This window comes from Faecalibacterium sp. 7, assembly GCF_049562865.1.
Taxonomy (GTDB): domain Bacteria; phylum Bacillota; class Clostridia; order Oscillospirales; family Ruminococcaceae; genus Faecalibacterium; species Faecalibacterium wellingii.
The window spans coordinates 2,669,004-2,783,229 of sequence record NZ_CP186911.1; the positions used below are offsets into that span (position 1 = coordinate 2,669,004).

Here is a 114,226-nt window from a genome sequence, read left to right on the forward strand (position 1 = left end):
GCGCCGGGACGAAGGCCTCACCACCCCAAAGCAGATCCGCTGTCTGGAAAAATACGGCTTCCAGCACGTGGGCAGGTGGAGCTTTGAGCAGGCCAAACACATGATCGACCGCATTGCGGCGGGCGGCTGGCGGGGTGTGCCCAAGGGCGTTACTCCCAGCACCTACACGCCGCCCGTAGAACCGGCCTTTCCGGATAGCAGCTTTGGATGGTGATGCGAATGGAACATGAAGATGAACTCAAAGAAGCGCTGGACTTCATCTCCCCGGCCTCCCTGACCTATGAGGAATGGACGATGGTGGGCATGGCCCTGAAGGATTCCGGCCTGCCCGTCACCGTCTGGGAAGCATGGAGCGCCCGGGACGGGGGCCGCTATCACAAGGGCGAGTGTGCCAAAAAGTGGGAGAGTTTCCACGGCAGCACAAAGCCTGTCACCGAGAGCAGCATTTTTCAGCTGGCCTATTCCCACGGTTGGAGCGGCCCGGCGGGCCATGCGCTGGACTGGGGCGACGAGCTCTCTGCCGGGCCCGGTGCACAAACCGAGGGCCGCGTGGTAGATCCCGGTGGGTGGAAGCCCACGAGCTGGACTGCCCGCAGAGTGGCACCCGGCAGAGCAGATCAAGCGGTATCTGCAGGCACTTTTTGAGCCGGAGGAATACGTTGCCTACGTCACCGAGAGCTACCGGAAAGAGGACGGGCGCTTTGCCCCCAACGGCTGCTCCTGTCAGCTGACCGCCGGGCAGCTCATCATGGAGCTGGATCATTACGGCGATGATATCGGTGCTGCCCTTGGCGACTACAACCCCGAAGCCGGTGCGTGGATCTGCTTCAACCCCATGGACGGCGGAGGCCGCCGCAACGAGAACGTGACCGACTTCCGCTACGCCCTCGTGGAGTGCGACAACATGGAGTTGGGCAAGCAGCAGGCCATCATCAAGCAGCTGGAACTGCCCTGTGCCGCGCTGGTCTACTCCGGCGGCAAGAGCGTCCACGCCATCGTCAAGGTGGATGCCCCGGACTATGCCGAGTACCGCAGGCGGGTGGATTACCTCTACGCCGCCTGTCAGAAAAACGGCCTGACCATCGACCAGCAGAACCGCAACCCTTCCCGCCTTTCCCGGATGCCCGGCATCCTGCGCGGTGACAAACGGCAGACCCTGCTGGAAACGAACATCGGAAAATCCTGCTGGGATGAATGGCGTGACTGGCTGGAAGCGGAGACCGACGAGCTGCCCGAGACCGAGAGTCTGGCCGACGACTGGGAGAGCCTGCCCCCGCTGGCCGATGCCCTCATCACCGGAGTGCTGCGCAAGGGCCACAAGATGCTGCTGGCAGGCCCCAGCAAGGCGGGCAAGAGCTTTGCCCTCATCGAGCTGTGCATCGCCATCGCCGAAGGCAGGCCGTGGCTGGGCCGGTTCTCCTGCGCACAGGGCAAGGTACTGTACATCAATCTGGAGCTGGACCGGGCCTCCTGCCTGCACCGCTTCAAGGACGTGTACACCGCCCTCGGCCTGCCCCCGCAGAACCTGCGGAACATCGACATCTGGAATCTGCGCGGCGCGTCCGTGCCCATGGACAAGCTGGCCCCAAAGCTCATCCGCCGGGCCCAGAAAAAAGGCTACACCGCCGTGATCCTCGACCCCATTTATAAGGTCATCACCGGCGACGAGAACAGTGCCGACCAGATGGCAAAGTTCTGCAACCAGTTCGACCTTGTGTGCCGTGCGCTGGACTGTGCCGTGATCTACTGCCACCACCACTCAAAAGGTGCGCAGGGCGGCAAGCGCAGCATGGACCGCGCATCCGGCTCCGGCGTGTTCGCCCGTGACCCGGATGCCATGCTGGACATGACCGAGCTCACCCCCACCGATGCCATCCGGGAACAGCTCCACAACAAAGCCGCCTGCCGGGTCATCAAGGCCATGCTGGACAAGCGCGGCCATGGGGATGCCTACGGCCCGGACGATGTCCTGAGCCGCAGCCGGATGCTGACCATTGCCAAAGAACACCTTGGCCTTGCCGACCTGCGGGCCATCGATGCCGAAGTGGCCGCCGCCCAGAAGCAGGCCGACAGCATGACCGCATGGCGCATCGAGGGCACCCTGCGCGAGTTTGCCCGCTTCAACCCGGTGAACCTCTGGTTCGACTACCCCGTGCACAAGCCGGACACCGGCCTGCTGGAGGACCTGCAGCCGGACAGCGATTTCAAAACGCTGGGCAGCCGCGGTGCCGCCAAGCGCTGGGGCGATAAAGGCAAGGTGACCAAGGACAAAAAGGCCGAACTGGACACCGCCTTTGAAGCCTGCATGATGGATGGCGAAGTTACCGTCTATGCGCTGGCTGAATACATGGACCTGAAGCCCCGCACCATCAAGACGCGGCTGAAAGATGACGGACGTTTCTGGATCGATGGCGAGAAAGTGGGCCGCAAGGAGCCCGGCAGCGCAGGTTAAACAAGCCGTAATAAGTCCGATTACAATTTGTTGTAAAAATGCAGAAATAGCCGCTATTTTGCACAACACGAAAAACTGCAATTTTGCAGTTATAGCCGCTATGACTGCAGATTTTGCAGTGCAAAATAGCCTATATATAATAGCTAAAACTGCAACTGCAATTGTGATGGGGTCTCCCGAAGGATGGGGCGACCACAGCCCCCATCCATTCGGGGAACCCTCCCCATCACGTTGGCGCTAAAACCTGAAAAAAAGAAAAACGAGGTGAACCCCATGTACATGCAATTCTTTCTCCCCATGCAGCCGCCCACCACCACCCACAACGCAAAGCAGCTGCACGCCTACATGAAGGGTGGCAAACCCTGTGCCGTGCTCCACGACAGCCCGGAGCTCAAAGCCACCCGTGCCAAGCTCCACGCCCATCTGGCACCCCACGCGCCGGAAAAGCCCATCCCCGCAGGCCGTCCGGTGCGTCTGCTGGTCAAGTGGTGCTTCCCTGCCGAGGGCCGCAAAAGCGGCAGCTGGCGCACCGCAAAGCCGGACACCGACAATCTGGAAAAGGCCCTCAAGGACGAAATGACCCGCCTGCACTTCTGGGCCGATGACGCGCAGGTGTGCAGCGAGATCGTGGAGAAATTCTGGTCGGACCCCTGCGGCGTGTTCGTCCGGGTGGAGGAACTGTAATGACCTACGAAGAGAAAAAGGCATGGCTCTGGCGGTACCGGACGGCCAAGCGGTTCGAGCTGCTCAAACTGGACGAGCTGGCCACGCTGCAGACCGACGCCACCCACACCACCCAGCGCTTTTCTCCTGTGCCGGGCGGCAGCGGCGACGGACAGGCTCTGCCCCGCAGCGTGGAGCGCATCGACGAGGCCCGCCGGGCCGCTGAGGCGCAGTCTGCCGTGTGCGACGCCATCCGGGCCGAGATCATGGAGGTGTTCCGCCAGTTGGACGATGAGGTGGATTTCATGATCCTGTTCCGGCGGTACATCCTGTTGGAGGACTGGCCGGACATCGCGGTCATCGTCCGCATTTCCCGCAGCCAGATGTTCCAACGCCACAGCGCGGCGATCAAAAGACTGGAGATCAAAAGTCCGGACTGAACCGGAGCGAACCGGACTTGATAATCCTGTCAACCCCTGCTAAAATTTAAAATGCCGAAGCCCGCAGGAAAGGTCTACTCCCTTCGATCCTGCGGGCTTTGTGCTGCCCGGCTGACACAGAGGATCACCTTTCCCGACCAACAGCCTGAATGCATCAGCCGGGTTTCTTTGTTATATCCCGCCGTTCGGATCTTCCGGGCGGCTTTTTGATTTTACGGCAAGAGAGGTGGTGACGTGGCCAACGAAGAAAATCTCATCCCGTTCAACGAACGAACGGAGAGCGAACAGAGACAGATCGCCCAGAAGGGCGGCATTGCTTCCGGTGTGGCCCGCCGCCGCAAGCGCAGCATGAAAGAAGCGGCGGACTACTATCTCAGCCTGCCGGAGACCGACCGCCGCCGGGTGAATGCCCTGCTGCGGGATGAGGTGGACAATGAGGACATCGACAATCAGATGTCGGTGGTCATGGGCATTACGGAAGCCGCCAAGCGCGGTGATGCCCGTGCCGCCGGGGTGCTGCTGAAGATGCTTGGCGAAGAGACCGTGCAGGAGGACCCGGCCGCCGATGCACTGGAAGCTGCCCGCAAGCTGCTGGGAGGTGTAGACAGTGCCATTGACTGAGTTTCAGCAGGAGTTCCTTCGCAATTGCTCCCACCGCTGGAACGTCAAGACTGGGGCCACCCGCTCCGGCAAGACCTATCTGGACTGCGCTGTTACCATCCCCAAGCGCATCTGCGCGGCCCGGGACGAGGGCCTTTGCGTCATGCTGGGCAACACCCTCGGCACGCTGGAACGCAACGTGCTGGAGCCCATGCGGGCCCTCTGGGGTCCGGAGCTTGTGGGCGTAGTGCGCACCTCGGCGTCCGGCAACATCGTGCAGCTGTTCGGCCGCAAGGTGTACGTGCTGGGTGCCGACAACAAAAAGCACATTGCCCGCATTCAGGGTGCAGCCTTCGAGTACGCCTATGGGGACGAGATCACCACATGGGACGAGGGCGTGTTCCAGATGCTCAAGAGCCGTCTGTCCTGTCCGCACAGCCATTTTGACGGCACCTGCAACCCGGATAACCCCCAGCACTGGTTCAAGCAGTTTCTGGACAGCGACGCGGACATCTACTGTCAGGCCTACACCATCGACGACAACCCCACTCTGCCGCCGGAGTTCGTGGCTCAGCTGAAAAAGGAGTACGCGGGCACGGTCTACTATAACCGCTTCATCCTCGGCCAATGGGCTGCAGCGGGCGGCATCATCTACCGGCCCTTTGCGGACAGCATTGCCGCCGGGGATGGGCGTTTCCTCTGGCCTGCGGACAAGCCCTGCCGCCCGTGGCGCATCCACATCGGGGTGGACTTCGGCGGCAATGGCTCCCGCCACGCATTCGTGGCCACCGGCATCCTGCCCTACTACGCGGGGGTCGTGGGTCTGGCATCCGCCCGCATCGACCCGAAGGATCAGGACGCTGACTACCTCGCCGCGCAGCTCATTGAGTTCTGCACCGCCGTGTTCGCACGGTACGGCGAGATCCACTATCTTTTCTGCGACAGCGCCGAGCAGACGCTGATCAACCACATCCGCACCCGGCTGCGGGCCTGCCCGCTTTCCTGGCTGGCCGACCGGGTGCAGAACAGTGCCAAGATCCAGATCATCGACCGCATCCGCCTGACATCCATTCTAATGGGTGGCGGGCGCTTTTGGTATATGCCGGAGGCTGCCACCTTGCGGGATGCCCTTGCCGCCGCCCTGTGGAGCCAGAAGCACCCCGGCGTGGATGAACGTCTGGACGACGGCACCACCGACATTGACACCCTCGATGCCTTCGAGTACACCATCGAGCGCGATTACAGGAGACTGACTGCAAGATGAACGTTTCTGCCTTTATCGAACACCTGAACAAAACCAGAAATCTGCGGCTGGATGCAGACTACTACGGCAATATCGAAATCTGGCGGCAGTGGTGGAAGGGTGACGTGCCCGACATCCACGACCAGAAAGAGGACGCCCCGGACGGCAGCGTCATCTCGCGGCGTCTGGCTTCCCTGCGGATGCCGAAGCACGTCTGCGAGGACTGGGCAAACCTGCTGCTCAACGACAAGACCACTCTCCAGATCGGCGATGCAGCCACCTCTGCCTATCTGCTGGGCAGCGATGAACAGCAGACCGGGGGCCTTTTGCGGCAGCTGCATTTCTGGGAGAACGCAAACCGGCTGGTGGAGCAGGCCTACTGGTCGGGCACCGGCGCTTTTGTGATGAGCGTGGAGAACCTGACGGTGGATGCCTCCGGCAACGCTCTGCCTTCGCCGCAGGGGCGCATCCGGCTGGACTACGACCCAGCCTGCTGCATCCTGCCCATCAGCGTGGAGCGCGGCGTTGTGACCGAAGCGGCCTTTGTGTCCGAGTGCATGATGGGCGGCAAGCCTGCCGTCTACCTGCAGACCCACACGGTCAGGAACGGCAGCCGCACCATCACCAACGAATGGTTTGAGGTGACGGACGATATCTCCGGCACGCCGAAATTCGCGAAAGCCAAGACCCCGCCGGGCATGGTGGAGAGTATCACGGTCAGCGGCTCACCGGCATGGTTCAGTCTGTTCAGCCCGGCGGCTGCCAAGAACATCGACGGCGGCATGGGGCTGGGCATGAGCATCTTCTCCGAGGCGCTGGACGCGGCACAGATGGTGGACTACGCCTTCGACAACTACCGGCAGGACATCCGCCTCGGCGGCAAGAAGATCTTCTATGACCGCTCCCTGTGCCGCAAGTGGGTGGACAAGGAAGGCACCGAGCACGCCGTGCCGCCGGATGCCGTCCACCGGCAGGTCTTCTACGAGCTGCCCACGCCGGAAGGCGGCATCGACCAGCCCGCTGCATGGCGGGAGTATAACCCCGACCTGCGCACGGCCTCCAACCATCAGGCGGTGCAGGACGCGCTGGACATGATGAGCTTCAAGTGCAAACTGGGCTGCCACCGCTATAAGTTCGATCAGGGCAACGTGACCACCGCCACCGAGTACACCGGCAGCCGTCAGGATCTGGTGCAGAACGCCAACAAGAACCAGATTCCCATCGAGACGGCACTGATCGGCATCCTGCGTGCCATGCTGTGGGCGGCGAAGAACCTGCTGGACGCGCCGGCAGACCCGGAGACCAGCATTTCCGTCAACTGGGACGACAGCTACATCGTCAGCGAGGCCGAGCGCACCAGCCAGCTGCGGGAGGATGCTCTTTCAGGCCTCGTGCCTCGCTGCCGGTACCTCTCCGCCCGGTACAGCCTGAGCGAGGAGGAAGCCCACCAGTGGACGGCAGAGGCCAAGGCAGACAGCCAGTCCGAAGAGCAGATCACCTTCGGGGGTGCCTGATGCTGCCGCCGTCTTACCTCGACCAGATGCCGGATGCCTTTGTGCAGCTCTGGCAGCGGGTCGAAGAACAAGTCCTGCAGGACGTTGCCCGGCGCATCGGCAAGATGGACGCCGTGACCCCCACCGCAAACTGGCAGCTGTGGCGCTACCAGCAGACCGAGGCGCTGCGCAACGACGTGGTGAAGCTGCTGGCGAAGTACACCGGCAAGAGCGAGGCCGCCATCCGCAGGCTGCTTTTGCAGGCCGCCACCGAAGCCATGGAGCGGGAGGATGCCATCTATTACCACTACAGCAAAGAGCCGCAGCCCTTTGAAGAGAGCGCTGCCCTGAACAATTTGTTAGACGCCGGTGCGCGGCAGACCTGCGGCACATGGCAGAATCTCACGGCCACCACGGCAAACACCGTCACAGGCGCGTTCGAGCGCACGCTGGACGCCGCATGGCTCAAAGTGAGCACCGGTGCCTTTGACTACAAAACCGCCGTCAAACAGGCCGTGGACAGCCTTGCAGACGACATGCCCATGGTCACATACCCCAGCGGCCACAAGGACAGCATCGAGGTGGCCGCCCGCCGTGCCGTGCTCACCGGCGTCAACCAGACGGCGGGCAAGCTGCAGGTGGCCCGCATGGACGAGATGGGCTGCGAATTTGTGGAGACGACCGCCCACGGCGGTGCCCGTCCTTCTCATGCAGAATGGCAGGGCAGGCGCTTCCACCGGGGCGGCGCGGTGGACTACAAGGGCAGGCACTACCCGGACTTTGAAGCCGCCACCGGCTACGGTACCGGCGCAGGCCTGTGCGGCTGGAACTGCCGCCACACCTTTTTCGCGGTGTTCCCGGAGCTGGGCGACCCGCCCCAATGGACGCGGGAGCAGCTGCGGGAGCTGAACGCCCGGGACATCGAGTGGAACGGCAAAAAGTACACCGCCTACGAGATATCCCAGATGCAGCGGACCCGGGAGCGGAACGTCCGCCGCTGGAAAAAGCGGTATCTGGCCGAGGATGCTGCCGGGCTGGATGCCACCGACGCCGCTGTGCGCCTGAAGGCCGCCCGCCAGAGCCTTGCAGAGTTTGCACAGGCCACGGGTGGCCGTGTGGACAGCGCCCGCACCAGCGTGCCGAAGTTTGGCAGGAGTGAAGTCAGTAGGGCAAGTGCAAAATCTCAGGCGCATCACACCGACTGGCTCAAGTCTATCAATGCGCAGAGTACCAGCCTGAATACCGTTGCAAAATATTATGATGCACGGTATAATAATACCGAAGAATATCGGTTGCTGATGCAATATGCCAACAGCGTAAAAAGTGGCTGGCTTTCGCCGCTTGCAGGTTTTGACCTGTACAAGAGTACGCACGAGCGCATCCAGACCGAGCTTGTGGGCAAGACTACTGCGGATGGTACTGTTATTACTGGACATACCGCCCATTTCATGGAGCGTATGTTCGGCACATTGGTCGACCCCGATAAGTTAAAATATGACCTTAAAATCATCCGGCGAAGCGGTGTTGGCTATGAAGCCATGCGTGATACCGTTTTGAATCCTGAGCGCATCAACCCTGTAAAAACGGATTCAAGAGGAAAGCGAAGCGTGCGCCTTATTGGCAAAGCGATCGTCACGATAAACCCAGACACGGGACAGCTGATTCAGCTGAATCCAAGGAGTGAGCAGAAATGACCTTTTGTTTTGAAGATTTAGATACTGATTCCAAGGAGTTTTTGAAGAAGCATGTTCCCAGCGCTGTAAACTGCAGGAGTGTGGACGAGCTTCTTTTGGAGCTTGATGATTTCATCACATCGACCTTTGACGAGAATGACGAGCCGACAGCTCTTTCTCGTGAGGGCGAAGCAGTGTATGACAGAATCTACTGTTGCACGCCGTAATTCATAACATCAACTGAACCACGATGCACACGCACCGTGGTTTTCTTTTACCCATTTTTCAGGAGGCACACTATGGTTACTACGGTTCTTGTTGTTTTGACGATCCTTGCGCTGCTGGAGATCGTTCTGCTGAACGGTGCCCGGCTGTTCTTCATGATTGCATCCGCCGTGCAGCAGGCACAGGACGACAAATACACGCCGCACCCGCACCCCAAAAAGTAACACCGGCTAAAACACCCCTGTTTTAGTCGATATCAAGCACGATGCAGTTTGCACCGTGCTTTTTTCATGCCGTTTTAGCTCATGTTGGCAGAGCACCGGACTTTTAATCCGGGGGCGGCGGGTTCAACTCCCGCAAGCGGCACCATGCGGCGGGCGGCGCGTACCCCGCCCAAGACCGGATAACTGACAGAGAACAGTGTAAAAAACTGAGGTCTCACACACGAAAGGAGTTTCCACCCATGAAACGTGAAGACGTGAAGAACAAGATTCCCGGCATCACTGACGAACAGCTGAACTGGATCATGCAGGAGAACGGCGCAGACATCAACCGGGAGAAGTCTGCAGCCACCGCCCTGCAGACCCAGCTGGACAACGCAAACGCCCAGCTCAAGACCGCACAGGACGGTCTGAAAGCCTTTGACGGCGTGGACGTGGCAGGCCTGCAGGAGCAGGTCACCAAGCTGAAGGCCGACATGAAGGCGCAGGCCGAGGGCTTTGCCTTTGACAACGCGCTGGACACTGCCATCCTGGGCAGGAAGGGCCGCAGCGTCAAGGCAGTGCGTGCTTTGCTGGATCTGGACGCCCTGAAGGGCTCTGCCGACCGCAGCACCGACATTGCAAAGGCGCTGGACGATGCCGCAAAGGCCAACCCATGGGCGTTCGGCGAGGACGGCGCAGCCGGTGTGGCTGTGGTCTCCACCGGCGCCGAGCACGGTGCCCCGCCCGCCAACGAGAGCGATGGTGTGGAAGCCGCTTTCAAATCCCTGAACCCTGAACTGAACCTGTAACAACGAAAGGAGATTTCTATGGCACATGCAAGTCAGGAGCGTTACTCCGCTCTGGTGGATGCAAAGCTGCGTGCGACTCTGGTCACCCGCGACAATACCATCTTCAACAACCGCTATGAAGGCAGCCCCAAGGCCGGTAAGGTCAAGATCCCTGTCCGCGACACCGAGGTGGCCGTCAAGACCTACGACAAGGCCAACGGCGTGGATGCCGATGCAGGCACCACCACCTATCTGGATCTGGACATCGACAACGACGAGGCCGTGAACGAGATCATCGACGGCTTCGACGCTGCATCCGTGCCCGACGGCATCACCGCCGAGCGTCTGGACAGCGCAGGCTACTCCATGGCTCTGTCCATCGACAAAAAGTCCATCGAGGCACTGCAGAGCGCAGAGGATGCCAACGTCAGCGCCACCAAGACCGCCTGCACCGCTTCCACCGCCTACAAGGAAGCTCTGGCCGCAAAGCGTACCCTGAGCCGCAACGGCGTGCCGCAGGCCGGCCGCTGGATGATCGTCAGCCCCGAGTATCTGGAGAGTCCTCATGCAGGACGACCGCTTCATCAAGCAGGGCGATTTGTCCCAGCAGCTGGTGCAGACCGGCGCGGTGGGCCAGATCGCGGGCTTTGCGGTGTACGAGTCCAACAACATGGATTTTGAGAACACCACCCGCGTGGCCAGCAAGAAAACCACCACCGAGTTCATCTGCGGCCACCCCAACTGGTGCCACCGCGTCATGGAGTGGCAGACCCCGGTGCACCTGCAGGATCTGGGCGGTTCCGGCAAGTACATCGGCGCATCCGCTGTGCAGGGGCGCAAGGTGTACGGCATCAAGGTATCCAAGCCCAAGACCCTGTACATCAAGCGCATCGAGGCGTAAGGCCATGCTCTACTGCACCTATGACCAGTATGCGGCGGCGGGCGGCACCGTGCCGGAAGCCGCTTTCGGCGTGCTGTGCAGCCGGGCTTCCCGCATGATCGATGCCGCCACCTTTGGCCGGGCGGAGAGCCATGCTGCCGGGTGCGAGGCCTGCCGGGAAGCATTGGCGGACGCCTGCGCCCAGATCGTCGGCCTGCTGGCCGCTGCATCTGCGGCGGGTGCTGTGCCGGGTGCTGCCAGCGTCTCCAACGACGGCTACAGCGTCACCTTTGGCAGCAATGCCAGTGTGACAGCAGCCACCCGGCAGGAAGCCTATGAGTCCTCCGCACCGCGCTGGGCAGTGACCCGCACGGCCTGCTGTACAGGGGGATTTTGTGATGCAGACAGCCGTTACTGTGGTGAACCTCATCCACGATGTGACCACCGAGACAGACAGGCCGGTGTGCTGGGTGTTCCCCGGGTGCTGCTGGCGGGAATGCCGCTCCACCTCCGGCTCCGGCACCGCCAAAGACCCGGAGCGCACCACCCACATCCGCATCCCGGCCAGCGTGTGTACGGCGGGCTACCTGCCCTATGCCCAGTGGGCGGCGCTGTCTGCGGCGGAAAAGACCAAGCACTGGACCCTGAAACGCGGCTGGAAGCTGGTGCAGGGCGCGGTGCCTGCCTTGACCGCCGAAGAGTATGCCCGGCTTGAAAAAACGCACCTGTGCTGCACAGCGGCGGCTGTCTCGGACGACCGGGAGCCGCTGCTGCCCCACTGGCATGTGGAAGGGAGCTGATCGCATGAGCGCACCGGTTTTTGATTTCAAGATCACGTTCCGGCCCGGCTTTCAGGCCGACATGGATGCGCGGTTCGCAAAGCTGCAGTTTGCCTTTTCACAGAAAGTGGCGGCAACGGTAGACCCCTATGTGCCCTTTGACACCGGCATGCTGAAGAACAGCGTGAATCAGGCATCCGACTTCAAGGAAGGTCTGCTGGTGTACAATACGCCCTATGCCCGCAGGCAGTATTATCTGCATGAACAGGGCAAGGGTCTGCATGGTGAGAACGGCCTGCGCGGCTCCTACTGGGGCCAGCGGGCCATTGCCGACCACAAGGACGAGCTGGAAAAGTTTGCCCATGATGCTGCAAAGCAGTTTCTGGGAGGGAACAAATGAGAGAGACCGTAAAGCCCACCATTGCCGCCCTGCGGGCATGGCTCAAGACCTGCCCGCTGATCGCCGACGAGCAGGAAGCCACCGGAGCCGCTTTCCGCATTGCGGGGCTGGAAGAAGAATCCACCGCCTTTTCCATCGAGGACAGCCCCGGTGACCCCATCCTTACCGAGTACATTTCCGGCTGGGAAATGGCGAAGAATTACCTCTTTCTGTCTCGCCGGGAGTACAGCGAGGTGGACGCCGTCAGCATCCAGAACAGCGGCTTTTTTGAGCAGCTCACCGAGTGGGTCATGCGGCAGGACGCCCGGCACAACCTGCCCGACCTCTCGGCCTGCGGCTGGGGCAAGACCCCCACCGGCATTGCCGTGACGTCCAGCGGCTACATCGTCACAAACAGCGCGGGCAGCTGTAAGATGCAGCTGCAAATGCGCCTGACCTACTACATGCCCAAATGACCAAATGAAAGGAGTTTTGATATGACCGTATCCGAAGCCATTACCAAGTCCGGCATCACGCCCAGCGCGTCCTATACCGGCATTGAGACGGCGAACGATTTTGTGCTGGCGTTCCAGATCGAGAGCACCCAGACCAAGGAAAGCCAGTGGATCGTCTGCGCCGACCATGTGAAGGAGCATTCCGGCTCCCTGAACGCCACCACCGAGGATGCCCAGTACATCCGCACCGGCAACGTCACCGAAAAGACCGGCACCCAGCGTACCCTCGCCGTCAACGGCGACCGCTGTGTGGGCGATACTTTTCAGGATTTTGTGCTGAGCCACAAGATCGTGTACGGTACCGGCAGCGATATCATTGTGCCGTACATCTATTTCAGCCTGCGCACCGGCAAGGGCGAGAAAGGCAGCGCTGCCATCATCGTCACCAGCGACGTGGGCGGTGCAGCCGGTTCCAAGGCCACCTTTGCCTGCGACGTGAAGGCCATCGGCACGCCGGACGAGTTCACGTTTGCGGAGTGAAACGACGCAATGAAAGCCCCAGTGGGGCTTTTAAGTGACAGAGCGGTCTCGCATAGCGAGATGGAGGGGTCTCGCCCCGACAAGCTCGACTACAACCCCGACACCCAGTCCGCTGCGCCTGCCAAGGCCGTCAAGGGCTGATTTTTTTCAAATACAGTCCCCGCTCCATACCCGGAACGGGGATCTTTTATGCCCTGAACATCAGTAAGCGCCGGTGCAAGTCCGGCACAGGGCTCAAGAAAGGAGCCAGAACATGGTTATTTGTGGACAGGAATTTGAGTTTTCCCTGATGAACGCCAACGACCTTGACCGCTTTGAGGACGCCAACGAGCGGATGCAGCGCCGGAGCGCCGAGGAGTCGGAGCATTTCCAGCACGGCGGCATCCGTCTGGGCGACCATGCACGTGCACAGGCACGCATTGCCATGGACTGCATCGACGAGATGCTCGGTGCAGGCGCGTCCGACCGTCTGGGGCTTAACGAAAACTACATGGCACCCATCTATGACGTGATCGAGGAACTGGGCAATGCCTTCGCCGCCGAGAAACAGCGCTATACCGCCAGAGCCGCCCAGCCCATGAACCGGGAGCAGCGCCGCGCAGCGGCAAAGCAGCAGCGCAAACAGAAACCCGTGTCCCGCAGCGAGGGTTTCCACCCGCAGGTGGCAAGCCGCCCGGCGCAGCAGCCTATCACCCAGACCAACACTTTCTGGCCGGACACGGAAGCCGGGACCCGCCGCAAGACCGACCAGCTGATCAATGCCCGGCAGGCTGTGAATGCCCTGCGGGACGACCCCGACGCCATGCAGCAGCTGGCGGCATACGCACTGCAGATCGCCGCAGAGCGCCATGTCTGATCTGCTGCTGGACGAGCTGCCCACCCGGTGGCACGGACACGAGATTGATCCCGGATTTCCGGCCCATGGTCTGGCTGGTCAATACCTACGTGCGCGGCCAGACAGGAGATGACCCCCTCGGTTTTGCGGTCAGCGCCCTCTGGCGTTTTTACAAAGACCCACACTGTTTTCTGAATGACCCTCAGAAGATCATCGACGCCTACGGGTACATGATCGAGTTTTATAAGGCGGGCGAAAAAGCAGCCGAAAGCGCCGCAGCCGAAAGCAGTACCGCGCCCTCTTCCGGTCTTGCCTTCGACTACCAGTGTGATGCCGGTTACATCGTGGCGGCGTTCCAGCAGGCCTACGGCATCGACCTGACCCGGGAAAAGCTGCATTGGTTCCGGTTCCGGGCGCTGTTCGCGGCCCTGCCGGAGGAGACCCTCATGGCCAAGATCATGAGCTGGCGCACCATGGACCTGTCCGAGTACGAGGGCAGTATGCGTGCCCACTATGCCGACCTGCAGGAGCGCTTTGCCCTGCCTGCTGAGCTGAGAGGGGGTGCCGCCCGTGTCGTTTCGGTCGAAGAGCACGATGCTGCGTTCCTTGCGCGGTTCCGACATTAGCCGTGCCCCGGTGCCCTGCCCCTATTGCGGCCGGGCGCTGCCGGTGTGGGCAGAGCCGCACGCCACAGCTGCCGGCGTGTGGGTCAAATGCAAAAATCCCGCCTGTAAGCGGGAGGTAGAGATCAAGTTATAACAGCCTGTGCCCTTGTGCCCGCGCTCCGAATGAGAGGTGGACACAGTGGCAGATTTCAGCATCACCGGCGAAGTAAGGCTGAACAGCGACCCGGCCGAAAAAAGCACCAGTAAGTGGACGATAGCCGCCGGGCAGATGATCGCGGACTTTGCAAAACAGGCATCGTCTAAGCTGGCCGAGGTGGTCAAGAGCGGCGTGGATTACAACGCCACCATGGAAAGCTACCTGACCAACTTCAAGGTCATGCTGGGCAGCGAGGAAGCCGCCGCAACGAAGCTTTCCGAAATTCGCAAAATGGCGGCGTCCACGCCTTTCTCGCTGGACGACCTGACCAGCGGCACCCAGACCCTTTTGCAGTTCGGCATTGCGGCAGACGACACCACCGGCGTGCTGCAGCGGCTGGGCGATATCTCGCTGGGCAACGCCGAAAAGCTGCAGACCCTGACCCGCGCCTACGGCAAGATGTCCTCGGCCCAGAAGGTCACGCTGGAAAACGTCAACATGATGATCGATGCGGGTTTCAACCCGCTGAACCAGATTTGCGACGCCACCGGCGAGAGCATGTCCGACCTGTACAAGCGCATTTCGGATGGCAAGGTCAGCTTCAGCGAGCTGGAAGCGGCTGTGGAAGCCGCCACCAGTCAGGGCGGGCAGTTCTACAACGGTATGCTGGAAGCCAGCCAGACCTTCAGCGGGCGCATGTCCACCCTGAAGGATAATGTCAGCGCCCTGACCGGTGAGCTGACCAGCGGCCTGTTTGCGGCTCTGGGTGAGCTGGTGGTCAAGTTGAACGAGGTGGTGGTCTCCTTCCTCGACAGCGACGAGAAGATGGCCCAGCTCAAGGAGACCATCGGCATTGCGACGGCTGTTGTGGCCGCTGCCGGAACGGCATTCCTGACCTACAAGGGCTATGTGGCTACCGCTACTGCAATCGAAGTGATCCACACAGCCGCGACCACGGCCATGACCGCTGCTCACAAAGCCGCCGAAGCCGGGGCGACCGGTCTTGCAGTCGCACAGGCAGGTCTGAACGCGGTTCTCAAGGCGAACCCCATTGGTCTGGTGGTGTCCTTGCTGGCGGCTCTGGCGGCGGGTCTCGTAACGGCCTATAAGACCAGCGAGACCTTCCGCAATGCCGTCAACTCCGCATTTGCGTCTGTGAAAAAGATCGCACAGAACGCCATCGGCACGGTGGTGGACTGGATCAATGAGCTGGTCGCCAAAATCAGGGGCGCGGCGGCTGCACTGGCAAACCTGAAAAACGGTGTCGGTGCTGCAGCAGATGCTTATAACTCCGCCTACAACAACGCCATCAACAACTACAACAAGCGCAAGAACGCGAAACAGTGGGACAGCTCCCACAAAGACCTCGAATGGGACGATGACAACGGATGGGTCCCGAAGGGCACAAGCAGCTCCGGCAACGGCAGCAGCCGTGCCGGGAGCCAGACAGCCGCGAACCCCTACCCGGCCATCACCAGCGGAGCCAAGAAGGCCAGCAAGGCCACGAAGCAGGCCGCCGCAGAAGTCGTCAAGTCCATCTCGGACACCACGACCGAAATCGACGGCAAGATCACCCGCACCACCGAAAACATCACCGAAACGCTCTCCAACGGCAAGACACAGCAAAAGCAGGTCATCACCGAGACTTCCCGGCAGATGGTGGACGGCGTGCTGAAAGATGTCAAGACCATCACGGAAGTGGCGGCAAACGGCACCAAGACCGTCAAGCAAACCATGGAGACGGTGCGGGAGACCGCCAAGACGGTCACTTCCACCTTCGAGACGCTGGCAGACGGGGTCAAGACCACCACCCAGACCGTCACCGAGACCCTGACCGACGGCACCCAGACCCAGAAGCAGGTCATCACCGAGACCTACGACGACGTGGTGGACGGTGCCCTCGTGACGGTGGAGCGGGTCAAGACCCTTGCCGCAGACGGCACTGTGCAGGTGGCCGAGAAAATCAAAAAGTCCAGCGCGGACACCTTCGACGGCCTGTGGAAGGAGCTACAGGACAGCGCCAACACCGGCGTGCTGGGCACCTTCGATGACCTGTACACCGCCGTCAAGAATCAGGACTGGCTGAGCATCGGCAAATGGGTGGCAAGCACCATCTACGGCGGTCTGACTGCCGACCAGAAGAAGCAGGTCAATGACTTTGCCCTTGGCATCGTGACTAAGCTCAACAAAGCGCTGGGCGGTGCCCGGGACAAGCTGGTGCAGGGAGCCATCGACCTTGGCGGGCAGATCGTGAACGGCCTGACCGGCGGCTTTGGGGAGGTCTGGCAGCAGGCGCAGGGCCTCGGCTCCACTCTGCTGAACATTTTCAACGGCCTGAAAGACCCGCTGCAGGCGGTGGCTCTCGCCATCAGCAAGGGCCTGAGCGGCGGCTTTCTCTCCTGTATGCCCGAGTATCCTCATGGGCGCGGGCAGCGTGATCGTGGCCATCAGCTCGGCCTTTACCGGGATGCTGGAAACCATCGGCGCGGTGCTGACCGGCTTCGGCATCCCCACCGGACCCGCTATGATTATTGCGGGCGTGGCGCTGGTGGCCGCGATCGCAGGCATCGTGGCTGCCCTCGGCGTGTCTTTCAGCAAGAAAGGCTCGTCCGGGCGCGGCGGCTCTTCCGGCGGGTCCTCCGGCTCCGGCAGCATGGGCAGCGTGGACATCACCACCGGCACCGGCAGCCTTGAGGACGCCATCAACGCCAACACCTTGGCGTTGAAGAAAACGAACGCCGCCCTTGCCGACATGATCCGGCAGGCGGGAGCGCTGGTGCTTTCCGACAACATGCGCCTCGGCTCCACCGTGGCCGCGTCCGGCACCGCACAGGTGGTGTCCGCCGCAAACAGCTACCACCGGGAGGGCGACACCAAAATCATCCAGAACTTTTACAACGGCCACGACACCGCCGCCGCACAGCAGCGGGAAGCCCGCTGGGAGGCCGACAAGGCCAAGGCCCGCAAACGATGAAAGGAGGACACTGTGCTCTTTAAAGACCATCTCAAGATCGTGACAGATGCCGGTGCCGTCCTGCATCTGGGCTGGGACTACGATACACCTTACTTTCTCGACCCGCTCAACGGCATCGACGTGGATCTGCAGACCGCGCAGGGCATCCATCAGGTCGGGGCAACCGTGGAGGGGCAGAGCGTCTCCGGCGTGTCCCGCACCCTGTCGGTCGTGTTCTGGGGCAGGGATGCGTTGACCCGTGCAAGAGCTTTTACCAAAAAGCTGCCCTACTTCACCAAAGGCACCCTCTATTTTGGCGACCACTATTTCACCCGCTTCGTGCTGCAAAAACTGCCTTATTTTTCCAGCTACACGCCGCAGCCGCGCTGTTCGCTCATGCTCTACAGCGAGAAACCCTATTGGTACGATCTGAACGCCGTCAGCAGCGTGCTGGGCGGGTACGAAAAGGCGTTCAGTTTCCCCGTCTGCTACGACAGCCACATCTACGGCATCAAGCGGGACGGCACGGCGGCGGTGCTGCGCAACGACGGTTCGCTGCCGGTGCCCTTCACGGCCACCCTGCGGTGCGACATGCCGGTGACCCACCCCAAGGTGGTGGACCTGCAGACCGGGGCCTTCATCGGCTTTGACCTGACCCTGCAGCCGGACGAGACGCTGGACATTTACCGCAGCACCTCTGACCGGCTGGCCTGCACCCTGACCCGGGCAGGCGTGACCGAGAACATCTTCTCCAAGCTGGACGAGGACAGCACCCTCACCGAACTGCAGCCCGGCGATAACGTGCTGAGTATGCAGGCGGAGAACGGCTCCGGCTACCTGCAGGCATCCGTCAGCTTTTACCCGATGGAGGCGGGCATCCTGCCCGAACCGCTATGAGACTGGACGTTTTGGACGCAGACACCCTTGCCCGCGTGGGTTATGTAAAAGTATGGCACTCCCTTTACTGGGACAGTCCTTACTACTCCGAGGGAAGCTTCACGCTGGAGGTGCGGCCCACCGAAGAAAATTTGCGACTTCTGCGGGAAGGCCGGTGGCTGGTGCGCAGCGACGAGAACCCCCGCATCCCCATGCGCATCTGCTCCCGCTCCAACCAGAACGAGGACGCGAATTTGGTCGTGAGCGGCTACCCGGCAACGTGGCTGCTGACCAAGCGGGTGTCTGCGGTGAGCATCAAGAACCAGAACGCCGAAGCCGCCATGCGCAGCCTTGTGAGTACCGCAAAGCCGTGGCCCCGCCTTGAGCTGGGCACCGAGTACGGCTTTGACACGGTCTTTGCCAAGCAGACCTCCGGCGGCACGGTGTTCGACTACTGCCAGACCATCGGACAGGCCTGTGATCTGGGGTTCCGCATCGTGCTGGACGGCAAGGACAGCAAGAAAAAGCTGCTCTTCGAGTGCTTCCGGCCCACCTTCGACCGGAACCGCAGATACAGCCCCCAGTGGGGCAATCTGCTAAATTCCGGGTGGAGCTTTGCCGACACCGACTACGCCAACGTGGCCCTTGTGCAGGGCGCAGGCGAGGGCGATAAGCGGGCCACCGTCTGGGTGGGTGACGTGGACGCCACCGGCTCCGATCGGCGGGAAATGTACATCGACGCCCGGGACGTGCAGCCGGAGGACGGCGAGACCAGCACCAGCCAGAGCTATCTGGAAAAGCTGGCTGACCGGGGCGGCGAGAAGCTGCTGAGCCAGCTGCGCACCGGGTCCATCGAGTTTGACGTGAACGACGACACCCTGCAGGTGGGCGATGTGCTGAGCGCCAGCCTGCCCCAGCTGGGCTACACCGCCATGGTGCGGGTAGCCGACATCATCACCCAGAGCGAGGACAGCGGCACCACCCGCACCATCCGGCTGGGCACGCCCACATGGCACAAGACCTGAAAGGAGGACTTATGGCTGATATCATTACTTATCCCGAAAACGGCGTCGTCTACGACGCCGACGACGCTTCGGGCTTCCTCTCCACCCGCCTGAGCGGCGTATACAGCGCCGAGGAGGATTTTGCCGTCACGGCACAGGGCGGCCTGAGCGTGCAGGTGAGCGCCGGTCAGGCATGGGTGCGCCCGGCGCGGTTCAAGGGCCGCAGCATCATCATGGAGCAGCCCACCACCGTGGTGCTCACCGAAGCGGACCCTGTGCGCAGCCGCATTGACCGTGTGGTTCTGCGCTACGACGCCGCCGCCAAAAAGACCAGCCTGCAGGTGCTGGACGGCACGCCGGACTCCGCTGCCCCTGCGGCCCCGGAAATCTCCCGCACCGAGCTGGTCTATGACCTCTGCCTTGCCGAGATCAGACGCCCCGCAGGCAGCACTTCCGTCACCGCCGCCGACATCACCGACACCCGCGCGGACGAGACCGTCTGCGGCGTCATGCGGGACGGCGTGACCGGCATCCCCACCGGCACTTTGGTGCAGCAGTTTCGAGCTGTCATTGACGCACTGAAAGGGGAAGCCGCCGATAAGCTTGGCTACTACCCCGTGGGCAGCATCTACCAGAGCACCGACCCCACCAGCCCCGCCGCACTGTTCGGCGGCAGCTGGGAAGAGATTGCCTCCGAGCGGGTTCTGATGGGTGCGTCCAGCACCCACGCAGCAGGCACCACGGTGAAAGCCGGTCTGCCGAACCTCAAGGGCTCATCCTCTGGTGTGGCGAGCACAGCATACCCAAATGTATCTAACAGTGGCGCTCTTTCTATAAGCACAAACAATGGCGGTTTGGCTGGTTACGAAGGCGGTTCATACGGCAGTAATTGCACCGTATCTTTTGATGCGTCCAAGTCCAACGCTATCTACGGACGCAGCACCACCGTGCAGCCCGCCGCCTACTATGTGCACATCTGGCACCGCGTGGCCTGAGAAAGGAGGTTTTGAGCGATGATCCCTGTGACATTTGACACTGTGGCAACATTGCAGTTTGGCAGTGAGGGTCACCCAACCAGTCTGCACTTTGCTATCCCGGAAGAGTGGAAAACCTGCAAAATCAGACTCCACCTGCGGCGCAGCGACGGTAGCTTTGTGCCCCCGATGCAGCTGGACGAAAATGGGTGCGTAAAAGTAGACCGCAGTGACTCCGGCAAGACCGGCGGACAGTGGATGCTGTCGGCTGAAAGTCCTGACGGAAAAGTATCTTACTCGCGAATCGGCAAATATGTGACCCCCATGGAGGTGACACAATGAAGATCATTGACGAGACCGGCACGGTCGTGGGAAACCCCGACCTGACACTGGGCTACCTGACCGACGACACCCAGCCGCTGGAGCACCCGGCGCAGGAGGCCGTGGCAGAGGTGGCCCACTACGAGACGGTGGCCGAATACCCCAGCGGCGGCAGGGACGTGCAGCGGGTGGTGGATGTGCCGGGCGTACCGGCAAAGCCCGCGTAGACCGAGCAGCTGCCCATTAAAAGGTACATCCGCTACACCGCCGAAGAGCTGGCCGCGCAGGAGGAAGAGCGCAAAAAGGCCGAAGCCCGGGAGAAGCTGCCGGAGACGGTGGCGGCGCTGCAAAAAGAAAACGACGATATTATTTTGATGATGGCTGATTTGATTGGAGGCTGATTTTTATGAAAACCCTGAACGCACTCAAAATTCGCATTATGACCCGCGCTTTCAAAATCCGCATTGCCGCCGGTGAAGTCTTTGAAAACATCGCCGCCGACTACCCGTCCCTGACCACGGACGATCTGGAAGCCATCAAGGCAGAGCTGGAGAAGTAAAGGAGTAAGCGATGGAAAAGACCATCATGGACGTGAGCCGCCATCAGGGCGTCATCGACTGGGCAAAGGTCAAGGCGTCCGGCAAAATCGGTGGCGTCATGATCCGCGCCATGGGCAACAGCGCCGAGGGTCTGCCAAGCAAGCCCTACACCGACCCGCAGTTTGCCCGTAACTACGCCGAGTGCAAGCGGCTGGGCATCCCATGCGGCGTGTATGGCTATTTCAAGGCAGCCGATCGGGAGCAGGCCGACAAGGAGCTGGCCTATTTCAAGAAGCTGCTCACCGGCAGGAGCTTTGAGCTGCCTGTGGCGGTGGACATTGAGGACGAGGTGCAGAAGCCGCTGGGCAAGGCCGCACTGACCAACCTGACGGCTCACATGCTGAGCACGGTGGAAAGCTGGGGCGTGTACGCCATGCTGTACACCGGTTTGTGGTTCGGCAGTACCTTCCTCTACATGGGCGGTGCAGAGCTGAAGCCCTACGACGTGTGGCTGGCCGCCTACCGCACGAGGAAGCCCGCGCCCGGCTGGCCGTTCGGCATGTGGCAGTACACCAGCGCTGCCCGCGTGCCGGGGGTGAGCACTAATGTTGACATGAGCCACGCATACAAGGACTACGCTGCTATTATCAAGCGTGCCGGTCTGGGCGCGGTGAAAGGGGTGTGACCGATGGCGAGTATTCTTGCTGCCGCAGGCATTCCGACGGCGGTGCTGGGGCTTCTCGTCTGGCAGCTGAAGCGGCGCATCGAGCGTCAGGAAGCACGGCAGGAAGCCGCAGAGAAAGCCCGTGAGGAGTTCGAGAACGAACCTGTACGAAAGCTCCCTCGCCGCAATCGCGCTGGGAGAAGCCACCGCCAAAGCCGTGCAGCGCATCCCGGACGCACACTGTAACGGCGATATGCACGCCGCCCTCGACTACGCGGCCGAGGTAAAGCATAAGCAGCGCGATTTTGTCGCCAAGCGCGGCATCAGCGCGATTATCAACTGAGAGAAAGGGATCTGACCATGGAAGCAGTATTGACTAATATCTTGAACGTTGTCCCCGGCTGGCTTGCCCTCGTCCTGATGCTGGGCGGCTTTGCCTTTTACGTCCTCGGTGCCATCCGGTTGGGCTACGGCGCGACCGTCCGCCCGCTGGTGCTTGACCTGATCGAGCGCGCCGAGCATGAGATCCAGGGCACCAAGCGCGGTGCTGAACGCAAAGCATGGGTGGCGGCAAAGCTGCGCGCTGCGCTGGACGCCAGCAAGTTCGGCGGGCTCTTCAGCTGGGCGATCACCGACGAGACCATCGGCAGGGTCATCCAGTTCTGCTTTGACAGGGCGAAGGATGTTGTAGGAAAACAGTAAACTCAATACATAGCAGCAGCCCCGGGGAGCCTGACGGTTCCTCGGGGCTGTTTTTGCGCTTCATGTGTTACTAATTCGATAACGTGTTTCTAATTTGTTACTAAATACCGTCGAAATTGTCAAATTTGCAGCAACCAAAGCAATGAATTTTCTCGTGAAGTCGGGCTATTTCGGAGTGTACAAGCCACTAAAAATATGCTATTATAAAGGGTAGATTTTTACTCCTTCTGTCTGCAAACGCGGGACGAAGGGAGTTCGTTCATGATAAGGAGAACCATATGAAAGAACGCGCTTACCCTGTGTATACTGTCAACAAACACGCCGAGGACCTGCTGGTGGGCGGGCATCCATGGGTGTACGAGAACGACATCCTCAATTCCCCGGAAAATGAGCCGGAAAACGGCACTCTGGCCGATGTGGTCAGCACCAAGGGTTCCTACCTTGGCACCGGCTTCGTTTCGCTCAAGAGCAAGATCCGCGTGCGGCTGATCTCCCGCAATGCCAACGACACCTTTGATGCAGCCTTCTGGCGCCGCCGGGTGGAATATGCATGGAACTACCGCAAAACCGTGCTGGAACCCGCAGACCTTTCTGCCTGCCGCGTCATTTTTGGCGAGGCCGACCAGTTCCCCGGGCTGACGGTGGACCGGTTCAGCAACATCCTTGTCACCCAGACCCTGAGCGTGGGCATGGAAAAGCTCAAGCCCATCCTCTTCCCCATTCTGGCAGAAGTCCTGCGCGCCGACGGCCAGACCATCGATGGCATCTACGAGCGCAACGATGAGGCTCTGCGAGCCAAGGAAGGTCTTGAGCAGAACAAAGGCTGGTTTGAGCTGCCCGGTGAGACTCATCCGGCAAGCACCCAGACCGAGATCTGCGAGAACGGCGTTTACTACCATGTGGACTTCGAGAATGGGCAGAAGACCGGCTTCTTCCTTGACCAGAAGTACAACCGCCGGGCTGTGGCACGCCTTGCCGCAGGCCACACCGTGCTGGACTGCTTTACCCATACCGGCAGCTTTGCACTGAACGCCGCTGCGGGCGGCGCTGCCCGTGTGACCGCCGCCGACATCAGCGCCGAGGCCATTGCCATGGCGCAGCGCAATGCCCAGCGCAACGGTCTGACCAATATGGACTTTTTGTGCGAGGACACCTTTGAGCTGCTGCCGAGGCTGGAAAAAGAGGGGCACCCCTACGATTTTATCATTCTGGACCCGCCGGCCTTTACCAAGGCGCGCCGCACCGTAGAAAACGCCATGCGCGGCTACAAGGAGATCAACTACCGCGCCATGAAGCTGCTGCCCCGCGGCGGCTATCTGGCAACTGCCAGCTGCTCCCACTTTGCCACCGAGGAGCTGTTCATCAAGATGCTGCGTGCAGCGGCAAAGGATGCGCACCGCCAGCTGCGGCAGATCGAAGTGAAGCAGCAGGCTCCGGATCACCCGATCCTGTGGGGCGTGCCGGAAACGAATTATCTGAAGTTCTTCCTCTTTCAGGTGATTTGACGATTTGAATGCCCTCCGTTTCACTCTGGGCATCTTCAGCGGAAATTTTATTTTTAATGTTTGAGCTTCCGGAAAATCTGCGGATTTTCCGGAAGCTCTTTTTCACGAAGCGGGGCCGTAGCGGGCAATGGCACCGTATATTAAAAACACATTTTCACCAGAAGGGACCCCATCGGGTAAATGCATCTTTTTGCTGCGCTGCCTGAACCCTCTCAGTCAAAGCCTGACGGCTTTGCCAGCTCCCCCGAGGGGGGGAGCTTTATGAGCAGGAACGGAAAACAACAATCTTTTCCGATGATGAATAAACTTACCCGGCAGCTGGATAAAAGCTCGCCCTTCGGGAGAGCTGGCATTGCGCAAGCAATGACTGAGAGGGTTTTTCCCATCAGGCGGAGAGGGTTCGTTCTCTTAAAAAGTCATACCAAGTGCGGATGCTCCAAAAATGCCGGAAGCTGCTTGTGCAGAATCGTCAGATTTGTCAATTGCCTTTTTGCCCGGCAGCGGCTATAATCAAACCATAGACAGCAACGGCGCTGTGGGTCACCTCCTGACTCGCAGCGCTGTTTTTGTTAAGAAGCTTTCGTATTTCTGGGCGCGGCATTGCGGCAGACCAGAATGCAGACGAAAGGGCAAGAAAAATAAGATCAAGTAAGGAGTAGGATTTATGGCAGCGAATGTTATGGAAATCTACGGCAGCAAGGTCTTTAACGAACATGTGATGAAGGAGCGCCTGCCGAGCGCAACCTATAAGAGCCTGAAGAACACCCTGCACAAGGGTGCTCCGCTGGACATTGAGGTGGCAAACGTTGTGGCCAGCGTGATGAAGCGCTGGGCCATGGAGCTGGGTGCCACCCACTACACCCACTGGTTCCAGCCGCTGACCGGCATCACCAGTGAGAAGCACGATGGCTTTGTTTCCCCTGTGGGCGACGGCACCGCCATCATGGAGTTCTCCGGCAAGGAGCTGGTGCGCGGCGAGCCCGATGCATCTTCCTTCCCCTCCGGCGGTCTGCGCGCCACCTGCGAGGCCCGTGGCTACACTGCATGGGACCCCACCAGCTACGCATTCGTGAAGGATGATGTGCTGTGCATCCCCACCGCATTCGTCAGCTACACCGGCGAGGCTCTGGATAAGAAGACCCCCCTGCTGCGTTCCATGAACGCACTGTCCAATCAGGCGATCCGTATCCTGAAGCTGTTCGGCAAGGATGTGGATTACGTCTCCACCACTGTCGGCCCCGAGCAGGAGTACTTCCTTATTAAGAAGGAGGATTACGAGGCCCGTCAGGATCTGATCCTCACCGGCCGCACCCTGTTCGGTGCTCCCTCTGCCAAGGGCCAGGAGCTGGAGGAGCATTACTTCGGCGTTATCCGTCCCGAGGTGTCTGCGTTCATGAAAGAACTGGACGAGGAGCTGTGGAAGCTGGGCGTACCTGCCAAGACCAAGCACAACGAGGTAGCCCCCTGCCAGCATGAGCTGGCCCCCATCTACGATACCACCAATGTGGCCATCGACCACAACCTGCTGACCATGGAGATGATGAAGAAGATCGCTCCCAAGTACGGTCTGGTCTGCCTGCAGCATGAAAAGCCTTTTGAGGGCGTCAACGGCAGCGGCAAGCACAACAATTGGTCCCTGTCCACCACCGAGGAGAACCTGCTGGATCCCGGTGACACCCCCATGGAGAACCTGCAGTTCCTGGTGTTCCTGGCCGCAGTCATCAAGGCTGTGGACGAGTACGCCGACCTGCTGCGGACCTCTGTGGCCACTCCCGGCAACGATCACCGTCTGGGTGCAAACGAGGCACCTCCGGCCATCATCTCCATCTTTGTGGGCGAGGAGCTGGAGGCTGTCATTGACGCCATTGCCTCCGATTCTCCCTACGCCGGCCCCACCAAGATGAAGATGGACCTGGGTGTGGACGTGCTGCCCAAGTTTAGCAAGGACACCACCGACCGCAACCGCACCTCCCCCTTTGCCTTTACCGGCAACAAGTTCGAGTTCCGGATGCCCGGTTCTTCTCAGAACCTCAGCGACTGCGATACCATCCTGAACACCGCTGTGGCCAAGGAGCTGAAGGGCTACGCCGACGAGCTGGAAGGTGCTGAGGACTTTACCAGTGCCGCCATCGCTTTGGTCAAGCGCACCATCCGGGACCACCGCCGGGTCATCTTCAACGGCAACGGCTACACCGCCGAGTGGGAGGCCGAGGCTGCCAAGCGTGGCCTGCCCAACATGAAGAACACTCCTGCTGCCCTGCCGGCCCTCATCGACCCCAAGAACATCGCCCTGATGGAAGAGTTCGGGGTGCTGACCAAGGTGGAGATGCACAGCCGCTACGAGGTGGAGCTGGAGCACTACTCCAAGATCATCAACATCGAGGCTCTGACCATGCTGGAGATGGCCCGCAAGCAGCTGCTGCCTGCCGTCAACTCCTACATGAGCGAGCTTGCCAATACCGCCGCATCCAAGCTGGCCGTCAGCGAGAACATCAGCGTGCGCAGTGAGACCAAGACCCTGACCAAGCTCTCTGCCGATGCCGATGCTATGAGCGACGCCGTCGATACCCTGCAGGATGCAGTGGATGCTTCCAAGGCATTGCCCACCGAGGCAGAAAAGGCCGTTGCTTTCCACGACAACGTGCTGCCTGCAATGGATGCTCTGCGTGCCGCTGCGGACGACGCCGAGACCATCTGCGGTGAGGATTATTGGCCTCTGCCCAGCTACAGCAAGATGCTCTACTACGTCTGATCTTTCATCAGCGTAACAGCAGAATAGCATCCGTAGGCTGCGGAATTTAAAATTGCCATTCTCCTTTTCCTATTTCTTACACCAGCCTAAAGACCTGCTCCCATTTTGAGGGCAGGCCTTTAGGCGTTTTATTTGAAAGGGAAACCATTATGAGCTATTCGACCCAACAGGACATCCTTGATTTTGTGGAGGACAACAACGTCAAATTTGTGCGCTTTGCCTTCTGCGATATCTTTGGCACTCAGAAGAACATCGCCGTGCTGGCAAACGATCTGCCCAAAGCTCTGGAAGACGGTGTCTGCTTCGACGGCAGCTCCATTGCCGGCTTCATGAAGGTGGAGGAAAGCGACCTTGTGCTGCGGCCGGATCTGTCCACCGTGACCATTCTTCCCTGGCGCCCTACCGAGGGCCGGGTGATGCAGTTCTTCTGTGATGTGGAAAAGCCGGACGGCCAGCCCTTTGGCGGCAACTGCCGCGGCTTTCTGCGCAGCGTGAACCGCAAATTCAAAAAGCTGGGCATCACCTGCAACGTGGGCGCAGAGTGTGAGTTCTACCTGTTCGAGAATGATCAAATCGGGGCCGCCCCACCCGTATCCCCATCGACTTTGGCGGCTACTTTGACGTGGCCCCGCTGGACGCAGGCGAGAACCTCCGCCGGGACATCTGCCTGACCATGGAGCAGATGGGCATGAGCCCTCAGCACAGCCATCACGAAAGCGGCAACGGCCAGAACGAGATCGACTGCCACCACGCAGGCCCCCTCAAGACCGCCGACAATGTGATGATGTTCAAGCAGATCGTGCGCGCCATTGCCACCCGCAGCGGCATCCACGCAAGCTTCCTTCCCAAGCCCCTGCCGGATCAGGCGGGCAGCGGCCTGCACATCAACCTGTCCCTTTACATGGATGGCCGTAACCTGTTTGAGGGCGACATTGCCCCGGACAGCATTGCAGGCAGCTTTATGGCCGGCGTGCTGGCCCACAGCCGGGAGCTGACCGTGTTCACCAACCCTCTGCCCAACAGCTATCAGCGCTTTGGCTGCGATGAAGCGCCCCGCTATGTGAGCTGGAGCCGCCAGAACCGCAGCCAGCTGGTGCGCATCCCGCAGGTAAAGGGCGACAACTGCCGCATGGAGCTGCGCAGCCCGGACCCTGCCTGCAACCCCTATCTGGCCATTGGTCTGGTGCTGGCTGCCGGATTGGACGGCATTGAGAACCGCATGGTGCTCTCTGCCCCCGTGAACAAGAATCTGTTCGACCCCTCCATGGCTGAGGGGCTCGGTCTTGAGACTCTGCCCGCCAGCCTGGAGGAGGCTGTACAGGCCGCGGAGGAGAGCGAATTTTTGCGCAGAGTGCTGCCCGAGCAGCTTGCCACCCGGTACTTCACCGAGGAGCTCAAGCGCTGTGAAGCACTGAAACATGCGTCCGACCCTGCTGAATACGAGCGCACCCATTACTTCAACGCCATCTGACCCCTGCAAAAAAGAGTGTGTAGGAGAAAGGAGCGAAGGAAATGGGACGTGCACTGATCGTAAGTGCCGGTGCAAGCTCCAACGAGTATATCGCTGCACGGCTGACCGAAATGGGCTACAGCCGCCCGGTGATCATTCCCAGCGGAGCCGAAGCCCGGCGGCGCATGACGGAATCGGATTTTGAGCTGATCGTAGTCAACTCTCCCCTGCCCGATGAATTCGGGCATGAGGTGTGCATCAATGCTGTGGAAAAAACAGATGCCGGCGTTGTGTTTCTGGTCAAAGCCGCACAGGCTGAGCAGCTGCTGGGCCCTTTGAGCGATCAGGGGGTATTGCTGCTGTCAAAGCCCTTCAGCACTGCCCTTTTTGTGCAGGCCATGCACATGGCAGCGGCCGGCAATCACCGGTTGCTGCGTGCCCGGCAGGAAAACGCCCGCTTACAGGAAAAGATCGCACAGGTGCGGCTGGTCAGCCGTGCAAAGTGCTGCCTTGTGGAGCATGAGCACATGACCGAAGCCGAAGCACACCGCTACATAGAAAAGCAGGCCATGGATACCCGTCGTGACCGCACAGAAATTGCACAGGAAGTCCTTGAAAATTATGAGGACATGGGTGTATAATATTGGATTGGGAAAAGTATCCTTGCTTTCACCGGCTCATTTTTGGAGAGGCAGAGAGCAAGACCGTTTGCCTGAAAGAATTTACAAAGGTTTATAAGGGAAAGAATTCAGAAAAGCAAAAATAGAGGAGGAAATCCTATGGCAGAGAAACAAACCAAATTCATCTTTGTCACCGGCGGTGTCGTTTCCGGTCTGGGCAAGGGCATCACGGCCGCATCGCTGGGCCGTTTGCTCAAGTGCCGCGGTCTGAAGGTGGCCAGCCAGAAGCTGGACCCCTATGTGAACGTAGACCCGGGTACCATGAGCCCGCTGCAGCACGGCGAAGTGTTCGTGACGGATGACGGTACCGAGACCGATCTGGATCTGGGCCACTACGAGCGCTTCATCGACGAGAACCTGAACAAATACTCCAACCTGACCACCGGCAAGGTGTACTGGAACGTGCTGAACAAGGAACGTCAGGGTGCATACCTGGGCCAGACCGTGCAGATCATCCCCCACATCACCAACGAGATCAAGAGTTATATCTACAATCTGGCTTCCTCCACCGAGGCTGACGTGGTCATTACCGAGATTGGCGGCACGACCGGTGATATCGAAAGCCAGCCCTTCCTCGAGGCCATCCGTCAGGTGGGTCTGGAGCAGGGCCGTGACAACTGCTGCTACATCCATGTGGTGCTGGTGCCCTACATTTCCGGCTCGGACGAATACAAATCCAAGCCCGCACAGCACTCTGTGAAAGAGCTGCAGGGCATGGGTGTGAATCCCGACATTATCATCCTGCGTGCGGACGGCAGCGTGGGCGGCGATATCCGCCGCAAGATCAGCACCTTCTGCAATGTGAAGCCTGAGTGTGTGATCGAGAACCTGACCATGCCCAGCCTGTATCAGTGCCCGCTGATGCTGCACACCGGTGGTCTGGACGACGTCGTGGTGAAGAAACTCAAGCTGGACGTTCCTCCTGCCGACCTGACCGAGTGGAAGCAGGTGGTGTCCCGCATTGCCACCCGCAGCAAGACCTGCAGCATTGCACTGGTGGGCAAGTACGTCAAGCTGCATGATGCTTATCTCTCTGTGATGGAGAGCCTGTATCACGCCGGTTTTGAGAACGATAGTCAGGTAGAGATCCGCTGGGTGGAGAGTGAGGACCTGACCGATCAGGCCGCCTGCCGGGAGGCCTTTGCAGATGTGGACGGCATCATCGTGCCGGGCGGTTTCGGCGACCGCGGCATTGAGGGCATGATCCAGGCTGCACAGTATGCCCGCGAGAACCATGTTCCCTACTTCGGCATCTGCCTTGGCATGCAGATCATGGTGATGGAATTTGCCCGGGGCGTTCTGGGCTACAAGGACGCCAATTCCAGCGAGTTCACTCCCGATGGCAAGCACAATGTGATCGCACTGATGGCTGACCAGCAGGGCAACATTCCCAAAGGCGGCACCATGCGTCTGGGTAAATATCCCTGCAAGGTTGCACCCGGCACCAAGATGGCCGAATGCTACGGCGAGGCCGAGATCTGGGAGCGCCACCGCCACCGCTACGAGTTCAACAACGAATTCCGTCAGGAAATGCAGGATGCCGGTCTTGTCATTTCCGGCACCAGCCCGGACGGTCGTCTGGTGGAGACTGTGGAGCTGCCCGGCCGTGACTTCCATTTGGGCGCACAGTTCCATCCGGAGTTCAAGAGCCGTCCCAACCGCGCTCACCCGCTGTTCAAGGCCTTTATCGCTGCTGCGCTCAAGTTTCGCGCCAGCGAGCAGCGCAGCCTGCTGCACATGTAAAGCCTCCAATAAATGAGGGTCGCTGCGGCAAAACAGCCCCTCAAGAATACCTTGCACAAAACCCGGAACCCTTTCAAAGTCAAATGACTCAGAGGGCCCCGGGTTTCTTTTGGTTTTATATATGGCTGACAACAAGGTTGAAAAGCCCCGCTTCAAGATGGCCATCGATAGACTGCGGGTCCGTTCTGGTGGCGGATAGCATATTTATTTTCTGCTCAGGGGCCACCTACCGGATTCTATTTTTATTACTGCTTTTGTTTTATTGCTGATAAACCTCTCTGTTCCTAGAATGTGGTTGGCAAACCCACACTCTATTCTACAGAGAGGTTTCTCTTTGTCTAGGGCTAAAGCCGTTTTTATTCCACCAGCTTAGCTGGTGGTTTTTCTTCACTCAAGTTCTTAACAACAAGAATGCCCTCTGAAAAACTTACCGTTTCTCAGAGGGCATTCTCATGTCTCTTTTTATGAATAATCGCCTGATAGTATCAAAGCAGTATCACAGAGCCTTTTGACTCTCAAAATATTGCATTGCATCAATACTTTTCAGGGTTTGCAGATTACTCGAGCTCGATCGTTGCCGGCGGTTTGCCGGTGCAATCGTAGAACACGCGGTTCACATGCTTGACTTCATTGACGATGCGGCTAGTGACAGTGCCCAGAACATCCCAAGGCATATTGTAGCTCTCGGCAGTCATAAAGTCGGTGGTGGTCACAGCACGCAGCGCCACAGCGTAATCATAGGTGCGCTCGTCGCCCATGACGCCCACACTGTGCATGTTGGTCAAGGCTGCATAGTACTGGCTGATTTCCTTATCCAGACCAGCCTTTGCGATCTCTTCGCGCCAGATGGCATCGGCGTCCTGCACGATAGCCACCTTCTCCGGGGTCACCTCGCCGATGATGCGGATGCCAAGGCCCGGGCCGGGGAACGGCTGACGGCTGACCAGATATTCGGGCAGGCCCAGCTCACGGCCGGCCTGACGCACTTCATCCTTGAACAGGTTGCGCAGCGGCTCCACCAGCTCCTTGAAGTCCACGGTGTCGGGCAGACCGCCTACATTGTGGTGGCTCTTGATAACGGTAGACTCGCCGCCCAGACCGCTCTCGACCACGTCAGGGTAGATCGTACCCTGTGCGAGGAAGTCCACCTTGCCGATCTTCTTGGCCTGCTCTTCAAACACACGGATGAACTCTTCACCAATGATCTTACGCTTGCGTTCCGGCTCCGTGACGCCAGCCAGCTTGCTGAAATAGCGCTCACGGGCATCTACACAGATAAAGTTGATATCAAAGCCATTGGCATTGCCCGGGCCGAAGACCGCGCAGACCTCTTCCTTCTCGTTCTTACGCAGCAGACCGTGGTCCACGAACACACAGGTCAGCTGCTTGCCGATGGCCTTCGCCAGCATAGCTGCCAGAACGGAGGAATCCACGCCGCCGGACAGGGCGCACAGCACCTTGCCATCGCCGATGCTCTCACGCAAGGCCTTGACATTGTTCTCCACAAAGGAATCCATCTTCCAGTCGCCGGTGCAACCGCAGACGTTGTACACGAAGTTGCGCAGCATCTTTTTGCCTTCCGCAGTGTGCAGCACTTCCGGGTGGAACTGAACTGCGTACAGGCCCTTTTCCTCGTTCTCTGCCGCAGCTACAGGGCAGTTGACCGTGTGGGCTGTGATCTTAAAGCCCGGGGCCGCCTGCTCAATGTAGTCGTTGTGGCTCATCCAGCAGATGGTGGACGGCTGTACATCCGTGAACATTTTACTGTTATTGTCCACGAACACCTCCGTCTTGCCGTACTCACGCTCCGGTGCACGACAGACATGACCGCCCAGCAGATGCATCATCAGCTGGCTGCCATAACAGATGCCCAGCACAGGCACACCCCATGTAAAGATCTCCGGGTCGATCGTGGGAGAATCCTCCAGATAAACGCTGTTGGGGCCACCGGTGAAGATGATGCCCTTGGGGTTCTTTGCCTTGATGACCGACAGCTCGGTTTTATAGGAATAGATCTCACAGTAGACATTGTTCTCGCGGACACGGCGTGCGATCAGCTGATTGTACTGGCCGCCAAAATCCAGCACGATAACAGTTTCATGCTGCATGATATTCTCTCCTCCCTTATCCATTCAATGTGTTTCTACAGATAGCTTTAGTATAGCACATCTGCCAAATAAAAGCGACATCATTTGTGAATTTTCCTGTATTTATTTTTTCACCGGATGCCGCAGCACCGTTTTCAGTGTCCCCGGTGCAGCACGGCGAGGATCGCTCAGATAAATTTCGTGGTGGAAGCGTGTCTCTGAAAAATCAAGCCTATACCCCTGCTCTACGGCAAAGGCATCCATCTGCGCCAGCGTTTTCGGTTCTTCATCATAAGGGCCGATATGCAGGCACTGAATACAAAGTCCCTCGTCATAGGTCAGAAATTCCGCCTTGGAAAAATCCTTTTTCTTTTTTGCCGTTGCTTCCTGTACGGCCCAATCAAACGCTTCCGGCGTCACAAATTCTGGCAGTCGGATCATGGATGTCCACTCAAATGTTTCTTTATGTGCATAGTCAACGCCATCCACGCCCTTCTGATGCCACAAGCCCTCCAACGGTGGAACCACATATTCAAAATAGCCGTCCATCTTGTGGCTGCCCTTATAGCTCATTTTGATGGTGAAAGCAATGCCGTACAGCACTCCCATAGCCTCCTGATAGGCTCCACCCGGAGCATTCGGGTCGCCCTTGCCGTGCACTGCCACAAAATTCATACGCGGTATCGTAATCAGATGCGGTTTTTTCGGCGGGAGATAAAATTCCCTGTACTCTTTCTTATAATCAAACGGCATTACTCTTCACCCCTTCCAGAAGTTCTCGCTGCCTCTTTTTGCCGAATCCTCTCAGCACCAGCCGATAGGACTTTTCCAGCATTTCCTTTTTCAGTATACCAGAACAACCTTGTTTTGTAAACAAAAAGTTGTGGCATGCTACAAAAAAAATCCTCTGCCCTTACGGACAGAGGATCCAAAGTAAAAAGAGACCTTCCCACTCTCCGGAATGGGAAGGTCTCTCGTAAGTTTAACCTTTAGCCTCAGGAAAGGCGCGAAGGGTCAAAATCACTCAATGATCTTGCCGACAACGCCAGAACCAACGGTACGGCCACCCTCACGGATAGCGAAACGCAGGCCCTCTTCCATAGCAACAGGGGTCAGCAGCTCAACGTGCATCATGACGTTATCGCCGGGCATGCACATCTCAGTGCCTTCGGGCAGAGTGATGATACCGGTCACGTCGGTGGTGCGGAAGTAGAACTGAGGACGATAGTTGGAGAAGAACGGAGTATGACGGCCGCCTTCGTCCTTGGTCAGAACGTACACCTGAGACTCGAAGGTCTTGTGGGGGTGCACGGAACCGGGCTTAGCCAGAACCTGACCACGCTCGATCTGGGTACGATCAACACCACGCAGCAGAGCGCCGATGTTATCGCCAGCCTCAGCGAAGTCCAGAGACTTACGGAACATCTCCAGACCGGTGATGGTGGTGCTCAGACGATCGGGCTTGATACCGACGATCTCCATAGCATCGCCAACCTTAGCAATACCACGCTCAACACGACCGGTTGCAACGGTACCACGGCCAGAAATGGTCATGACATCCTCGATGGGCATCAGGAAGGGCTTGTCTTCCTCACGATCGGGGTTGGGGATATAGGTGTCAACAGCGTCCATCAGCTCCTTGATGCAAGCATACTCGGGAGCATTGGGATCGGTGGAGGTAGACTCCAGAGCCTTCAGAGCGGAACCACGAATGATCGGGGTATCGTCGCCCGGGAAGTCGTACTCGCTCAGCAGCTCACGAATCTCCATCTCGACCAGATCCAGCAGCTCTTCGTCGTCGACCATATCGCACTTGTTCATGAACACGACGATATAGGGCACGCCGACCTGACGAGCCAGCAGGATGTGCTCACGGGTCTGGGGCATGGGACCATCGGTAGCAGCAACGACCAGAATAGCGCCGTCCATCTGAGCAGCACCAGTGATCATGTTCTTAACGTAGTCAGCATGGCCCGGGCAGTCAACGTGAGCATAGTGACGAGCTTCGGTCTGATACTCAACGTGAGCGGAGTTGATCGTGATACCACGAGCACGCTCCTCAGGAGCCTTATCGATGTTGGCATAGTCCATGAAGTCTGCGTCGCCCTTCAGAGCCAGGTACTTGGTGATAGCGGCGGTCAGAGTGGTCTTGCCGTGGTCAACGTGACCGATGGTGCCGATGTTCACATGCGGCTTAGAACGGTCGAACTTTGCCTTTTCAGCCATTGGAATATCCTCCCTTAATTTAGGTTTTGATATTTGGTTACAACAACCCTGCAAGATGCAGACATTGCATTGCAAGGCTATTCTACTAAATTTGTCCTGTAAAATCAAGTGCTTTTACAGGAAATTTTGCCGGAGTTACACTACCCCGGCAAAATCTTTATCCATTTTTCAGGAATCAGCCCTTGGTGCGGCCAGCAATGATCTGGTCAGCAATGTTCTTGGGCACCGGCTCGTAGTGAGACGGCTCCATGACATACTGGCCACGACCCTGAGTCTTGGAACGCAGGTCAGTAGCGTAGCCGAACATCTGAGCCAGAGGCACAAATGCATTGACACGCTGAGTACCGGCCATAGCCTCCATGCCCTGGATCTGACCACGGCGTGCATTCAGGTCGCCGATAACATCGCCCAGATACTCATCGGGAACGATAACTGCAACCTTCATGATGGGCTCGGTGATGATCGGATCAGCCTTGCGCATAGCATCCTTGAATGCCATAGAACCAGCAATGGAGAAGGCCATTTCAGAGGAGTCGACCTCATGATAAGAACCATCCCACAGGGTGACCTTGACATCAACGACAGGATAACCAGCCAGAACACCGGACTTCATAGCACCCTGGATACCATTGTCGATAGCCGGGATGTATTCCTTCGGGATGGCACCGCCAACGATGGCGTTGACGAACTCGTAACCCTTGCCGGGCTCGTTGGGCTCGATCTTGATCTTAACATGACCGTACTGGCCCTTACCACCGGACTGACGTGCGTACTTGGTCTCCTGGTTGGCCTCTTTGCGGATGGTCTCACGGTAAGCAACCTGGGGTGCACCCACATTTGCTTCAACCTTGAACTCACGCAGCAGACGGTCAACGATGATCTCCAGATGCAGCTCGCCCATACCAGCGATAATGGTCTGACCGGTCTCTTCGTCGGTGTAGGTCTTGAAGGTCGGATCCTCTTCGGCCAGCTTTGCCAGCGCGATGCCCATCTTCTCGTTGCCGGCCTTGGTCTTAGGCTCGATGGCAACGCGGATAACAGGCTCGGGGAACTTCATGGACTCCAGAATGATGGGATGATTCTCATCACACAGAGTGTCACCGGTGGTGGTGTTCTTCAGACCGACAACAGCAGCGATATCACCTGCATAGCAGCAGTCGATATCCTTGCGGTGGTTAGAATGCATCTGCAGGATGCGGCCCATACGCTCCTTGCTGTCCTTCACGGAGTTGTAGACAGTGGTACCTGCCTCAACCTTACCGGAGTAAACACGGAAGTATGCCAGCTTACCAACGAACGGGTCGGTAGCGATCTTGAAGGCCAGAGCTGCGAAGGGAGCGTCGTCGGAAGACGGACGGGTCTCCTGCTCTTCGGTCTCAGGATTCACACCCTTGATGTCCTCGACATCGGTAGGTGCGGGCATATAGTCAACGATAGCGTCCAGCAGCTTCTGCACGCCGCGGTTCTTGTAGGAAGAGCCACAGGTCACAGGCACCAGAGTGTTGGCGATGGTCTCCTTGCGGATCGCAGCCTTCAGCTCGGCACGGGTGATTTCCTCGCCCTCGAGGTACTTCTCCATCAACTCTTCGTCGTTCTCGGCAACAGCCTCGACCAGAATGTTGTGGTACTCCTCGGCCTGCTCACGCATATCCTCGGGGATGGGCTCAGTGCGCATGTCGTTGCCCATGTCGTCGTAGTAGACCTCAGCGTTCATATCGACCAGGTCAACGATACCGCGGAAGGTATCCTCCTGACCGATGGGCAGCTGGATTGCCACGCCGTTTGCGTGCAGACGATCGTGCAGCATCTTGATGCAGCGGAAGAAGTCAGCACCCATGGTATCCATCTTGTTGACGTACACCATGCGGGGGACCTTGTACTCGTCAGCCTGACGCCAGACGGTCTCAGACTGAGGCTCGACACCGCCCTTAGCAGCCAGAACGGTCACAGAACCGTCCAGCACGCGCAGGGAACGCTGAACCTCAACAGTGAAGTCCACGTGGCCCGGAGTGTCGATGATGTTGATGCGGTGACGGTTCTTCTTGAATGCAACCGGATCCTTCTGGGTCTCAGAGTGGCTCCAGTAGCAGGTGGTAGCAGCGGAAGTGATGGTGATACCACGCTCCTGCTCCTGAACCATCCAGTCCATGGTAGCGCCGCCATCATGAACTTCGCCGATCTTATGATTGATGCCGGTGTAGTACAGAATACGCTCGGTAGTCGTAGTCTTACCAGCATCGATATGGGCCATAATGCCGATATTTCTCGTCATCTGAAGAGAAACTTCTCTGGGTGTAGCCATGAAATTAACCTCCTACAGAACAGATCAATAACGGAAATGAGCGAAAGCCTTGTTAGCTTCTGCCATCTTGTGAGTGTCCTCACGCTTCTTCACGGCGTTACCAGTGTTGTTGGCAGCATCCATGATTTCGGCAGCCAGACGCTGAGCCATGGTCTTCTCACCACGGCTGCGGCTGTAGGCAGTCAGCCAGCGCAGACCCAGAGTCTCGCGGCGAGCCGGGCTGACTTCCAGAGGAACCTGGTAGTTAGCACCGCCAACGCGGCGGGTCTTGCACTCGAGGCTGGGCATGATGTTCTCCATCGCCTTCTCGAAAGTCTCCAGAGGATCGTTGCCGGTCTTCTCCTGAATCATGGAGAAAGCCTCGTAAACGATCTTCTGAGCGACGCCCTTCTTGCCATCCAGCATAACGCTGTTGACCAGACGAGTGACCATCTTGGAATTGTAAATAGGATCAGCTAAGACATCGCGCTTAGCAATGTTACCTCTTCTAGGCATCTTTCTTCCCTCCTTCACAGAATGATATCATCGGTACTCGAAAGTAATAAAACTCCCGTTGTGTCACAAAGAGCTGACCTTTACATAAACTGTTGCCCTCCGCTTTATCAGCGGACTTGTTATTTATATAATGGAAAGCCGTTTATGGCGGTTGTCCTCAATTACTTCTTTGCAGCACCGGCCTTAGGACGCTTTGCGCCGTACTTGGAGCGGGCCTGATTACGGCCTGCCACACCCTGAGTATCCAGGGTACCACGGATGATGTGGTAACGCACACCGGGCAGGTCCTTAACACGACCGCCACGGATCAGCACGACGGAGTGCTCCTGCAGGTTATGGCCGATACCGGGAATGTAAGAGGTGACCTCGATACCATTCGTGAGGCGGACACGAGCAACCTTACGCAGAGCAGAGTTAGGCTTCTTGGGGGTCATGGTACGAACAGCGGTGCACACGCCACGCTTCTGGGGGCTGCTCAGATCAGAATACTGCTTCTTCTGAGAGTTGTAGGTCTTCTGCAGGGCGGGAGCGGTGCTCTTGGTAGTCAGAACCTCACGGCCTTTGCGTACAAGCTGGTTAAAAGTAGGCATTTTGTTTCTCCTTTCTTAATGATGAACATCGGACTTTTTCCGACTTTTTTGCCGCACTATCCCCATGAGGGACGCGCAACAGTTATATAATACTCGCTTTACAGGCGGATGTCAACAGTTTTTGCAAAGTTTTTTTCGTTTATTCCAGTTTTTTTCTTTTCGTGTTTTTTCGAGGCAAAACGCTGTTATTTTCTCCCCTGCTTCTGTGTTTTGGACATACAAAAGACCGTTCTGCAGGCGGTTGCCCACAGAACGGTCTTTGCTTTATACTTTCAGGAAGGAGCTTTGCTTACTGTGCAGCAGCTGCCTGTTCGGCAGCGACCTCAGCGTCGCGCTCAGCCTCACGATTCTTCAGATCCTCACGGACTTCCGGCAGACCGGTACCTGCGGGGATCAGCTTACCGATAATGACGTTCTCCTTCAGGCCGGCCAGCGGATCGACCTTGCCCTTGATGGCGGCTTCCGTCAGCACGCGGGTGGTCTCCTGGAAGGATGCGGCAGACAGGAAGGAGTCGTTGGCCAGAGCAGCCTTGGTGATGCCCAGCAGCACCTGCTGATACTCGACCAGCTTCAGGCCCTCTTCACCAGCATCGATGCGCTGCTGCAGATCGGCGTTGATGTTCTCCACTTCCAGACGGCTTGCCAGAGCACCGCCGATCAGGTTGGAAGAACCGGAATCGGTCACACGCACCTTGCGGCACATCTGACGGACGATGACCTCGATATGCTTATCGTTGATTTCCACGCCCTGCAGACGGTAAACCTTCTGGACCTCGTTGATCAGGTAGTTCTGGACATCCTCCAGACCCTTGATCGCCAGAATATCCTGCGGATACAGAACACCTTCACGGGTGATGATGTCGCCCTTTTCCACACGGTCGCCCGGCATCACGCGGGAATGCTGGGTGAACGGGATGGAGTAGCTCTTCACGACCTCAGCACCGGTCTCGTCCTTGCCGGTCACCTTGATGACGACATTCTTCTTGGTATCATCCTGAGAAACAACACCGGAGATCTCGCTCATGATGGCCATGCTCTTGGGACGACGGCTCTCGAACAGCTCCTCGACACGGGGAAGACCCTGTGTGATATCTTCAGCAGATGCGATACCGCCGGTATGGAAGGTACGCATGGTCAGCTGGGTACCGGGCTCACCGATGGACTCTGCGGCGATAACACCGACAGACTCGCCCAGACGGACCGGCTCACCGTTTGCCATATCGGAGCCATAGCAACGTGCGCAGACACCGGTCTTTGCACGGCAGGTCAGCAGGCTGCGGATCTTCAGCTTGGTGATGCCGGCTGCCTCGATCTCGTTTGCGTCGTACAGGTCGATCATCTTGCCTTCCGGCACGATCACCTTGCCGGTGACGGGGTTGACCACATCGCCCACAGCAAAGCGGCCGATCAGACGCTCACGGAAGCTCTCGATCTTCTCCTTGCCCTCGTGGATCTCGGAGACCCACAGGCCGTCGGTGGTGCCGCAGTCGATCTCGCGGACGATGACATCCTGAGAGACATCGACCATGCGGCGGGTCAGGTAGCCGGAGTCAGCGGTACGCAGAGCGGTATCTGCCAGACCCTTACGGGCACCACGGGCAGAAACGAAATATTCCAGAATATTCAGACCTTCACGGTAGTTGGCACGAATGGGCATCTCGATGGTGTGGCCGGCGGTATTTGCCAGCAGGCCGCGCATGCCGGCCAGCTGCTTGATCTGGTTCATAGAACCACGAGCACCAGAGTCTGCCATCATATAGATCTCGTTGTCCTTGGGCAGGTTGTCTGCCAGAGCCTTGGAGACCTTATCAGTGGTAGCCTGCCAGATGGCGATGGTCTGGTTGTAACGCTCGTTGTCGGAGATCAGGCCGCGGTTGAACAGCTTGCCGACCTTGGCGATCTGCTGATCAGCCTCGGCGATCAGCTCCTGCTTCTGCGGCGGGATCACAGCGTCGCACACAGCGACGGAGATTGCAGACAGAGTGGAGTACTTGTAGCCCTGCGCCTTGATGGCGTCCAGCATCTTTGCACACTTGCGGGTGCCGTTGCGGGTCATGCAGCGGGAAATGATGTCGGGCAGGGTCTTCTTGGTCACACGGAAGCTGACCTCGTACTCCAGCCAGTGCTCGGGATCAGTACGGTCGATATAGCCCAGATTCTGAGGAACCGGGTTGTTGAAGATGATGCGGCCAACGGTAGCTTCCACCAGACCGGTGCGCTCCACGCCGTCAATGGTCATGGTGCGGCGCACCTTGATGGGTGCGTGCAGGGTGACAATGTGCTCTGCATAAGCCATCAGAGCCTCATTCTCATCGCGGAACACCTTGCCTGCGCCCTCATCGTTTTCACGAACGGTGGTCAGGTAGTAGCTGCCCAGGATCATATCCTGTGTAGGCACAGTAACAGGTGCGCCGTCAGAAGGCTTCAGCAGGTTGCCGGAAGCCAGCATCAGCATCTTGGCCTCACGGCAGGCATCCTCGCCCAGAGGCAGATGCACTGCCATCTGGTCACCGTCGAAGTCGGCGTTGAATGCGGTACATGCCAGCGGGTGCAGCTTGATGGCACGGCCCTCCACCAGCACCGGGTTGAAGGCCTGAATGCCCAGACGGTGCAGGGTAGGTGCACGGTTCAGCAGAACGGGATGACCCTTGATCACGGTCTCCAGGCTGTCCCAAACCTCAGGCTTTGCGCGCTCCACCATCTTGCGGGCGGACTTGATGTTGTTGGCGATGCCCTTCTCCACCAGATCCTTCATGACAAAGGGCTTGAACAGCTCCAGAGCCATCTCCTTGGGCAGACCGCACTGATCCATCTTCAGCTCAGGGCCGACGACGATAACGGAACGGCCGGAGTAGTCAACACGCTTGCCCAGCAGGTTCTGACGGAAGCGGCCCTGCTTGCCCTTCAGCAGGTCGGACAGGCTCTTCAGAGCACGGTTGTTGGGACCGGTGACGGGACGGCCGCGGCGGCCGTTGTCGATCAGGCTGTCCACTGCTTCCTGCAGCATGCGCTTCTCGTTGCGCACGATGATGTCGGGAGCACCCAGCTCCAGCAGACGGCGCAGACGGTTGTTGCGGTTGATGACACGGCGGTACAGGTCATTCAGGTCGGAGGTGGCGAAGCGGCCGCCATCCAGCTGGACCATGGGGCGCAGGTCAGGCGGCAGAACAGGCAGTACATCCATGACCATCCACTCGGGACGGTTGCCGGAAATGCGGAATGCCTCCACGACCTCCAGACGCTTGAGGATACGCACGCGCTTCTGACCGGAGGACTTTTCCACCTCAGCGGTCAGCTCTGCGCTCAGCTGATCCAGATCGATCTCCTTCAGCAGATCCTGAATAGCCTCGGCGCCCATAGCAGCCTCGAACTCATCACCGTAGTGGTCGCGCATTTCGCGGTACTCGCTCTCGGTGAGCAGCTGCTTCTTTTCCAGACGGGTAGCGCCCGGATCGGTGACGATATAGCTTGCAAAGTACAGGACCTTCTCCAGCAGGCGGGGGCTGATGTCCAGCATCAGGCCGATGCGGCTGGGGATGCCCTTGAAGTACCAGATATGGCTCACGGGAGCGGCCAGCTCAATGTGGCCCATGCGCTCACGGCGGACCTTGGCCTTGGTGACCTCAACGCCGCAGCGGTCGCAGATCTTGCCCTTGTAGCGGATACGCTTATACTTGCCGCAGTGGCACTCCCAGTCCTTGGTAGGTCCAAAAATGCGCTCGCAGTACAGGCCGTCGCGCTCCGGCTTCAGGGTACGGTAGTTGATGGTTTCAGGCTTTTTGACCTCGCCGTAGCTCCAGTTGCGGATCTGCTCCGGGGAGGCAAGGCCGATTTTGATCGAATCGAAAACGTTGTTTTCCATGAAACGAACCCTTCCTTAATCTCTTGTTGTCTCGATGATACAGGCGGCTTTCTTATTCAGAGCACAAGTCTCTCCCCTGCCGCAGCACGCGGTCAGGGGCAGCAGACCTGTGTTTTTGTTCTGATCAGAAATCTACTTCGTCGGAAGAAGCGGGAGCCTCGCTGCCAGAGTTATCGTCCTCCAGCACGGAAGGATCATCGAAGCCAGCATCGGCGTCCTTAATATTGTAATCGTTGAGCAGTTCGCTCTCCTGCACGACGTTCTCAGTGCCGGCCACATCGCGCATGTCAAAACCGGTCTCTTCGTCGTCGAAGTTCTGGCGCATGTCGATCTCGTTGCCTTCCTTATCCTGCACGACAACATCCATACCCAGAGACTGCAGTTCCTTGAGCATAACACGGAAGGACTCGGGGATGCCGGGCTGCGGGATGGGCTCGCCCTTGACGATGGCCTCGTAGGTCTTGACACGGCCCTCCACGTCGTCGGACTTGACGGTCAGGATCTCCTGCAGGGTGTATGCAGCGCCGTAAGCTTCCAGTGCCCAGACTTCCATCTCGCCGAAGCGCTGGCCGCCAAACTGGGCCTTGCCGCCCAGAGGCTGCTGCGTGACCAGAGAGTAGGGGCCGGTGGAACGTGCATGGATCTTATCATCGACCAGGTGATGCAGCTTCAGGTAGTACATATAACCGACGGTAACGCGGTTATCGAACTTCTCACCGGTGCGGCCATCATAAACGGTGGTCTTGCCATCGCGGTCCAGCTCGATCTTGGAGAAGTCGATGATGTGGCCCTTCTCGCCCATGATCTTGGGGAGCTTGGTGGGATATGCAGGAGCATTCTCACCGTGCCACATCTCGCGGGCGGTATCAAAGGTATCGCCGATGTCGTTCTCACGGGCGGAATCGAAGACGGGAGTCATGACCTTGATGCCGCATGCCTTGGCAGCGTAGCCCAGGTTGACTTCCAGCACCTGACCGATGTTCATACGGGAAGGAACGCCCAGGGGGTTCAGCACGATGTCCAGCGGGGTGCCGTCGGGCAGGTAGGGCATGTCCTCCTGCGGCAGAATGCGGGAAACGACACCCTTGTTGCCGTGACGGCCTGCCATCTTATCGCCGACGCTGATCTTGCGCTTCTGGGCGATATAGCAGCGGACGACCTCGCGCACGCCGGGCTGCAGCTCGTCGCTGTTCTCCGGGGTGAACACCTTGACGTCCACGATGATGCCGTATGCGCCGTGGGGCACACGCAGAGAGGTATCGCGCACTTCGCGGGCCTTCTCGCCGAAGATAGCGCGCAGCAGGCGCTCCTCAGCGGTCAGCTCGGTCTCGCCCTTCGGGGTGACCTTACCGACCAGAATGTCGCCGCTCTTGACCTCGGCACCGATGCGGATGATGCCGCGCTCGTCCAGATCCTTCAGCGCATCCTCAGAGACGTTGGGGATATCACGGGTGATCTCCTCGGGTCCCAGCTTGGTGTCGCGGCTCTCGGTCTCGTACTCTTCAATATGAATGGAGGTGTACACGTCCTCGCGCACGATCTTCTCGTTCAGCAGAACGGCGTCCTCGTAGTTGTAGCCTTCCCAGGTCATGAAGCCGATCAGGGCGTTCTTGCCCAGAGAGATCTCGCCGTTGCGCATTGCAGGGCCGTCGGCCAGCACCTGACCGGCCTTGACGCTCTCGCCGACCTCGACGATGGGACGCTGGTTGATGCAGGTGCCTGCATTGGAGCGTGCGAACTTGATCAGAGGATAGTCCTCCAGCTCGCCCTTGTTGTTGCGCACAACAACGTGGTCGGCATCCATCTTCTCAACGATACCGTCATTCTTTGCCAGAACGGCGGTGCCGGAGTCGGTAGCTGCCTTGTATTCCATACCGGTAGCAACGATGGGCTGCTGGGTAACCATCAGAGGCACTGCCTGACGCTGCATGTTGGAGCCCATCAGAGCACGGTTACAGTCATCGTTCTCCAGGAAGGGGATGCATGCGGTAGCAACAGAGACCATCATTCGCGGAGAAACGTCCATGTAATCGACCTTTTCTGCGTCGATTTCCAGGATCTCATCGCGGCGGCGGGCAGAAACGCGGGGACGCACGAAGTGCTTACCCTCATCCAGCGGCTCGTTGGCCTGTGCCACAACGTACTCGTCCTCAACGTCAGCGGTCATATACTCCACTTCGTCGGTGACGACCTGCTCGAGCAGGCGGCCATTCTCGTCGTAGGTCTTTTTGACCTTGCGGTACGGAGCTTCCACGAAGCCATACTCGTTGATCTTTGCGTAGGATGCCAGATAGGAGATCAGACCGATGTTGGGGCCTTCAGGGGTCTCGATGGGGCACATACGGCCGTAGTGGCTGTAGTGAACGTCGCGGACCTCGAAACCTGCGCGGTCACGGCTCAGACCGCCGGGGCCCAGAGCAGACAGACGGCGCTTGTGGGTCAGCTCAGCCAGCGGGTTGTTCTGATCCATGAACTGGGACAGCGGAGAAGAACCGAAGAACTCCTTGATGGCTGCCACCACCGGACGGATGTTGATGAGGGCCTGCGGAGTGATCACGCTCTGATCCTGACTCTGCAGGGTCATGCGCTCACGGATGACACGCTCCATGCGGGAGAAGCCGATGCGGAACTGGTTCTGCAGCAGCTCACCCACGCTGCGGATGCGGCGGTTGCCCAGATGGTCGATATCATCGGTGGTGCCAATGTTGTGGCCCAGACCGTTCAGGTAGTTGATGGAAGCCAGAATATCGGCAACGGTAACGGTGCGGCCGATCAGCTGGTCGTGGTTGCGGCGCAGCATCTCCTTCTGCTCTTCCACATCAGAGGTGGTGTCCAGGATCTTCTTGATCTCGTCGAAAGAGCAGCGCTCGTTGATGCCGCACTCCTTCACGTCAAAGGAGAAGAAGCCCTGTGCATCCACACAGCCATTGGTGATGACCTTGATCTTCCGGCTCTCTTCCTTCATGGGATCGTCGAGCTTCAGCTCGACCAGATTCACACCGGCGTTGTCGGCCTTCTCGGCCAGCTCGCGGGTGATCTTGGCACCGGCCTCGATCAGGATCTCGCCGGTGAGCGGAGCGACCACATTCTCAGCAGCCACCTGACCGGTGATGCGGCGGGCCAGAGACAGCTTCTTGTTCATCTTATAACGGCCGAAACGAGACAGGTCGTAGCGGCGCGGATCGAAGAACAGCATGTTGATCTGGCTGGTAGCGGACTCCACCGTGGGAGGCTCGCCGGGGCGCAGCTTGCGGTAGACTTCCAGCAGGCCCTCTTCCTGATTCTTGGTGGTATCCTTCTCCAGAGTAGCGAGGATGCGCTCATCGTCGCCAAAGAAGTTCAGGATGTCCTCATTGGTGGACAGGCCCAGTGCACGGCACAGCACCGTGACCGGCAGTTTGCGGTTCTTATCGATACGGACATAGAACACATCAGAAGCATCGGTCTCGTACTCCAGCCATGCACCGCGGTTGGGGTTCATGGTTGCGCTGTACAGGTCGTTGCCCACCTTATCCTTGGCATCGCCGTAGAACACGCCGGGAGAGCGGACCAGCTGGCTGACGATAGCACGCTCTGCACCGTTGATCACAAAGGTGCCGGCATCGGTCATCAGCGGGAAATCGCCCATGAAGATCTCCTGATCCTTCACTTCACCGGTTTCCTTGTTCAGCAGACGGGCGGTGACGCGCAGGGGTGCTGCATAGGTCACGTCGCGCTCCTTGCACTCCTTGATGCTGTACTTCGGCTCCTTATCCAGGCGGAAGTCCACAAAGCTCAGTGCCAGATTGCCGGTGTAGTCCTCAATGGTGCCGATATCGTGGAAGACCTCTTTCAGGCCCTCGTCCAGGAACCACTGATAAGAGTTCTTCTGGACCTCGATCAGGTTCGGCATACTGATGACTTCGTCGATGTGGGAGAAGCTCATGCGCTCGGTTTTGCCGAGCTTTACGGGCTTGACTTTCATCATAAAATCAACCACTCCTTACTTTTATACTCTACGGGATGTCGTATACACGGGTCAAATTTGAGCAGACACACATAATTCGACCCGCGTCGAAGGGAGCCTTTCGGCGTTTTTCACAAACTTTCCGGTTTGACCCATCCAGCCGCCGCCTCTGTGTTCCCCTTTTTGGCGCACTAGTCCATTATGTGATACTAATACAGTATAAACTCTAAAAGTCTTGTTGTCAAGCCATTTTTCAGATTTTTGCCAAAATAAATTTATTTTTCTTTCAATTTAGGCACACCCGGCAGTGTGTTGCTTTTTACCGTTTTGGGTCTTGATTTTTTTATTTTGCACGTTCCTGTTCATAATCCCCTTGTGCAATTTGTCTATCTTTGCTCTTGTGTTTTGGAGTATTACTTTTACAGTCGGATATGTCCGTTTTCCTTCGCGGCCCTTTTTTCGTGAAAAAGCAGCTCAGAAAAACCCGCAGGCTTTTCTGAGCTGCAAATATAAAAAATAATGTTTCCTCTAATATGGCCAGAGAGCACGCGGCGGCAATTATAATCGTTCACTCATCCAAGTAATCCCGCAGGCGCTTTGCACGACTGGGGTGCCGCAGCTTGCGCAGGGCCTTGGCTTCGATCTGCCGCACCCGCTCCCGCGTCACATTGAACTCTTTGCCCAGTTCCTCCAGCGTGCGTGCCCGGCCATCCTCCAGCCCGAACCGCAGTGCGATCACCCGCTCTTCCCGGGGCGTCAGGCTCTTGAGCACGCTGAACAGCTCCCGGCGCAGCAGCTGCCGCCCGGCTTCATCCACCGGGACGCCCGCTTCCTCGTCCTGAATAAAATCCTCAAGGTGGGCGTCCTCTTCTTCACCCACTGGTGTTTCCAGACTGATGGGGTCCTGTGCCAGCTGCAAAAGCTCCCGCACCCGGGCAGGCTCCATATCCAGCCGCACAGCGATTTCCTCCACCGTAGGCTCCCGGCCATTTTTGCGCAGCAGGTCGCCAGCCGTCTTTTTGACCCGGTTGATGCTCTCCACCAGATGCACCGGGATGCGGATCGTTCTCCCCTGATCCGCAATGGCCCGTGTGATGGACTGCCGGATCCACCATGTGGCATAGGTGGAGAACTTGAAGCCCCGTTCCGGCTCAAATTTTTCTGCAGCCTTCATCAGCCCCAGATTGCCCTCCTGGATCAGATCAAGAAACGGCAGTCCCCGCCCGGCGTAGCGTTTTGCCACCGACACCACCAGCCGCAGATTTGCTTCACTCAGGTGACGGCGGGCATCCTCGTCTCCGGCCTGCGCCGCACGGGCAAGCTCCGTTTCCTGTTCTGCCGTCAGCAGCGGCACCTGTCCGATCTCCTTCAAATAGGTCTTTACCGGGTCATCCAGTGCCACGCCTTCGGCCGAAAGCTCGTGCTCCAGCCTGCCGATCTGCGTTTCGTCCAGTGCAGGCAGCTCGGTTTCTTCTTCGGCCAGATGTACGCCGCGGGTCTCCAATGCAGCATACAGCTCATCCAGCTGTGCCACATCGTAATCCTTCTCGTCCATAGCACGGCTGATCTGTTCCGGCGTCACGGTGTGACGGCGGGCATGGGAGGCCAGCTCCCGGGCCAATTCCTCCGTTTGCGACAATTTCTGCATGATTCCTGCTCCTTTCCGCTCCTGCTCCAGCCGGAGGGAAAAGCAGCGGTCTCATTCTTCTACAGGAACGCTTCCCTGCTTTTTTTCGCGCATCGACTGGAGGTAATCACTCAGTTCCTCATTGGACATATGCGCCGCCTTGCCTGCCACAGGCATCCCCCGGGCAATGCGGTCCAGATACAGCCGGATATCGTCCGGCGTGCAATTCACTTCGCTGTATTGTGCCGCAAAACGGCTCAGCTCATTCAGCGCTTCTTCGCTGACATAGGCCCGCAGCGTGGTCAGGTTGATTTCAATGCCTTCCCTGCTGCAGCGAAGCATGGCTTCGTACAGCTCCTTTTGCTGGGGCTGGATGAACTGCTCCGGCAACAGCTCCTTCTCTGCCAGCTTCAGATACTGCGGCTCCCGCAGGATCGCTGCCAGCAACCGCTGCTGTGCACTTGCGATCCCCAGCGCCTGACTACCGCCCGCACTGTAGGGCAGCTTGATCTGGTTCATTTCGCCGGACTTGAGCACCTGCTGCCGTTTCTCCCAGCGGCGCCTGTTTCCGGCCTTTTTCACTGCCGTTTCCAGCTGGGTCATAATGGCTGTTTTGGAGATATTGGTCTCCTCTGCCAGACGGCCCGCATACACCTCCTGCTCGGTAGGGTTGGAGCGCTCTGCCAGCATATTCACAGCTTCCTTGACGTATTCCAGCCGCTGCGCATCCTGTGCCAGATCGTACTGGCTGCGCAGGCGGCCCAGCCGGAAATCCAGTGCATTGCCCACACCGTCCAGCAGCGCCTTGAATCGTTCTGCACCGTACTTTTTGATGTACTCGTCCGGGTCTTTCGCCCCGGGGATCTGCAAAACGCCCACTTTCACCGGGCTGTTGCGGAACAGTTCCAGTGAACGCAGAGTCGCCTTCTGGCCGGCCTCGTCGGAATCGTAGCTCAGAATGACCTCATCTGCATATTCGCTGATGAGCCGCACCTGCTCCGGTGTCAGGGCCGTGCCGCAGGCGCACACCGCAGTATCGATCCCCGCCTGATGCATACTGATCACGTCCATGTAGCCCTCACACAGCACGAACCGGCGCACTGCACTGCGCTTTGCGATCTGCAATGCAAATACCGTTTCCGATTTGTGGTACACCAGCGTTTCCGGGCTGTTGACATACTTTGGTTTGGAATCGTCCAGCACCCGCCCGCCGAACGCGATGATATTGCCCCGCAGGTCAAAGATGGGGGTCATCACCCGCTTCCAGAACAGGCAGTAGATACGGCCGGACTGGCTGCGCTTGAACAGGCCGCTGGCATCCAGCTCCTGCTGGTTGTAGCCCTTATCCCGCAGGTACAGGTACAGGGCCTGTCCGTCATCGGGTGCATAGCCCAGCCCGAACCGTGCAATGGTCTTATCGTCCAGTCCGCGCCGCCGCCAGTAGGCCCGCGCCTGCCGTGCTTCCTCCACGGTGGAGTTCAGACAGGCATGGAAAAAGCGCGCAGCCTCCTTGTTCATGGAAAGGATGCGGCTGCGCATCCGGCCTGTCTTGTCGTCCTCCTGCGGTTCGGGCATTCCGGCCCGCGCCGCCAGCAGCTTGACGGCCTCCGGGTAATCGATGCTGTTGATCTTTCTGACAAAGCTGATGGCATCGCCTGCCGCCTGACAGCCAAAGCAGTAGAAGCTCTGGGTGTCCGGGTAGACATAGAAAGAGGGCGTTTTCTCGCTGTGGAAGGGACACAGACCGCCGTACAGCCGCCCTTTGCGCTTGAGCTGCACATAGCTGCCCACCAGCTCCACAATGTCGGTGCGGCGGGTCAGTTCCTCAATGTATTCGTGTGGGATCATGGATCTTTCAAACAACCTTTCAAAGTTTACAACACATGCCATTTCTGCGGCACAAAAATTTCCTCAAAGGTCCGGATGGCAAATTCATCGCTCATGCCGCTGATGTAGTCGGTGACGGCACGCTCTCTGCCCTCCTGATAGGCCAGCTGGACATAAAAGTTGGACATCTGATCGATGTGGCTCAGGTAGTACTCATACAGCTCTTCGATCACCTTGCCCACCTTCTGCTCCTCCCGCTTGGCGCTCCGGTCCACATACACCGTAGCGTACATGAAGTCGCGCAACGCGAGGAAAGCCTCGTTTTCCTCTGCGCCTACCTTCACATCGCCTTCGCTGTTGGCCAGAATGCTGTTGATCATTGTGGTGATGCGGGCAGATTTGGTCCTGCCCAGCACAGCCGTGCACTCTTTGGGCAGAATACCCGGGTCCAGCACCCCGGCACGAACGGCATCCTCGATATCATGGTTCACAAAGGCGATCTGGTCGGCCATGCGCACGATGCGTCCCTCCGGCGTTGCCGCCCACGTCCCCTTGGTGTGGGTCACGATGCCGTTGCGCACCTCCCATGTCAGGTTCAGGCCCTTTCCGTCCTTTTCCAGCCTGTCCACCACACGCAGGCTCTGCATATAGTGCTTGAAGCCATCCGGGCAGAGCTCGTTCAACGCCTGCTCACCCGCATGGCCAAAGGGCGTATGCCCCAGATCATGGGCCAGACTGATGGCCTCAGTCAGATCCTCGTTGAGCCGCAGGGCCCGGGCAATGGTACGGGCGATCTGTGAAACCTCCAGCGTATGGGTCAGCCGGGTCCGGTACAGATCTCCTTCCGGCGAGAGAAACACCTGCGTTTTCTGCTTGAGGCGGCGGAAGGCCTTGCAGTGCAGCACCCGGTCGCGGTCGCGCTGGAACACCGGCCTGATCGGGTCCTGTTCCTCCTGCACCATCCTCCCCCTGCTCTGGTCGCTGAAGGTCGCCCACGGTGCAAAGGTCATACGTTCGATCTCTTCCGTGCGCTGTCGTACATTCATACAGGATCCCCTCCTTTTTTTCAGCATTCCCCCTCTCTGCTTCGGCACAGCCGATCCCAATTGCTGCGCCCGCGGCAATTGTAACACACCCGGTTTGTCGAAGGGGGAAATACCCTGTCGTTTCACAAAATTTTGCCCGATTTTTCAAAAGTCCTCTTATGGACGCAGTTTTTATCAAAAGGGTGCGTAGAAAGGTTCCGAGACGTGGACCTGTGCTCCGCCCCGGGTCAGCTCCCGCAGCTGCTCCAGCAGCGGGCCTTCTGTGTGCTCCGGCATCTGCCAGCACAGGGTCACACGGTCCGTGAACTGCGGTGCGGCCTGTTTTGCTCCCGCCGCATCGATGAGCAGCGAGGCCCGCTCATACAGTGAGTAATCCACCGTCACGCTCAGTTCCACCACGCTGCGCACCGTGACCACCTCGGCGTTCTCCAATGCCCGGGCTGTGGCCGTCGTATAGGCACGCACAAGGCCGCCGGTGCCCAGCAGCACACCGCCAAAATAGCGGGTCACCACCACGATCAGATCGGTCAGACCGCTGTGCTGCAGCACTTCCAGCGCCGGGGTCCCCGCCGTTTTTGCCGGTTCACCATCGTCCGAGTAGCGTTCCCGGTTGCCTTCCCGCAGGCGATAGGCATATACATTGTGCCGCGCGGTCCGGTTGGCCGCACGCACCTGTTCCAGAAATGCAACGGCGGCTTCCTCACTGTCCGCAAAAGACAGGGACGCAATGAAGCGGCTTTTCTTCTCTTCGTATTCTCCTGTGGCCGTGCCACGAATCGTGCGGTAATCCTCCACGGTGGTTCCTCCTGCTTTTTATTCAGAATAAGTATAACATAAATCGGCCGTTGTGCAACCACTGCAGAACACGTTATCTGTTTCATTTCTTTTTGGTCGGATCCTCAGCTCCCCCGGCTCTTAAAAAAGACAACAAAAAATCGGCTGAGCCCTGCGGCCCAGCCGATTTTTCTGAAGAAAGCATATGATTACGATGATTACTTGGTAAAGAGCTGGATCCACTGATGGCCCCAGGTGCTGGAGCTGTTGTAGTAGTAGCCAACACCCATTGCGCGGGCTTCCGGATCCAGAATATTCGCACGGTGGCCTTCGGAATTCATCCATGCCGTTACGACCTCTTCGGGAGAAACGCTGCCCCATGCGGCATTCTCACCGGAAGCAGCATCGGTCACACCGTATTCACTGAGCACGGTGTACCACTTGGAACCATTGGGGCGCACATGAGAGTTCACAGTTGCGATCTCCTCAGCACGATGCTGTGCAGCTGCAGTAAGCTTTGCGTCCCCCATGACCAGAGGCTGCAGGCCGTAGTTTGCGCGCTCTGCATTGACCAGATCCAGAACTCTCTGACGATAGTCGCTGGTGTAAGAGTTTTCGGGATAAGAGAAGATCAGCACCCAGTAGTTGTTGTAAACGCCGCCTTCATAGTGGCCCACGCTCATGGTAGTCGCATCTGCGTTCAGGATGCGCTCACGGGCAAAATCAATGTTCATCCACTGATCCACCGCTGCATCGGGAGTGGAAACGCCCGCCATGTAGTCCTCGCCAATCGACACATCTTCGATGCCATTCTCTGCGAAGACGGTAAAATCGCGCTGGCCATTGGGACGAACGTAAGAATAAGAAGAGGCCAGTTCCTTCGCGCGCTCCCGAGCAGCACTATTGTGGCTGCTATCACCCAGCTGGACAGGCTTCAGGCCAGCCTTTGCGCGCTCGCTGTTCACACGGCGCAGGAACTCGTTCTGGTAAGCTTCATCCTGATGGCTCAGGAAGGAATTTTCTTCTTCCATCACGGAAGCTGTCTCAGGCCCGGCCTGTGCAGCATTTGCGGCAACAGGCTTGAGAGATGCGGCACCAAAAACCACAGCCATGGCCATCGCAGCGGCTGCGACCTTCTTTACGATTCTCATCTCAAGTTCCATAAGACATCCTCCACAAGTTTTTGCAACTTGTTTGCAACACTACCGTTTCACAAGTGCAACTGTTGTGCAACAATAGTATCACAAAAGTGTCTCATGGTCAAGGGATTCAGTCGTATTTTGATGAATAGTATAAAATTTTAGAACTTTTTTCTCATAAAAAACTTTTTATAAGCTCCTCAGACACATCCTGAATGTTGTTTTATTGTTATGTAAATGTTGCAATCCGTTCTTTTTCGGGGGCTGTTCATGGCAGTTTTTGTACGGAAATTTACTTTTGCAACACGTTTTTGTGACGTTTCAATTGTGTATTTCCGTCTCTTTCTTAACTCAAAGCCGTTTTTCCATGTTTCGCTGCACTTTGTGTGCACTTTCAGACGTTGCTTTTTCTTCCTCTGGCTATCCCTGCACTGCATCCGCTCTTTTGCAGCACCATCCGCAACAAAAAACAGCGCAGACGGTTCTTCCGAACCCATCTGTGCTGTCCCTCCATACAGTTTAATACTCTAACTCTTTGCTCTGACTGAACCGAGTATTACGCAAAACGCAACAAGCCCCGCCAAAAAGGACATAGCTCAAAGAATCGCCGAACAGAGCAAAAAGGCAGGACCTCTGGCGAAGCCCTGCCTCTTGTTGTTTTGTTCACCGTCTTTTATGCGTCACCTTAGCATTCGACAAACAAAAAAGAAGAGCGGCTCCGAAGAGCCGCCCTTCCACAATTCAGGCTATGCTATTGAAAAGATCTTGCTTCAGGCGATCACTGAGCAGCCTTTGCTGCCTCGATCTGCTTGATCAGCTCGGGCACGACCTTGAACAGATCGCCCACGATGCCGTAGTCAGCCACGCCGAAGATGGGAGCACCCTCGTTCTTGTTGACAGCGATGATGCACTCGGAGTCCTGCATACCAGCAGTGTGCTGGATAGCGCCGGAAATGCCCAGAGCAACATAGATCTTGGGGTGCACAGTCTTGCCGGTCTGACCAACCTGATGGTCAGCGGTCATCCAGCCTGCATCGGTGACGGCACGGGAAGCACCCACAACGCCGCCGCCCAGAGCAGCTGCCAGCTGCTCAGCCAGCTCAATGCCCTTCTGGACATCCTTGCTGATGCCGCGGCCGACAGAGACGATCACGTCTGCGCCGATCAGATCGACCAGCTTCTCAGCGGCCTTCTCAACGCTCAGGACCTCGGTCTTGATGTCCTCAGCAGCCAGAGCGAATGCGGGCTTCACGATCTGGCAGGCATCAGCCTTGGCCTGATCGAAGGGAGCCTTCTTCATAACGCCGGGACGCACGGTGGACATCTGCGGACGGAAGCGGGGGCAGATGATGGTAGCCATCAGATGGCCGCCGAATGCGGGACGGGTCATCTTCAGGTTGCGGTCTTCCATATCGAACTTCTGCTTGGACAGGTCGATGGTGGAGCTCTCCTTCAGGAAATCGATGTACTTTGCAGTGTCGATGTCCAGATGGGTAGCATCAGCGGTCAAGCCGGTGTGCAGACGAGCTGCGCAGCGGGGGCCCAGATCGCGGCCGATGTTGGTTGCACCGATCAGCAGGACTTCGGGCTTGTACTCGTTGACCATGTCGCACACGACCTTAGCGTATGCATCGGTGGTGTAATCCTTCAGCAGGGGGCTGTCGCAGACCATGACCTTATCGGCACCATAGCCGCCCAGCTCCTTGGCAATGCCTTCCACGTTGTCGCCCAGCAGCAGACCGGTGACCTCGCAGCCCAGCTCATCAGCCAGCTTGCGGGCCTCGCTCACCAGCTCGAAATCAGTGGGCATCAATGCGCCCTGGCGCTGCTCGCAGAAGACCCATACGCCCTTGTATTCGTTAAAATCAGCCATTGTAATCCTATGCTCCTTTCATCAGATCAGGTGCTTCTTGGCCAGGATACCAGCCAGCTGTGCGGCAGTATCGTCGCCCTTGAGCATGGTGCCTGCGCCCTTCTGCGGAGGAGTGAAGGACTTAAAGACGTTCGTCGGAGAACCCTTCAGACCAATGGTATCGACCTCGATCAGCGGATCGTCCTTCAGTGCGTTGTAATCGAACACTTCCATCGGCTTGTCGTAGCAGGTGAAGATGCCGTTCACGCTCATGTAACGGGGCTGGTTCAGCTCCTTGATGCAGGTCAGCAGGCAGGGAGTCTGCACCTTGACCATCATGTAGCCGTCCTCCAGCATACGCTTCACGGTCAGGGTGTTGCCATCCTTCTGGATGTCAGCCACATAGGTGACCTGAGGCAGGTGCAGCTTCTCAGCGATCTGAGGACCGACCTGAGCGGTATCACCATCGATTGCCTGACGGCCGCAGAACACAACGTCCTCGGGGCCGACACCGATCTTGTTGACGGCAGCAGCCAGGATCTGGCTGGTTGCAAAGGTATCGGAACCGCCGAACTCACGGCCGGAGACCAGAACAGCCTTATCTGCACCGCGGGCCAGCAGCTCACGCAGCATGCCTTCTGCCGGCGGGGGACCCATGGTAACAACAACGACTTCGCAGCCGGTAGCGTCCTTGAGCTTCAGAGCAGCCTCCAGAGCGTTCAGGTCATCAGGGTTGGTGATGGTAGCCATCGAAGCACGGTCCAGAGTGCCATCGGGCTTGACGGACACCTTGCCGGAGGTATCAGGAACCTGCTTTACACAAACAATTGCTTTCATTGTAACTCTTGCCTCCCTTACTTCAGCAGCGCGCCGGAAATGACCATCATCTGCACTTCGCTGGTGCCCTCGTAGATCTCAGTGATCTTGGCATCACGCATCATGCGCTCGATGGGATAGTCACGGGTGTAGCCGTAACCGCCGAACAGCTGCAGGCAGCGGCGGGTCACATCGCTTGCGGTGCGGGCTGCGATCAGCTTTGCCTGAGCAGCCTCAACGCTGTAACGGACCTTCTTGCCATCCATTGCTTCCTGCTTCTTCAGAGCAGCAGCGTAGACCAGATACTTTGCAGCCTCAACGCGTGCCTTCATCTCAGCCAGCTCGAACTGGGTGTTCTGGAATGCGGAAATGCTGCGGCCGAACTGCTTGCGCTCCTTGACGTAAGCAACGGTCTCTTCCAAAGCGCCCTCGGCGATGCCCAGAGCCTGAGAAGCAATGCCGATACGGCCACCGTCCAGAGTAGCCATAGCCAGCTGGAAGCCGCGGCCACGCACACCCAGCATACGGTCAGCAGGGATGCGGCAGTCCTCGAAAATCAGCTCGCAGGTGGAAGAACCGCGGATGCCCATCTTGTCCTCAGCCTTACCGACGGAGAAGCCCGGGTCGGTACGCTCCACGATAAAGGCGGAGCACTGCTTGGTGGGACGGCCCTTCTTGTCGGGCACGATATCGGTGACAGCAATAACGATAAAGACGTTTGCGTAGCCGGCGTTGGTGATGAAGATCTTGGAACCGTTCAGGATCCAATCACCGGTCTCGGGGTCCTGCTTTGCAAAGGTCTGCTGACCCTGTGCATCGGTGCCGGCACCCGGCTCAGTCAGGCCGAAAGCACCCAGCCACTCACCGCTGCACAGCTTGGGCAGATACTTTGCCTTCTGCTCGGGAGTACCATTTTCATAAATAGGAGCAGCACACAGGCTGGTGTGAGCAGAGACGATGACACCGGTGGTGCCGCAGACCTTGCTCAGCTCTTCCACTGCCATGACGTAGGACAGCACATCGCCGCCTGCACCGCCGACCTCAGTCGGGAAATAAATGCCCATCATGCCGAGCTTGCCCATCTTTTCGACGGTCTCTTTGGGGAAGTACTCTTCCGCATCAACCTTCTTTGCCAGGGGCTTGACTTCGTTCTCAGCAAACTCGCGGTACATTTTCTGTACCATCTGCTGCTGCTTGGACAGAGTAAAATCCATCGCTATATCCTCCTAACGGGTCTTTTTCATTTACCGGAATTGCCCGGTGCAAACAAATTCCTCCCGGCCGTGTTTCCATAGTCGGGAGAAACGTTTATCAGAATTTACAGCTGGTCAACAGGGGTCTTGGTGCGGTCTGCGTTGTAAACGTAGAAGCCCTTGCCGCTCTTGCAGCCCAGGTTGCCGCCGCGGACCATCTTACGGATCAGCGGGCATGCACGGTACTTGCTGTCGCCGGTCTCCTTGTACAGCACGTCCATGATAGCCAGGCAGATATCCAGGCCGATGAAGTCGCCCAGCTCCAGGGGACCCATGGGGTGGTTGGCACCCAGCTTCATGGCAGTGTCAATGCCGGCGATATCGGAAACGCCTTCCATCTTGATGAAGGCTGCTTCGTTGATCATGGGGATCAGGATGCGGTTGACGACGAAGCCTGCAGCCTCGTTGACCTGAACCGGCTGCTTGCCGATGGCAACAGAGATCTCCTTGATCTTCTCAACGGTCTCAGCGGGAGTGTTGCAGCCTGCGATGACCTCGATCAGCTTCATGCGGTCTGCGGGGTTGAAGAAGTGCATGCCAACCAGCGGACGGCTAACGCCCTTGCCGATTTCGGTGATGGACAGAGAAGAAGTGTTGGAAGCGAAGATGCACTCAGGCTTGCAGATCTTATCCAGCTCGCCGAAGGTGGTCTGCTTGACCTTCATATCCTCAAAAGCAGCCTCAACGACCAGATCGCAGTCAGCGCACAGGTCTTCCTTCAGGCCCGGGGTGATGGCAGCAACGATAGCGTCTGCCTTTTCCTGCGTCATCTTTCCCTTAGCAACCAGCTTCTCGTAGCCCTTCTTGATCTTTGCCAGACCATTCTCGGCCCACTCCTGCTTGATGTCGCACAGAGCAACAGTGTTGCCCTCAACCTGTGCAAATGCCTTTGCGATGCCCTGGCCCATGGTGCCAGCGCCGATAACACCGATCTTCATAGGAAACCTCTCCTTTAATATCAAAAATTATGTAGTAATGGATTAGTTGTTGGTGAACACTGCCTTGGGCTTCGGCTTCTCACGGGACAGGAAGCAGCTCATGCCCTCCACCTGATCATGGGTCTCGAAGCAGTCGCCGAACAGCTTTTCCTCGACCTCAACAGCCTTCTCGATAGGCAGGCTGATGCCGCCGTTGATTGCCTTCTTGCAGTTGCGTACAGCGATGGGTGCGTTCTTTGCGATCTTGCCGGCCAGCTTCAGCACGTTCTCCATCAGCTCAGCCTGCGGATACACAGCGTTCACCAGACCAATGCGCAGAGCCTCGTCTGCCTTGATGTTCAGAGCAGAGTAGACCAGCTGCTTTGCCATGCCCATGCCGACCAGACGTGCCAGACGCTGGGTGCCGCCGAAGCCCGGAGTGATGCCCAGACCAACTTCAGGCTGACCAAACACAGCGTTGTCAGAGCAGATGCGGATGTCGCAGCTCATTGCCAGCTCGTTGCCGCCGCCCAGTGCAAAGCCGTTCACGGCTGCAATGACGGGGATGGGGAAGCTCTCGATCATCAGGAACACATCATTGCCCAGCTTGCCGAAGGCCTCGCCCTCTGCCTTGGTCATGGTGCTCATGGAACCGATATCAGCGCCTGCCACGAAGCTCTTGTCGCCTTCGCCGGTCAGAACGATGCAGCGGACAGTCTCCTGATCCACAGCCTCAAATGCAGCCTTCAGGTCTGCCAGAACTTCGGGGTTCAGGGCATTCAGTGCCTTGGGACGGTCGATGGTGATGATCTCAACTGCGCCCTGCACCTCGGTTTTTACAAATGCCATTGTGAAAACCTCCTATTCAAATCTTATCAGTTATCATAAACAGCCCCCGGGCCAGAGCAGGCTCTCCGGTTCCTCCCCTGCCCGGGTCTGTCATTCAGTCAGGCTCTCCAGTAATGGAGCTTAGTCCATCTCAACGATGGTAGCGCAGCCCATGCCGCCGCCGATGCACAGGGTAGCCAGGCCCTTGTGTGCGCCGCGATGCTTCATAGCATACAGCAGGGTGACCAGGATACGAGCGCCGGAAGCGCCGACCGGGTGGCCCAGAGCAATTGCGCCGCCGTTGACGTTCACCTTGCTCATATCAAAGTTCAGAGCCTGGCTGACAGCCACAGACTGAGCAGCAAATGCCTCGTTGGCCTCGATCAGATCCATGTCAGCAACAGTCAGGCCGGTCTTTGCCATGACCTTCTTGGTAGCAGCGATGGGGCCCAGACCCATGACTTCGGGCTCAACGCCTGCCAGAGCACCAGCCACCCAAGTAGCCAGAGGCTTCACGCCCAGCTCCTTTGCCTTCTCCTCGCTCATGATGACCAGAGCAGCAGCGCCGTCATTGATGGCGGAAGAGTTGCCGGCGGTCACAATGCCGTCCTTGGTGAAAGCGGGCTTCAGCTTTGCCAGCACTTCAGGAGCGCTCAGACGGGGGCCTTCATCAGTATCGAACACGGTGTCGCCCTTCTTGCCCTTGATCACAACGGGAACGATCTCGTCCTTGAAAGCGCCGTCCTTGATGGCCTTGTCAGCCTTCAGCTGGCTGTTGTATGAGAACTCGTCCAGCATCTCACGGGTGATGGGGCTGTAGCCGTACTTCTTCTGATAGGTCTCGTTGGTGCAGACATTCTCAGCGGTCATACCCATGTGCTTGTTGAAGCCGCAGGCATCCCACAGAGCATCGTTGACCATGGTATCCACGATCTCGCTCTTGCCCATAGGAGCGCCCATGCGGTAGCCGTAACGAGCCTTCTGCAGTGCGAAGGGAGCCATGTCCATGTTCTCCATGCCGCCTGCGACCACGATATCAGCATCGCCTGCCTCGATCATCTGAGCAGCCATATTGACGCAGTTCAGACCGGAGCCACACACCACATTGACGGTGACAGCCGGGGTCTCGATGGGCAGACCAGCCTTCAGAGCAGCCTGACGTGCAACGTTCTGGCCCAGACCAGCCTGAATGACACAGCCCATGTAAACATGATCGACCTGCTCAGGTGCGACGTTTGCACGGTTCAGGGCTTCCTTGATGACAATGGAGCCCAGCTCAACTGCGGGAACGTTTGCCAGAGTGCCGCCGAACTTGCCAATAGCGGTACGGCATGCAGATGCGATAACGATCTTTTTCATGTGAATAGCCTCCTGAATTGTGTATGTGTTGCTTTTCGATTGCCTTTTTATCAAAACGCCCTTGGGCATTTCTGCAAATTATTTTTCAGGGTCTTTTCCCTGCCGGATCAGCGCATACTTTTCGTTGACCGCCTTTTCCACATTGGGGGTAACGAACTTGCCGATGTCGCTGCCGTAATACGCTGCCTCCTTCACGATCGTAGAAGAAAGGTAGCTCCACTTGATGCTGGTGGCAAGGAACATGGTCTCAATGCCGGGCATCAGTGCGTGATTGGTCTGCGCAAGCTGGATCTCGTTTTCAAAGTCCGTCACGGCCCGCAGCCCCCGTACCATCACCGAAGCGTGCCGCTTCTTGGCGAACTCTACGGTCAGGCCGTCGAAGCTCTCCACCGAAACGTTCTGGATGCCTTTGCAGCACTCCTTGAGCAGCTCTACGCGCTCCTCTACGGTGAAGAGCGGATTCTTTGCGCTGTTATTGAGCACTGCCACGATCAGATGATCGTTGATCTTTGCTGCGCGCTTGATAATATCAAGGTGTCCTTTTGTGACCGGGTCGAACGAACCGGGATAAACTGCTGTTGCCATCGTCTGGTGTCCTCCTTGAGCGCTGTGAAAAGCGCGTTTTGGTTCTGCCATGATAGCACTTTCCAGTCTTGGGTGCAAGATTTTGTGCAAGCTGTACGTTTTATCGTTAAAATTTAAACAATCAACGCTGTGCCACATCGCGGCAACTTGCTACGCTATAAGTAAATCACATCGTCAAAATTTTATCAAGTCCTTTTGCAAAGATTTTTGGTTTCACCACACCAAACAATCCTCCGAAATTGCTCTAAATTTTGTAAATATTGACAGTCAGCCAAAATTTTCACGATAAACTATTGATTCTGCACATTGTTAATGTTATAACTAAGTTGTGCAGGTCTGCCGAACTGTCCGGCAGCTTTCCCTGTTGTCTGTCAGGATACCACACGGCTATGTCAGAGTTGTGTGCAAACTACCAAAAAACGGTAAATAACCTGCAAAGATCTGTCCGTGCAGGAAGTGTAAATGATAAATTTACAATTCCTTTATGTTATTATAGGAGAGGATGGTTTATAATGGATTTTACGGAACTGTATGCTCAGAAAAAAATGACCGCCGCTCAGGCTGCCGCACTGGTCAAAAGCGGTGACTGGGTGGACTACGGCTGGGCAGTGAACACCCCCGTGGCGGTGGATGCCGAGCTTGCAAAGCGTCTGCCGGAGCTGGAGGGCGTCAACTTCCGCGGCGGCATCCTGATGTGGGTGCCCGCGATCTTCCAGATCGACGACCCCGCCGCACACATGACCTGGAACAGCTGGCACATGGGCGGCATTGAGCGCAAGGCCATTGCACAGGGGTTCTCCTTTTACTCCCCCATCCGTTATTCCGAGCTGCCCCGTTACTACCGTGAGAGCCCGGACCCGCTGGATGTGGCCGTGTTCCAGGTGACCCCTATGGACGAGCACGGCTATTTCAACTTCGGCCCCAGTGCATCTCATCTGGGCGCTGTGTGCGAAAAAGCCAAGAAGATCGTTGTTGAGGTCAACAAGAACATGCCCCGCTGCCTTGGCGGCATGGAGAACTGCATCCACATTTCTCAGGTCACCGGCATCGTGGAAGGCGAGAATCCCCCCATCGGCCAGATGGCCGCTCCCGGTGCTGCTACCGAAGTGGATCTGAAGGTCGCCAACCTGATCGTTCCGCAGATCCCCAACGGTGCCTGCCTGCAGCTGGGCATCGGCGGTATGCCCAATGCCATCGGCAGCCTGATCGCACAGAGCGACCTGAAGGATCTGGGCGTGCACACCGAAATGTATGTGGACGCTTTTGTGGATATCGCCAAGGCCGGCAAGATCACCGGTGCCCGCAAGCAGCTGGACAAGGGCCGTCAGGTCTACGCCTTTGGTGCCGGCACCCAGAAGATGTACGATTACCTGAACGATAATCCGGAGTGCATGTCCGCTCCCGTGGACTATACCAACGATATCCGCAGCATCTCCGCACTGGATAACTTTATTTCCATCAACAACGCTGTGGACATCGACCTGTTCGGTCAGGTGAACGCCGAGACTGCAGGCCTCAAGCACATCTCCGGTGCCGGCGGTCAGCTGGACTTCGTTCTGGGCGCATACCTTTCCAAGGGCGGCAAGAGCTTTATCTGCCTGTCCTCTACCTTCTTTAATAAGAAGACCGGCCAGCTGGAGAGCCGCATCCGTCCCACGCTGGAAAACGGCAGCATCGTCACCGATACCCGTGCCAACATCCACTACCTGTGCACCGAGTACGGCTGCGTGAACCTGAAGGGCCTGACTACCTGGGAAAAGGCTGAGGCCCTGATCAACGTTGCACATCCCGACTTCCGCGAAGACCTTATCAAGGAAGCCGAAAAGATGCATATCTGGCGCAGGAGCAACAAAATCTAACATGTGTCGTGGGTATTCCTGCTGCCTGCGGCAGGAATGGAGTTTATCACATGATGGACAAAAAGCCGCACATCAAGCCCTATCTTTACGGGATGCTGGCCGGGTTCGGAGCGATCTCCCTGAGCATCATCTTTTTCTTCCTGATCTACCGCTTTGACGGTTTTGGCAACGCGATCTCGACCCTGACCGGCATTCTGATGCCGTTCATCTACGGTGCCGTCATCGCCTACCTGCTCAAGCCCGTATGCAACACCATCGAGAGCTTTCTGCGCCGCTTCATTCCGGAAAAGATGCATGGTCTGGTCAATGTGCTGTCTATTACACTGACCATCCTGTTCGGTCTGCTCCTCATCTACGCTTTGTGCATGATGATCATTCCGCAGCTCATCACCAGCGTGACCACCCTGTACTACACTGCACAGCGCAACCTTGCAAAGTTCGTGCAGTGGGCGAATCATGTGGAGTTCATTGAGAACAACCAGCAGATCATGAACATGCTCAACTCTGCTTATGCCACCATCAGCACCAATTTCGATGATCTGATCAAGACCCGGCTCCTGCCCTCCATGCAGAACATCGTCAGCGGTGCCGCCATTGGTGTGCTGAACGTTGTAACGGTAGCCAAGAATCTGGTCATCGGCATCATCGTGGCCGTGTACATGCTGGCCAGCCGCAAGCGCTTTGTGCAGCAGGGCAAGCTGGTGCTCTACAGCATCTTCAAGCCCCGCTGGGCAGAGCTCATCAAGGAAGAAGCGAAGTATGCCGATAAGATGTTCGGCGGCTTCATCAACGGCAAGATCATGGATTCCGCCATCATCGGCGTGCTGTGCTATATCGGCTGTCTGATCTTCAAATTTCCCAGTGCACTGCTGGTGTCGGTCATTATCGGTGTGACCAATGTTATCCCCTTCTTTGGCCCGTTCATCGGTGCGGTTCCGGCTACCCTGCTCATTCTCATCCAGAGCCCCATCAAGGCACTGTGGTTCGTGCTGTTCGTGCTGGTCCTGCAGCAGCTGGACGGCAATGTGATCGGCCCCAAGATCCTGGGCAACACCACAGGTCTTTCCAGCTTCTGGGTCCTGTTTGCCATCCTGCTGTTCGGCGGTCTGTGGGGCTTTGTGGGCATGATCGTGGGTGTACCGCTGTTTGCTGTCATCTATGACATCATCAAAAAGCTGGTCATCCACGGCTTGAAGCGCAATGCAGAGCTCGACATGCTTCAGACCTACCACGACAATTTCGGTGACCCGGAGGACGATGCTTCGCCTGTCCCGGAACCGTCTGCCGAAAAGCAATAAGCATCTCCCCTGCCCTGTATCACAAAGGCCCTGCGTTCTTTCGAACGCAGGGCCTTTGCTTTTTATGATGATGTTTGCCGAAGATTACTTTTCAATGGGCTGCGAGGGCTTCCAATCCTTGTAGTTCTCGTAGCGGCTTTCGCGGATCCTGGTGTGGGACCAGATCTCGTCCGCAGTGGGCTGCCAGTTGGCGGCGTAGCTCTTGCACTTCTCGCACAGGTGCTCCACGCTCTCCGGAGACTGCAGGTCGGTGCTGTGGGCACCGGTCTCGTGCACCATCTTCTGCAGCAGTTCGGGGTTCTCCAGCATCGGGCAGGGACGCAGATGGTTCTTGTTGAAGGGCTGGCCGTTGTGATAAGCCATGAACAGCGGGCTGTGCAGGATCTCCAGAATGCTCTGGTCGTGGATATTGGCATTGGAGTAGTGGATGAACACACAGGGCTCTGCATCACCGGCCGAGTTGATGTGGAAGTAGTTGCGGCCACCGGCAATGCAGCCGCCCACAAACTCACCGTCGTTCTGGAAGTCCATGGGGTAGAACGGGATATCGCAGGCCTCCGAGCGCAGATAGCGGATGCGGTCGATCATATATTTGCGCTGCTCCGGAGTAGGCATCAGCTCCGGTGCTGCCTCGTTGCCCACGGGCATGTAGTGGAAGTAGAAGCCGAAGTGTGCACCCTTCTCGCACAGGAAACGCATGAACTCGTCGTTGGTGACAGCTTCGATGTTATCACGGGTATAGCAGATGGAGGTGCCGAAGATGATGCCGTACTTCTTCAGCAGATCCATCGCGTTCATGACAGCGGCATAGTGCCCCTTACCACGGCGGGCATCGTTGGTCTCCGGGGTGCCCTCGATGGACAGCATGAAGGCAATGTTGCCCAGACGCACCACCTCTTTGCAGAAGGGCTCATCAATGAGGGTGGAGTTGGTGTAGATGGCAAATTCAACATCATTGTGCTTCTCCGCCAGCTTCAGGATATCGGCCTTGCGCACCAGCGGCTCGCCGCCGGTCAGCATGTACAGGTATACGCCCAGTTCCTTGCCCTCGGTAACGATCTTGTCCATATCCTCAAAGCTGAGGTTGTTCTTGTGGCCATACTCGCCAGCCCAGCAGCCCACGCAATGCATGTTGCAGGCAGAAGTGGGGTCGAACAGGATCAGCCACGGAATGTTGCACTGGTACTTCACGCGGTTCTCGCGGATGGTCTTGGTGCCGCGGAAGAAGGCTTCGTAGCCCAGATTCAGTGCCGTGGTGCGGGCCACGTTGGGGTCGGTCTGATCCAGCACGCAGTTGATGAGCTTGGACCACTTGCTGTCGGGGTCGGTCAGGGTCTGCTTGGCGTGCTCGTAGGCCTCGTCGCTGAACGAGCTGCCATAGAACTGCTTTGCAACATCCACCAGCTGTCCCACGGTTTTCTGACGGTCTTTATCGGCATGAGAAAGCACCACGTCTACCATTTTACCAACGGCAGCGCGCTGCATTTTATGAGTCAGGTTCTCAACAGAAGTATTCATTATCCTTTTCCTCCAAACAACATTTTCGGAAATCTCTTTTGCTGCCGACATCATACCATTTTTAACAAACGTGCGCCATAAACAGAAAAAGCGCCGTGATAGAAAACCCATCACGGCGCAGATTATGATAAAATTTTGTCGTTCTTCCGGTTCAGCCGTCCTGTTCCAGATGGATCTTATTGCTGGCAAGGCGGCATAACGCGCGGCGCAGATCCCCCTGCAGCATCCGTCCCGTACGTTCTACCATCAAAGCAGGATCCGTTTTCATGTCCCGGCGGATCCATTCCAGCCCCACGCCCACCAGCGCATATTTGTAAAAATCCACCACAAACTGCTTGTCATCGTCCTGCACGGTGATATCGTGGCATTCGCGATCCGCAAATTCCTTCAGCATGGGGTCCAGAAGCTTGTAGAGATACTGCTCCACCTGTTCACGGCCCACAGAACGGTATACGTTCAGCACCAGTGCTTTGTTATCCCGGATCTGGTGCAGGATGTCCAGAAACGCTTCGGTCCATGTATCAAAGCTCTGGCAGCCTTCCATCGCCTTGGTTGCATCTTCCGTCAGGATCCAGTCCACCAGATCGTAAATATCCTTGAAGTGGTAGTAGAAGGTCATGCGGTTCACACCGCAGTCCTCGGTGATATCGTTGATCGTGATCTTATTGAGGGGCTTTTCCAGCAGCAGCTTTTTCAGCGATGCTTCCAGTGCCCGCTTCGTTGTTTGTGACACAAAAACCTTCCTTTCCCGACCGTAGAAATTTTTCCCGCTGCGTACGGCGATTGGCAGCTTTGTACATTATAATACCGCAAAAGCCGTCCCGATTGCAAGCATTGATTCTGTCCATTTTGTAAACAAAAAACGACTTCCTGTGTTTCACTCCGGCAGTTTCTCGCTTCAAGAGCCATTTTTCTTCCCCCAAAAGACCCTTCCGGCGGTGTGCAATGCCTGCAAAAGCGGCTTCTTCTGGCAAAAAAGCGGAAAAGGCCCTTGATTTTATATTCCTCTGCGCTTAGAATGGGAGCAGACGGCTGTGAATTAAGTGCCGTTTTGAGGGAGGGTACAAACTATGATGGATACCATTGGTTTTCTGGGCTGCGGCAACATGGGCGGAGCCATCGCCCGTGCCGTTTGCAAAGCTGTTGACCCTAAGAAAGTTTTTCTGGCAAACCGCACTGCGGCCAAGGCGCAGGCACTGGCCAAGGAACTGGGCTGCAAAACAGCCACCAATGCTGAGGTGGCCGGTGACTGCGACCTGATCTTTCTGGCCGTGAAGCCCCAGATGATGGAAGCACTGCTGGAGCCGCTCAGATTCACGCTGGACGAGCGCCCCAAGCGCTTTGTGCTGTGCAGCATGGCAGCAGGCCTTTCGATTGCCCGCATTCAGGAGCTGGCCGGTGAGGACTTTCCTGTGATCCGCATCATGCCCAATACCCCGGCATCGGTGGGCGAAGGCATGATCCAGTATTGCTCTTCCAATGTTACCGCAGAAGAAGAGGAAGCGTTCCTCAGGATCATGGCTCCCGCGGGCCGTCTGGACGCCGTGCCAGAAAGTCTGATCGATGCTGCCAGCTGCGTTTCCGGCTGCGGCCCGGCATGGGTGTACCAGTTTATTGAGGCTCTGGCCGACGGCGGTGTGGCCTGCGGCCTGCCCCGCACCAAAGCGCAGGAATATGCCGCACAGATGGTTCTGGGCAGCGCAAAGCTGGTTCTGGAAAGCGGAAAGCATCCCGGCGAACTCAAGGATGCCGTATGCAGCCCCGGCGGCAGCACCATTCAGGGCGTGCGCGTGCTGGAAGAGCGCGGCCTGCGCGGTGCGGTGATGGATGCCGTCATCGCCTCGTACAATAAGACTAAGGAAATGGGAAAGGGTTAATGGAATCATGCGCATCGTTGTGAAAGTAGGCACTTCTACTCTGGCATACGCCACCGGACGGCTGAACATCCGCCACACCGAAAAGCTGGTCGAGGTTTTGAGCGACCTGAAAAACGAAGGCCATGAGGTCATTCTGGTGTCCTCCGGCGCCATCGGCATGGGCGTAGGCAAGCTTTCTCTGCCGACCCGCCCAAAGGATACCTCCACCAAACAGGCCTGTGCCGCTGTGGGACAGTGTGAGCTGATGTACACCTACGATCGTCTGTTCAATGCCTATAATCACACTGTGGCGCAGATCCTGCTCACCGGCGTGGACGTGGAGCACACCGAGCGCCGGGTGAACTTCCAGAACACCCTGTCCCGCCTTCTGGAGCTGGGTGCACTGCCCATCATCAATGAGAACGACACCGTTGCCACCGATGAGATCACCTCCATCGGCGACAACGACACACTGGCGGCCATCGTGGCCTGTTGTGCACAGGCCGACCTGCTGGTACTGCTGAGCGACATCGACGGCCTGTACACGGCCAATCCCCACACTCACCCGGATGCAAAGCTCATCCCGCTGGTGCGGGAGATGACCCCTGCGGTGATGGCACTGGCCGATGGCGCGGGCTCCGCCCTTGGCACCGGCGGCATGGCCACCAAGCTGCGCGCCGCCCGCATGGTGACCGGCAGCGGTGCCGACATGGTCATTGCGAACGGTGCACACCCGGAACTTTTGTATGACATTGCCGCGGGCAAGCCCGCAGGTACCCGCTTTACCGGCCACAAGGAGGACTGAACCTATGACGACACAGCAAATTCTGGAAGCGGCCCGCAGCGCCAAAAGCGCCCTTGCACTGGCCGATAACGCTGCCCGCAGCACAGCCCTGCTGGGCATGGCGGACGCTTTACGCGATGCGCAGAACCAGTCTGCCATCCTTGCCGCCAACGCCGAGGACATGGCTGCTGCCAAAGGACACATCAGCGATGTGATGCTGGATCGTCTGGCTCTGACCGTTCCGCGCATCGAAGCCATGGCGCAGGGCATCCGCGAGGTAGCCGCTCTGCCCGACCCGGTGGGCCGGGTGCTGAACCGGGTAGAGCGCCCCAACGGCCTTGTGATCGAAAAGACCGCCGTACCGATGGGTGTGATTGCCATCATCTACGAGAGCCGTCCCAATGTGACCAGCGATGCCGCCGCCCTTGCCATCAAAAGCGGCAACGCCTGCATCCTGCGCTGCGGCAAGGAGGCCTGGCGCAGTGCCAACGCCATCGTCACCGTTCTGCGGCAGGGCCTGAAAAAGGCCGGTCTGCCCGAGACTTCGGTCTGCCTGATTGAGGACACCACCCATGCCTCTGCCAACGCTCTGATGACCGCCGTAGGCTATGTGGATCTGCTGATCCTCGCGGCGGTGCAGGGCTCATCCGTGCCTGCGTGGAGAACGCCAAGGTGCCCTGTATCCAGACCGGCACCGGCATCTGCCATATCTATGTAGACGACACTGCCGACCTTTCCAAAGCACTGGACATCATCGAGAACGCAAAAGCCAGCCGCCCCAGCGTCTGCAACGCCGAGGAGGTGTGCCTTGTGCACTCTGCCATTGCCGGGGAGTTTCTTCCCCGTCTGGCCCAGCGGCTTGGCCCGGACCGCATTGCAAAGGGTCTGCATCCGGTAGAGCTTCGTCTTGACAAGCGCGCCGCCGCCATAATCGCTGGCACGCCTGCCGGCGAAAAAGACTTTGACACCGAGTTTCTGGATTATATCCTTGCCGTCAAAGTGGTGGACAGCGTGGAGGAAGCCATCGATCATATCGCCCGGCATTCCACCGGCCACAGCGAGGCCATCCTGACCCGGACACAGGCCCACGCGGATCTGTTTACCGCTGCTGTGGACAGCGCCGCTGTGTATGTGAACTGCTCCACCCGCTTTACGGATGGCGGCGAGTTTGGCCTTGGGTGCGAAATGGGCATTTCCACCCAGAAGCTCCACGCCCGCGGCCCCATGGGACTGGCCGAGCTGTGCAGCTACAAATATATCATCCGCGGCGATGGACAGACCCGCTGAACCCACCTTCCGCGTGTGAAGATCGGGAGTGAGCGATTTCTCCATTCAATTCATCATTTAGCAAAAGGATCTGAAAAGCTTTTTCAAATACAGGCTGGTGCAAATTGTGTCAGCTTGTATTTTTGTTTCACCCAGGCAGACTGTTTTTGCTTAAAATACAATTTTTGAATTTTGTTTTCATCAGGCCCGTTTAAATCGTTCCCTGATATGGATGAATGTATCCCAGTTTCATGCACTTCTCACAAAGATATAGTCTTACTTTCTCCATTTTGTTTTGTAAAAAGTACAAGAATCCCCTTGACAACCCCTATTTCGATGCGGTAAAACTATATTGGAAGATTTGATAACGATTTCACTTCATTTCACTTTCCAACGAGAAAGTTGCTCGTCACACACAACACTATACTTGGAACAAAGGAGAGAGCAATATGACGATCGCCATTCTTGCACATGATTCCCGCAAAGAGCTTGCACTGCAGTTCTGTACTGCTTATAGTGCCATTTTGTCCAAAAACACAGTCATTGCCACCGGTACCACCGGACGGATGCTGGCACAGACCACCGGTCTGCCGGTACATTGCTATCTCTCCGGAAAACTGGGCGGTGTGCAGCAGATCACTTCCCGCGTTGCCTGTGATGAGGTGGATCTGGTGCTGTTCTTCCGCGACCCGCTGAAGGCAGACGCTTCCAGCATCACGGAGCAGAATCTGCTCCGCCTGTGCGACATGCACGGCGTACCCATTGCCACCAACATTGCCACCGCAGAGGTTTTGCTGCGCGGTCTGGATCAGGGTGATCTGGATTATCGAGAGGGAATGCATCCGGCCCTTGTGGAGCCAGTGCCCGCAGCTATGCCCCGCCGTGTGACTGCCTGATTTTGTGTATAGAGTATTGGGAAAGAGCGAGGCTGCTGCAACAGCCTCCTACGAAAGATGAGATAGACTTCCCCGGAAGGGGTCGCCTATCTCATTTTTTTGTAAGCTGAAATTGTGGGAAACCACAAATGAATATTCGGATTAAAGTCAGCAAACGGAGAATCAAGTGATAACCGTCCGCATTGACTTCGTTGCACAATATGGGTATAATATAATTAGAATTTTACTATTACGGGTCACACAGGAGCAGGAGGTGCTTTTATGAATATCCGACCATCCGCAGCGATTCGCCAAAACTACAACGAGATTGCTGATTTATGCAGAGAAACCGCTGAGCCGATTTTTCTCACCAAGAACGGCGAGGGTGACTTGGTCGTCATGGACATCGAAACCTACAACCGCCGGGAAAAAATGCTGAAGCTCCGTGAAGAGCTGCTTTCCGTGGAAGAGGACCGGATGCGTGGAAGCGAGGGCTATTCGGTTGATGAGGTCACTTCCATGATGCGCAGCGCGATCAAGGAGGCCGCCGGACATGGAGCAGCAAAATAAATACCGCGTGATCGTGTCAGCACGGGCCGCTCAGATGCTGGTGTCCCACGCCGCATTTCTGGCACAGGTCAGTCCTGCGGCAGCAGAGCGGCTTACAGTCGAATTTGAAAAGGCTGCAAAGTCTTTGGAGCAGATGCCGCAGCGCTGCCCGTGGCTCAGAGGCGAATACATTCCTAAAAATGCTTACCGGTTCATCTTGTTTGAAAAACGCTATATGCTCATCTTCCAGATCGTAGATAATACGGTTTATGCAGATTATGTGGTAGATTGCAGACAGGATTACGGCTGGCTTATCCGATAATCAACAAAGGCGGTGGCTTCCCTTATTGTGGGAGACCACCGCCTTTTGCTGCGTCTATTGAGGGGGATGATGCAGCAGCCTGCTGAAAAAACGGGCGGAAAACAGTCCTTTTTGAAAATGGTGTAAAGTCAAAAGCTGGGGGTTGTATAGGAACCGCCTGCAAATGCCTGAAAACGGTGCAGGCGAAGCAATGCAGCCCCCAAAAACCGGCTTCAGCAAAAAGAAAAGCACCATACTTCCTACGAAGTACAGTGCTTTTTTGGTGGAGAATACCGGGATCGAACCGGTGACCTCTTGCATGCCATGCAAGCGCTCTCCCGAACCACGCACTCACGCACCCCCACACAAAGGTGCGAGGATGAACGATATTCGGCGTTGATTCGTTTTATTTCCACAAAAGTGTAATTTGACCTTGGAATCCAACCAGCAATAAAGACAATTTCAAAGAGCAAAGACTTATTGAATTGTATTCTACAGTCAGATATACTTGCTGTCAAGATGTTTCGTGCAATTTATGGCACTAGAGCAAGGCAATATTTTTCCATTTCTAATTACATAGCGCAATTTCGACCTGCAAAATCGAAGTTGCGCCTTTTTCATTTCTCAATAAAAATTTTTTCAGCGGAGGTTTTATAATGTTTCTGCGTCACTGTCGGTTTCAGCCCTTGACACAACCGTGTAAGATTTTCTGTTAGCTGCAGTAACTTTGAAAATTTCGGCTTGTTTTATCCAAGTGTATCCAATGGATGCAGTTTTCCTTTTCGAATTTTATCTCGCAGCCAGTTTTCAGCCATTTCACTACTGTCCAAAATACAGTTCAGCAGCAAGTTTCCATCCTTTGTTTCCATTTCCTCCGGAACATCTGTGTCTGACAACTCCAAAATATTTTTCTGCCGTTCTATTGGAGCTGGATGGCTTGATAGGTTCACCTCTAAACCTCTCAGTTCTGAATATACATCAAACAGACGAAACATTTCAAACAAGATAGCTGGTGCCAAATACTGACATTCATAGAAAACCCTTAATTGTTCCGGGATTTCTCCTGCCTTCTGCTTCATGATAAGCTTAATAAGTAACTGGTACGCATATCGATCCGCACGAAATTCGGTCTTTTTTCCTTCCTGATCCTCTGGATTCATAAGATGATACAACTCGTGTCCCACAACAAACGTCCAAATTGTCCAGTAATTGTCCATTGCTGTGTGTATCAAATTTTCTGGTAACATCGACATCCGATAAAGTTGTTCCTGATTATGCGTTCCAAACTGGTGCTGTCTCCGCTGAAGATCTTCAATCACGTAAAAATTCTTCATACAGCGTATCGTATTTTCTTCGCTTTGGTCATATGCAAGAGAATACATCGTAAAGAGAAACGAAATAATCGTATACTCAAACAATTCGTCAATCAAAATTCCCGGCTCAGTTGGTCCATATGCTTCAGCATTCATCGTCCTCCTGCACCGTGGTGTATACTGAATTGGTATGTGAATATCAAGTGTCTCAAGAATCAAATGCAGCATTTCTTCATCTACGAAATCTTCTTCTTCGTATGAATGCTTTAACACAGCTCTGTCTACAACATCAATCTGCGCCTGTTCCAGCATATTCACAAAAGTATATACGCTATCTCTTCCCTCATCAATGTTCCGCTTGTGATAGAAAATGAATCGCATATCATGTGCATTTTCCATGTGAAAATACCTTCTTTTTATTTATCGAGCTTTACCAGTTTATCAATCAGCTCACAAATATGATCATTATCCAGTGGTTTATTTACAATGACTTCCCGCTCAATCTGGACTCCTCCATTTTCAAGCGGTGTCTCACGGGTCAAAAGCCTTACATGTGTCTCAGAACTGTTCTCTATTTTCTGCTTTTCTTTTGCTTTCTTCAATCGAATCAGCACTTCATGGGTGATCTTTTTAAGAAGCTCAACTATCATTTCACTCACAACTGCTGTCGCTACAGGGTCTGCTGTTATCAGAACATAAATGCTTACAATGTCTTCAGCTGTGAAGTTATCCGCAGACATCACCTGATAATCAATTTCTCTACACTCATTCAAGGAACGATATGCCTCTTGATATTCACGAGGGACTTCGAGCATTACAGACGCTTTCATTCTATCCGAATCTTCCTTTCCGACTTCTTAAATTCTATTGATATATCATTTCTTTTTTGAATTTACTTTCTTTCAGAGGCAAACCATATTCTACTATTGCTCTTTTCTATTTTATCATACCACAAATTTTTCTGTTTGTAAGCCGAAAAGCGCAAATTTATCGCAAGGAGGTTCTCTCCAATGTCAATTTCGTATTGCCACTATTTCAAAGTACTGCAACATGACCCTTGATTACTTCTATGGACAAGCCGGAGAGCTTTTCGCTTTCTACCGTATCCCCAAAGCACTGTTTCAGGAGCCACAGTTCCAGACTTTGTCAACCGATGCCAAAACACTGTACGGCATCCTGCTTGACCGCATGAGCCTTTCCGTCAAAAATGGCTGGCTGGACGAGCAGGGCCGGGTGTTCATCATCTTCACCATTGAGGATGTCAAGAGGGCGTTGTGTTGCGCAGACAACAAAGCAACCAAGTTGCTCCGGGAACTTGAAAAGTTTGGTTTGATTGAACGAAAACGCAGAGGTCTGGGAAAGCCAAGTTTGGTGTATGTGAAGAACTTTTCAGCAGAATCGTCAAAATCAATATTCCAAAATCGTGATTTTCACGATTCTGGAGGCTTCAAAAGCGCAAGTCAAGACCCTGCAAAATCACGATGTAATAAGACTGATGAAAATAATACTGAAAAGAGTGAAACGTATCCTTTCTATTCAGAAGAAGCAGATGAGATGAGCAAACGCGAACAACTGAAAGAGTACTTTTCTCAGTCTTTGGAGGTAGAACTTCTACTCCGTCTTTGTCCGGACGATGAGGATACCATCTATCAGATCGTAGATTTGTTGGTGGACACCTGCGCTACCAACCGCAAGCTGCTGCGCATTGCCGGGGACGATAAGCCCGCCGAGGTGGTGCGCAGTCGCTTTATGAAGCTGAACGCTGACCATATCCACTTTGTGCTGAAGTGCCTTGCAGAGAACAGCAGCCCGATCCGAAACATGAAACAATACCTGCTTGCTTCTCTGTATAATGCACCCACCACGATGCAGCTTTTCTATCAGAACCAAACCAACCACGACTTAGCGATGCGGAGGTGATGAAAATTTCAAAGAAAGCAACCACAATAGCCATCGTCAACCAGAAAGGCGGCACCGGCAAGACCACCACCTGTGAAAATCTAGGCATCGGGCTGGCGATGGAAGGTAAAAAAGTCCTGTTGGTGGACGCTGACCCGCAGGGCAGCTTGACCATCAGCATGGGCTGGCAGCAGCCCGATGAACTGCCCACGACCCTTTCCACCTTGATGGTAAAGGCCATGAACGACCAGAGTATTCCACCCGGTGAGGGCATCCTGCACCATGCAGAGGGTGTTGACCTGATTCCGGCAAACATCGAACTGGCAGGGCTGGAAGTTTCCCTTGTCAACTGCATGAACCGGGAAAAGATGCTGAAACAGGTGCTGGAAAGCGCAAAGCACGACTACGATTTCATTCTGCTAGATTGCACCCCTTCCCTTGGGATGCTGACCGTGAATGCACTGGCAGCGGCGGACACCACCCTGATTCCGGTGCAGGCGCAGTACCTGTCTGCGAAAGGCTTGGAACAGCTTTTGCAGACCGTGCAGAAGGTCCGACGGCAGATCAACCCGAAACTGAAAATCGAGGGCATCCTGCTGACCATGACTGACAGCCGCACCAACTATGGACAGCAGATCGACAACCTGATTCGAGGTGCCTACGGCAGCAGGATTAAAGTGTTCGACCAGACCATTCCTAGATCTGTCCGTGCTGCGGAGATCAGTGCCGTGGGTAAGAGCATTTTCCAGCACGACCCCAAAGGCAAGGTGGCAGAAGCCTATAAATCTCTGACAAGGGAGGTGATGGCGAATGCCGAAAGGCAGCTTAAACGTGTCGCTGAAAGGGGCAGATGACATTTTCTCCACGGAAGAATCCCGGCAGGAACAGCAGCGGGAACAGGTGCAGCAGATCCCCATCGGGGAATTGTTCCCCTTTAAAAACCACCCCTTTAAGGTTTTGGATGATGAGTCCATGCAGCGCACGGTGGAAAGCGTGGAGCAGTACGGTGTGCTGTCTCCGCTGATCGCCCGCCCACGCCCGGAAGGTGGCTACGAGATCATCTCCGGGCACCGCCGTCAGCACGCTGCACAGCTTGCTGGGCTGGATACACTGCCAGTTATCGTCCGTCAGATGGATGATGATGCCGCAGTTTTGCTTATGGTGGACAGCAATCTCCAGCGTGAGAACATCCTGCCCAGTGAAAGGGCTTTCGCCTACAAAATGAAGCTGGAAGCCCTAAAAAATCAAGGTGCTAGGTCAGATTTAACTTCAGTGCAAGTTGCACCGAAGTTGAGCACCGAGAAAATCGGTGAAGAAGTGGGCATGAGTAAGGATAATGTCAAACGCTATATTCGCCTGACCAATCTTGTACCTGAACTGCTGGACATGGTGGATGAAAAGAAAATTGCCTTCAATCCCGCTGTGGAATTGTCCTATCTGGACGAAAGCCAACAGCGGGATTTTTTAGAAGCCATGGAGGACACCCAGAATGCGCCGTCCCTTTCCCAAGCGCAGCGGCTCAAAAAGCTGGCGCAGGAAGGGCACTTCTCGTATGACGTTGCCTTTGCCGTTATGGGAGAAGAAAAAAAGGACGAGTTGGACAAGGTGGTCATCAAAAACGACACCCTGCGGAAATACTTTCCCCGCAGCTACACCCCGAAACAGATGGAGGACACCATCATCAAGCTACTGGATCAGTGGCAACGCAAACAGCAGCGGCAGAATGAACGCTAACACACATTTTGAATGTAAGACCCAACCGGGTCTTTCTTTTTTGCAAAAATTAGGAGAAAAAACACTATGAACACTACCATTGATCTCAAGACCGCAAAGACCATCGAAGCCATGAACCAGAAGATCAGCCACATGGACAATGCTGTGACCGACTTCTTCAACAAGATGAGCGATGTGCTGGAGCGGCAGCTCGGCGATGATGAAGTTTACGCCGCCGTGATTGCCCCGGAGATCGAACTGACCATCACTCCGCTGGAGAACGTTCGCAGTTATCTGCCCTGCTTCGATGAAGCAGATTCCTGCTACAGCATCAGCGAAGATGTGCCGCTGGCACTCTGCTACGATCCTCGCCAGCTCATTACACTGGCTGGCAAGCGTTACCTGTCCGGCGCAGTCATCTTTGTACGCTACGACGCTGATGGCAACTTTGTTGCACTTACCACCGCCGACCTGTACCTGATTCAGTGTTATCTGGGCGAGAACAGCGTCCCTCTTATGGCTGGCCGCGAGAAGATGGTCTGCATCTGCATTGACTGAGAGGTGCAGTATGGATACTGAAATGACCCGCTATGAGAGTTTCGCAGAAGTCACGGAGGACTATTATTGCTCTGCCGTTGATGTTTTGAAGATTCTAGTTCTCCGTCTGCACGACTACCATGCTCGTTGCTTCCATTCTCTGCGGGATGCTCTGTACGACTATTTTTCTACCGATGCCGCACCGCACACTCGTGCCAATGTTTCCATTAAGCATACCGTCACCGCGTCTTGCGCTCCCCGTCCTCCCTGAGAGGATTCTTCTCACAGTTCAGTCAATGTAGGAGGTTCGCTATGAATTTAATTTATTCGTTTGTCATTTTTGAAGCCGGCGCTTTTTTCGGCTTCTTTGTGGCAGCTCTGCTGAACGCCGCCCGTGCTGGGCAGGAAATCACTATCAAATTCGAGGAGGATGATAATGGAACAGAAGGAGAATACTCTGTCGGTGCTGAAAATTGCACCGGGACAGTATCCGCAGCAGGTCGAGATCGATAACGACCTGAAAGCCTTGCAGCAGGCTGTGGGTGGCTCCATCGGCGCAAGCTACCCCTTTGCTGATGACCCGGTCGCCATCGTCTATAACGATGACGCAAAGCTCACGGGTCTGCCCCTGAACCGTGCCCTGTGGGACGAGGACGGGCTGATGTACGATGTCATTGCCGGAACCTTTCTGGTGGTGGGGCTGGGAGAGGAGGACTTTGTATCGCTCTCCCCGGAGTTGGCGCAGAAGTACGAAGAAGAATTTCATCAACCCGAAACCTTTCTCCCTCTGGGGCGTCGCCTGATGGTCATTCCGGTGCCGGATGAATCGATTCGGAGTGATGCAGAAAAGGCTGTGAGCAAGCCCCCGGTGGAACATGACCGTTAAGCTGAGGTTCTCTCAGGGAGGTGGTGACAATGCAGGAAGAAATCGAGCATAAGACGGTCAACCTTGCCATCTCGACCACAAAATTGTCTGCCCGCACCCTGTTGCGCGGGATGCAGTTTCTGCTGCGGCAGTACGACAAGCACGCTTCGCAGGGCAAGCAGTCCATGAAGCGGCTGGTGCGGCAGAACCGTGGCGTGACCAATGTGGAGATCCAGAAAACTGGCATCAAGGACTTTGACCGTTATGCCAAGCGGTATCACATCGACTACTCCATCCAGAAAGACCTGTCCTGCAAGCCACCCCGGTATCTGGTCTACTTCAAGGCACAGGACACGGATGCCTTGAGCGCAGCGTTCAAGGAATATTCGGCATCGGTGCTGGATAAAACCAAGCGTCCTTCCGTGCTGGCAAAGCTGCATGATCTGGCGCAGTCCGTTGCAAATCTGCCGGACAAAGTGCGGCACAAGCAGGAGGAGCGCGGCCTATGAGCAAAAAGAAACTTTCCAAGCTGCTGGCACTCTATCTGCCCTATGTTGTGGTAATTGGCTTGCTGGCAACCAATCTGGGCGAGGCGTGGCGGCTGGCCGTGGGCAAAGAACTGGGCGATAAAATCGTATCGCTGATGGATACGCTCCCGGCTGCATTTGCCAATCCACTGCCCAGTCTGCACCCGTTTGACCTGTTCATTGGTCTGTGCTGCGGCACTGGAATGCGGCTGGCGGTCTACCTGAAAGGCAAAAACGCCAAGAAGTACCGCCATGGCATGGAGCACGGCTCTGCCCGGTGGGGCGGACCCAAAGATATCGAACCGTTCATGGCTCCGAAGTTTGAGGACAATATCATCCTCACCAAAACAGAACGCCTGATGATGTCCAACCGCCCACCTGATCCGAAGAATGCTCGGAACAAAAACGTGCTGGTAGTCGGCGGCTCCGGCAGCGGCAAGACCCGGTTTTGGCTCAAGCCCAACCTTTTACAATGTCACAGTTCCTATGTGGTCACCGATCCGAAGGGTTATAATTATCAAGGATAAAGCAAAGATGCGTTTACAAAGTTAGAAAAATATCGTATCTTTGTTACATATCGTGTTCCCACTAAAAATAAAAGAAGGTGAAACTATGGCGAAATCCAACCAAGGAAAAATCACGGCACTGTACGAAAGGCTTTCCAGAGATGATGAACTGCAAGGTGAATCTAACAGCATTCTGAATCAGAAAAAGTATCTGGAAGATTACGCTCGCAAAAACGGCTTTAACAACATCCAGCATTTTACGGACGATGGATACAGCGGAACAAATTTCAATCGTCCCGGCTTCCAGTCCATGATTGCCGAAATTGAAGCCGGGCATATTGCAACTGTTATTGTAAAGGACATGAGCCGCTTTGGAAGAAACTATCTGGAAGTTGGATTTTACACAGAAATTCAGTTTCCATCAAAGGGTGTTCGATTCATCGCTATCAACAATAATGTTGACAGTGCCAATCCCACGGACAATGACTTTACTCCGTTCCTGAACATCATGAACGAGTGGTACGCCAAGGATACCAGCAATAAAATCCGTGCCGTTTTCAAATCACGGATGCAGGATGGCAAACGGTGTAGCGGCAGTATTCCCTACGGTTATAAGCGGGTTCCCGGCGATAAGCAAACCCTTCATGTAGATGAGGAAGCAGCTTCCGTTGTCCGCAGGATCTTCGATATGGCAGCCAGCGGTGCCAGTCTTGCACAAATCGGCCAGACGCTTTCGGACGAAAAAGTGCTGATTCCGTCTGCATATGAAGAACGGTATCATCCTGAATCTGCTCGGCACCATTCGTACCACGACCCCTATCGGTGGAATACAACAACGCTGACCTATATCCTCGACCGGCAGGAATACCTCGGCCATACAGTGCTATGTAAAAGTATCCGTGAGAACTTCAAACTGAAAAAGCGCCGTGCTGCAACCCCGGAAGAAAGGATCGTCTTCAAAAACACTCATGAAGCTATCATCGACCAAGAAACATGGGATAAAGCACAGCGTCTGCGCAAGAGAAATCCGAAAAAACTTCCGAGCGGAACATACTCGCACCGTTTAGCCGGGATGGTGTTCTGCGCTGACTGTGGTTCCCGAATGAGCTTTTCCAGCCCCGAATCCAAACATCGGGATTCTGATGTGGTGTATGATTCGGATTCTTCATGGCAATGCAGCAAATACCGCAATATGTACGTTTCCTGCACATCCCATTTTATCAAGACCTCAACCATTGAAGCCACTATTCTCAATGCAATCAAAGCGATGACAAAAGAAATTATTGAAAATGAGGATGAGTTTGCCGAGCAGCTTCAAGCTGCATGGGAAAACCAAAACACACAGGTATCTTCCGAGAGTAAAAAAGAACTGCATTCAGTTCAAAAAAGAATGGACGAGTTGGATGCTTTGATTCGGAGCCTATATGAAAACAGCGTCTTAGGAAAAATCCCAGAACGACAGTATCAGCGTTTGATGGCACAATATGATGAGGAACAAGCTGTCTGCGAAGCTCGCATTGCCGAGTTGAAGAAAGAACTGGACAACGCTGAAACAACGAAGGTTGATCTGAAACGCTTTATCAGACTGATTCGGAAATACAAGGACTGTGAAACGCTGACAGATGAAATGCTGTACGAACTGGTAGAAAAAGTGGTGATTCATTCCGCATCCGGCGGGCGGACGATCTACCGTCAGCAGCAAATCGACATCTACTTCAATTTTATCGGTGATACGTTTCCTAGTCAAATTGAAATCAGCCACGGTGACAAGAAAAATCTTACAGAGCAGCAACTTGCTAAACGCAAGAAATATCAGAAAACTTCCGGGGAAAACCGCAAAAAGAAACGTGCAGCTCTGCGTGAAGCGGCTAAAACTGATCCACAGGCGGCAGCAGAGTACGAAGCCCTCTTGCAGAAAGGCCGTGAACGATGCCGCAAGTATGCCCAAAATAAAAAGCTGGCTCAACAGGAGCCTGCTGATACAGTCCCCATTCAATTTGAACCGTCTTTTGAAACGCCTGAAGAGATGAAAGGAGAATCCGCATGAACGAACTGAAGAAATCTATCCATGACAACGCCAACGGTCTGGACTACACCCTTGTCAACGACCACTATCTGCCGAACCTGACCGCAGCAGCCCCGGCAGAGCAACACCCCACCGGGCGGTGGGGCCGCTTACATAAGACGTACCTGAAGGCGCAGCACCCTGTCCGGTACAATCAACTGCTCCTGTCCGGTGAGCTGAGCGGCTATCTTGCCAAGCTGGACAAGCAGGCCGAGGAACAGCTTGCGTTGACCGTCCAACAGATGCAGGAGTCTGAGGGCGTGACCGAAGCTTTGAAAGCTGCCGATCAACTGGAATGGGTGCGCCGGATGAACAGCATCCGCAACCGTGCCGAGGAAATCATCAAGTCTGAGCTGATTTTTGTATAAGGAGATGCCCACGATGGCTGTGCTGAAGCCGATGCTGAAACTTGCCCTTCTCCCGCTGCTTCTGGCGCAGTGGGTGGGCATCTTCCTCACGACCTTCTCCACTGTCCTAACGAATCTGCTGGCGGGACTGTTCTTCTTCGTGGCTCTGGCAAGCTGGATCATGAAGCTGGCAGACGGCGGCGAAGTCCTGAAAATGCTGATTACCGCATTTGTGGTTTTCGTCCTGCCTTACATAACGATAGCTGCTATCGCCAAAATCTCCTTTTTCGCTGAGGAACTCCGGGATTTTCTCCAATCCTGAGTTCAAGACCGCCCTGCGCAATGCACGGCGGTCTTTTTGTTACATCGGGTCTGCACAGGGCAGGCCCTTTTTTAATACGGAGGTACAAGCCTATGAAAATGACGTTTGAAGAAAAAAAGCTGCTCTACACCTATGGCTGCGCCGATCTGGAACTGACTCGCAAGCGGCTGTGCGGAGTTGCCGGGCTGACGGTTGACCCCGACCAGAACAAGCTGGTGCTTGACTTCTGCCGGAAGTTGGAGGACGAAACACTGGCAGACTGGTACGACCAGATGTTCTACTTTGTCCGTTCCGAGATGGAGCATTATACCATGATGCAGAAAATGTCACGGGACATCGAGGAGGACGAGGACTGGGGGCCGACCGTCTTTGACGAATCTGAGGAGGAAGAGCTGATTGACGATGTTTAAGCTGGAAACCATGATCTACGCCAGTGAGGACGGAACGAACAGCGTGTTTACGCTGAATCCTGCCTTACAGAAGCAGCTTGATGCCCTTGCATCGCAGCACCCGAAGGTGTGCCAGAGGAATGCAAGGGGCGAAGCCGGTGGGGTGACGTATCAGGTTAGGGGCGCTGCGCTGGCTATCCAGCCGGTGCGGGCATTTTGAGAGCGATAACCGATCTGCTATGGTAGAATAAAGAACAACGGGCAAAGCGTCAGGAGGGATGCTTTGCCCGTTTTACATAGAACGATGAAATTCACTTTTAGCAGAAAGGGGCGATTTATTGGGGAATTTATATGGCTATATCCGGGTCAGCACCCGTGACCAGAACGAGGACCGACAGTTGATTGCACTGCGAGAACTGAAGATCCCGGAGAAAAACATCTTTATGGACAAGCAGTCCGGCAAGGACTTCAACCGTCCGCAGTACAAGCGGCTGGTGCGGAAATTGAAAAAAGACGATCTGCTCTACATCAAGAGCATCGACCGTCTTGGACGCAACTATGCGGAAATTTTAGAGCAGTGGCGGTTGCTCACCCAGACAAAGGGCGCAGACATTGTGGTGCTGGATATGCCGCTGCTGGATACCCGCCGTGGCAAAGACCTGATGGGCACTTTCCTGAGCGACATCGTGCTGCAGGTACTCTCCTTTGTGGCTGAGAACGAGCGCACCAATATCCGGCAGCGGCAGGCGGAGGGCATTGCAGCGGCGAAAGCCCGCGGTGTGAAGTTTGGACGACCTCCCCGCCCGCTCCCTGACAACTTCTACGAGGTTCACAAGGCGTGGCGAGATAAGAAGATTACGTTGAAAGAAGCTGCCGCAGCCTGTAATTTGCCCGTAGGTACGTTTTATGGAAAAGCAATACAGTTTGAAAAATCCACTTAAGCAAACTCCTTATGAAATTTTGAAAGGTGTACTTTTCAAAATTTTGCAAAGCTCACTCTTTATAAGGCATTATGCCACAAATCTCGCTTTAATTCAAGAGAAATTGGAAGTTTCAACGAAAATATATCATCGTTTTAAAAAGTACACCTTTTAAATTCAAAGAACACTTCGAAGCAACCGCTAACCCAAAAGTGAGTATGCTATTTTCAGCTATAATATTAAGTTCCACTACTGTAATTATAGGATGTCTTGTCGTGTTAATTACCGAATCTTTGTACAACTTGCTCTACAACCTTCCATCCGCTCCACCTGAAATGGGTGGCTTGCTTGGGCAATCAAAAAACACAATTAATACCATTTTTGTCGATTCAGGAAAAATATCTTTTAGGAAATCTTGCCAGTATGTTCCCAATGAATTGCTTTTGAATCAAACAATATCGGACTGGGACGCTCAAGGAATTATTTTTAAAGGAATATTTCACACCCATAAAGAGGGGCACGGATGTCAATGCTTGTCATCTGCGGATATTGTCTATATTCGATCAATTATGAATGCTTATGTGAAAAAGTTGTATTTTCCGATTGTTATTCCTCATACTGGAGTTTTCCCTTATCTCGCAGTTTATGATCAATTATCCGGACTTTCTATTACGCCCGAAGAATTGAATCTGACACTTTAATACAATAAAAAGGAGAAAAACATTATGGACAAAAACAATATAACCTCTGTGAAAATTCCTGCGGGTGCCTTTTGCGGACACAACTGTTCTGACGGATGTATCTATTGGAACCCTTATGACCGTGATAGTAATGGCCGCCAGTACTGTTCGCATTATGATGCTTACTACTATCCGAGAGAGCGCCAAGGATGTCTTAGTTATGAAGACTAATTGCTTCGATTGCACGGAGGGCGTACCCCATGATGTGGCATTTCTATGAGATTCCGTACATTCCCGATTTAGAGCTAGTTAAATATCAATCTCTTGGTGAACAAGGTATAGATGGTATTCTTGAGCGACATAATCGTTTTTTACGTCAATGGCAAAGGAATACTGTTCTAATCCATACAACCCTACATTTTTTCCTTAGCTATACTCATGAACGTCCAAAAGGGAGTCGTCTGCAAATTTTCTTGGCATTTTCTTCCGATCAGACTGTAAACTTTGAATCAATAGATGCGCTTATGCAAGCAAGTCCTTTAGCTGACTACTATAAGATTGCTCCTATTGAAGATGTTCCTGTTTGCTTGCGGAAATCATTTACAAATATTCTTCTAGTCAAAAAACAAGAACAAACACGTCTTTCCACAGGAGATACGCTATTTACAGTCGAAGGCTGGAAATCCAATCCCAAGTCACGTCTTTATGAAATGGAAAAAACCGCAGAGGCTCTTAATGAGGATATGGTTTATCATATTTCAATCTATGGAAGTGACACCTATAAAACTGCACAGCAGGCCTTACAAAAGCCTATCGCAATTCTACGTGAGAAAGCATTGGGCCGTAGTGGGCAAATCACCCTCGCCGATAACAAAAATCGTCCGCGAGATGCCTCAGCCGAAGAAACCCTACGGATATACGAAGAGTTTTTATCAGATGTTGCCAAATCGCCTTGTTTTTTTGCCAACATTTTACTTTACGCAAACCAAAAAAGTAGTGCGCATTTTTTGATGGATGCTGTCTGCGGAGAAGCTATCAAAGAAGGAACTTGTGAAATTCAGGAAATTCCCAGTACGGCCACGCCGTTGGAATTGCAGGAAGTAAATCAGCCTTACTGCAATCTTCTACCACCCTCTTTAGCATTCTGGCCAACCGCTTATACACTTGATGAACTTTCTTCTTTCTTTCGGCTTCCAATACTATTTGATGGCGAGAATATCGAAATAAAGAAGGAAACTGCTCCGAAGTTGGAGCAAACTGGCATTTACCTTGGACAAACCAACAATGGGTTGAGCGCTTTTATCGATGCATCATCCTTCAAAAAACACGCTTTCATATGTGGTGTTCCCGGCTCTGGTAAAACTAACACCATGCTGCATCTCGCTAATAGCCTATGGCATCATAAAAAGCTAATCAAGGATGATACCGATAATTTGTCGGTCACTTTTAAAGAAGAAAGTGATCCTATTCCTTTTTTGGTTTTGGAACCCGCCAAGCGTGAATATCGAGAACTTTCTAGGTATGATATTCCAGAGTTAATTATTCTTTCTCCTTCAGCTAGTACAAAATTTCCTATGAGGTTGAATCCCTTCGAATTCCCGAAAGGACTCACACTTTCAGAACATATCTCTAAACTGTGTCAGGTTTTTGAGGGTGCTTTTCCGATTGCTCCACCAGCTCCTTTTATATTGGATAAAGCTATCGAAGGTATTTATCGAGCACATGGTTGGAATACCAATGATATTAACACCGGGGAAAAAGAATATCCGACCATGTCGGAATTATATGATCGCTTTCAAAAAGAACTTAGCCAAACAACTTATGACAGCGAAATTCAAGGTAATATTCAATCTGTTCTGGAAATGCGTATTGGCAGTCTCCTACGTCGGGAAATGAAGGACATTTTTGATGTAAAACACTCTACATTCTCTCCAGAGGAATGGCTAAAGCACCCTGTCATTGTAGAACTCGAATCGTTAGGAGAAGGTCCTGCCAACTTTGTTACGTTGTTATTATGTACCCTCATTCGAGAAACTTTGAAAGCCTCTCCTCGTGCAGATGAAGAAAAGGTTGTCCGGCATATCATTTTTATCGAAGAAGCCCATAACCTTATCGCTCCTGAAGCACAAGTAGCATCTGGTCAAGATTCAAATCCTAAAATTGCTGCTACAGCATATATCGTTAAAATGTTAGCAGAGGTTCGTGCTTTACGCGAAGGTATTATCATCGCAGACCAGCTTCCTACTGCTATGGCACCTGAAGTTATTAAAAATACTAATATCAAGCTGATTCATAGACTTACCTCTATAGATGATCGACAACTGATTGGCAGCACAATGTCTGCTAGTGGCATTCAACTAGAACATGTTGCAGTTTATCGTCCGGGTGAGGCCCTAATGTCTTATGAAGGACTTCAGCGACCATTTGAACTCAGAATTCAAGAGCAAAAAGGTCATGGTTCTGAAACGCCCAATGACGACGAACTATATGATATTATGCTTCACAAGCCAGCATTTTTTCAGTTGGCGCAAAAAGAAGAAAATCTAAAGCTAGAAACTCTAAAAGAAAATGTTAAATCACTAAAGAAAAAGGAGGTTGAAGCTCTTTGTGCACTCTCCAAATATGACTCATCCGTACATACATCCACTCAAATCACAGATTTCTATTGGCACATGGAAAATATTTACACCTCGATTGTAATACTTCGTTCACAATACCGAAGAGACTGTCAGGCGATAAATGAACTTTTCATTTCAGCCGAAAGAAAAGCGATGTTGGATGAATTGATTCGCAGTATAGGAGAATCTCTCCAACAAAAAATCAAAAATAACGTTGTTTTTCTTGATTCGAATGGCCAATTAGAATGAGGTATTATTATGGCTGAAAATTTTAGTATTGAGCATTCCAGAACGAAAATCACTGAGGTAAAGAAAACTATTGAAGATAAAAAACAAAAGCTGGACGAGTTAAAGCAACAAAAAAAGAGTCTTATGGATGCCGGGCTTGCGTTGGATTCTTCAAATTTAGATTCAGCTGTTCAAGCTACCCTTATGGAAAGCATTAACGATTCTCTGCGTGATGTTGAGAACAAAGCTTATGACGTTTCGAAGGATGCAAATCAGAATCTACAGAGCCTTGAACAAATCCGGCAAAATGTTGACGATGAAATCACAGATAGTCAAAAGGCGAAGAAGAAACTCGACCAAACCAAGAAGCTGTTAGACACATTAGGTGTTGGAAAATCATTGGAGAAAGGAGTAAACAAGCTGGATGACCACTTACAGGAAGCAACCGGCTTAAAAGGTGAAGTCATTTCAGCTATGCAGGATTTGGAAAAAGTCTACCGTCAGTTAGATCAAATTTAAAATGGGAGGAATTATTTATGGGCTTACTCGGATCTCTTTTTTCGGCAGCCGCCGATATCGCAAAGGAAACTATCACAGAAACAATGAATCAAAATGAAACCGAAAAATTCATTAAGATAATGATGGAGCGCGATGCTCAAAACGCTGAAGCAAATGAAAAACTCTATCAAGACTGGCTCACGCATGAAAGAAGCAACTATTTTGCGGCTAAAAAGAATACTATCATTCATGATGCCTTTGATGTTCTGATGGATTCTTTTGAGGATACCGGAAAATTTGATTTTTCTGCTGTGGATAGTTTGAGCGATGAACTGAAGAGCAGCGATAGCTATAAGCAGGAGGCAGCTGATGTTGTTAATCTATGCTGCGAAGCTCTAGTTAAACTGCATCAAAAGTGTTGTATTTCCATTCGATTTGTTATGCAGACAATTCACAATTTACAGCGCTTCGCCGATATTGTCCCTAGCATTCGAGGCTTGGATCGTCATTATGATGCTTTCTTCCCTGTTGACAATGCCGATTGCAGTTTTTTGACAGATTTCGACAGCATTGCGGAAGGATTAGAAGCTGCCAAAAATGATTCTGATAATTATCTCGCGATGGTTGGAAGCAACAGTCCGTTGTCAAGGCTTGCAGCTTTGAAAGATATTTTGAAATCGGAAGACTATGTTGCTGCTGTTTCCAATTTACTTTTTGCCGATCAAGAGGTTGCTCCTTATGCAGGTATGAAAAAAATGATTCTCTGTCTCTCTATGGAGGAAACAGACGAAGCTACCGCTCTTCTTTTGGATACATATTGTACGGTTATTATGAATTATTTACGGCTTTCAACAGCTAAAGAAAAAGTCGGAAAAGATAATCCTTTTATTTCTGCATCAACAGAGCAAATCCTGCCAATCGATCTTTTGATTGCTCAATCTATTAAATCTTCGAAATCTGGTAGCCCGCAGGAAGTTGATACCAATCTCGATGAGTTCCTTGAATATTATCCTCTGATTTGTACATCTAGCTGGGAAGATCAGCTTTTCATACTTCAGAAAGTTTTTGCTTACCTCAAAATGTATTCTCAGGAGAGAAAGGTTCTTGAATTTTTAGTCAAAAACAATATTCCTCGTACTGAGCAAATTGATCGTCGGTTAAACTTTTTGAAAAATCTTAATCAAAATGACATTAGTAATGCGGCCAACAGCATAGAGGAATTTAGCATTCAGACAAGTGATAATGAAATTGCATATGATTATCGATTTATTTCTTGGACAGTTTCGGAAATAAACTCCTATATGAACCTTTTAACTAGCGAGGACAAAACACTCGATCTTCCTATGGTTGTTGCTGAATGGAACAAGAAAATTCCTCAAAAAAATATTCGCTGGAGTACAGATGCTATGCAAGTTTACCTTGATAAGTATCTCCATGAAAATTTTGGTGATCTGTATACAACCAAAATTAAAAACTGCGGTGCAGTACTCTCAAATGAAGTAGAGTACGAGCCTTCCGTCTATATTGAAGCAACCGACAGCGCTAAATATCCGTGGCTTTCGTTTGTTGTTACTGGTGAACAGCTTACCATGACACAAGTTTCCTTCGCTATTTATGCGTTGTATCTGCCTACGAAAGACTCCCAATGCACTCAGGCGGTTGATACAATCGAACAGAATCAGAAATACCAAAATCGACTGATTACTTTAAAACAAGCTCAGAATCCTAAAATCAAGAATTATATTGAGTCCATCAATGAAATTCTGATTTCTGGTCTTGAAGCATGGCTAAATAACAACAATACTTCTAGCATGTATGATTAAGGAGAAAAAGTATGGAAGACATCAATACCTTAACTCAAAAAGCCAATTCAGGTGACGCTATTGCCATGCGTAAGCTGGGTTATGAATACCTGATTGGAAAAAACATTCAAAAAGACGAAAAAAAGGCATTTCAACTTTTCCGTGCAGCTGTTTGGGAAGGCGATTTGAATGCGACAATATACTGTGGCTATTGCTGTAAAACTGGTGCCGGTCTTGAAAAGCCTAACATCGTCGCAGCCGCACGATACTACGAGTATGGTGCACGTGCAGGAGTTGCCGCAGCGCAATATGAACTTGCCAGAATCTATATTGATAAAGAGATGGGGGATGCTTGCTTTATTGGCGGTGCTAATCCGTATATCGGTTGCGAACGATGGCTGAAAAAAGCTGCGGAACAAAACTACATCTATGCTGAAGAGTTGCTCGCCGATAAATATTATGAGGGTGTTTATATCGTCAAAGATGTTAAGGCTGCAATTTATTGGTATGAAAAAGCAGCAAACCAAGGCAGCGTCTACGCTATGTATCGGGCCGGATACATTTATTACTCCGAACCAATCGACTACAACAAAGCTGGTCAGTGGTTCTCACTCGCCGCAGAAAAGGGAGACAAAGATGCCGAAGAAGTTTTGCGCAATAATCTGAGGTATAATCGCTTTACCAAAAAATGGGACGCAGTTCGTTAATCGAACTATTTCCGAAATAGCATAAGAGCCGCGCATCCATGTCGTTTTTGACCTCATGAATGCGCGGCTTTTATAAAGTGCAAAAGGAGTGTGATACCATTGACCCAACCGAAAACAGACCTAGCCTACCTCCGCAGCGAAAAAGCCAAAGCAGAGCAAAAGCTGCGCTCTTGCCAGCACCGAGAGAAGATCCTTGAACGACAGATGTCGGAGCTGAACCGGAGAGAGCGTGTGCATCGCCTTTGCACTCGTGCCGGAATGCTGGAAAGCTTTTTGGTCTGTCCGGGAGAATTGACCGATGATCAGGTGATGGAACTGCTGAAGATCTCGTTCCGTCAACCGGAAGTCGTGCTGGCACTTGCAAAGATGGTGCATGACGTTCACGAACGCAGCAACGTCCAAAACCCTTTAGAATAAAGGGCGCAATTATACACCGTTCCGGTGAAATTGCGGTCTTGCAGACGGCTCGATGAAATCGAAGCTGGCGTTTGTGCGCCAGCCCGATTCCATCCCAAGGAAAACTGCATTTTCCTTGCGCTGCTTTGCAGCTATCCTTTTGCCCGCTACCATAAAATACGCATAGAAAAAGCCGATTGGAAACAGAAACATTTCCAATCGGCTTATCTTTTTGTTAGGCAGATTTCTTTTCAGCTAATGCCCGGACTTCCTCAATTGAAAGGTCGGTGTACTTTGCCACCTTTTCACAAGGCACACCATCTGCCAACATTGCCAATGCGTGTTTGACCGATGTTTCATGCTCGGTTTCATCCCGCATCTTTTCCATAGCTCTGCACATAGCTGCCACTCCCTTCGTGTCTTCTTTGAAATAACGAACCCTCTGTGCCAAAATGGAATAATTCATATCCTTCGAGTTGGTACAGAAAAAGTCGTGCATCAGTTTTCCTAATGCGGTTTCGTCCTTGATTTGTGAGTTCACATAAACGATGTGCGCCTGATCGTTGAAAGCCGTTCCAGTTTCCCGAACTGTACGGTCAACATGATAAATTGGAAGGCCTGCCTTTAATACGTCATTTTCCGTGATAAAGATAACGTATGTTTCGTTCAGCGCATCGTAATCATCGCCCGCATCAGTCAGGTTTGCATCCAACAGGCTACTGTTGTACCGTGCGCGCTTTTCACTAGCACCACGGTCGCTGCGCTGCACCTCAATATTATATGCACGGTTTTCCCGATCCACTGCCAAAATATCCAACCGGACTGAACGGCCTTGCAGATTTTTGATGCTGTACTGGCCGTGAACCTCTTTGACGGTCAAATCATCACGTTTCAAGATGATCTGCAAAAGGAACTCAGCACAAGCACGTTCTTCAAACACCGCAGCCATGAAATCATCATCAATCAGACGTAGCCCACGCAACCGCTGCAAATCTTCTTCATGTTTCCGTTCAAAATCCAGTTCCTGTTGTGATTTTCTTTCCGACATTGGCTCACCAGCTTTCTGCTTACTTATCCAAAATAATAGTACCATAATTCCGTGATTTTTACAAGAGAACGATTCAAATGTCATCAGGGGGTGATGCCTATTCCGTGTCCGCATTTCAAAATCACCATCGTCAAGCGCAGCCAAGGGCAGTCCGCTGTTGCCGGGGCCGCTTACCAGAGCGGCGAACGGCTGTTCAGCGAGTACGACCAGAAAACAAAATTCTACAACAAGAAGAAAGAACTTGTCCACGCCGAAGTCATGCTGCCGTCCCATGCACCACCCGGATTTGCAGACCGTGCAACGCTCTGGAACGCCGTGGAAGCCGTGGAAAACCAATGGAACTCCCAGCTTGCCCGGCGCATCGTGCTGGCGTTTCCGGTGGAGGTGCCGAAAGAACAGTATCTCTCCATGATAAAGGAATTCTGTCAGGAGCAGTTTGTTTCCAAAGGGATGATCGCTGACTTTGTCATCCACGACAAGGGCGATGGAAACCCACACGCCCACATTCTGCTGACACTCCGGGCAATGGATGAACACGGCAGGTGGCTTCCAAAAGCCCGAAAGGTGTACGACCTTGATGAAAACGGCGAGCGCATCCGGCTCCCTTCCGGTAACTGGAAATGTCATAAAGAGAACACGGTGGACTGGAACGACCAGAAGTACGCCGAGGTCTGGCGGCATGGTTGGGAAACCATCACCAACCGCTATCTGGAAGCTGCGGGCAGACCAGAACGTGTTGACCTGCGCTCCTTTGAGCGGCAGGGCATCCAGCAGATACCGACCGTGCATCTCGGTCCCACCGCACACCAGATGGAAAAGCGTGGAGTGGAAACCTTTCTCGGCAACCTGAACCGGGATATTCGTGCGGCCAACAGCCTGATGCAGTCCATCCGCAGCGCAATTCGTGGGCTGCAACGCTGGATCGCAGACCTGAACGAAAAGAAGCAGCTTCTTCTGGACGCTCTGGAAAAGGCGAAGGAGCCCACACTGTCCGATCTGCTGGTGGACTACTTCAATCTCCGCAATGAGCAGCGCAGCGATTGGTCTGGCAAGGCAAAACTGAAATGCACTATTCGGGACTTTGAGGAAGTCAAACGGGCGGTGGACTATCTGAAAGCCCATTCTCTGAACACCGTTGAGGATCTGGATACCGCAATTTCTAACCTGAACCAGACCGCCGCCCCTCTCCGCAAGCAGTTGAAGCAGAACGAAAACCGTATGCGGGCAATCGCTCAGACCAAGGACGCCGCTGCCGTCCATGCCAAGCTGAAACCCGTCCATGACACCTTTATGAAGAAGAACTTCAAGCTGACCAAGGACGCTTACGCCGCCCAGCACAAGGACGAACTGGACGCATTCAACAAAGCCGTCCGCACCCTGATGAAGCTGAACGGCAGCACAGCGGTGAATTTTTCGGCATTGGATGCCGAATTTTCTGCGCTGCAATCCGGCAGCGCAGAACTGCGCACCCAACTGGAAACCTTACAGCCGGATGTCTCCGCACTGAAAGATATCCGCAAGTATATCGACATGGTGCTGAATAAGCAACAGCTTTCCGCACCGGGCGGCAAGACCGCGGAGAAGGAATCGGTGCTGAAAAAGTTGAACGATAGCAAGGCAGCGCTTGAACAGAAAAAATTACAGCCCCAGCAAAAGGCAACTGAACACACATTGTAAAAGGAGAAGCACAAATGAGCAAAACTATCACTCTGACCGAACATCGCCCCGCTGACGGACTGTTGACCATGCGAGTCAGAAACACAACTTACAACGTCAACATCTTTTTCAATCCGAATGCAAAAAGCACATTGGATACTCAAATGCGAAAAATCATCCAAAAAGAAGCGAAAGCTGGCAATTTTTAAATTTGCAGCAGCATCTTGATTTTTTATCTTGACAAAATGCAGCCCAAGGGTAGTATCGTGATCGAGTGCGGCAATGCCCTGTTACAAAAGGGCTATAAGCTAAAGATTTTCAACACCATCAACTTTTCCAAGAGTATGAAATACAATCCGATGGCCTATATCAACAGCGAAAAGGATATTTTGAAACTTGTCACCGCACTGATGACCAACACCAAAGGTGAGGGTCAAGGTGGCGACCCTTTCTGGGACAAGGCTGAACGGCTTTTGCTGGTTTCACTGATCGCGTACCTCCACTACGAAGCCCCTGTCGAGGAGCAAAACTTCGCAACACTGTTGGAAATGTTGAATACTATGCAGGTGTCTGAGGACGATGAAACTTATCAGAATCCGGTTGATTTGCTCTTTGAAGATTTGGTAAAAAAGAAGCCGAACAGCTTTGCAGGGCGGCAGTACAAGCTCTATAAATTGGCTGCCGGTGTTACATAATACAGACAGAATTTTAATACAGCTTGATTCAAACCGAATCGAGCTACATTAAAAGGCTATCTGGCAAAATTTTACGAAAGGATGTGATAGTTGTGGCAAGGAAATCCGAACGCTATCCTGCGCTCTACGAACGCCTGAGCCACGATGACGAGCTTCAGGGCGAATCGAACTCAATCTCCAACCAGAAGCGAATACTGGAGGACTACGCCGAACAGCACGGTTTTACCAACTGCATCCACTTCACGGATGATGGTATCTCTGGTACGCAATTCGACCGACCCGGATTTCAGAAGATGATTGCCGAAGTCAAAGCCGACCGAATCTCTGTCGTTATCATAAAGGATATGAGCCGTTTTGGTCGTGACTATCTGCAAGTCGGCACCTATATGGAAGTGCTGCGGAAGCACGATACCCGGCTGATTGCTCTGAACGACAGCGTGGACACTCTCAAAGGGGACGATGAGTTTACTCCGTTCCGAAATATCATGAACGAGTGGTACGCCCGTGACACCAGCAAGAAAATCCGTTCGGCGTTTCAGGCAAAGAACCTTGCCGGGAAGCATACCAGCAGTTCTGTGCCCTACGGATACCTGAAATCCGAGCAGGACAAGAACCAGTGGGTCATCGACCCGGTGGCGGCTCCTATCGTCCAGCGCATCTACCGCATGACGATGGAAGGCAAAGGCCCTTATCAAATCGCAGCGATCCTTTCAGCCGAACACATTGAAATCCCTGCTTACTACCACCAAAAGCTTGGTATCGGCTTATGGCAGACGCGGGAAATCAGAGACCCCTACAAATGGGGTAGTTCCACAATCGTCCACATCCTGACCAATCCCTGCTACTTGGGGCACACCTGCAATTTCAAGACCCGGAAGCATTTTAAGGACAAGAAAAGTCATTATGTTGACCAAGACCAGTGGACGATTATCGAAAACACCCAAGAGCCTATTATTGATCAGGAGACTTACGACAACGTGCAGCGGATTCGCGCTGGCGTCCGCCGCTATCCTGATGGCTGGGGCGAAGCCCATCCCCTCGGCGGACTGCTGTACTGCGCAGACTGCGGAAGCCCGATGTATGTCAATCGTACTGGAAATGGAAAACGTGTCGCAAACTTTTCCTGCTCTGGCTATGGAAAAATCCCTGTTGGCAGCAAATGCTCCAGCGGACACCGGGTAAACGCTGATTCTGTGATGGCACTGATTCAGGAAACGCTGCGGGAAATCGTTCGATTTTCTAAAGAGGACGAAGAAGAATTCGTCCGTATCGTAAAGGCCGAAGCGGAAAACCAGCAGTCCAGCGAGATCAAAGGTCAAAAGACACGCCTTGCAGCTTGTAAAAAGCGACTGGATGAGTTAGAAACGCTAATCTGCAAAATCTATGAGGACAACGCCCTCGGAAAACTCCCTGACAAGCGGTATCAGATTCTGGATGCCCAGTACGCCAAGGAGCAGGAAAGCCTTGAAGCGGAAGCTGCTTCCCTGCAAAAAGCAGTAGACGAATACGAAAGCGGCCAGAAATCCGCCGATAAATTCATCGCACTGGTCAAGAAATATCAGAATTTTGAAAAACTGGACACCGTGATGTTGAACGAATTTATCTACAAGATTTTTGTGCATGAGCGAGATTACAAAGGAGTTGCAAATTCTCCGCAGACCATTGAAATCTACTTCAATTTCATCGGAAAGTTTGGTACACAAGAAGTTAATCAGCCAACCGAAGAAGAACGTGCTGAAATTGCCGAAAAAGAGCGTCTGCGTAAAAAGCGGCATGAAGCCTACCTTCGCCGTAAGGCCAATGGATGGCAGAATGCCTATTACCAGAAGCATAAAGCAGCGAAGAAAGCAGCTATGGATGCCAAGAAAGAAGCAATCCGCGCCGAAGATCAGGCAAATGGTGTCTACTATCTGCCCAATCAGAAAGGAGAATCCGCATGAACGAACTGAAGAAATCTATCCATGACAATGCCAACGGTCTGGACTACACCCTTGTCAATGACCACTATCTGCCGAATCTGACCGCAGCAGCCCCGGCAGAGCAGCACCCCACCGGGCGGTGGGGCCGCTTACATAAAATGTATTTGAAGGAGCAGCATCCCATCCGGTATAATCAACTGCTCCTGTCCGGTGTGCTGGGCAGCTACCTTGCCAAACTGGACAAGCAGGCCGAGGAACAGCTTGCATTGACCATCCGGCAGATGCAGGAAGCCGAGGGCGTGACCGAAGCACTGAAAGCCGCCGATCAACTGGAATGGGTGCGCCGAATGAACAGCATCCGCAACCGTGCCGAGGAAATCATCAAGACCGAGCTGATTTTTGTATAAGGAGGTGCCCACGATGACTGTGCTGAAACCGATGCTGAAACTTGCCCTTTTTCCGCTGCTTCTGCTGCTGATTCTGGCGCAGTGGGTGGGCATCTTCCTCACGACCTTCTCCACGATCCTGACGAATCTGCTGGCGGGGCTGTTCTTCTTCGTGGCTCTGGCAAGCTGGGTCATGAAGCTGGCAGACGGCGGCGAAGTCCTGAAAATGCTGATTACCGCATTTGTGGTTTTCGTCCTGCCTTACATAGCGATAGCTGCTATCGCCAAAATCTCCTTTTTCGCTGATGAACTCCGGGATTTTCTCCAATCCTGAGTTCAAGACCGCCCTGCACAACGCACGGCGGTCTTTTTGCTACATCGGGTCTGCACAGGGCAGGCCCTTTTTTAATACGGAGGAACAAGCCTATGAGACTGACGTTTGAAGAAAAGAAGCTGCTCTACACCTATGGCTGCGCCGATCTGGAGTTGACCCGCAAGCGGCTGTGCGGAGTTGCCGGGCTGACGGTTGACCCCGACCAGAACAAGCTGGTGCTTGACTTCTGCCGGAAGCTGGAGGACGAAACGCTGGCAGACTGGTACGACCAGATGTTCTACTTTGTCCGTGCTGAGATGGAGTGCTACACCAACATGCTGCTCCTGATGCAGGATATCGAGGAGGACGAGGACTGGGGCCCGACCATCTTTGACGAATCCGAGGAGGGAGAACTGATTGACGATGTTTAAGCTGGAAACCATGATCTATGCCAGCGAGGACGGAACAAGCAGCGTATTTACGCTGAATTCCGCCTTGCAGAAGCAGCTTGATGCCTTTGCTACACAGCACCCGGAGGTGTGCCAGCGGAAGGCAAGGGACGAAGCTGGCGGGGTGACGTATCAGGTCAGGGGTGCTGCGCTGGCTATCCAGCCTGTGCGGGGCTCCTGAAAGCGATAACCGATCTGCTATGGTAAAATAATCTCCAATCGGCTACCGTATTCCTGCAAGTCATCATTGGTTTGTGTAAACACAAAGAAGCGGCGGCTCTGAAAATTGAGCCGCCGCTTCAAAATGGGCGCGCGGATATGTCTGCTGTACGACGACTTTTTTCTTTTGCCGTCGTGCGGCAGGTCATTCCATATTTATGAAACTTGGTGCTTGGCAAATACACGGCGAGAGATACCTGCCCCAACTCCCAAAAAGAGTAGTGCTGCCGGGATTGCCCATATCGCATACAGCATACCGTTACTCATTTGTTCCACCGACAGGAGCGAGATAGCCAGTACATGATAGATAGGAAGAAGTCCAACCAATCGGAACAACGGATTTGCTTCTGTGATCGGCAGCAAAACCGGGAACAGAAAAATTGCCATCACTGCAACCAAAGCTACAATCTGATTTTTACTGATTGCAGATAGGAACAGTGTAATTCCAGTAACGCTAAGCGTACAGGTAAACGCCAATAGGATTTGATACTTGAGCAGCGTCCAACAAGTGATATTAAAAGGTATAAACGCTTCCACATAGTCACTGGGGGCAAATAGAATACTGCAATCCAACCCTTCTGTTCCATAAAAAACAAAAGCAAAAAGCAGGTTAAATGCTGCAACTAGTGTGGTAGTGAAAACGGCGGTGATGATACCTGCAACCACCTTTGCAGTAGCGCATTTGGTTTTGCCGTATTTGCTTGTCAGTATGATATTATCAACACCTTCATACTCGCCGGAGAAAATTGGAGCAAGCATGATGATAACCGCAAGAGCAAGCGCGACAAAAACCCGCACCATGTTTCGGCTGGTGGAAAGCCAACCATCCACATAGCCAATTTTGATTTCTTCATTGCCAAACACATCAGAAACACTTAATCCGTTCCATTTTCCCTCTTCATCGGAAAACCGTGAAAAGGCTGCCGATTGCATGGCGTTTTGATAAACATAGATTGCACTCAATCCATGTAAATCTGATGTCGGTGCAAAATCAGACATCAGTTGCTGCACTTTTTCGTCTGTCAGAATTCCTTTATATTTCGCTGCAATTTCCTTGTCGATTTCTACTGCTGTTTTGCCAGTACCTTCACCGATATTTTGGTCAAATGCATATTTGTTTTGAAAGGTGGAAAAGGATAGCAAGGCAGAGAACAGGATAATTCCAATTAGAGCGATGAGCGCCAAACGCTTTGAAAACACTTTTCGCAGTTCAAAAAGAATCAGTTTTTTCATTCTTCACAGCCCCCTTTGAAATAGAACAGGTACAGGTCTTCTAAAGTAGGCTGCACCCTTACCGCATTTTCCATAGGCGGACGATCTCCAATAATCCGTAAGATCGTCTGGTTTCCACTGATGTTCCGCAGATTACTTGTATTGTAAGCAGCTGCGTTTTTTTCCGCATAGGCAGTCGGAACCGTACATTCCCATACTTGACCGTCGATTTCAGAAGTGATCTCCTGCGGATTTCCAAAATGAATGATTTGCCCGGATTTCATCATAATGATTTCCTCTGCGATAAACTCCACATCGGAAACAATATGCGTAGACAGAATTACAATGCGGTCTTTGGAAAAGGCGCTGATCAAATTGCGGAAACGGACGCGCTCTTTCGGGTCAAGCCCTGCCGTTGGCTCGTCTAAAATCAAAATGCGGGGATCATTGAGCATGGCTTGTGCAATCCCTAAACGCTGTTTCATGCCTCCGGAAAAGGTTTTGATTTTGTGCTTACTTTCCCTCGATAAGTCTACTGCTTCCAGTAACTCTTTTGACTTCTTATGCGCCGCCTTTTCGTCCAAGCCTTTTAGAGCAGAAACGTAGCGCAGAAAGTCATACGCTGAAAAATCGGGGTAATATCCGAAGTGCTGTGGCAAGTAGCCTAAAAGATTGCGATAGCGTTCACCCAGCCCCACAATGTTTTTCTCGTTAAGCAAAATTCTCCCGGAAGTAGGATTTTGGATATTGCAGAGCAGACGCATAAGCGTTGTTTTTCCTGCGCCATTTGCACCCAGTAATCCGTAGACACCATTTGTTAAGGTAATATTCAAATTGTCCACAGCGGTTTTGGAGCTAAACTTTTTTGTCAGCCCAATTGTTTTTAATTCCATAAAAAGCCCCTTTCTCCATAGGGAGCAAAAAAATACTCCCCATGTATTTTCATGGAGAGTATAGAGGGAAAATATCTACTTTTTATCTACAAGGCAGGAGATTTGAAATAGGCGGATACATTTGCTCCGGTTGCAGTATTTTCAATCTTCAAATAGCCGTTATGGTGTTCACAAAGCAGCTTGCAAATATATAACCCAAGTCCGAAATGCTCGGAATGATTGCTTTCCCTTGTGAAGTACGGATTTGCAGCTTTTTGTAGGCTGTCTTTATCAAAACCATTCCCATCGTCCGATACGGAAAGCAGCAAACCGTTGTCATGCAAGGTGAAAGATATTGTTACTAAAGTCCGGGCATACCGCACAGCGTTAGAAATCAAGTTGTTGCATACCTGTGAGATAAATGCACTGTCAAGAGATAGCTGCAAAACAGATATGTCATTTTGTAAAATCAACTCTTTTCCGTTTTTCGTACAAATGATTTTTGCACTGTCATACAAAGAAGATACCAATGGTTGCAAGCCAATCAACTTGTACTCCGGCTGCGTATCTTCCATACGCCTAATGTTGCTCATACTGCTTACATAGTTTTCCATACGGAAAATATGCTTTCCCATTGTGGCGGCGGTTTCCCTCGTTTGGGAATTGTCGCTAGCTTGCAGCATTTCGTTATAGCCTTTTAGTACCGTCAGAGGGGTACGCAAATCGTGAGCAAAAGCGGCGTTGAGTGCTTTTCGTTCTTCAACTTGCCGCCACATTTTAGAGAAATTGTCCGCAAGGGTTGTCCGCATGATTTCAAAGGACGCGCAAAGCTGTCCCAATTCATCGTTGTTATCATAGTCGATTGAAAAGTCCAAATCATTGTTCGCTATTTTTTCAGAAGCAGTCCGCAGTTCCGCAAGCGGCTTTTTCAGCCTGTTTCTGTAAAATAGCAGCGCAGCAGCGATAATACAGAATGCAGAATAGAGAGGAGTTGCAACAATGGGAAGTTTCTCTAGTAGCGCAATGGTACGCTCGTCCTCTTTAGACATCGGGACGGGCACTGTCCCGATGTAAGCGCCGTCGCCCAACTGTTTCCCCTGCTCATTCGTCAAATAATATTTTTCGCCGGACGGGGGATAAGATGCTCTGATACCTTCGGCAGCACTACCACAGATCGAAAAAGTCGTTACGGATAGAAAGACTGCGAGTACAACAAAGGCAATTACATAGAGAACAAGGCTTTTTCGGAGAGATAAATAGTGCTTGCGGCAATTTACTTGACCCATTTGTATCCACACCCCCAAACCGTTTCAACATATATATGGTCTGTATATGCAGCAATTTTAGTCCGTATCCTGCGGATATGCTCTGCCACAACGCTGCTGTCCCCCTCGCTGTCATAGCCCCAAATACGCTCATAAATCCGTTCTTTATCAAAGATCTGTCCTGGATTTTGAGAAAGCAGTTCCACAATATCAAATTCCCTTTTTGCAAGACCGACACGCTTATCGCCAAAGAACAAGCAACGTTCTGAATAGTCAATCGTCAAATCACCGGAAAACTTGACTTGTGCTTCAAAATTGTGTCGTGCTTCCCGGCGCAGGTGAGCGCGTACCCGCGCATCAAGCTCTACGAGGGAAAAGGGCTTTACAATATAATCATCACCGCCAACAGCAAAGCCTTTTACCTTATCTGTATCTTCGATTCTGGCAGTCAGAAAAAGGATCGGGCAGGATATGTGATCACGGATACGCTTGCAAACTTCTAACCCGTCTGTTCCGGGCATATTGATGTCAAGCAAAATAATATCCGGTTGTTTTTCCACTTGCTTTAGTGCTTCTGCACCATTGAAAGCGGGCAGGACACGAAAGCCCTTGCTTTCAAAAAAGTTACCGAGCATAGAAACAATATCGCTTTCATCATCAGCAATCAGTATCTTTGCATTCATTATGCTCACCTCCTAACAGCAAATATAGCAATCATTTTTCAATTATTTATCTATTCTCCTAGACGTATTATATTCGTTATCTCAAAGAATACAAGGCGGTAAATATGAATTATAAAATGTTTGTAAACGAATAAAAGTTTTTGAAAAAGGAGCGTGATGCCATGACCCAACCGAAAACAGACCTTGCCTACCTCCGCAACGAAAAAGCCAAAGCAGAGCAGAAGCTGCGCTCATGCCAGCACCGGGAGAAGATCCTTGAACGCCAGATGTCAGAGCTGAACCGGAGAGAGCGTGTGCATCGTCTTTGCACTCGTGCCGGAATGCTGGAAAGTTATCTGGTCTGTCCGGGAGAACTGACCGACGATCAGGTGATGGAACTGCTGAAAATCTCGTTCCGCCAGCCTGAAGTCGTGCTGGCACTTGCAAAGATGGTGCATGACGTTCACGAAAAGCAGAACGTTCCGAACCCCCTATGAAATAGGGCGCAATTATACACCTCGTCGTCACTTGCTGCGTATCGTTCGCATCTGTGCAAAAGCACAAATGCTCATTCACTCCGCAGTTCCTCCTCTTCCCCATAAAATCATCTTCGATGCTTTTCCGGGGACCCCTTTGTGTGAAATTGCGGTCTTGCAGACGGCTCGATGAAATCGAAGCTGGCGTTTGTGCGCCAGCCCGATTCCATCCCAAGGAAAACTGCATTTTCCTTGCGCTGCTTTGCAGCTATCCTTTTGCCCGCTACCATAAAACACGCATAGAAAAAGCCGATTGGAAACAGAAACATTTCCAATCGGCTTATCTTTTTGTTAGGCAGATTTCTTTTCAGCTAATGCCCGGACTTCCTCAATTGAAAGGTCGGTGTACTTTGCCACCTTTTCACAAGGCACACCATCTGCCAACATTGCCAATGCGTGTTTGATCGATGTTTCATGCTCGGTTTCATCCCGCATCTTTTCCATAGCTCTGCACATAGCTGCCACTCCCTTCGTGTCTTCTTTGAAATAACGAACCCTCTGTGCCAAAATGGAATAATTCATATCCTTCGAGTTGGTACAGAAAAAGTCGTGCATCAGTTTTCCTAATGCGGTTTCGTCCTTGATTTGTGAATTCACATAAACGATGTGCGCCTGATCGTTGAAAACCGTTCCCGTTTCCCGAACTGTACGGTCAACATGATAAATTGGAAGGCCTGCCTTTAATACGTCATTTTCCGTAATAAAGATAACGTATGTTTCGTTCAGCGCATCGTAATCATCGCCCGCATCAGTCAGGTTTGCATCCAACAGGCTACTGTTGTACCGTGCGCGCTTTTCACTCGCACCACGGTCACTGCGCTGCACCTCAATATTATATGCACGGTTTTCCCGATCCACTGCCAAAATATCCAATCGGACTGAACGCCCTTGCAGATTTTTGATGCTGTACTGGCCGTGAACCTCTTTGACGGTCAAATCATCCCGTTTCAAGATGATCTGCAAAAGAAACTCAGCACAGGCACGTTCTTCAAACACTGCAGCCATGAAATCATCATCAATCAGACGTAACCCACGCAACCGCTGCAAATCTTCTTCGTGCTTCCGTTCAAAATCTAACTCTTGCTGTGATTTTCTTTCCGACATTGGTTCACCAACTTTCTGCTTGCTTATTCAAAACAATAATACCATAAGTTCGTGATTTTTACAAGAGAACGATTCAAATGTCATCAGGGGGTGATGCCTATTCCGTGTCCGCATTTCAAAATTACGATCGTTAAGCGAAGCCAAGGGCAGTCCGCTGTTGCCGGGGCCGCTTACCAGAGCGGCGAACGGCTGTTCAGCGAGTACGACCAGAAAACGAAATTCTACAACAAGAAGAAAGAGCTTGTCCACGCCGAGATCATGCTGCCATCCCATGCGCCGCCCGGATATGCAGACCGGGCGACCCTCTGGAACGCCGTGGAAGCCGTGGAGAACCAGTGGAACTCCCAGCTTGCCCGGCGCATCGTGCTGGCGTTCCCGGTGGAGGTGCCGAAAGAGCAGTATTTGTCCATGATAAAAGAGTTTTGTCAGGAGCAGTTTGTTTCCAAGGGCATGATTGCCGACTTTGCCATTCACGACAAGGGAGATGGCAACCCACACGCCCACATTCTGCTGACGCTCCGGGCAATGGACGAACACGGCAAGTGGCTCCCGAAAGCCCGAAAGGTATACAACCTTGACGAAAACGGTGAGCGCATTCAACTTCCTTCTGGCAACTGGAAGTGCCACAAAGAAAACACGGTGGACTGGAACGAACAGAAGTACGCCGAGGTCTGGCGGCATAGCTGGGAGACCATCACCAACCGCTATCTGGAAGCGGCTGGCCGCCCAGAACGTGTTGACCTGCGCTCCTTTGAGCGGCAGGGCATCCAGCAGATATCGACCGTGCATCTCGGCCCCGCCGCACACCAGATGGAAAAGCGTGGAGTGGAAACCTTTCTCGGAAACCTGAACCGGGACATTCGAGCCGCCAACAGCCTGATGCAGTCCATCCGCAGCACCATCCGTGGTCTGCAACGCTGGATCGCAGACCTGAACGAAAAGAAGCAGCTTCTTCTGGGTGCTTTGGAAAAAGCAAAGGAGCCCACGCTGTCCGACCTGCTGGTGGACTACTTCAATCTCCGCAACGAGCAGCGCAGCGATTGGTCTGGCACGGCAAAACTGAAATGCACCGTCCGGGATTTTGAGGAAGTCAAACAGGCGGTGGACTATCTGAAAGCCCATTCGCTGAACACCATCGAGGATCTGGATACCGCAATTTCTAACCTGAACCAGACCGCCGCCCCTCTCCGCAGGCAGTTGAAGCAGAACGAAAACCGTATGCGGGCAATCGCTCAGATCAAGGACGCCGCTGCCGTCCATGCCAAGCTGAAGCCCATCCATGATGCCTTTATGAAGAAGAACTTCAAGCTGACCAAGGACGCTTACGCCGCCCAGCACAAGGAGGAACTGGACACGTTCAACAAGGCTGTCCGCACCCTGATGAAGCTGAACGGCAGCACAGCGGTGGACTTTTCGGCATTGGATGCCGAATTTTCTGCGCTGCAATCCGGCAGCGCAGAGCTGCGCACCCAACTGGAAACCTTGCAGCCGGACATCTCCGCACTGAAAAACATCCGCAAGTATATCGACATGGTGCTGAATAAGCAGCAGCTTTCTGTACCGGGCGGCAAGACCTCGGAAAAAGAATCGGTGCTGAAAAAGCTGGAAGAAGCCAAGGCGGCGCAGAGCACAAAGAAAACGGAAGCGAAAAATCACACACAGGAGCTTTAAGGAGGGAGCAACATGACCTACACCCAAGCCCAGATCGACAAAGCCAATGCGGTGGATCTGGAAAAGTTTCTTCGAGCACAGGGCGAAACGCTGGTGCGCAGTGGAAAAGAATACCGCTGGAAAGCCCACGACAGCCTGACCGTTTGCGGAAACAAATGGTTTCGGCACAGCCAGAGCAAGGGCGGTTTTCCGGTGGATTTCGTGATGGAATTTTACGGCAAGTCCTTCCCCGAAGCGGTGCAGATGCTGACCGGAGAGCCGGGCGAAGTTCAGCCGGAGGCTGACCCCGCCCCCTCTCCGGCGTTTCGTCTGCCGCTGCGGAACGTCACCAATGCCAACATCCTGAACTATCTGACACAGGAACGGAAACTCAGTCCCTCGCTGGTGAACTTCTTCATTGCCGCCGGAGATATTTACGAGGACGGCGCTCACCACAACGTGGTCTTTGTGGGGCGGGATGTGGACGGGCATCCCCGCTACGCAAGTAGCCGTGGCATCAATGAGAAGTTCCGGCAGGATGCAGCAGGTGCAGAAAAGGCGTTTGGTTTTGCCCATCGTGGCACCGACAAACAGTTGCTGGTCTTTGAAGCGCCCATCGACCTGCTGTCCTTCATCGAACTGTTCCCGAAAAATTGGCAGCAACACAATTATCTGTCGCTGGGCGGGGTGTCGGGCAAGGCGCTGCGGCAGTTTCTCTCAGAACGTCCGGACATGGAGCGGGTGTTTCTTTGTCTGGATGCAGACAAAGCCGGAGAGGATGCCTGCAAGCGTCTGGCTGCTCTGCTGCCGGACACCATGAGCGCGACCCGCATCCAGCCCTGCATGAAGGATTGGAACGACGTTCTGGTGCACCGGGCAGAGATCCCGAACCGCAATTATTTCAAGAGCATCGTGCTGAAAGAGCTGTCAAAACCGGAAACGGTGAAGATCATCCGCATGAGCGACGTGGAGCTGACCCCGGTGGAGTGGCTTTGGAAGCCATATCTTCCCTTTGGAAAACTCAGTGTGCTGCAAGGCAATCCGGGCGAGGGCAAGACTTATTTTGCCATGCACCTTGCAGCTGCCTGCACCAACGGAAAGCTGCTGCCCAACATGGAGCGCATGGAGCCCTTCAACGTGATCTACCAGACCGCAGAGGACGGTCTGGGCGATACGGTCAAGCCCCGCCTGATCGAAGCTGGGGCAGACCTTGACCGGGTGCTGGTCATTGACGACAGCGATGTGCAGCTGACGCTTTCGGACGAACGAATTGAAAAAGCCATCATCGAGAATAACGCCAAACTGGTCATCATCGACCCAATCCAGGCGTATCTCGGTGCCGACGTGGACATGAACCGGGCGAACGAAGTCCGTCCGATCTTCATGCGGCTGGGACAGGTAGCGCAGCGAACAGGCTGCGCTATTTTGCTGATCGGGCACCTGAATAAAGCCGCCGGAATGCAGAGCCTGCAGCGGGGGCTCGGCTCCATCGACATTGCCGCCGCCGTCCGCAGCGTTATGTTCATCGGCAAGCTGAAGCACGACCCGACCATGCGCATCCTGACCCATGAGAAAAGTTCCCTTGCTCCGCCGGGAGCGTCACTGGCGTTCTCTCTGGGGGACGAGGGCGGTTTCCGCTGGGTCGGCGAGTACGACATTACCGCAGACGAAATGCTGTCCGGCATCGAGCCACAGCGGGAAACCAAGACCCAGCAAGCCAAAGACCTGATCTGCGCCCTGCTTGCCGGAGGAAAGCAGGTGCTCAGCGAGGACATCGACAAGGCGGCTCTGGAAAGGGGCATCCCCGGCAGAACTGTCCGAGATGCCAAACGGGAGCTGGGCGATGCCCTGAAAAGCAAGATCGTGGAAGGCCGCAAGAAGGTCTTTTGGATGGAATAAGCCATTTGACTGGCAGAAAATTTTGGCTGGCAAGAAAATCATGGTACACCCACAGTTGCCAGTCTGCCAGCCAAATTTGGAAAATGACGATTTAAGGAGAAATTGAATGGAAAATGTGAAAGTGCCCGAAAACAAGAACGCCCCTTTCATCAAGCGCACCATCAATGGTCAGGAATTTACCGTTCTGATTCACTTCCGTGCCGGATGCCGTGAAAAGGCACAGGATAAGGTAAAAAGGATGCTGCGTTCTGATGTGCAAAACGCCGAACTTTCTGCCTGATTCGTAGAAAGTATTAAATTACTGTTGACATTTAGTTTCTGGCAAGACCGCAAAATCCATCCTGATTTCCTGCGGTGCCCGCCTTTCGCCCTTTGACATCCAAGAAATCCGGGATGCGACCATGTACGATGAGCTGGAACTGGACAAGCTGGGCGACCGGAAAACGGCGCTGTTTCTCATCATGAGCGATACGGACAGCACCTTTAACTTCCTGATTTCCATGATCTACACCCAGCTTTTCAATCTGCTCTGCGACAAAGCCGATGATGTGTACGGCGGTAAGCTGCCTGTCCATGTCCGCTGCCTGATCGACGAATGTGCCAACATCGGTCAGATTCCGCAGCTGGAAAAGCTGGTGGCTACCATCCGCAGCCGTGAGATTTCGGCGTGTCTGGTCTTGCAGACCCGCAGCCAGTTGAAAGCCATCTACAAAGATAATGCGGATACCATCGTGGGCAATATGGACAGCCAGATTTTCCTCGGCGGTAGTGAGCCTACCACCCTGAAAGATCTTGCCGAAGCACTCGGCAAGGAAACCATCGACAGCTACAACAATTCTGATACCCGTGGCAATAGCCCAAGCTATGGAACCAACTATCAAAAACTCGGCCACGAACTTATGAGCCGGGATGAACTGGCGGTGCTGGATGGCGGCAAGTGCATCCTGCAACTGCGGGGTGTGCGCCCGTTTTTGAGCGACAAGTACGACCTGACCCAGCACCCGAACTACAAGTACACCTCCGATTATGACCCCAAGAACGCCCTCGATATCGAGAAGTTCTTGAACCGAAAAGAAAAAATCCACCCGGATGATACTTTCATCATGGTGGATGCTGATTCGCTTCCGTCTGCCTGACCCGGTAGGCGGTTTTGTTTTTGACCGGAGAGGTACACCAGCAAGCCCACTTCCGCCGCAGTTTACGGCTTAATAACAACGGCTTCAGATGTGTACGGACGGTCTACAACTTTCATTTATAAAGGAGAAACGACTATGGAATTCTTTAACTCTGCTATCGAAGTTCTTCAGACTCTGGTTGTGGCTCTGGGTGCCGGTCTCGGCGTGTGGGGTGCTGTCAACCTGCTGGAAGGTTACGGCGGCGATAACCCCTCCGCCAAGAGTCAGGGCATGAAGCAGTTCATGGCTAATTAAAGGGAACAAAAAGAAAGGGAAAGCACAATCCAGACGGTATCAGCGGCAGGCTACAAGAATAAATTGTGATTTCACAAGATTGGTGTTATAATAAGAGAAAAGTTCCTGCCGGGGCAGCCGCCCCGGTGGTATGGATAGAAAGGCAGGAAAACAATATGCACATCAGCTATAAACCACTCTGGCACACACTGTTAGAGCGTGATATGAGAAAAGAGGATTTAAGGCTTGCTGCTGGTATGACAACAAATATGATTGCCAACATGAGCAAAGAGGGAAAGCACATCAGCATGGATACATTAGCCCGTATCTGTGAAACTCTGAATTGTGAGATTACTGATGTGATTGAGTTAGTACCAGACGAGCCTGCTTCCACAGGAGGTAAGGAACATGAGCGAATTGAAACCAAGAATAACGGAAAACGGAATTGATTATATCCTTGTCGGAGATTACTACATCCCAGACTTGAAACTGCCGGAGGAACACCGCCCTATCGGAAAGTACGGACGAATGCACCGGGAATATTTAAGGGAAGTCCACCCAGCCAGATTGAATACATTGCTACTGACCGGAGAATTGTGGACATATCTTGCAGACCTGAACGAACAGGCACAGGAACGGTTAGACACCATCATGGAGCAGATGAAAACTGCCGAGGGCATAACCGAGGAATTGAAGCGTACCCAACAAATGGAATGGGTGCAGCGTTGCAATAACATTCACAACCGGGCAGAAGAAATTGTTTTGCATGAGATGATTTATTCATAACGGTGTGGTAGAATGATTATGTAAATGAATTTGATTTGGGGTGATAAATATGAAGGTATTAGTTAGTGCCTGTATTATGGGAACAAACTGTAAATATAACGGAAAAAACAATAAAAATTTAGCAGTTATCAATTTCTTAAAGGATAAAGAAGTTATTTCTATTTGCCCAGAAGTATTAGCTGGCATGAAAATTCCTAGACCTTGTGCAGAAATTGTGAATGGGATTGTAGTAGATGAAAATGGAAATGATGTTAATTCTGAATATAATAAAGCAGTGTCAATGGCATTATCAAAAATTCAAAATGAAGATATTGATTTGGTTATATTACAATCCAGAAGTCCTACTTGTGGTGTAAATCAAATATACGATGGTAGCTTTACTGGAAAACTAATTTCTGGAATGGGATTTTTTGCGAAGGCATTAAAGCAAAGAGGATATAATGTTATTGATGTTGAAGAAATATAAGTTTGTCACTTTGAAATTTAATTGAATAACCACAGCACAAACCGCTGCTACATGGGAGCCAACAAACCATGCAACAGCGGTTTTTCTTTACCGTTTTTTCCTCTGGCTGATAGGCGTTCCCATTTTCTTTGATTTTTGTAGAATCCGAATGAGCCAGCGAAATTCTTCTTCCGATAAATTTTTATAATTGATACCGAGCTGCTTGCAGTAAAGCACTGCCAGTTTTTCCAAACGACTGCCCTTGAAATTTTCGACCGCTTCCAGATTTTCTTTCAGTTCATCGGCAACAGTGGTCTGAGGCGCACTCTCACTGTCCTTTTTATGGGTTTCCCGAATATCCCGGATAATCAGGTTTAGGTCATCCAGAACCATGTGGCTGAAATATTCATCATCACTGATATGGGCAGCTTGCAGCACTTTCAAATGTGGGTCATCTTCGCCGGGGCGATACCGTTCAATGATTTCATGTCGGACAGTATCGACAAGGGCGTTGAGGTTTTGAATCTGCATGGTGGCAATCCCATCCACATAAATCTCGATGTCCGCAAGAAACTTGATAAAGTCCTTATGGGTGGCAAGTTCGCAGAGCAGACGGTTGTTGATCCGACCGTTTTTCAGAAGTGCTACCATCTCATCATTCAAATGCAGCTCCGTCAATGGCGTGTTGATCTGCTCCCTGTTCTCTGTCCGGCACAGCAGATAATCAACGGAAACCCCATAGAAGTCTGCCAGCGTGATGAGGTTTCCATGATTGATTTCCTTAAAATCTTCTTTTTCATAACTGCCAAGGGCTGATTTAGAAATACCCGTCAGCTTTGAAAGTTCTTCCAGATTTAAGCCTTTGTCCTTGCGGAGTTCCCAAAGGCGTTCCTGTATGCTTGTTGCTCCTTTCATGGGCGCACACTCCTTTCCGGCGGCTTCATTGCTGCCGCTTAACTGGATTATATCACACTTTCCGCAATCGTGGAAATTTCTGATTTTTACCCCTAATTCCTACTTTGTGGACATACGGCACAGGGCACAAAAATGTTCTATGATACAGGTAGTTCATCGATGGATTATTCCAATCGAATGACCAGCCTGTGTGGGATATGCTTCCCCGGCGATGTAGCGCCATGACTTTTGGCAGGGATGTGGAGGAATCCTGACCAAAACGAGCGTACCAAAGGGAGCGATACGCCGCTGTGAGATTCAGGGGAGGAACGACACCGGGGAGAACTGGCGAACTGACACCGAAATGATACCGAAACACGACAATCTGATAGGGGGATAGTCTACCCTATCGCTAATACTTCGGGAGATTTTAAGCGGCTCTATGACCGTAATTTTGCCGAAAATCGCCCCGAAACCATACACAAAAACGGGAGGAAGCGCAATATGCCGAGAATGAGCAAAAAGAGGAAGCAGGAGCTTTCCTTTTACCTCAATGACCGGGGGCGTGTCACTTACAACGAATTATGCCGGAAATGCCAGCATGGGTGCAAGCAGAGCTTCCGGGCGGTTGTGATTGACTGCCCCTGTTATTTATCCAAACGAGCAAAGAAAAAGGAGGAACACACGAATGAATTTTGAATTTATGACGATAGACACACCCTTGCCGCCCTGTATGCCCTTTCCCAGAGCGTTGACAGGATTTTCAATCAGCAGCACCGCAAAGGTCATGTACTGCCGGATGTTGGACACTATGCTCTCCAAAGGGCAGGAGGACGAGAACGGGATTCTGTTTGTCTGCTTCCCCATCACAGCCATTGCCGCCGCCCTGTCCCGCAGTCCCATGACGGTCAAGCGTTCTTTAAGCGAACTGGAAACTGCCGGACTTATCATGCGGGTGCGTCAGGGCGTGGGAGAACCGAACAGAATTTATGTGCTGATACCGGGAAAGGAGGACGCTGCCCTTGCCTGATACCTCAAAGCTGGAAAAGCTCAACCGGGAGCTGGAGAAAAGCGAAAAGAAACTGCGAAAAGCCATCAATGATGAAAAGGCATTGCAGCACCAGTTAAAGCAGCTTACCCGAAAGGAACGGACGCACCGGCTCTGTACCCGTGGCGGTATGCTGGAAAGTTTTCTGCAAGAGCCGGAACTCCTGACAGATGATGATGTCATGCTGTTGTTGAAACTCATTTTTCACAGGCAGGACACACAGGAACTATTGAAAAAACTGCTGGAACGGGAGAAACCGGAAAACCCTTAGTTTACTAAGGGCGCAATTATACACCACCCAGAGGTTGGTGCATTGCGTTCTCCGAAGGCTCCTTGCCGGAGGGCTGTGATTTTCCGCAGTCATGGTCTGCTCCAAATCAAACAGGGGACGCTACACTTCCCCTGCGCTGGCTGTCGCCAGCTACCCTTTTGTGGACTTGCCATCTGGGGACACCTTGCGTTGCAAGCTGTTCCCAGCCGACAAGTTTCATAAAATATGCTATCTTTTCGATAAGCAATAAAGTATAATGAAGTCAGTAATAAATTTAGAAATTGAGGTAAAGTTATGGCATCCAGCAAAGAATATTTAGAATTTATTTTAGGTCAGTTATCTGACTTGAATGAAATTACCTATCGAGCTATGATGGGCGAATTTGTCATTTATTATCGTGGTAAGATTGTAGGCGGTATCTATGATGATAGATTACTTGTCAAACCAGTAAAATCAGCAATAAGTTATATTCCAACGGTTTCGTATGAGTTACCTTACGAGGGAGCAAAAGAAATGTTGTTGGTAGATGAAGTTGATAATAAAGAGTTTTTGACAGGATTGTTTAATGCTATGTATGAGGAATTGCCTACCCCTAAATCGAAAAAGAAGAAATAATAATTTGAGAGGAAATGTTACTGATGGAAAAGTTTAAGTCGTTTATTATACCTGTGACATTATTGGTTCTAATTGACCAGACGGTTAAAATAGTAATTTCAAAAGTATTTATGAAATGCGAATTTGATATAATAGCCAAAGTTTTAAGATTTAATCCAGAACTAAATACTCGTTTATCTTATGCTGGAAATTTCTTTGAATTATTATCAAGTCCGTTTGTTACCATTTTATTGAATGTGTTTGTTTTGTTCCTCTTCTTGTCAGGATATATGCTATATCAGGCAAAAAGAGCACATACAAGTTTTTGGGTAAAAATGATAATGATTTGTGGCATATCGGGATGTTTATGTAGCTTGATTGATAAGCTGTTTTGGGGTGGAAGTTTAGATTTTTTGCAGATACCTACCCTTTTTATTTTTGATTTGAAAGACTGCTATCTTACAGTTGCAGAAGTTATATTTGTTGTTATTGGAATTTTGAATAGCAAAGAAATATCGGTTAAAGAGTATTTACATTTTTGTTGTAACAAATTTAGCTTGTAAACTTCTGGTTTATTATTTCTTATACATCGGGTCAACTTGTCCCGAACTTTCACAACTAAATACCAGCCCCATAAAACGGCACACTGAGCAGGAAATCTGAAAAAGGTCTCCTGCTTTTTTTCTGCCCAAAATGAGGTGGTAAAACGCCACCCCATCCATGAATCACAGGAAGGAGTGACATGAAATGCCTTGTCCACACAACGAAATCACGATTGTTCAGCGCAGTCAGCGACAGTCTGCGGTTGCCGCCGCTGCTTACCAGAGTGGCGAAAAACTGTTCTGTGAATACGACCAGCAAGTGAAGCACTACCCGAAAAAGCGTGGCATTGTCCACAATGAAATCCTGCTCCCACCTAATGCTCCACTGGAGTATGCAGACCGCAATACCTTATGGAACGCTGCCGAAGCGGTGGAGAAGCAATGGAACTCCCAGCTTGCAAGGCGGTGGGTGCTTACCATCCCCAGAGAGATACCGCCCGACCAGTACGCTGTCCTTGTCCGGGAGTTTTGTGAACAGCAGTTTGTTTCCAAAGGCATGATTGTTGATTTTGCCATCCATGACCCCCATCCGCCGGGACACAATCCCCACGCCCATGTCCTGCTGACGATGCGGGCAATGAACGAACATGGGAAATGGCTTCCCAAGAGCCACAAGGTTTATGACCTTGACGAAAATGGGGAACGGATAAAGCTGCCATCTGGTAGGTGGAAAAGCCACAAGGAGGATACGGTTGATTGGAACGATCAGAAGTATTGTGAAATTTGGCGGCATGAATGGGAGGTCATCCAGAACCGCTATCTGGAAGCCAATGACCGCCCGGAGCGTGTAGACTTGCGTTCCTATGCCAGACAGGGGCTTGATATAATTCCCACTGTCCATGAGGGTGCTGCTGTCCGGCAGATGGAAAAGCGTGGTATCCAGACGAATATCGGCAACCTGAACCGGGAAATCAGAGCCGCCAACCGCCTGATGAAGTCCATCCGGCAGCTTATCCAAAACCTCAAAGGCTGGATTACCGAGCTGGGCGAAAAACGGAAAGAGCTGCTTGCACAAAAGGCGGCGGAGGAAGCGACACTTCTTCCCAATCTGCTGATGAAGTATATGGAAATACGAAAGGAAGAACGGAAGGACTGGACAAGGGCTGGACAGAACCGGGGGACTTCACAGGACTTAAAGGCAGTCAGCGAAGCCCTGTCCTATCTCCGGCAAAAGGGGCTTTCTACTGTGGAGGACTTAGAAGCATTTCTGGAAGCGTCCGGGAAATCAGCCGCAGATTACCGCAATCAGATGAAGCCAAAGGAAGCCCGCAGCAAAGTGATTGACGGGATTCTTGCCAGCCGGACAGACTGCAAGGAATGTAAGCCTGTCTATGAGAAGTACCAGAAGATATTTTTTAAGAAAACAAAGGAGAAATTCAAACAGGAACACCCGGAGGTTGCCCGGTATGCGAAAGCCGCCGCCTACCTTGCCAAGCACCCGGACGATAAGGACAGTACCCAAAAGGAGCTGCAAGAGGAGCAGGAAACGCTTCTGGAAGAAATTGCAGCCCTGAAAACGCCGTTGACCGAGGTACAGGCTGATTTGAAGAAGCTACGGGACATCCGCTACTGGGTACGGAAAGCCACCCCCGGCACAGAAGAAAGCAAAGAGCCGCCCAAGAAACAGCCTATCAAAGAAGTCTTGCAGGATAAGGCTGACGAGAAAAAGGCTCAAAGAACCGCCCCGGCACAGACGAAACACAAACAACAGGATATGGAACTTTAGCAGGCACTTGCCATTTTCAATCAGAGAATGTCAGGTGCTTTTTTGTTTTCAAGGAGGGATAGATTTGAATGTATTTGAAGCTGTGAAGCAGTCCGTCACAACAAGACAGGCTGCGGAGCATTATGGAATCCATGTAGGTCGGAACGGGATGGCTTGCTGCCCGTTCCATAACGATAAAACCCCAAGCATGAAGCTGGATCGGCGTTACCACTGCTTCGGCTGCGGTGCTGATGGGGATGTGATTGATTTTACCGCCGCCCTGTATGGGCTGGGAAAGAAAGAAGCCGCCGTACAACTGGCACAGGACTTCGGGCTTTCCTATGAGGACTGGAAGCCGCCGGGAAAGGCAAAAAAGCCCAAGCCCCTGCAGAAATCCCCGGAGGAACAGTTTCAGGAAGCAAAGAACCGCTGCTTCCGTATCCTTGCCGATTATCTTCACTTGCTTATGGCATGGAGAACGGACTACGCCCCGCACTCCCCGGAGGAAGCCTTTCATCCCCGGTTTGTGGAAGCCTTACAGAAGCAAGACCAAGTGGAATATCTGCTGGATGTGCTGCTGTTCGGGGAGACAGAGGAAAAAGCGGCTTTGATTACGGACTATGGAAAGGATGTGATACAGCTTGAACAGCGAATGGCAGAGCTTGCCGCCGCAGACGCAGCAAGAACTAAAAAACACCATGAACGCCATGCAGCCGCCCCAGAGCATTGAGGAAATCAAGGCGGGGCTGGAAACCACCGAGAAAGGCGGTGTCCGTCAGAGCATACGGAACTGTCTGACCGTATTCCAGCGTGACCCACTGCTTTCCGGGGCTATCGCATACAACATCCTGACTGACCGCAAGGACATCATAAAGCCCATCGGTTTTCACAGAGAAAGCACAGCTCTGACCGATACGGACATGAAGTATCTGCTTCTCTATCTGGAAGAAACCTATGGGCTTACCAATGAGAAAAAGATTGATACCGCCATCGGGATTGTAGCGAATGAAAACAAGTACCATCCCATCCGGGACTATTTAAGTGCCCTTGTGTGGGACGGTACAGAACGAATCCGTTTCTGCCTGCGGCACTTTTTGGGGGCTGACGCAGACGATTACACCTATGAAGCGTTGAAGCTGTTCCTGCTGGGTGCAATCTCACGAGCCTTTCAGCCGGGGTGCAAGTTTGAAATCATGCTCTGTCTGGTCGGCGGTCAGGGGGCTGGCAAGTCTACCTTCTTCCGTTTGCTGGCAGTCCGGGACGAATGGTTCTCCGATGATTTGCGGAAGCTGGACGATGACAATGTGTACCGCAAGCTGCAAGGTCACTGGATTATCGAAATGTCGGAAATGATGGCAACCGCCAACGCTAAGAGCATTGAGGAAATCAAGTCATTTTTAAGCCGGCAGAAAGAGGTTTATAAGATACCCTATGAAACCCACCCGGCAGACCGCCCCCGTCAGTGCGTGTTTGGCGGCACTTCCAATGCCCTTGACTTCCTGCCCCTTGACCGTTCCGGCAACCGCCGCTTTATCCCGGTCATGGTGTACCCGGAGCAAGCCGAGGTTCACATTTTGGAGGACGAAGCTGCTTCCAGAGCCTATATCGAGCAGATGTGGGCAGAAGCGATGGAGATTTACCGAAGCGGCAGGTTCAAGTTGGCTTTCAGTCCCGCCATGCAGCGGTATCTCAAAGAACACCAGCGGGACTTTATGCCGGAGGACACCAAGGCAGGGATGATACAGGCGTATCTTGATAAGTACACCGGGAGCATGGTCTGCTCCAAGCAGCTCTACAAGGAAGCCTTGAACCATGCCTTTGACGAGCCGAAGCAATGGGAAATCC

120 protein-coding genes, 1 tRNA gene and 5 pseudogenes (2 of these 126 only partly in view) are annotated in these 114,226 nt (G+C 53.8%); 92 read left to right on the top strand and 34 right to left on the bottom strand.

From position 1 onward, the window contains the following. From ACKXF7_RS13310 to ACKXF7_RS13380, 15 genes are all read left to right on the top strand, one after another. Positions 1 to 214: the final stretch of a DEAD/DEAH box helicase gene (locus tag ACKXF7_RS13310; RefSeq protein WP_423741569.1), read on the top strand. It extends 1,412 nt beyond the left edge of the window; only the last 214 of its 1,626 coding nucleotides appear in the window; the start codon falls outside the window, past its left edge; the stop codon is at positions 212 to 214. A 5-nt stretch (positions 215 to 219) separates the two neighbouring features. Continuing rightward, on the top strand, positions 220 to 645 hold the full coding sequence (locus ACKXF7_RS13315) for a PriCT-2 domain-containing protein (protein WP_423741570.1): 426 nt from the start codon (positions 220 to 222) through the stop codon (positions 643 to 645). Next, a complete protein-coding gene (locus ACKXF7_RS13320; RefSeq protein ID WP_423741571.1) occupies positions 563 to 2,452 on the top strand; it encodes an AAA family ATPase in 1,890 nt (629 codons plus the stop codon). Before ACKXF7_RS13315 ends, ACKXF7_RS13320 begins: the two co-directional genes overlap by 83 nt. Positions 2,453 to 2,725: 273 nt before the next feature. After that, positions 2,726 to 3,136, top strand: a complete 411-nt coding sequence (locus tag ACKXF7_RS13325; protein WP_423741572.1) for a RusA family crossover junction endodeoxyribonuclease — start codon at positions 2,726 to 2,728, stop codon at positions 3,134 to 3,136. Next, entirely contained in the window at positions 3,136 to 3,555 is a 420-nt protein-coding gene (locus tag ACKXF7_RS13330) for a hypothetical protein (RefSeq protein ID WP_423741573.1), read from the top strand. The genes ACKXF7_RS13325 and ACKXF7_RS13330 overlap by 1 nt, the downstream gene beginning before the upstream one ends. 234 nt (positions 3,556 to 3,789) lie before the next feature. Then, on the top strand, positions 3,790 to 4,176 hold the full coding sequence (locus ACKXF7_RS13335) for a hypothetical protein (RefSeq protein ID WP_423741574.1): 387 nt from the start codon (positions 3,790 to 3,792) through the stop codon (positions 4,174 to 4,176). Further along, complete coding sequence (locus ACKXF7_RS13340; protein WP_423741575.1) at positions 4,163 to 5,419, top strand: phage terminase large subunit; 1,257 nt, start codon at positions 4,163 to 4,165, stop codon at positions 5,417 to 5,419. Before ACKXF7_RS13335 ends, ACKXF7_RS13340 begins: the two co-directional genes overlap by 14 nt. Further along, positions 5,416 to 6,912, top strand: a complete 1,497-nt coding sequence (locus tag ACKXF7_RS13345; RefSeq protein ID WP_423741576.1) for a hypothetical protein — start codon at positions 5,416 to 5,418, stop codon at positions 6,910 to 6,912. Before ACKXF7_RS13340 ends, ACKXF7_RS13345 begins: the two co-directional genes overlap by 4 nt. Then, positions 6,912 to 8,585, top strand: coding sequence for a phage minor capsid protein (locus ACKXF7_RS13350; protein WP_423741577.1), 1,674 nt, complete (start codon positions 6,912 to 6,914; stop codon positions 8,583 to 8,585). The genes ACKXF7_RS13345 and ACKXF7_RS13350 overlap by 1 nt, the downstream gene beginning before the upstream one ends. Then, positions 8,582 to 8,791, top strand: a complete 210-nt coding sequence (locus tag ACKXF7_RS13355; protein WP_423741578.1) for a hypothetical protein — start codon at positions 8,582 to 8,584, stop codon at positions 8,789 to 8,791. Before ACKXF7_RS13350 ends, ACKXF7_RS13355 begins: the two co-directional genes overlap by 4 nt. A 72-nt stretch (positions 8,792 to 8,863) precedes the next feature. Continuing rightward, a complete protein-coding gene (locus tag ACKXF7_RS13360) occupies positions 8,864 to 9,013 on the top strand; it encodes a hypothetical protein (protein WP_423741579.1) in 150 nt (49 codons plus the stop codon). Positions 9,014 to 9,081: 68 nt separating this feature from the next. Next, positions 9,082 to 9,158, top strand: a tRNA-Lys gene (locus ACKXF7_RS13365). Between the two features lie 94 nt (positions 9,159 to 9,252). Next, a complete protein-coding gene (locus ACKXF7_RS13370; protein WP_423741580.1) occupies positions 9,253 to 9,801 on the top strand; it encodes a phage scaffolding protein in 549 nt (182 codons plus the stop codon). 18 nt (positions 9,802 to 9,819) lie between these two features. After that, complete coding sequence (locus ACKXF7_RS13375) at positions 9,820 to 10,461, top strand: hypothetical protein (protein ID WP_423741581.1); 642 nt, start codon at positions 9,820 to 9,822, stop codon at positions 10,459 to 10,461. After that, on the top strand, positions 10,379 to 10,681 hold the full coding sequence (locus tag ACKXF7_RS13380) for a hypothetical protein (RefSeq protein ID WP_423741582.1): 303 nt from the start codon (positions 10,379 to 10,381) through the stop codon (positions 10,679 to 10,681). The genes ACKXF7_RS13375 and ACKXF7_RS13380 overlap by 83 nt, the downstream gene beginning before the upstream one ends. A gap of 18 nt (positions 10,682 to 10,699) precedes the next feature. On the opposite strand, the gene ACKXF7_RS13385 is transcribed toward ACKXF7_RS13380, so the two are convergent. Then, positions 10,700 to 10,930: a hypothetical protein gene (locus ACKXF7_RS13385; RefSeq protein WP_423741583.1), complete on the bottom strand. Its 231-nt coding sequence runs from the start codon at positions 10,928 to 10,930 to the stop codon at positions 10,700 to 10,702. A gap of 128 nt (positions 10,931 to 11,058) precedes the next feature. Between ACKXF7_RS13385 and ACKXF7_RS13390 the strand changes: the two genes are divergently transcribed. From ACKXF7_RS13390 to ACKXF7_RS13500, 23 genes and pseudogenes are all read left to right on the top strand, one after another. Then, positions 11,059 to 11,460, top strand: a complete 402-nt coding sequence (locus tag ACKXF7_RS13390; protein ID WP_418266370.1) for a hypothetical protein — start codon at positions 11,059 to 11,061, stop codon at positions 11,458 to 11,460. 4 nt (positions 11,461 to 11,464) lie between these two features. Further along, positions 11,465 to 11,839, top strand: coding sequence for a minor capsid protein (locus tag ACKXF7_RS13395; RefSeq protein WP_423741584.1), 375 nt, complete (start codon positions 11,465 to 11,467; stop codon positions 11,837 to 11,839). Then, the gene (locus ACKXF7_RS13400; protein ID WP_423741585.1) at positions 11,836 to 12,294 is read left to right on the top strand and encodes a hypothetical protein; all 459 of its coding nucleotides are present in this window, start codon (positions 11,836 to 11,838) and stop codon (positions 12,292 to 12,294) included. Before ACKXF7_RS13395 ends, ACKXF7_RS13400 begins: the two co-directional genes overlap by 4 nt. 21 nt (positions 12,295 to 12,315) lie before the next feature. Next, a complete protein-coding gene (locus ACKXF7_RS13405) occupies positions 12,316 to 12,813 on the top strand; it encodes a phage tail tube protein (protein ID WP_423741586.1) in 498 nt (165 codons plus the stop codon). A 253-nt stretch (positions 12,814 to 13,066) separates the two neighbouring features. Beyond that, positions 13,067 to 13,669: a hypothetical protein gene (locus ACKXF7_RS13410; protein ID WP_423741587.1), complete on the top strand. Its 603-nt coding sequence runs from the start codon at positions 13,067 to 13,069 to the stop codon at positions 13,667 to 13,669. Positions 13,670 to 13,713: 44 nt separating this feature from the next. Then, positions 13,714 to 14,274 (top strand): Gp15 family bacteriophage protein, encoded by a 561-nt coding sequence (locus ACKXF7_RS13415; protein ID WP_423741588.1) that lies wholly within the window; start codon positions 13,714 to 13,716, stop codon positions 14,272 to 14,274. A 178-nt stretch (positions 14,275 to 14,452) separates the two neighbouring features. After that, the gene (locus tag ACKXF7_RS13420; protein WP_423741589.1) at positions 14,453 to 17,104 is read left to right on the top strand and encodes a tape measure protein; all 2,652 of its coding nucleotides are present in this window, start codon (positions 14,453 to 14,455) and stop codon (positions 17,102 to 17,104) included. Next, positions 17,073 to 17,384 (top strand): hypothetical protein, encoded by a 312-nt coding sequence (locus ACKXF7_RS13425; RefSeq protein ID WP_423741590.1) that lies wholly within the window; start codon positions 17,073 to 17,075, stop codon positions 17,382 to 17,384. The genes ACKXF7_RS13420 and ACKXF7_RS13425 overlap by 32 nt, the downstream gene beginning before the upstream one ends. Before the next feature lie 12 nt (positions 17,385 to 17,396). Continuing rightward, positions 17,397 to 18,260 carry a phage distal tail protein gene (locus ACKXF7_RS13430; protein WP_423741591.1) on the top strand — a complete coding sequence of 288 codons (864 nt, stop codon included), beginning with the start codon at positions 17,397 to 17,399 and terminating at the stop codon, positions 18,258 to 18,260. Positions 18,261 to 18,271: 11 nt separating this feature from the next. After that, on the top strand, positions 18,272 to 19,264 hold the full coding sequence (locus ACKXF7_RS13435; protein WP_423741592.1) for a siphovirus ReqiPepy6 Gp37-like family protein: 993 nt from the start codon (positions 18,272 to 18,274) through the stop codon (positions 19,262 to 19,264). Positions 19,265 to 19,275: 11 nt separating this feature from the next. After that, entirely contained in the window at positions 19,276 to 20,238 is a 963-nt protein-coding gene (locus ACKXF7_RS13440) for a phage baseplate protein (protein WP_423741593.1), read from the top strand. A gap of 18 nt (positions 20,239 to 20,256) precedes the next feature. Beyond that, positions 20,257 to 20,559: a hypothetical protein gene (locus ACKXF7_RS13445; RefSeq protein WP_423741594.1), complete on the top strand. Its 303-nt coding sequence runs from the start codon at positions 20,257 to 20,259 to the stop codon at positions 20,557 to 20,559. Next, complete coding sequence (locus ACKXF7_RS13450; RefSeq protein WP_423741595.1) at positions 20,556 to 20,765, top strand: hypothetical protein; 210 nt, start codon at positions 20,556 to 20,558, stop codon at positions 20,763 to 20,765. Before ACKXF7_RS13445 ends, ACKXF7_RS13450 begins: the two co-directional genes overlap by 4 nt. Before the next feature lie 179 nt (positions 20,766 to 20,944). Continuing rightward, positions 20,945 to 21,097, top strand: a complete 153-nt coding sequence (locus ACKXF7_RS13455) for an antitoxin (RefSeq protein WP_423741596.1) — start codon at positions 20,945 to 20,947, stop codon at positions 21,095 to 21,097. A gap of 11 nt (positions 21,098 to 21,108) precedes the next feature. Then, positions 21,109 to 21,762, top strand: coding sequence for a GH25 family lysozyme (locus ACKXF7_RS13460; protein ID WP_423741597.1), 654 nt, complete (start codon positions 21,109 to 21,111; stop codon positions 21,760 to 21,762). A gap of 121 nt (positions 21,763 to 21,883) precedes the next feature. After that, complete coding sequence (locus ACKXF7_RS13465; protein WP_423741598.1) at positions 21,884 to 22,084, top strand: hypothetical protein; 201 nt, start codon at positions 21,884 to 21,886, stop codon at positions 22,082 to 22,084. Between the two features lie 17 nt (positions 22,085 to 22,101). After that, positions 22,102 to 22,443: a hypothetical protein gene (locus tag ACKXF7_RS13470; protein WP_423741599.1), complete on the top strand. Its 342-nt coding sequence runs from the start codon at positions 22,102 to 22,104 to the stop codon at positions 22,441 to 22,443. A gap of 278 nt (positions 22,444 to 22,721) precedes the next feature. Further along, positions 22,722 to 23,948, top strand: a complete 1,227-nt coding sequence (locus ACKXF7_RS13475; RefSeq protein ID WP_423741600.1) for a class I SAM-dependent rRNA methyltransferase — start codon at positions 22,722 to 22,724, stop codon at positions 23,946 to 23,948. Between the two features lie 442 nt (positions 23,949 to 24,390). Then, complete coding sequence (locus tag ACKXF7_RS13480) at positions 24,391 to 24,600, top strand: hypothetical protein (RefSeq protein ID WP_423741601.1); 210 nt, start codon at positions 24,391 to 24,393, stop codon at positions 24,598 to 24,600. 12 nt (positions 24,601 to 24,612) lie between these two features. After that, positions 24,613 to 26,700, top strand: coding sequence for a glutamine synthetase III (locus tag ACKXF7_RS13485; protein ID WP_423741602.1), 2,088 nt, complete (start codon positions 24,613 to 24,615; stop codon positions 26,698 to 26,700). Positions 26,701 to 26,849: 149 nt separating this feature from the next. Beyond that, positions 26,850 to 28,171: pseudogene (locus ACKXF7_RS13490) on the top strand (glutamine synthetase family protein). 41 nt (positions 28,172 to 28,212) lie between these two features. Continuing rightward, the gene (locus ACKXF7_RS13495) at positions 28,213 to 28,791 is read left to right on the top strand and encodes an ANTAR domain-containing response regulator (protein ID WP_339394719.1); all 579 of its coding nucleotides are present in this window, start codon (positions 28,213 to 28,215) and stop codon (positions 28,789 to 28,791) included. Between the two features lie 138 nt (positions 28,792 to 28,929). Next, positions 28,930 to 30,573 carry a CTP synthase gene (locus ACKXF7_RS13500; protein WP_339394718.1) on the top strand — a complete coding sequence of 548 codons (1,644 nt, stop codon included), beginning with the start codon at positions 28,930 to 28,932 and terminating at the stop codon, positions 30,571 to 30,573. Positions 30,574 to 31,130: 557 nt separating this feature from the next. Here ACKXF7_RS13500 and guaA read toward each other — a convergent pair. The 21 genes from guaA to coaD form a co-directional block, all read right to left on the bottom strand. Then, positions 31,131 to 32,681 (bottom strand): glutamine-hydrolyzing GMP synthase, encoded by a 1,551-nt coding sequence (gene guaA / locus ACKXF7_RS13505; protein WP_423741603.1) that lies wholly within the window; start codon positions 32,679 to 32,681, stop codon positions 31,131 to 31,133. 102 nt (positions 32,682 to 32,783) lie between these two features. After that, on the bottom strand, positions 32,784 to 33,413 hold the full coding sequence (locus tag ACKXF7_RS13510) for a GyrI-like domain-containing protein (RefSeq protein WP_339394708.1): 630 nt from the start codon (positions 33,411 to 33,413) through the stop codon (positions 32,784 to 32,786). A 267-nt stretch (positions 33,414 to 33,680) separates the two neighbouring features. Further along, positions 33,681 to 34,886: an elongation factor Tu gene (tuf, locus tag ACKXF7_RS13515; protein WP_348583667.1), complete on the bottom strand. Its 1,206-nt coding sequence runs from the start codon at positions 34,884 to 34,886 to the stop codon at positions 33,681 to 33,683. Positions 34,887 to 35,061: 175 nt separating this feature from the next. After that, positions 35,062 to 37,188 (bottom strand): elongation factor G, encoded by a 2,127-nt coding sequence (gene fusA, locus ACKXF7_RS13520; RefSeq protein ID WP_348583668.1) that lies wholly within the window; start codon positions 37,186 to 37,188, stop codon positions 35,062 to 35,064. Between the two features lie 24 nt (positions 37,189 to 37,212). Then, the gene (rpsG, locus tag ACKXF7_RS13525) at positions 37,213 to 37,683 is read right to left on the bottom strand and encodes a 30S ribosomal protein S7 (RefSeq protein ID WP_005930552.1); all 471 of its coding nucleotides are present in this window, start codon (positions 37,681 to 37,683) and stop codon (positions 37,213 to 37,215) included. 161 nt (positions 37,684 to 37,844) lie between these two features. Further along, positions 37,845 to 38,273, bottom strand: a complete 429-nt coding sequence (rpsL, locus tag ACKXF7_RS13530) for a 30S ribosomal protein S12 (RefSeq protein WP_005926182.1) — start codon at positions 38,271 to 38,273, stop codon at positions 37,845 to 37,847. A 289-nt stretch (positions 38,274 to 38,562) separates the two neighbouring features. Then, entirely contained in the window at positions 38,563 to 42,135 is a 3,573-nt protein-coding gene (rpoC, locus tag ACKXF7_RS13535) for a DNA-directed RNA polymerase subunit beta' (RefSeq protein WP_423741604.1), read from the bottom strand. Between the two features lie 124 nt (positions 42,136 to 42,259). Then, entirely contained in the window at positions 42,260 to 46,102 is a 3,843-nt protein-coding gene (locus ACKXF7_RS13540) for a DNA-directed RNA polymerase subunit beta (RefSeq protein WP_249238528.1), read from the bottom strand. A gap of 547 nt (positions 46,103 to 46,649) precedes the next feature. Then, a complete protein-coding gene (rpoD, locus tag ACKXF7_RS13545) occupies positions 46,650 to 47,729 on the bottom strand; it encodes an RNA polymerase sigma factor RpoD (protein ID WP_348583671.1) in 1,080 nt (359 codons plus the stop codon). A 51-nt stretch (positions 47,730 to 47,780) separates the two neighbouring features. Next, entirely contained in the window at positions 47,781 to 49,556 is a 1,776-nt protein-coding gene (gene dnaG, locus ACKXF7_RS13550) for a DNA primase (RefSeq protein ID WP_418265829.1), read from the bottom strand. A gap of 26 nt (positions 49,557 to 49,582) precedes the next feature. After that, positions 49,583 to 50,581, bottom strand: a complete 999-nt coding sequence (locus ACKXF7_RS13555; RefSeq protein ID WP_423741605.1) for a deoxyguanosinetriphosphate triphosphohydrolase — start codon at positions 50,579 to 50,581, stop codon at positions 49,583 to 49,585. 174 nt (positions 50,582 to 50,755) lie between these two features. Beyond that, positions 50,756 to 51,376: an IMPACT family protein gene (locus tag ACKXF7_RS13560; protein WP_249238523.1), complete on the bottom strand. Its 621-nt coding sequence runs from the start codon at positions 51,374 to 51,376 to the stop codon at positions 50,756 to 50,758. Positions 51,377 to 51,573: 197 nt separating this feature from the next. Further along, complete coding sequence (locus ACKXF7_RS13565; RefSeq protein ID WP_423741606.1) at positions 51,574 to 52,518, bottom strand: CAP domain-containing protein; 945 nt, start codon at positions 52,516 to 52,518, stop codon at positions 51,574 to 51,576. A gap of 176 nt (positions 52,519 to 52,694) precedes the next feature. After that, positions 52,695 to 52,991, bottom strand: coding sequence for a hypothetical protein (locus ACKXF7_RS13570; protein WP_423741607.1), 297 nt, complete (start codon positions 52,989 to 52,991; stop codon positions 52,695 to 52,697). Between the two features lie 281 nt (positions 52,992 to 53,272). Beyond that, positions 53,273 to 54,367, bottom strand: a complete 1,095-nt coding sequence (acrA, locus tag ACKXF7_RS13575) for an acryloyl-CoA reductase electron transfer subunit beta (protein WP_097774831.1) — start codon at positions 54,365 to 54,367, stop codon at positions 53,273 to 53,275. Positions 54,368 to 54,388: 21 nt separating this feature from the next. Beyond that, entirely contained in the window at positions 54,389 to 55,183 is a 795-nt protein-coding gene (gene acrB, locus ACKXF7_RS13580) for an acryloyl-CoA reductase electron transfer subunit gamma (protein WP_005940175.1), read from the bottom strand. 17 nt (positions 55,184 to 55,200) lie between these two features. Next, complete coding sequence (locus ACKXF7_RS13585; protein ID WP_005940174.1) at positions 55,201 to 56,376, bottom strand: acyl-CoA dehydrogenase family protein; 1,176 nt, start codon at positions 56,374 to 56,376, stop codon at positions 55,201 to 55,203. Between the two features lie 104 nt (positions 56,377 to 56,480). Beyond that, entirely contained in the window at positions 56,481 to 57,353 is an 873-nt protein-coding gene (locus ACKXF7_RS13590; RefSeq protein ID WP_005940172.1) for a 3-hydroxyacyl-CoA dehydrogenase family protein, read from the bottom strand. A 42-nt stretch (positions 57,354 to 57,395) separates the two neighbouring features. Then, on the bottom strand, positions 57,396 to 58,181 hold the full coding sequence (locus ACKXF7_RS13595) for an enoyl-CoA hydratase-related protein (RefSeq protein ID WP_249238519.1): 786 nt from the start codon (positions 58,179 to 58,181) through the stop codon (positions 57,396 to 57,398). 120 nt (positions 58,182 to 58,301) lie between these two features. Next, on the bottom strand, positions 58,302 to 59,519 hold the full coding sequence (locus tag ACKXF7_RS13600) for an acetyl-CoA C-acetyltransferase (protein ID WP_005940168.1): 1,218 nt from the start codon (positions 59,517 to 59,519) through the stop codon (positions 58,302 to 58,304). A gap of 78 nt (positions 59,520 to 59,597) precedes the next feature. Beyond that, the gene (coaD, locus tag ACKXF7_RS13605) at positions 59,598 to 60,104 is read right to left on the bottom strand and encodes a pantetheine-phosphate adenylyltransferase (protein WP_339394701.1); all 507 of its coding nucleotides are present in this window, start codon (positions 60,102 to 60,104) and stop codon (positions 59,598 to 59,600) included. A gap of 512 nt (positions 60,105 to 60,616) precedes the next feature. Between coaD and ACKXF7_RS13610 the strand changes: the two genes are divergently transcribed. Then, positions 60,617 to 61,963, top strand: a complete 1,347-nt coding sequence (locus tag ACKXF7_RS13610) for a butyryl-CoA:acetate CoA-transferase (protein ID WP_339394700.1) — start codon at positions 60,617 to 60,619, stop codon at positions 61,961 to 61,963. 50 nt (positions 61,964 to 62,013) lie between these two features. Further along, positions 62,014 to 63,261 carry an AI-2E family transporter gene (locus ACKXF7_RS13615; RefSeq protein WP_423741608.1) on the top strand — a complete coding sequence of 416 codons (1,248 nt, stop codon included), beginning with the start codon at positions 62,014 to 62,016 and terminating at the stop codon, positions 63,259 to 63,261. Positions 63,262 to 63,345: 84 nt separating this feature from the next. On the opposite strand, the gene ACKXF7_RS13620 is transcribed toward ACKXF7_RS13615, so the two are convergent. Beyond that, entirely contained in the window at positions 63,346 to 64,779 is a 1,434-nt protein-coding gene (locus tag ACKXF7_RS13620; RefSeq protein ID WP_423741609.1) for a radical SAM protein, read from the bottom strand. Positions 64,780 to 64,930: 151 nt separating this feature from the next. Beyond that, positions 64,931 to 65,512 (bottom strand): TetR-like C-terminal domain-containing protein, encoded by a 582-nt coding sequence (locus tag ACKXF7_RS13625; RefSeq protein WP_423741610.1) that lies wholly within the window; start codon positions 65,510 to 65,512, stop codon positions 64,931 to 64,933. Between the two features lie 337 nt (positions 65,513 to 65,849). On the opposite strand from ACKXF7_RS13625, the gene proC reads away from it, so the two are divergent. The 6 genes and pseudogenes from proC to ACKXF7_RS13655 all read left to right on the top strand — a co-directional run bounded on the left by proC (position 65,850) and on the right by ACKXF7_RS13655 (position 70,431). Then, positions 65,850 to 66,656, top strand: a complete 807-nt coding sequence (proC, locus tag ACKXF7_RS13630; protein ID WP_249238512.1) for a pyrroline-5-carboxylate reductase — start codon at positions 65,850 to 65,852, stop codon at positions 66,654 to 66,656. Positions 66,657 to 66,663: 7 nt separating this feature from the next. After that, positions 66,664 to 67,440 (top strand): glutamate 5-kinase, encoded by a 777-nt coding sequence (proB, locus tag ACKXF7_RS13635; protein WP_423741611.1) that lies wholly within the window; start codon positions 66,664 to 66,666, stop codon positions 67,438 to 67,440. Positions 67,441 to 67,444: 4 nt separating this feature from the next. Next, positions 67,445 to 68,706: pseudogene (locus tag ACKXF7_RS13640) on the top strand (glutamate-5-semialdehyde dehydrogenase). Between the two features lie 428 nt (positions 68,707 to 69,134). Next, a complete protein-coding gene (locus ACKXF7_RS13645) occupies positions 69,135 to 69,581 on the top strand; it encodes a methylglyoxal synthase (RefSeq protein WP_177986569.1) in 447 nt (148 codons plus the stop codon). A gap of 261 nt (positions 69,582 to 69,842) precedes the next feature. Further along, a complete protein-coding gene (locus tag ACKXF7_RS13650) occupies positions 69,843 to 70,130 on the top strand; it encodes a type II toxin-antitoxin system Phd/YefM family antitoxin (protein ID WP_270193517.1) in 288 nt (95 codons plus the stop codon). Continuing rightward, entirely contained in the window at positions 70,114 to 70,431 is a 318-nt protein-coding gene (locus ACKXF7_RS13655; RefSeq protein WP_339394693.1) for a type II toxin-antitoxin system RelE/ParE family toxin, read from the top strand. Before ACKXF7_RS13650 ends, ACKXF7_RS13655 begins: the two co-directional genes overlap by 17 nt. Before the next feature lie 725 nt (positions 70,432 to 71,156). Here the strand turns inward: ACKXF7_RS13655 and ACKXF7_RS13660 are convergent. Together ACKXF7_RS13660 and ACKXF7_RS13665 are read right to left on the bottom strand one after the other, a co-directional pair. Then, on the bottom strand, positions 71,157 to 72,122 hold the full coding sequence (locus ACKXF7_RS13660; RefSeq protein WP_097770918.1) for a hypothetical protein: 966 nt from the start codon (positions 72,120 to 72,122) through the stop codon (positions 71,157 to 71,159). A 17-nt stretch (positions 72,123 to 72,139) separates the two neighbouring features. Beyond that, positions 72,140 to 72,553, bottom strand: coding sequence for a hypothetical protein (locus ACKXF7_RS13665; RefSeq protein WP_423741612.1), 414 nt, complete (start codon positions 72,551 to 72,553; stop codon positions 72,140 to 72,142). A 220-nt stretch (positions 72,554 to 72,773) separates the two neighbouring features. Here ACKXF7_RS13665 and ACKXF7_RS13670 point away from each other — a divergent pair, with 220 nt between their 5' ends. From ACKXF7_RS13670 to ACKXF7_RS13770, 21 genes and pseudogenes are all read left to right on the top strand, one after another. After that, positions 72,774 to 73,643, top strand: a complete 870-nt coding sequence (locus tag ACKXF7_RS13670; RefSeq protein ID WP_423741613.1) for a DUF6017 domain-containing protein — start codon at positions 72,774 to 72,776, stop codon at positions 73,641 to 73,643. Next, positions 73,643 to 74,476 carry a ParA family protein gene (locus tag ACKXF7_RS13675; RefSeq protein WP_423741614.1) on the top strand — a complete coding sequence of 278 codons (834 nt, stop codon included), beginning with the start codon at positions 73,643 to 73,645 and terminating at the stop codon, positions 74,474 to 74,476. Before ACKXF7_RS13670 ends, ACKXF7_RS13675 begins: the two co-directional genes overlap by 1 nt. After that, a complete protein-coding gene (locus tag ACKXF7_RS13680) occupies positions 74,433 to 75,356 on the top strand; it encodes a ParB/RepB/Spo0J family partition protein (RefSeq protein WP_423741615.1) in 924 nt (307 codons plus the stop codon). Before ACKXF7_RS13675 ends, ACKXF7_RS13680 begins: the two co-directional genes overlap by 44 nt. Before the next feature lie 66 nt (positions 75,357 to 75,422). Further along, on the top strand, positions 75,423 to 75,893 hold the full coding sequence (locus tag ACKXF7_RS13685) for a hypothetical protein (RefSeq protein ID WP_423741616.1): 471 nt from the start codon (positions 75,423 to 75,425) through the stop codon (positions 75,891 to 75,893). Between the two features lie 10 nt (positions 75,894 to 75,903). Then, positions 75,904 to 76,143, top strand: a complete 240-nt coding sequence (locus ACKXF7_RS13690) for a hypothetical protein (protein ID WP_423741617.1) — start codon at positions 75,904 to 75,906, stop codon at positions 76,141 to 76,143. Between the two features lie 41 nt (positions 76,144 to 76,184). After that, entirely contained in the window at positions 76,185 to 76,385 is a 201-nt protein-coding gene (locus tag ACKXF7_RS13695) for a hypothetical protein (protein ID WP_423741618.1), read from the top strand. After that, positions 76,309 to 76,758: a DUF3846 domain-containing protein gene (locus ACKXF7_RS13700; RefSeq protein WP_423741619.1), complete on the top strand. Its 450-nt coding sequence runs from the start codon at positions 76,309 to 76,311 to the stop codon at positions 76,756 to 76,758. Before ACKXF7_RS13695 ends, ACKXF7_RS13700 begins: the two co-directional genes overlap by 77 nt. A gap of 29 nt (positions 76,759 to 76,787) precedes the next feature. After that, entirely contained in the window at positions 76,788 to 77,246 is a 459-nt protein-coding gene (locus tag ACKXF7_RS13705) for a PcfB family protein (protein ID WP_212792815.1), read from the top strand. Further along, positions 77,243 to 77,773: pseudogene (locus ACKXF7_RS13710) on the top strand (type IV secretory system conjugative DNA transfer family protein); the annotation flags it as partial. The gene ACKXF7_RS13705 and the pseudogene ACKXF7_RS13710, both read left to right, overlap by 4 nt. A gap of 103 nt (positions 77,774 to 77,876) precedes the next feature. Next, a complete protein-coding gene (locus ACKXF7_RS13715) occupies positions 77,877 to 79,817 on the top strand; it encodes a recombinase family protein (protein ID WP_423741620.1) in 1,941 nt (646 codons plus the stop codon). Beyond that, positions 79,814 to 80,203, top strand: coding sequence for a TnpV protein (locus ACKXF7_RS13720; protein WP_423741621.1), 390 nt, complete (start codon positions 79,814 to 79,816; stop codon positions 80,201 to 80,203). Before ACKXF7_RS13715 ends, ACKXF7_RS13720 begins: the two co-directional genes overlap by 4 nt. 13 nt (positions 80,204 to 80,216) lie before the next feature. After that, on the top strand, positions 80,217 to 80,504 hold the full coding sequence (locus tag ACKXF7_RS13725) for a hypothetical protein (protein WP_339395629.1): 288 nt from the start codon (positions 80,217 to 80,219) through the stop codon (positions 80,502 to 80,504). Positions 80,505 to 80,596: 92 nt separating this feature from the next. Beyond that, the gene (locus tag ACKXF7_RS13730; RefSeq protein ID WP_339395628.1) at positions 80,597 to 80,914 is read left to right on the top strand and encodes a hypothetical protein; all 318 of its coding nucleotides are present in this window, start codon (positions 80,597 to 80,599) and stop codon (positions 80,912 to 80,914) included. Further along, positions 80,907 to 81,113: a hypothetical protein gene (locus ACKXF7_RS13735; protein ID WP_339395719.1), complete on the top strand. Its 207-nt coding sequence runs from the start codon at positions 80,907 to 80,909 to the stop codon at positions 81,111 to 81,113. The genes ACKXF7_RS13730 and ACKXF7_RS13735 overlap by 8 nt, the downstream gene beginning before the upstream one ends. A 118-nt stretch (positions 81,114 to 81,231) precedes the next feature. After that, positions 81,232 to 81,834, top strand: a complete 603-nt coding sequence (locus ACKXF7_RS13740) for a recombinase family protein (protein WP_339395627.1) — start codon at positions 81,232 to 81,234, stop codon at positions 81,832 to 81,834. Positions 81,835 to 82,088: 254 nt separating this feature from the next. After that, a complete protein-coding gene (locus ACKXF7_RS13745; protein WP_129873419.1) occupies positions 82,089 to 82,514 on the top strand; it encodes a hypothetical protein in 426 nt (141 codons plus the stop codon). Positions 82,515 to 82,753: 239 nt separating this feature from the next. Then, complete coding sequence (locus ACKXF7_RS13750) at positions 82,754 to 85,360, top strand: ATP-binding protein (protein WP_423741622.1); 2,607 nt, start codon at positions 82,754 to 82,756, stop codon at positions 85,358 to 85,360. Positions 85,361 to 85,369: 9 nt separating this feature from the next. After that, complete coding sequence (locus ACKXF7_RS13755) at positions 85,370 to 85,858, top strand: hypothetical protein (protein WP_055192367.1); 489 nt, start codon at positions 85,370 to 85,372, stop codon at positions 85,856 to 85,858. A gap of 17 nt (positions 85,859 to 85,875) precedes the next feature. Further along, on the top strand, positions 85,876 to 87,660 hold the full coding sequence (locus ACKXF7_RS13760; RefSeq protein WP_055192369.1) for a hypothetical protein: 1,785 nt from the start codon (positions 85,876 to 85,878) through the stop codon (positions 87,658 to 87,660). Between the two features lie 11 nt (positions 87,661 to 87,671). Beyond that, positions 87,672 to 88,346 (top strand): tetratricopeptide repeat protein, encoded by a 675-nt coding sequence (locus tag ACKXF7_RS13765; protein ID WP_423741623.1) that lies wholly within the window; start codon positions 87,672 to 87,674, stop codon positions 88,344 to 88,346. Positions 88,347 to 88,436: 90 nt separating this feature from the next. After that, positions 88,437 to 88,763, top strand: coding sequence for a DUF3847 domain-containing protein (locus tag ACKXF7_RS13770; RefSeq protein ID WP_374121319.1), 327 nt, complete (start codon positions 88,437 to 88,439; stop codon positions 88,761 to 88,763). 9 nt (positions 88,764 to 88,772) lie between these two features. Here the strand turns inward: ACKXF7_RS13770 and ACKXF7_RS13775 are convergent, their stop codons facing one another. Further along, complete coding sequence (locus ACKXF7_RS13775; RefSeq protein ID WP_339395626.1) at positions 88,773 to 88,961, bottom strand: hypothetical protein; 189 nt, start codon at positions 88,959 to 88,961, stop codon at positions 88,773 to 88,775. Positions 88,962 to 88,977: 16 nt separating this feature from the next. Further along, positions 88,978 to 89,790, bottom strand: a complete 813-nt coding sequence (locus ACKXF7_RS13780) for a PD-(D/E)XK nuclease family transposase (protein ID WP_055192377.1) — start codon at positions 89,788 to 89,790, stop codon at positions 88,978 to 88,980. A gap of 99 nt (positions 89,791 to 89,889) precedes the next feature. Between ACKXF7_RS13780 and mobQ (ACKXF7_RS13785) the strand changes: the two genes are divergently transcribed. The 8 genes and pseudogenes from mobQ (ACKXF7_RS13785) to ACKXF7_RS13820 all read left to right on the top strand — a co-directional run bounded on the left by mobQ (ACKXF7_RS13785) (position 89,890) and on the right by ACKXF7_RS13820 (position 95,389). After that, positions 89,890 to 91,467 carry a MobQ family relaxase gene (gene mobQ / locus ACKXF7_RS13785; protein ID WP_423742638.1) on the top strand — a complete coding sequence of 526 codons (1,578 nt, stop codon included), beginning with the start codon at positions 89,890 to 89,892 and terminating at the stop codon, positions 91,465 to 91,467. Between the two features lie 14 nt (positions 91,468 to 91,481). Beyond that, positions 91,482 to 91,655, top strand: a complete 174-nt coding sequence (locus ACKXF7_RS13790) for a hypothetical protein (protein ID WP_117554711.1) — start codon at positions 91,482 to 91,484, stop codon at positions 91,653 to 91,655. A gap of 42 nt (positions 91,656 to 91,697) precedes the next feature. Then, positions 91,698 to 92,138, top strand: a pseudogene (locus tag ACKXF7_RS13795) (type IV secretory system conjugative DNA transfer family protein); the annotation flags it as partial. Positions 92,139 to 92,233: 95 nt separating this feature from the next. Further along, positions 92,234 to 94,081: a recombinase family protein gene (locus ACKXF7_RS13800; RefSeq protein ID WP_423741624.1), complete on the top strand. Its 1,848-nt coding sequence runs from the start codon at positions 92,234 to 92,236 to the stop codon at positions 94,079 to 94,081. Then, complete coding sequence (locus ACKXF7_RS13805; RefSeq protein WP_005927854.1) at positions 94,078 to 94,467, top strand: TnpV protein; 390 nt, start codon at positions 94,078 to 94,080, stop codon at positions 94,465 to 94,467. Before ACKXF7_RS13800 ends, ACKXF7_RS13805 begins: the two co-directional genes overlap by 4 nt. A gap of 13 nt (positions 94,468 to 94,480) precedes the next feature. Further along, complete coding sequence (locus ACKXF7_RS13810; protein WP_005927851.1) at positions 94,481 to 94,780, top strand: hypothetical protein; 300 nt, start codon at positions 94,481 to 94,483, stop codon at positions 94,778 to 94,780. A 92-nt stretch (positions 94,781 to 94,872) separates the two neighbouring features. Next, positions 94,873 to 95,190: a hypothetical protein gene (locus tag ACKXF7_RS13815; RefSeq protein ID WP_005927847.1), complete on the top strand. Its 318-nt coding sequence runs from the start codon at positions 94,873 to 94,875 to the stop codon at positions 95,188 to 95,190. Further along, the gene (locus ACKXF7_RS13820; RefSeq protein WP_005927844.1) at positions 95,183 to 95,389 is read left to right on the top strand and encodes a hypothetical protein; all 207 of its coding nucleotides are present in this window, start codon (positions 95,183 to 95,185) and stop codon (positions 95,387 to 95,389) included. The genes ACKXF7_RS13815 and ACKXF7_RS13820 overlap by 8 nt, the downstream gene beginning before the upstream one ends. A 194-nt stretch (positions 95,390 to 95,583) precedes the next feature. Here ACKXF7_RS13820 and ACKXF7_RS13825 read toward each other — a convergent pair whose 3' ends face one another. From ACKXF7_RS13825 to ACKXF7_RS13840, 4 genes are all read right to left on the bottom strand, one after another. Beyond that, positions 95,584 to 96,660 carry an ABC transporter permease gene (locus tag ACKXF7_RS13825; RefSeq protein ID WP_005927838.1) on the bottom strand — a complete coding sequence of 359 codons (1,077 nt, stop codon included), beginning with the start codon at positions 96,658 to 96,660 and terminating at the stop codon, positions 95,584 to 95,586. Beyond that, positions 96,657 to 97,532: an ABC transporter ATP-binding protein gene (locus ACKXF7_RS13830; RefSeq protein WP_005927834.1), complete on the bottom strand. Its 876-nt coding sequence runs from the start codon at positions 97,530 to 97,532 to the stop codon at positions 96,657 to 96,659. Before ACKXF7_RS13830 ends, ACKXF7_RS13825 begins: the two co-directional genes overlap by 4 nt. An 86-nt stretch (positions 97,533 to 97,618) precedes the next feature. Then, on the bottom strand, positions 97,619 to 98,797 hold the full coding sequence (locus ACKXF7_RS13835) for a HAMP domain-containing sensor histidine kinase (protein WP_005927831.1): 1,179 nt from the start codon (positions 98,795 to 98,797) through the stop codon (positions 97,619 to 97,621). Beyond that, positions 98,785 to 99,459, bottom strand: a complete 675-nt coding sequence (locus ACKXF7_RS13840; protein WP_005927828.1) for a response regulator transcription factor — start codon at positions 99,457 to 99,459, stop codon at positions 98,785 to 98,787. Before ACKXF7_RS13840 ends, ACKXF7_RS13835 begins: the two co-directional genes overlap by 13 nt. Positions 99,460 to 99,620: 161 nt before the next feature. Between ACKXF7_RS13840 and ACKXF7_RS13845 the strand changes: the two genes are divergently transcribed. Next, positions 99,621 to 99,935 carry a DUF3847 domain-containing protein gene (locus ACKXF7_RS13845; RefSeq protein ID WP_005927825.1) on the top strand — a complete coding sequence of 105 codons (315 nt, stop codon included), beginning with the start codon at positions 99,621 to 99,623 and terminating at the stop codon, positions 99,933 to 99,935. Between the two features lie 330 nt (positions 99,936 to 100,265). Here the strand turns inward: ACKXF7_RS13845 and ACKXF7_RS13850 are convergent, their stop codons facing one another. Then, positions 100,266 to 101,078 (bottom strand): PD-(D/E)XK nuclease family transposase, encoded by an 813-nt coding sequence (locus ACKXF7_RS13850; protein ID WP_005927819.1) that lies wholly within the window; start codon positions 101,076 to 101,078, stop codon positions 100,266 to 100,268. Positions 101,079 to 101,177: 99 nt separating this feature from the next. Here ACKXF7_RS13850 and mobQ (ACKXF7_RS13855) point away from each other — a divergent pair, with 99 nt between their 5' ends. From mobQ (ACKXF7_RS13855) to ACKXF7_RS13890, 8 genes and pseudogenes are all read left to right on the top strand, one after another. Continuing rightward, a complete protein-coding gene (mobQ, locus tag ACKXF7_RS13855) occupies positions 101,178 to 102,749 on the top strand; it encodes a MobQ family relaxase (RefSeq protein WP_044960888.1) in 1,572 nt (523 codons plus the stop codon). A 12-nt stretch (positions 102,750 to 102,761) separates the two neighbouring features. Beyond that, positions 102,762 to 104,627 carry an AAA family ATPase gene (locus ACKXF7_RS13860; protein ID WP_005927814.1) on the top strand — a complete coding sequence of 622 codons (1,866 nt, stop codon included), beginning with the start codon at positions 102,762 to 102,764 and terminating at the stop codon, positions 104,625 to 104,627. Between the two features lie 106 nt (positions 104,628 to 104,733). Next, positions 104,734 to 104,907, top strand: coding sequence for a transposon-encoded TnpW family protein (locus ACKXF7_RS13865; RefSeq protein WP_005927807.1), 174 nt, complete (start codon positions 104,734 to 104,736; stop codon positions 104,905 to 104,907). Positions 104,908 to 104,938: 31 nt separating this feature from the next. After that, a pseudogene (locus ACKXF7_RS13870) lies at positions 104,939 to 105,763 on the top strand (VirD4-like conjugal transfer protein, CD1115 family); the annotation flags it as partial. Between the two features lie 135 nt (positions 105,764 to 105,898). Continuing rightward, complete coding sequence (locus tag ACKXF7_RS13875) at positions 105,899 to 106,057, top strand: Maff2 family mobile element protein (protein ID WP_412289921.1); 159 nt, start codon at positions 105,899 to 105,901, stop codon at positions 106,055 to 106,057. 155 nt (positions 106,058 to 106,212) lie between these two features. Beyond that, the gene (locus ACKXF7_RS13880) at positions 106,213 to 106,485 is read left to right on the top strand and encodes a helix-turn-helix domain-containing protein (RefSeq protein ID WP_002593556.1); all 273 of its coding nucleotides are present in this window, start codon (positions 106,213 to 106,215) and stop codon (positions 106,483 to 106,485) included. Continuing rightward, positions 106,445 to 106,822, top strand: coding sequence for a TnpV protein (locus tag ACKXF7_RS13885; RefSeq protein ID WP_423741625.1), 378 nt, complete (start codon positions 106,445 to 106,447; stop codon positions 106,820 to 106,822). Before ACKXF7_RS13880 ends, ACKXF7_RS13885 begins: the two co-directional genes overlap by 41 nt. Positions 106,823 to 106,871: 49 nt before the next feature. After that, positions 106,872 to 107,288, top strand: coding sequence for a DUF523 domain-containing protein (locus ACKXF7_RS13890; RefSeq protein ID WP_347043643.1), 417 nt, complete (start codon positions 106,872 to 106,874; stop codon positions 107,286 to 107,288). An 87-nt stretch (positions 107,289 to 107,375) separates the two neighbouring features. On the opposite strand, the gene ACKXF7_RS13895 is transcribed toward ACKXF7_RS13890, so the two are convergent. Next, entirely contained in the window at positions 107,376 to 108,182 is an 807-nt protein-coding gene (locus ACKXF7_RS13895) for a helix-turn-helix domain-containing protein (RefSeq protein WP_423741626.1), read from the bottom strand. Positions 108,183 to 108,665: 483 nt separating this feature from the next. On the opposite strand from ACKXF7_RS13895, the gene ACKXF7_RS13900 reads away from it, so the two are divergent. The 8 genes from ACKXF7_RS13900 to ACKXF7_RS13935 all read left to right on the top strand — a co-directional run. Further along, positions 108,666 to 108,860 (top strand): hypothetical protein, encoded by a 195-nt coding sequence (locus ACKXF7_RS13900; RefSeq protein ID WP_423741627.1) that lies wholly within the window; start codon positions 108,666 to 108,668, stop codon positions 108,858 to 108,860. After that, positions 108,850 to 109,191 (top strand): DeoR family transcriptional regulator, encoded by a 342-nt coding sequence (locus ACKXF7_RS13905; protein WP_423741628.1) that lies wholly within the window; start codon positions 108,850 to 108,852, stop codon positions 109,189 to 109,191. The genes ACKXF7_RS13900 and ACKXF7_RS13905 overlap by 11 nt, the downstream gene beginning before the upstream one ends. Continuing rightward, positions 109,184 to 109,480, top strand: coding sequence for a DUF3847 domain-containing protein (locus ACKXF7_RS13910; protein ID WP_423741629.1), 297 nt, complete (start codon positions 109,184 to 109,186; stop codon positions 109,478 to 109,480). The genes ACKXF7_RS13905 and ACKXF7_RS13910 overlap by 8 nt, the downstream gene beginning before the upstream one ends. A gap of 294 nt (positions 109,481 to 109,774) precedes the next feature. Further along, complete coding sequence (locus ACKXF7_RS13915; RefSeq protein WP_423741630.1) at positions 109,775 to 110,095, top strand: TfoX/Sxy family protein; 321 nt, start codon at positions 109,775 to 109,777, stop codon at positions 110,093 to 110,095. 23 nt (positions 110,096 to 110,118) lie between these two features. Further along, positions 110,119 to 110,637, top strand: a complete 519-nt coding sequence (locus ACKXF7_RS13920; RefSeq protein ID WP_423741631.1) for a signal peptidase II — start codon at positions 110,119 to 110,121, stop codon at positions 110,635 to 110,637. 184 nt (positions 110,638 to 110,821) lie between these two features. Then, entirely contained in the window at positions 110,822 to 112,402 is a 1,581-nt protein-coding gene (gene mobQ, locus ACKXF7_RS13925) for a MobQ family relaxase (protein ID WP_423741632.1), read from the top strand. Between the two features lie 64 nt (positions 112,403 to 112,466). Further along, the gene (locus ACKXF7_RS13930; RefSeq protein ID WP_423741633.1) at positions 112,467 to 113,111 is read left to right on the top strand and encodes a CHC2 zinc finger domain-containing protein; all 645 of its coding nucleotides are present in this window, start codon (positions 112,467 to 112,469) and stop codon (positions 113,109 to 113,111) included. Further along, a protein-coding gene (locus tag ACKXF7_RS13935) for a VapE domain-containing protein (protein ID WP_423742639.1) crosses the window boundary here: on the top strand, positions 113,080 to 114,226 show its 5' portion. Its footprint extends 191 nt past the window's final position; only the first 1,147 of its 1,338 coding nucleotides appear in the window; it begins with the start codon at positions 113,080 to 113,082; its stop codon lies off the right edge, out of view. The genes ACKXF7_RS13930 and ACKXF7_RS13935 overlap by 32 nt, the downstream gene beginning before the upstream one ends.

Coding starts and splice junctions, on each gene's coding strand:
- ACKXF7_RS13315 (WP_423741570.1), top strand. CDS start 220: ATGGAACATGAAGATGAACTCAAAGAAGCGCTGGACTTCATCTCCCCG.
- ACKXF7_RS13325 (WP_423741572.1), top strand. CDS start 2,726: ATGTACATGCAATTCTTTCTCCCCATGCAGCCGCCCACCACCACCCAC.
- ACKXF7_RS13330 (WP_423741573.1), top strand. CDS start 3,136: ATGACCTACGAAGAGAAAAAGGCATGGCTCTGGCGGTACCGGACGGCC.
- ACKXF7_RS13345 (WP_423741576.1), top strand. CDS start 5,416: ATGAACGTTTCTGCCTTTATCGAACACCTGAACAAAACCAGAAATCTG.
- ACKXF7_RS13350 (WP_423741577.1), top strand. CDS start 6,912: ATGCTGCCGCCGTCTTACCTCGACCAGATGCCGGATGCCTTTGTGCAG.
- ACKXF7_RS13355 (WP_423741578.1), top strand. CDS start 8,582: ATGACCTTTTGTTTTGAAGATTTAGATACTGATTCCAAGGAGTTTTTG.
- ACKXF7_RS13360 (WP_423741579.1), top strand. CDS start 8,864: ATGGTTACTACGGTTCTTGTTGTTTTGACGATCCTTGCGCTGCTGGAG.
- ACKXF7_RS13370 (WP_423741580.1), top strand. CDS start 9,253: ATGAAACGTGAAGACGTGAAGAACAAGATTCCCGGCATCACTGACGAA.
- ACKXF7_RS13375 (WP_423741581.1), top strand. CDS start 9,820: ATGGCACATGCAAGTCAGGAGCGTTACTCCGCTCTGGTGGATGCAAAG.
- ACKXF7_RS13390 (WP_418266370.1), top strand. CDS start 11,059: ATGCAGACAGCCGTTACTGTGGTGAACCTCATCCACGATGTGACCACC.
- ACKXF7_RS13395 (WP_423741584.1), top strand. CDS start 11,465: ATGAGCGCACCGGTTTTTGATTTCAAGATCACGTTCCGGCCCGGCTTT.
- ACKXF7_RS13400 (WP_423741585.1), top strand. CDS start 11,836: ATGAGAGAGACCGTAAAGCCCACCATTGCCGCCCTGCGGGCATGGCTC.
- ACKXF7_RS13405 (WP_423741586.1), top strand. CDS start 12,316: ATGACCGTATCCGAAGCCATTACCAAGTCCGGCATCACGCCCAGCGCG.
- ACKXF7_RS13410 (WP_423741587.1), top strand. CDS start 13,067: ATGGTTATTTGTGGACAGGAATTTGAGTTTTCCCTGATGAACGCCAAC.
- ACKXF7_RS13440 (WP_423741593.1), top strand. CDS start 19,276: ATGGCTGATATCATTACTTATCCCGAAAACGGCGTCGTCTACGACGCC.
- ACKXF7_RS13445 (WP_423741594.1), top strand. CDS start 20,257: ATGATCCCTGTGACATTTGACACTGTGGCAACATTGCAGTTTGGCAGT.
- ACKXF7_RS13450 (WP_423741595.1), top strand. CDS start 20,556: ATGAAGATCATTGACGAGACCGGCACGGTCGTGGGAAACCCCGACCTG.
- ACKXF7_RS13455 (WP_423741596.1), top strand. CDS start 20,945: ATGAAAACCCTGAACGCACTCAAAATTCGCATTATGACCCGCGCTTTC.
- ACKXF7_RS13460 (WP_423741597.1), top strand. CDS start 21,109: ATGGAAAAGACCATCATGGACGTGAGCCGCCATCAGGGCGTCATCGAC.
- ACKXF7_RS13470 (WP_423741599.1), top strand. CDS start 22,102: ATGGAAGCAGTATTGACTAATATCTTGAACGTTGTCCCCGGCTGGCTT.
- ACKXF7_RS13475 (WP_423741600.1), top strand. CDS start 22,722: ATGAAAGAACGCGCTTACCCTGTGTATACTGTCAACAAACACGCCGAG.
- ACKXF7_RS13480 (WP_423741601.1), top strand. CDS start 24,391: ATGCCGGAAGCTGCTTGTGCAGAATCGTCAGATTTGTCAATTGCCTTT.
- ACKXF7_RS13485 (WP_423741602.1), top strand. CDS start 24,613: ATGGCAGCGAATGTTATGGAAATCTACGGCAGCAAGGTCTTTAACGAA.
- ACKXF7_RS13495 (WP_339394719.1), top strand. CDS start 28,213: ATGGGACGTGCACTGATCGTAAGTGCCGGTGCAAGCTCCAACGAGTAT.
- ACKXF7_RS13500 (WP_339394718.1), top strand. CDS start 28,930: ATGGCAGAGAAACAAACCAAATTCATCTTTGTCACCGGCGGTGTCGTT.
- guaA (WP_423741603.1), bottom strand. CDS start 32,681: ATGCAGCATGAAACTGTTATCGTGCTGGATTTTGGCGGCCAGTACAAT.
- ACKXF7_RS13510 (WP_339394708.1), bottom strand. CDS start 33,413: ATGCCGTTTGATTATAAGAAAGAGTACAGGGAATTTTATCTCCCGCCG.
- tuf (WP_348583667.1), bottom strand. CDS start 34,886: ATGGCTGAAAAGGCAAAGTTCGACCGTTCTAAGCCGCATGTGAACATC.
- fusA (WP_348583668.1), bottom strand. CDS start 37,188: ATGGCTACACCCAGAGAAGTTTCTCTTCAGATGACGAGAAATATCGGC.
- rpsG (WP_005930552.1), bottom strand. CDS start 37,683: ATGCCTAGAAGAGGTAACATTGCTAAGCGCGATGTCTTAGCTGATCCT.
- rpsL (WP_005926182.1), bottom strand. CDS start 38,273: ATGCCTACTTTTAACCAGCTTGTACGCAAAGGCCGTGAGGTTCTGACT.
- rpoC (WP_423741604.1), bottom strand. CDS start 42,135: ATGGAAAACAACGTTTTCGATTCGATCAAAATCGGCCTTGCCTCCCCG.
- ACKXF7_RS13540 (WP_249238528.1), bottom strand. CDS start 46,102: ATGATGAAAGTCAAGCCCGTAAAGCTCGGCAAAACCGAGCGCATGAGC.
- rpoD (WP_348583671.1), bottom strand. CDS start 47,729: ATGCAGAAATTGTCGCAAACGGAGGAATTGGCCCGGGAGCTGGCCTCC.
- dnaG (WP_418265829.1), bottom strand. CDS start 49,556: ATGATCCCACACGAATACATTGAGGAACTGACCCGCCGCACCGACATT.
- ACKXF7_RS13555 (WP_423741605.1), bottom strand. CDS start 50,581: ATGAATGTACGACAGCGCACGGAAGAGATCGAACGTATGACCTTTGCA.
- ACKXF7_RS13565 (WP_423741606.1), bottom strand. CDS start 52,518: ATGGAACTTGAGATGAGAATCGTAAAGAAGGTCGCAGCCGCTGCGATG.
- ACKXF7_RS13570 (WP_423741607.1), bottom strand. CDS start 52,991: ATGGGTTCGGAAGAACCGTCTGCGCTGTTTTTTGTTGCGGATGGTGCT.
- acrA (WP_097774831.1), bottom strand. CDS start 54,367: ATGGCTGATTTTAACGAATACAAGGGCGTATGGGTCTTCTGCGAGCAG.
- acrB (WP_005940175.1), bottom strand. CDS start 55,183: ATGAAAGCAATTGTTTGTGTAAAGCAGGTTCCTGATACCTCCGGCAAG.
- ACKXF7_RS13585 (WP_005940174.1), bottom strand. CDS start 56,376: ATGGATTTTACTCTGTCCAAGCAGCAGCAGATGGTACAGAAAATGTAC.
- ACKXF7_RS13590 (WP_005940172.1), bottom strand. CDS start 57,353: ATGAAGATCGGTGTTATCGGCGCTGGCACCATGGGCCAGGGCATCGCA.
- ACKXF7_RS13595 (WP_249238519.1), bottom strand. CDS start 58,181: ATGGCATTTGTAAAAACCGAGGTGCAGGGCGCAGTTGAGATCATCACC.
- ACKXF7_RS13600 (WP_005940168.1), bottom strand. CDS start 59,519: ATGAAAAAGATCGTTATCGCATCTGCATGCCGTACCGCTATTGGCAAG.
- coaD (WP_339394701.1), bottom strand. CDS start 60,104: ATGGCAACAGCAGTTTATCCCGGTTCGTTCGACCCGGTCACAAAAGGA.
- ACKXF7_RS13610 (WP_339394700.1), top strand. CDS start 60,617: ATGGATTTTACGGAACTGTATGCTCAGAAAAAAATGACCGCCGCTCAG.
- ACKXF7_RS13615 (WP_423741608.1), top strand. CDS start 62,014: ATGATGGACAAAAAGCCGCACATCAAGCCCTATCTTTACGGGATGCTG.
- ACKXF7_RS13620 (WP_423741609.1), bottom strand. CDS start 64,779: ATGAATACTTCTGTTGAGAACCTGACTCATAAAATGCAGCGCGCTGCC.
- proC (WP_249238512.1), top strand. CDS start 65,850: ATGATGGATACCATTGGTTTTCTGGGCTGCGGCAACATGGGCGGAGCC.
- proB (WP_423741611.1), top strand. CDS start 66,664: ATGCGCATCGTTGTGAAAGTAGGCACTTCTACTCTGGCATACGCCACC.
- ACKXF7_RS13645 (WP_177986569.1), top strand. CDS start 69,135: ATGACGATCGCCATTCTTGCACATGATTCCCGCAAAGAGCTTGCACTG.
- ACKXF7_RS13650 (WP_270193517.1), top strand. CDS start 69,843: ATGAATATCCGACCATCCGCAGCGATTCGCCAAAACTACAACGAGATT.
- ACKXF7_RS13655 (WP_339394693.1), top strand. CDS start 70,114: ATGGAGCAGCAAAATAAATACCGCGTGATCGTGTCAGCACGGGCCGCT.
- ACKXF7_RS13660 (WP_097770918.1), bottom strand. CDS start 72,122: ATGGAAAATGCACATGATATGCGATTCATTTTCTATCACAAGCGGAAC.
- ACKXF7_RS13665 (WP_423741612.1), bottom strand. CDS start 72,553: ATGAAAGCGTCTGTAATGCTCGAAGTCCCTCGTGAATATCAAGAGGCA.
- ACKXF7_RS13670 (WP_423741613.1), top strand. CDS start 72,774: ATGACCCTTGATTACTTCTATGGACAAGCCGGAGAGCTTTTCGCTTTC.
- ACKXF7_RS13675 (WP_423741614.1), top strand. CDS start 73,643: ATGAAAATTTCAAAGAAAGCAACCACAATAGCCATCGTCAACCAGAAA.
- ACKXF7_RS13680 (WP_423741615.1), top strand. CDS start 74,433: ATGCCGAAAGGCAGCTTAAACGTGTCGCTGAAAGGGGCAGATGACATT.
- ACKXF7_RS13685 (WP_423741616.1), top strand. CDS start 75,423: ATGAACACTACCATTGATCTCAAGACCGCAAAGACCATCGAAGCCATG.
- ACKXF7_RS13690 (WP_423741617.1), top strand. CDS start 75,904: ATGGATACTGAAATGACCCGCTATGAGAGTTTCGCAGAAGTCACGGAG.
- ACKXF7_RS13695 (WP_423741618.1), top strand. CDS start 76,185: ATGAATTTAATTTATTCGTTTGTCATTTTTGAAGCCGGCGCTTTTTTC.
- ACKXF7_RS13700 (WP_423741619.1), top strand. CDS start 76,309: ATGGAACAGAAGGAGAATACTCTGTCGGTGCTGAAAATTGCACCGGGA.
- ACKXF7_RS13705 (WP_212792815.1), top strand. CDS start 76,788: ATGCAGGAAGAAATCGAGCATAAGACGGTCAACCTTGCCATCTCGACC.
- ACKXF7_RS13715 (WP_423741620.1), top strand. CDS start 77,877: ATGGCGAAATCCAACCAAGGAAAAATCACGGCACTGTACGAAAGGCTT.
- ACKXF7_RS13720 (WP_423741621.1), top strand. CDS start 79,814: ATGAACGAACTGAAGAAATCTATCCATGACAACGCCAACGGTCTGGAC.
- ACKXF7_RS13725 (WP_339395629.1), top strand. CDS start 80,217: ATGGCTGTGCTGAAGCCGATGCTGAAACTTGCCCTTCTCCCGCTGCTT.
- ACKXF7_RS13730 (WP_339395628.1), top strand. CDS start 80,597: ATGAAAATGACGTTTGAAGAAAAAAAGCTGCTCTACACCTATGGCTGC.
- ACKXF7_RS13735 (WP_339395719.1), top strand. CDS start 80,907: ATGTTTAAGCTGGAAACCATGATCTACGCCAGTGAGGACGGAACGAAC.
- ACKXF7_RS13750 (WP_423741622.1), top strand. CDS start 82,754: ATGATGTGGCATTTCTATGAGATTCCGTACATTCCCGATTTAGAGCTA.
- ACKXF7_RS13755 (WP_055192367.1), top strand. CDS start 85,370: ATGGCTGAAAATTTTAGTATTGAGCATTCCAGAACGAAAATCACTGAG.
- ACKXF7_RS13760 (WP_055192369.1), top strand. CDS start 85,876: ATGGGCTTACTCGGATCTCTTTTTTCGGCAGCCGCCGATATCGCAAAG.
- ACKXF7_RS13765 (WP_423741623.1), top strand. CDS start 87,672: ATGGAAGACATCAATACCTTAACTCAAAAAGCCAATTCAGGTGACGCT.
- ACKXF7_RS13780 (WP_055192377.1), bottom strand. CDS start 89,790: ATGTCGGAAAGAAAATCACAACAGGAACTGGATTTTGAACGGAAACAT.
- ACKXF7_RS13790 (WP_117554711.1), top strand. CDS start 91,482: ATGAGCAAAACTATCACTCTGACCGAACATCGCCCCGCTGACGGACTG.
- ACKXF7_RS13805 (WP_005927854.1), top strand. CDS start 94,078: ATGAACGAACTGAAGAAATCTATCCATGACAATGCCAACGGTCTGGAC.
- ACKXF7_RS13810 (WP_005927851.1), top strand. CDS start 94,481: ATGACTGTGCTGAAACCGATGCTGAAACTTGCCCTTTTTCCGCTGCTT.
- ACKXF7_RS13815 (WP_005927847.1), top strand. CDS start 94,873: ATGAGACTGACGTTTGAAGAAAAGAAGCTGCTCTACACCTATGGCTGC.
- ACKXF7_RS13820 (WP_005927844.1), top strand. CDS start 95,183: ATGTTTAAGCTGGAAACCATGATCTATGCCAGCGAGGACGGAACAAGC.
- ACKXF7_RS13825 (WP_005927838.1), bottom strand. CDS start 96,660: ATGAAAAAACTGATTCTTTTTGAACTGCGAAAAGTGTTTTCAAAGCGT.
- ACKXF7_RS13830 (WP_005927834.1), bottom strand. CDS start 97,532: ATGGAATTAAAAACAATTGGGCTGACAAAAAAGTTTAGCTCCAAAACC.
- ACKXF7_RS13835 (WP_005927831.1), bottom strand. CDS start 98,797: ATGGGTCAAGTAAATTGCCGCAAGCACTATTTATCTCTCCGAAAAAGC.
- ACKXF7_RS13840 (WP_005927828.1), bottom strand. CDS start 99,459: ATGAATGCAAAGATACTGATTGCTGATGATGAAAGCGATATTGTTTCT.
- ACKXF7_RS13845 (WP_005927825.1), top strand. CDS start 99,621: ATGACCCAACCGAAAACAGACCTTGCCTACCTCCGCAACGAAAAAGCC.
- ACKXF7_RS13850 (WP_005927819.1), bottom strand. CDS start 101,078: ATGTCGGAAAGAAAATCACAGCAAGAGTTAGATTTTGAACGGAAGCAC.
- ACKXF7_RS13860 (WP_005927814.1), top strand. CDS start 102,762: ATGACCTACACCCAAGCCCAGATCGACAAAGCCAATGCGGTGGATCTG.
- ACKXF7_RS13865 (WP_005927807.1), top strand. CDS start 104,734: ATGGAAAATGTGAAAGTGCCCGAAAACAAGAACGCCCCTTTCATCAAG.
- ACKXF7_RS13875 (WP_412289921.1), top strand. CDS start 105,899: ATGGAATTCTTTAACTCTGCTATCGAAGTTCTTCAGACTCTGGTTGTG.
- ACKXF7_RS13880 (WP_002593556.1), top strand. CDS start 106,213: ATGCACATCAGCTATAAACCACTCTGGCACACACTGTTAGAGCGTGAT.
- ACKXF7_RS13885 (WP_423741625.1), top strand. CDS start 106,445: ATGAGCGAATTGAAACCAAGAATAACGGAAAACGGAATTGATTATATC.
- ACKXF7_RS13890 (WP_347043643.1), top strand. CDS start 106,872: ATGAAGGTATTAGTTAGTGCCTGTATTATGGGAACAAACTGTAAATAT.
- ACKXF7_RS13895 (WP_423741626.1), bottom strand. CDS start 108,182: ATGAAAGGAGCAACAAGCATACAGGAACGCCTTTGGGAACTCCGCAAG.
- ACKXF7_RS13900 (WP_423741627.1), top strand. CDS start 108,666: ATGCCGAGAATGAGCAAAAAGAGGAAGCAGGAGCTTTCCTTTTACCTC.
- ACKXF7_RS13905 (WP_423741628.1), top strand. CDS start 108,850: ATGAATTTTGAATTTATGACGATAGACACACCCTTGCCGCCCTGTATG.
- ACKXF7_RS13915 (WP_423741630.1), top strand. CDS start 109,775: ATGGCATCCAGCAAAGAATATTTAGAATTTATTTTAGGTCAGTTATCT.
- ACKXF7_RS13920 (WP_423741631.1), top strand. CDS start 110,119: ATGGAAAAGTTTAAGTCGTTTATTATACCTGTGACATTATTGGTTCTA.
- mobQ (WP_423741632.1), top strand. CDS start 110,822: ATGCCTTGTCCACACAACGAAATCACGATTGTTCAGCGCAGTCAGCGA.